This window comes from Shewanella sp. 38A_GOM-205m, assembly GCF_000518445.1.
In the GTDB taxonomy this organism is placed as follows: Bacteria; Pseudomonadota; Gammaproteobacteria; order Enterobacterales; family Shewanellaceae; genus Shewanella; species Shewanella algae.
On the sequence record NZ_JADP01000021.1, the window covers coordinates 1 to 92185 of the forward strand.

The window sequence follows — 92185 nt, forward strand, 5'->3', positions numbered from 1 at the left end:
CTGGACATTTAGCTCTACTATCCGACACTTCTTCATGCCGCTATAGATATAAATACTGCGACAAACCTCCTGCCCAACTCGGCCCTTCAAGATCCTGTGTCTATACTTTGGTGTCCATACAATGTGATACTGACAGCGATAGAAGACGTGCGATGCACTTTCATATCGGCTCATACTGCTTACTCCTTGATTTGCTGGTAACAAACCGAGTCAGTATGCAGTATGGGCACTCTTCGGGCTGAGCCCCGACTTGACGATCACCACCTCCATAGGAGGTGGTTTTGGGGTGACAATAAAAAAGGTGGAGCAAGCTCCACCTTTATGATTTAGTGTTCCCGGGTCTTGGCAAACTCAATGTCCGGATAGCGCTCCATGGACAAATTGAGGTTAACCATGGTCGGGGCAATATAAGTCAGGTTGTCGCCACCATCCAGCGCCAGGTTGGTGGAGCACTTGCGTCTGAACTCCTCCAACTTGCGGGCATCGTCACAGTAGACCCAACGCGCGGTTGCCACGTTGATGGCCTCATAGATGGCTTCCACGTTATATTCCGACTTGAGTCTGGCTACTACCACCTCAAACTGCAGCACCCCAACAGCGCCAACGATAAGGTCATTGGTGTCCAGAGGGCGGAAAACCTGCACGGCCCCCTCTTCCGAGAGCTGCACCAGGCCTTTAAGCAACTGTTTCTGCTTCAATGGATCTTTAAGGCGAATACGGCGGAACATCTCCGGCGCAAAGTTGGGGATCCCGGAGAACTTCAACTCTTCACCTTGGGTAAAGGTATCACCTATCTGAATGGTGCCATGGTTGTGCAGGCCTATGATATCACCGGCATAGGCTTCGGCGGCGCGCTCACGGTCACCGGCCATAAAGGTTACCGCATCGGAAATACTGACGGTTTTCCCTATACGGACATGCTTCATCTTCATGCCTTGGGTGTATTTGCCGGAAACGATACGCATAAAGGCGATACGGTCTCTGTGCTTGGGATCCATGTTCGCCTGGATCTTGAAAACGAAACCGGAAAACTTGTCTTCACCGGCTTCGACCAAACGCTCAGTGGTCTGTCTTGGCATTGGCTTGGGGGCCCAGGCGGTCAGGCCATCCAGCATATGGTCAACCCCGAAGTTACCCAGGGCGGTGCCGAAGAACACAGGTGTCAGCTCACCACTTAAGAACAGCTCGAGAGCAAATTCATTGGAGGCGCCGGTTACCAACTCCATCTCTTCACGCAGCTGCGCTGCCAGATCGCTGCCAACAGCTTGGTCCAACTCAGGGTTATCCAATCCTTTGAGTATCTTCACTTCCTGAATGGTGTGACCGTGACCGGTTTGATACAGGATGGTTTCATCGCGGTGGATATGGTAAACGCCTTTGAAAGACTTACCACAGCCTATAGGCCAGCTGACCGGAGCACAGAGAATATCGAGCTCGTTTTCCACTTCATCGAGCAATTCCATCGGATCGCGGATATCCCGGTCGAGCTTGTTCATGAAGGTGACGATAGGGGTATCACGCAGCCGCGTCACTTCCATCAGCTTACGGGTTCTATCCTCAACCCCTTTGGCAGCATCAATAACCATAAGGCAGGAGTCCACCGCTGTCAGGGTACGGTAGGTATCCTCAGAGAAGTCTTCGTGGCCTGGGGTATCCAGCAGGTTAACCAGGCAGTCGTTGTAGGGGAACTGCATCACAGAAGTCGTGACCGAGATCCCCCGCTCCTTTTCCATCTCCATCCAGTCAGATTTTGCATGCTGAGACGAGCCACGACCTTTCACTGTACCGGCAGATTGAATGGCGCGGCCATGGAGCAAGACTTTCTCTGTAATGGTGGTTTTACCCGCATCCGGGTGAGAAATGATGGCGAAGGTGCGGCGCTTGTCCACTTCGACTTTAATACCTGACATGTTCTTCCGTACACTTATGACGCTTGAAAAAGGCGCAAATTATAGCGCCTCACTCAGGCCTTGGCTAGGCAAGGCCTTTGATTGTCAGATAAAGGCAGATCAGTTAGCTGTCTGTTGTACAGGTTGCGGCGTTTGCTCCAGCAATGCCAGTTCCATTCTGGCATATCTGTGCTCGACAAAATCATAGATATTGGTAGCCAGCGCCAGGCGCAGATAATCGGCGGCCTTATCCTTATGGCCTTGCTCGGTCGCCACCTTGGCCAAATAGAAATAGGCTTCACACAAGCGCTCGGCATATTCTTTGGGGTGAGTCAGGCCACTCTTGGCCATGGCAAACACTTGGGACTCGTCAACCGCGCCCAGATAATAGTCGACCAGCACAGTCGCCCAGGCATTGTCATCCAGACGGGTGCGGTTGAACTGCAGCCTTGCCAGTGCTTCCTGGGGAGAGAGCTCATATTCGGTCAGATATAGCCACAGCGCCCGGTAACCATCGCTTTCATCCTTGAGGTAAAAGCTTTCCATGTCTTTGGCCGCAAGCTCTTTGCGATCGCCATAGTAAAGGGCAATTCCGCGATTGAGAAAGGCATAATCATATTCAGGCGATAATTCAAGAACCGCATCAAACGCCTCGTAGGCACTTTCAAACTCACCTTCCTGGGTGTAATAGATACCGAGGAAGTTATAGGCATCGGCCAAATCCGGTTGCAATTTCAGCGCCTGATGGAAATCGATACGTCCGAGGATCCTCAAGCCCACGCTGTCGTATATAACGCCGCGATCATAATGAAAACGGGCGCGTTGCTCTGTGGTCAGCTCTGCTCTGGCCAGGATTTCGTTGAGTTTTGCCAGAGTAACTTCCAACTTATAGTCCGGCAAGACAGGGGCGACCAACAATTCACTGTTGGCTTCAGACGCCGGCAGGGAAGCGCATCCCGAAGTCAACAAACTGGCTCCGGCCAGTACAGAAAACACAGCGGCGCGCAGATTAAAACTCATCCAATCCTTCCTTTGTCATATCCCAATGCAGGCTCAATCATAGCAATACAGCAGTGCCTACGCTATCAAGCCGCAGTGGCAAATCCAAGATAATTTAAGTGGTGGCAATAAAAAAGGAGACCCCAAGGTCTCCTTTTCTCATGCTATGAAAGCTTACTCGGCTGCTTCTGGAGCGGCTTGTTGTGCTTCCTTGATAGACAGACGCACACGGCCCTGACGATCCACTTCCATTACCTTAACGGTAACTTCCTGGTTCAGTTGCAGGTAGTCGGATACGTTGGCCACACGCTCTTCAGCGATTTGAGAGATGTGTACCAGGCCATCTTTACCAGGCAATATGTTAACGAAGGCACCGAAGTCAACGATGCGGATAACTTTACCCTTGTAGATGCGACCCACTTCCACTTCAGAGGTGATCTCTTCGATACGGCGGATAGCTTCCTTGGTGGCATCGGCATTGTTTGAAGCAATCTTCACAGTGCCGTCGTCTTCCAACTCGATAGTGGTACCTGTCTCTTCGGTCAGTGCACGGATAGTTGCACCGCCCTTACCTATCACTTCACGGATCTTCTCAGGGTTGATCTTGATGGTAGTGATACGTGGAGCATGGTCAGAGATATCGTCACGGGCAGAGCCAATGGCCTGATCCATTACATTGAGGATATGCACACGGGCACCATAGGCTTGCTGCAGCGCAATTTCCATGATCTCCTTAGTGATACCTTCAATCTTGATATCCATCTGCAGTGCAGTTACACCATCACGGGTACCGGCCACTTTAAAGTCCATATCACCCAGGTGATCTTCATCGCCCAGAATGTCAGACAGTACGACGAAGTCATCACCTTCTTTCACCAGACCCATGGCGATACCGGCAACAGAAGTCTTGATAGGTACACCGGCATCCATCAGCGCCAGAGAAGTACCACATACAGACGCCATAGAGCTGGAGCCGTTGGATTCAGTGATTTCAGATACTACGCGCACGCTGTATGGGAATTCTTCGGCAGAAGGCATTACTGCGTTGATACCACGCCATGCCAGCTTACCGTGACCGATTTCACGACGCTTGGGTGAACCCACCATGCCGGTTTCACCGACAGAGTATGGAGGGAAGTTATAGTGCAGCATGAAGCGGTTGGTACGCTCGCCCATGATGGAGTCAATCTTCTGCGCATCACGCTCGGTACCCAGAGTACAAGTCACCAAAGCCTGAGTTTCACCACGGGTAAACAGGGCGCTACCGTGAGTACGTGGCAGCACGCCGGCCATCACAGACAGGGCACGCACCATATCAGGCTCACGACCGTCGATACGAGGCATACCTTTGATGATGCGGCTACGAACCACTTTCTTCTCCAGGCTACCCAGCAGGCCGTCCAGCTCACGCTGATCCAGCTCAGGGTTTTCCTCGAGCAGCTTTTCGATAGCGGCTTTCTTGACTTCAACTACCGCATCGCGACGCTCATGCTTGGCGATGATCTGGTAAGCGGCGGTAAGACCTTCTTCGGCCAGCGCCTTAACCTTGGCAACCAGCTCTTCGTTGGCAACAGGAGCTGTCCAGTCCCAAGCAGGCTTACCGGCTTCGACCTTGAGTTCATTGATGGCATTAACCACCACCTGCTGCTGTTCGTGACCGTATACCACGGCGCCCAGCATCACTTCTTCAGGCAGGGCCTTGGCTTCAGATTCCACCATGAGCACGGCGCTCTGAGTACCGGCAACAACCAGATCCAGCTGGCTGTTTTCACGCAATTCTGCACCAGGATTCAGCACGTACTCGCCATTGATGTAACCGACACGTGCCGCCCCCAGAGGACCATTGAATGGAATACCGGAAATAGCCAAAGCAGCAGAGGTACCTATCATGGCCACAATGTCTGGCTCGATCTGTGGATCAACAGAAACCACAGTGATGATCACTTGGACTTCGTTAGTGAAGCCGTCAGGGAACAGTGGACGGATAGGACGGTCAATCAGGCGGGCGATCAGTGTTTCATCTTCAGATGGTCGACCTTCACGCTTGAAGAAACCACCAGGGATCTTACCGGCTGCGTAAGTCTTTTCCTGATAGTTAACAGTCAGCGGGAAGAAGTCACGGCTTGGGTCTGCTTCTTTCTTGCCAACCACAGTCACCAGAACTGTAGTATCGCCCATGCTGGCCAGAACGGCTGCATCGGCTTGGCGTGCAATAACCCCTGTTTCCAGAGTGACTGTGTGTTGACCATACTCAAAACTTTTTACAATAGGATTCACTTGACCCATTCCTTAATTTAATAACCTTGAATTTCGCGCGTAAGTATACTGCAAACATCTTGAATAGATAAAGAGTGCCAGATGATGACAAAGGCGCTTCTTTTTTCTAAAGTGGACTATATCAACCACAAGTTGCTGCATTGCTACCAATTTGGACTAGCCTTGAATATAGAATTCGACTACAAAGCAGGAAGAGGCAGATGAATACTGCCAGGTTCAAATCACTCACCTGGAAGCAGACCAATCTGGTGGTTTTCACTGCGCTATTCTTTGCCGTTGCCATTTTTATCATCGAAATTTTGATAGTGGTGACTACAGAAAGGCAGTCCTTGATCAGCAGCCAGCAGGAGCTGCTCGATTCTGTGGAGCAGCCTGCCGCCAATGCTGTCTGGGCGCTGGATGATAATCTGGCCCGGCAAACCCTTGAAGGGGTGATGAAGGTAGACCATGTCGGTTCGGCCAAGATCACTCTGGACGACAACTCTCTATTCGTGAATCTCGGCAGCAGCCGCCCGGAGCCCTCAGATACTTTCGGGGATATCAGTCTCAAACTGTTTGGCGATCTCAAGCAGATATCAAGGCCACTGCAACGGCCCTTTTATTTTGAAGGTGCGCAAAAAGAGCAACTGATAGGCACGCTCACTATCAATTATGATACCCGAGAGCTGACCCAAAGCCTTATCAGCCAGTTGCAGTTCAGTTTTGCCGCCACCCTGGCCAGGGCATTGTTTCTGACTCTGGTGCTGTCCATAGTGTTTCACCGTTTTCTGACTCAGCCTATCGCCCGTATCAGCGAGGCGATAGACAAAATTGACCCGGAATCACCGGATGAAAACATGCTGCCGGTATCGGCCAACCACAAAGATGATGAGTTGGGGCTGGTTACCTCCAAGTTCAACCAGATCCTCAAACAGTTCAGCCAGACCCAAAGCAAGCTGCGTAAAATGGCGACCCGGGATCCACTCACCGGCCTGCCCAACCGTACCTTGCTACTTGAAACCATAGCCGTCACCATTCAACGCGCCAGGGTACACAGACGTAACTTCAGCCTACTGTTTATCGACCTCGATAGGTTCAAAAACGTCAACGATTCCCTGGGTCATGCGGTGGGTGATCAGTTTCTGGCAAGAATCGCCCGCATTTTGGAGCGGGTGGTCGGTGACAAGGGCACAGTGGCCCGTCTAGGCGGCGATGAGTTTGTGATCCTGGCCGATGAAATCCAATCACCGACCCAGGCCGCCGACTTTGTCGACAAGTTGCTGGTCCAGCTCAATACTCCGGTGCAGCTCAACGAACATGCCATTCACCCGGCCGCTTCCATAGGTATCTCCATCTACCCCGAAGATGGTCTGAGCGCCGAAGATCTTATTCGTCATGCCGATATCGCCATGTACAGTGCCAAGGCCGCCGGTTCCAACCAATGGGCTTTCTTCAAGCAACAGATGACAGAGCGAGCGGCGGTGAGACTGCGCACCGAAGCCTCCCTGCACGATGCCATCCGTAACAACGAATTCCTGTTGCACTTTCAGCCTAAGGTCAATATAGAGACCGGCGAGTTGATGGGATGTGAGGCGCTGATCCGCTGGCAAAAAGACGGCCGTCTGATAAGCCCCATGTCGTTTATTCCCGTGGCGGAAGAAACCGGGATCATCATCCCTATCGGCCGCTGGGTCATAGAGCAAAGCTGCCGGGTGCTGCGCCGCTGGCAAAAACGCTATAACTTCAGCACTCCTATCGCCGTCAATGTAGCCTCACAGCAGTTTGCTGACGCCAGCCTGGTACCGGATATCAAACAGATGGCGCTGCGCTATCAGATAAAGCCCGAATTGCTGGAAGTGGAGATCACCGAGACCTCGCTGATGAATGATATTGAGTTGGCAATCAGCAAGCTGGAGCAACTTAAATCCGCAGGGTTCGGTATTGCCGTCGATGACTTCGGTACAGGTTACTCATCCCTTTCCTATCTGAGACACTTGCCAATCACCACCATGAAGATTGACCGCTGTTTCGTGACCGACCTGCCCCAAGAGAGCGCAATAGCTTCCACTATTTTGATGTTGGGACGGCAACTGGATCTGAAAATTGTCGCCGAAGGCATAGAGAACGAGCAGCAACTTGAGTGGCTGAAGCAAAATCACTGCGCCATAGGTCAAGGCTTCTATTTCAGTCAGCCGCTGTCACTGGAAGAGTTTGAGGCCAAGTACATCATCCCGAATAACGCCAGGATCCTGGAGCTGGATGGCCAACTAAGCTGAGCTTGAGCCGATAAGCTTCGCTGCATTCACTCACTCTGAAAAGCCCGTGCTCAAAGAGAATGCCTGGGCAGAATTTTTAAAGACAGGTTAGGATGAAAGCGCACAGAAAAGGGCATGATTTCAATAAGCTTGCCCCAAATTGCAGATACAAAAAAGGAGGCCTGGGCCTCCTCTTCTTTTGGTACAGTTCGCGATTAGCGACGCAGACCCAGCTTCTGGATCAGAGCGGTATAACGAGCAACCTCGGTACGCTTCAGGTAAGCCAGCAGCTTACGACGAGAGCTAACCATACGCAGCAGACCACGACGTGAGTGGTGATCGTGAGTGTGCTCTTTGAAGTGGTCTTGCAGGTGGTTGATCTGAGCAGTCAACAGTGCAACCTGAACTTCAGTAGAACCAGTGTCGTTTTCGCCACGGCCGAATTCAGCCAGGATTTTCGCTTTCGCTTCAGTACTTAGTGACATGTGTCTCTCCAAAATAGTCTTGATAGTTTCCCCAGCCGATCACTAACTCAGCCAAGGGCGCGACATAATAACCTCAAGGGCCGTAGATCGCAAGTCAAGCTCAGCTTTTTGCCTCAGGCAACACCACCAAACGCTTGGGAGCCAACAAACCATCGTCATTCATCATACCAACACCGATAAAGCGCTTGCTGTCACCCAAGGTGATCCGCACCAGAGTATCGGCTTCCAACTTGGCGACCCGCACCGGGTTACCATTAAGCAAATATCCGGCCATGGCATCGGGAACATTGCACTCGGGAAGGTCGGCAACCGCAGTGTCCATGGGAAGCAGCAAAGGGTCCAACAGCTCGGAAGGCACCCGCTCTTCGGTCATGGCCTGTTCCAGCAAGGCTTCAAGCTGTGCCAGACTAACCATGCGCTCATAGGGATAACCCGCCACCTGAGTGCGGCGCAGCATGATCACATGTGCGCCGCAGCCAAGCATTTCGCCCAAGTCATCTACGATAGTGCGAATGTACGTGCCCTTGGAGCAGTGAATATCCAGCGTCAGCTCGTCATTCTCCAAAGAGATGAACTTGAGCTCGTAGACATGAATAGGCCTGGCTTCGCGGGGCACTTCTTTGCCTTCCCGGGCGTACTTGTACAAGGGTTGGCCCTGATACTTGAGCGCCGAGTACATGGAAGGCACCTGCATGCTATCGCCGCGAAAATGCTCCAGTGCCTCTTCCAGTTGAGTCATGGAAAACTCAACCGGCCGGGTTTGTACCACTTCACCGTCAGAATCGCTGGTATCAGTGCGCTCTCCAAGCTTGGCTGTCACCAGATAGCGTTTATCGGCATCCAACAGGTGCTGGGAAAACTTGGTGGCTTCGCCAAGACAGATGGGCAGCATACCTGTCGCCAGAGGATCCAACGCGCCGGTATGGCCGGCCTTGGCGGCGTTGTAGATCCGCTTTACCCTTTGCAGGGCAAAGTTGGAACTCATGCCAGTGTCTTTATCCAACAGGACGATACCATCGACCAAACGGCCTTTGGGACGACGCGCCATCAGTTGTTTTCCTCATCCTTGTCTTGAGACTCGGTGCCAAAGGTCTGCTGTTTGGCCTTGTCCTGATTGATGACCTCGGTCACCAGGTTGGACATTCTCATCCCCTCGACCAGAGACTTGTCATAGACAAATCTCAGCTCAGGCATCACCCTGAGTTTCATTCTGCCGGCAACCAAGGTGCGGGCATAAGGCGCTGCCTTGTTGAGTGCAGCCAGCTTTTCGTCGACCTTGACAGGGTCTTCTTCAAAGAAGGTGACAAACACCTTTGCATAACTCAGATCCCGTGAGACTTCCACGTCATTGACAGTGACCATGCCTACACGAGGATCTTTCATATCACGCTGCAGTACCTGCGCCAGCTCCTGTTGCAGTTGCTGTGCGATACGCCGGGTACGACTAAATTCTTTTGCCATAGTATTCTTCCCCAAAATCAACAAGGGCGGCCTCAGCCGCCCTTTTCGATGTTGTCGTTACAGGGTACGGGCAACCTCGACGGTTTCGAACACCTCAATCTGGTCGCCTACGCGAACATCATTGTAGTTCTTCACGCCGATACCACATTCCATGCCATTGCGAACTTCGCTAACGTCATCTTTAAAGCGACGCAGAGACTCAAGCTCACCTTCATAGATAACCACGTTCTCACGCAGAACCCGGATAGGTGCACTGCGCTTAACGATACCTTCGGTCACCATACAACCGGCGATTGCACCCAGTTTAGGCGACTTGAACACATCGCGCACTTCAGCCAGACCAATGATCTCCTGCTTGAATTCAGGAGAAAGCATACCGCTCATGGCCGACTTGACTTCGTCGATGAGGTCATAGATTACGCTGTAGTAGCGCAAATCCACACTCTCACTTTCGATGGTCTTACGGGCCTGAGCGTCAGCACGGACGTTGAAGCCCACCATGATGGCGTTGGACGCCGCTGCCAGAGTCGCATCTGTCTCGGTCAGTGCACCTACGCCACTGGCTATGATGTTCACTTTCACTTCTTCGGTAGACAGACGGGTCAGCGAGTCGACGATGGCTTCCAAAGAACCCTGTACGTCGGACTTGAGCACGATATTCAGCTCTTTCACTTCGCCTTCGGTCATGTTGGCAAACATGTTTTCCAGCTTGGACTTCTGCTGACGCGCCAGCTTGATGTCGCGGAACTTACCCTGACGATACAGGGCGACTTCACGGGCCTTACGCTCGTCACGAACAACAGTCGCTTCGTCACCGGCAGAAGGCACCCCGGACAGACCCAGGATCTCAACCGGAATCGACGGACCGGCTTCAGTGATGCTCTTACCGTTTTCATCCTTCATGGCACGGATCTTACCGTACTCCAGACCACACAGAACGATATCGCCCTGACGCAGAGTACCTTCCTGAACCAGGACGGTAGCAACAGGACCACGGCCCTTATCCAGCTGAGACTCAACAACCACACCGGCGGCCATGCCGTCACGTACGGCTTTGAGCTCGAGGATCTCGGCTTGCAGCAAGATACCTTCCAGCAGCTCGTCCACGCCCATACCTGTCTTGGCAGATACGAACACAAACATGTTGTCACCGCCCCACTCTTCCGACATCACGCCGTGCTGGGACAGTTCGCTCTTGACGCGGTCGATATCGGCTTCGGGCTTATCCATCTTGTTCACTGCCACGATCAGCGGTACACCACCGGCCTTGGCATGCTGGATAGCTTCAATGGTCTGAGGCATTACGCCGTCATCGGCAGCCACAACCAGAACCACGATATCAGTGGCCTTGGCACCACGGGCACGCATAGCGGTAAACGCGGCGTGGCCTGGAGTATCCAGGAAGGTGATCATGCCGTTGTCGGTTTCTACATGGTAGGCACCTATATGCTGGGTAATACCACCGGCCTCACCGGCCGCAACCTTGGTGCGACGGATATAGTCAAGCAGCGAGGTCTTACCGTGGTCAACGTGACCCATGATGGTCACAACCGGCGCACGTGGCTCCAGTTTAACATCTTCACCGTCACGGTCGGCCAGAACTTGATGCTCCAGCTCGTTTTCACGGATAAGCACAACCTTATGGCCCATCTCCTCGGCAACCAGTTGGGCAGTTTCCTGATCCAGTACCTGGTTGATGGTCACCATAGAGCCCATCTTCATCATGGTCTTGATGATTTCAGTGGCTTTGATGGCCATCTTCTGGGCCAGCTCGGCCACAGTAATGGTTTCACCTATGCGTACATCGCGGTTTACCGCGGCAACCGGCTTGTTGAAGCCATGGTTCATGGATTGAGGCGCACGGTTACGGATATTGCGCTCGCGACCGTCACGGGAGTCCTTGGTACGTTTCTTACCGGCACTCTTGTGACGTGAACGACGACCACGCTTCTCCTCATCCATATCGCTGGTATCTTCGGCGGCGCGGGCCACTTTAGAGGTAGTGATATGGTGATCACTGCGCTTCTCGGCTTCAAGACGCTGACGCTCTTCTTCGGCCCAGCGCTTTTCATTCTCTTCAGCCAGGCGACGGGCTTCGGCTGCCGCACGGGCGGCTTCTTCATCGGCCTTGCGCTTAACAGCTTCAGCCTGAGCCGCTTTCAAACGCTCAGCTTCAACACGGGCAGCTTCCTGCTCGGCGCTGGTCTTGGGATCGGCCTTAACCTCTTCCTTGGCTTTGCCGGCATCCTGAGCCGCTTTAGCCTTGGCTTTGGCTTCGGCTTCCGCCTTGGCTTTCGCTTCGGCTTCTACCTTGGCCTTGGCTTCAGCTTCGGCCTTGGCTTTCGCTTCGGCTTCTGCCTGAGCTTTGGCTTCGGCTTCTGCACGGGCCTGCTCTTCCGCCTGACGGGCCAATTCGGCCGGGTCACGCTTCACAAAGGTGCGCTTCTTGCGAACTTCGACTTTGACGTCTTTGGACTGGCCGCCGCTGCCGGCGACACTCAGAGTCGATACGGTTTTACGCTGTAATGTCATCTTGGTGGGCGCACTGTCCGCACCATGTTGCTTTTTCAGGTAGTCCAGCAGTTGCTGTTTCTCGGCCTCGGTGACGCTGTCATTCTTGCCTTTCTTGATACCGGCCTTGGAAAACTGCTCGATCAATCGCTCTACGCTTTTTCCCACTTCAGTGGACAGTTTCTCTACTGTTGTCTCTGCCATCAGTTAAATCCCCCTGTTGATCGACTATGCTTCTTCGCCAAACCAACAGATGTTGCGGGCTGCCATGATGAGCTCACCTGCTTTTTCTTCTGTCAATTCTTCAATTTCGATCAAATCGTCAATGCCTTGCTCGGCTAAATCTTCCAGAGTTATCACACCCATGCTTGCCAGAACGTAGGCCAGGTGGCGCTCCATTCCAGGCATGGACAACAACTCTTCACTCGGTTCGGCACCATCCAGTGCTTCTTCGGATGCCAGTGCACGGGTAGACAAGGCAGCCTTGGCGCGCTCACGCAATGCGGCAACTATGTCTTCATCAAATCCTTCGATGGCCAACAGCTCGGAAACAGGAACATAAGCCACCTCTTCCAGAGAGGTGAATCCTTCGTCGGCCAGCACCTGGGCGAAATCTTCGTCCACATCCAACGCACCCATGAACAGCTCCATCACTTTGGCGCTTTCAGCCTGATGTTTCTTGTTCATGTCTTCCACTGTCATCACGTTCAGTACCCAGCCGGTCAGCTGTGTAGCCAAACGAACGTTTTGACCATTGCGGCCGATAGCTTGTGCCAGACTATCGGCTTCGACGGCGATATCCATTGAGTGGTTATCTTCGTCAACAATAATTGAGGCCACATCGGCCGGTGCCATGGCGTTGATAACAAATTGTGCCGGGTTATCGTCCCAAAGCACTATGTCAACACGCTCACCACCGAGCTCATTGGATACGGCCTGTACCCGGGCTCCACGCATACCTACGCAGGCACCGATAGGGTCGATACGACGATCGTTTGATTTCACGGCGATCTTGGCCCGTGAACCTGGGTCACGGGCGGCGCCCATCACTTCGATCATCTCATCGGCAATTTCCGGTACTTCAACACGGAACAGTTCGATCAGCATCTCTGGCTTGGTGCGAGTCAGGAACAACTGAGCACCACGGGCCTCGGGACGCACTGCATACAACAGAGAACGTACACGGTCACCCGGACGGAAAGTCTCACGGGAGATCAGATCTTCTTTGAACAGCACGCCATCTGCGTTGTTGCCGAGATCAACCACTACGCTGTCGCGGTTGCTCTTTTTGACCACACCGGTAACCAAATCACCTTCTTTGTCGATAAACTGCTCGACGATTTGGGCACGCTCGGCTTCACGGACTTTCTGTACTATCACCTGCTTGGCGGTTTGAGTGGTGATACGGTCAAATTGTACCGAATCAATTTCATCCTCAATGAACTCACCAGGCTGGATCTCAGGGTTCTCATAACGAGCCGCTTCCAGAGTGATTTCACGGTAAGGGTTTTCCAACGCTTCACCGTTATCATCAACCACCAACCAGCGGCGAAAAGTCTCGTAGTCGCCGGTTTTGCGATCTATGGCAACACGAACATCGATATCGCCTTCATACTTTTTCTTGGTTGCGGTAGCCAGCGCAATTTCGAGCGCCTCGAAAATCTTTTCGCGCGGTACAGCCTTTTCGTTGGAAACCGCTTCAGCGACCAGCAAAATATCTTTATTCATCGTCTTGCCTCGTTCACCTTGAAACCATCAAAACTTAGCGATCAGGTTGCCTTTACGGATGTTATCCAAGGCAATAATCAAGTCTTTTCCATCCACTGTCAGGGTGAGCATCTGCCCGTCCACCTTAGTGATGGTACCTTTTAAGTTACGACTACCCGCTACCGGCATAGTCAGTTGAATCTTTGCTTCCTCTCCAAGGTACATACCATATTGCTCAGAGGTGAACAGCGGCCTGTCGAGACCGGGAGAGGAGACTTCCAGAGTGTATTCGGAAGTGATAGGGTCCTCGACATCCAGAATGGCGCTCGCCTGACGACTGGCATTGGCACAGTCTTCAATATTAATGCCGTTCTCACTGTCAATAAATAGCCGCAAGGTTGAATGCTTGCCGGCCTTAACAAATTCAATACCCCAGAGCTGGTAGCCTAAGCCTTCCACTGCTGGAGTAAGCATTTCTGTGAGTCTGGATTCTAATGTTGCCAAGGTAACCCCCGAAAAACAAAAAAGGGCTATTAATAGCCCCAGTATTGAGCTGCCGTAAAAGGCAGCAAATTTAAAAGTCCCAGATAACAAAAAACCCCGTAATCACGAGGTCATTATGTTCAAGAACCTGTAAACAGGATGAATTGTAGAGTAGCGCAATTCATCACTGGGAGCTGGTTGCGGGGGCCGGATTTGAACCGACGACCTTCGGGTTATGAGCCCGACGAGCTACCAAGCTGCTCCACCCCGCGTCAACTGCTGCAAGTTTACTGATTTCAGCTTTTACTTGCAATAACTGAGGAAAATTTCACATCCATTTCTCAGTTAAAGATTGGTGCCGAGAGCGGGACTTGAACCCGCACGACCGTTAGGTCACAGCCACCTCAAGGCTGCGCGTCTACCAATTTCACCACCTCGGCATATTCGGTATTAGTCTGGAATTTTGGTCTCAGACTGTTGGGTCTGTTCTACGTCAGGCCCCATAATGTTGGTTTCCTGCTTCACGTGATGTGCACTCATATTGCCGATAACCAGGCTGAGAGTGAAAAACGCGATAGCGAGAATCGCCGTTGTACGGGTCAGAAAGTTACCTGAACCTGCTGAACCGAACAGGGTTCCTGAAGCACCGGCACCAAAAGATGCGCCCATGTCAGCCCCTTTGCCTTGCTGGATAAGGATGAGTCCAACCAGACCCAAAGCTACCAACAAGTAAATAACCATCAGTACTTCTTTCATATTAAGCGCTCATTGCTATCGTACATAAACTCAAGAATTCGGTAGAGTTTAAGCTAGCACCGCCTATCAGTCCACCATCCACATCAGGTTGGGCGAATAAATCTGCAGCATTACTCGGTGTGACACTGCCGCCGTACAAGATCCTGATATTTTCCCCGATATAAGGGGACACTTCAGAGAGGCGATTGCGTATAAACGCGTGAACTTCTTGTGCCTGCTCCGGTGTTGCGCTCTTTCCTGTCCCTACAGCCCAAAGGGGTTCATAGGCGATGATCGCATTATCAAAAGCCATGGTACCGTTCTTTTCGATTACCACATCCAACTCCTCGGCAAGCACCTCGAAGGTACGTCTTGCTTCACGAGCCGGGCCCGATTCACCGACACAAAGTATCGGGGTCAAACCGTGCTTTTGAGCTGCGGCAAATTTCTCTGCCACTATATTACTCGTCTCACCGTACATACGGCGGCGTTCCGAGTGACCGATTATCACATAACGACAGCCGGCATCTTTCAGCATCCGCCCTGAGGTTTCACCTGTGTAGGCACCAAAATCGTGCTGACTCAGGTTTTGAGCCCCCATTCTAACCAGAGAACCGTTCAGGGTTTCTCTGTTAGTTTCGAGCAGTTGCCTTACGCTTTCCAGGTAAATTGCTGGTGGGCATAAAACCACTTCAACAGAATCATTATGTAGCTTGGTGGCAAACTTCTTGAACAACTCTTGCGCCAACTGCGCGCTGCCATTCATTTTCCAGTTGCCTGCTACCATTGGACGTCTGAGTGCCATCACCATCTCCTCTGAAAGCGGCGTGAATAATAGCGAACCACTTATTAACTTACAATACCTGATTACGGAATTTTTGCGATTTACTGTGTGTTCGGCTACTTTTTGCGCTCGCACTCAGTAAATCGCTCACAATTCCAGCTTAAGTCATTAATTTTACTTTGATTAAGCTAAAAAAGGCCAGTTTAAACCGCTTGTTTGACTGCGGTGGCAATGGTTTCGGCATGGGCGCGCACCTGGGCTTCATCGTCCCCTTCCACCATCACCCGGATCAAAGGCTCAGTACCGGATTTACGCAGCAGGACCCGGCCGCGCTCACCAAGTTGCGACTCAACCTGAGCCTGGGCGTCTTTCACCAGTTGTGATGCCAGCGGATCTGAGTTGCCTTCAAAGCGAACATTAATAAGGACCTGAGGCAACATCTTCATAGATTCAGTCAACTCGTCCAGCGAGGCGTTGTGACGACGCATGGCCGCCAGCACCAGAATACCTGCCACTATGCCATCACCCGTAGTACCATGATCCAGATTGAGGATATGGCCTGAGTTCTCCCCCCCTATACGCCAATCTTTCTCTTTCAGCAGTTCCATTACATAGCGGTCGCCGACTTTGGAACGGGCAAAGGGGATATTGAGCTGTTTGAGTGCCAATTCGAGTCCAAGATTGGACATCAGGGTACCGACAACCCCGCCTTTAAGAATGCCGCGCTTTTGGGCGTCGCAGGCAAGAATATAGAGGATCTGATCGCCGTCTATCACTTCACCCTGTCGATTGACCATCATGATACGGTCACCGTCGCCATCGAGCGCGATACCCAGATCGGCGCCTTCGCTGACCACGGTCTCACAAATCTTGGCCATGGAGGTCGCGCCAACCTGATCATTGATGTTGATGCCATTGGGCTTATCCCCTATGGTCACTACCTCGGCGCCCAGTTCGCGGAACACATTGGGAGCAATGTGATAGGTAGCGCCGTGAGCACAATCCACCACTATCTTGAGCCCGGCGAGGGTTTGATCCGCCGGGAAGTTACCTTTGCAATATTCGATATAACGACCGGCGGCATCATCGATACGGGAGACTTTCCCCAGCAGGTGCGACTCAACACAAACCAGAGGTTTTTCCAGCTCGGCTTCAATCTCCAGTTCCAGTTCGTCATCCAGCTTGCTGCCATCTGTGGAGAAAAACTTGATGCCGTTGTCATAGTAGGGATTGTGAGATGCACTGATAACGACCCCCGCCTCGGCGCGGAATGTTCGGGTCAGGTAGGCGACTGCCGGCGTCGGCATGGGCCCCATTAACATCACATTGAGTCCGGCGGCAGACAGGCCGGCTTCCAACGCCGACTCGAACAGATAACCTGAGATCCGGGTATCCTTGCCTATAATCACTTTACGGGTACCACTGCGGGACAAGACCCTACCGGCAGCCCAGCCAAGCTTAAGTGCCAGCTCCGGAGTCATCTTGCCCGCTCCAACCTTGCCGCGGATCCCGTCCGTACCAAAAAACTTTCTCACGCTCACTCCTACTGAGAACCATCTCTGAATGGTTATTCTATATACTGTAAACCTAATGCCGGCTGACCCGCCGGCCTGAAACCTATGAAGTCACGGCGCAGTCTTTATCCAAACTGCTTGGTTGCTGCCATGACCTTGAGTACATCGCTGGTCTCTGCAACATCATGTACCCGAATAATATGTGCGCCCCGCTGAGCAGCCAACATGGCGCCCGCCAGGCTACCTGCCAATCTGTTGTCGACACTGCGCTCAAGCAGATTTCCTATCATACTCTTTCGCGATAGTCCGATAAGTAAAGGCAGATCAAATTTTGCCAGCTCTTGCAAATGAGCCAGCAGATGATAATTGTGTTCCAGCGTCTTGCCAAATCCAAAACCCGGATCCAGCAATATTGCCTCTCTGGCGATCCCCGCATCAATACAGGCCTCAATGCGCTTGGCAAAGAAGTCATTCACCTCGGCAAGCAGATCCTCATAGTGGGGCGCATTCTGCATGGTTCTGGGTTGTCCTTGCATATGCATCAGGCACACAGGTACCTGCAGCTCAGCAGCTGCTTGTAGAGCGCCGGGCTCCTGCAAGGCCCGCACATCATTGATAAGGTGAGCGCCGGCATTGATACCGGCGCGCATCACTTCGGCTTTACTGGTATCCAAAGAGATCCAGATGTGGGGATACTTGGCGACAATATACTCCACCAAGGGAACAACCCGGGAAAGCTCCTCATCGACGCTGACATCGGCAGCTCCGGGCCGGGTGGACTCGCCGCCGATATCGATAAACACGGCGCCATCGGCCACCATTTGGTCGGCGTGGCGGCAGGCCAGTTCAAAGGAAGAAAAGCGGCCGCCATCGGAAAACGAATCCGGGGTTACATTGAGGATCCCCATTACCTTGGGCTCATCGAGTAGTAGTTGGTGAGCACCGGACTTCAATTCAAACACTCTTTACTCCCTTACGCGTCAAGCGCGAGAACATCTTTATTGGATTTATTATTGTGCCTTCCGGCAGAAACAAGAAAACCCCTTGCGGGGTTTTCTTTTACCTCAGAGTAGGCTTATTTCAGCGGGCTCTCGCCGGGTTTGCCCAAATCTGCAGCAGTATCACTCGGCTCATGCTCTTCAACTTCAGTCTCTTCAGGCTTGGCACCTTTACTGCCATTATTGCCGTTGGAAGAGCCATTGTCGTCCAGCTGCCAATCGACCGGAGGACGCACTTCGCGGCGCTCCATCAGGTCCTCTATCTGGCGCGAGTCTATGGTCTCATACTTCATCAACGCATCTTTCATCGCGTGCAGTACGTCCATATTCTCATCCAGCAGTTGCTTGGCACGCTGGTAGTTGCGGTCAATGATGGCCTTGATTTCAGAGTCTATGATGGCCGCAGTCTCATCAGACATATGCTTGGACTTGGCCATGGAGCGGCCCAGGAATACTTCACCCTCTTCCTCTGCGTACAGCAGCGGACCGAGTTTCTCGGAGAAGCCCCACTGGGTCACCATGTTACGGGCAATGGCCGTAGCATATTTAATGTCCTGAGATGCACCGGTAGAGACTTTTTCAGTGCCAAAGATAATCTCTTCGGCCAGTCGACCACCGTAGGCCACAGAGATCTTACTCTCCAGCTTCTGGCGGCTCTCACTGATGGCATCGGCTTCCGGCAGGAAGAAGGTCACACCCAAGGCCCGGCCTCGAGGGATAATGGTTACCTTATGCACAGGGTCGTGCTCAGGCACCAGATAGCCCACAATCGCGTGACCGGCTTCGTGGTAAGCTGTCATCTCTTTCTCGGACTCAGACATCACCATAGAGCGGCGTTCGGCGCCCATCATGATCTTGTCTTTGGCACTCTCAAACTCTTCCATGGTCACCACACGGCGATTACCGCGGGCGGCAAACAGTGCAGCCTCGTTAACCAGGTTGGCAAGATCCGCACCTGAGAACCCAGGCGTACCACGGGCAATCACACTGGCTTTAACATCATCACCCAAAGGCACTTTACGCATGTGCACTTTAAGAATTTGCTCACGGCCACGAACATCCGGCAACCCTACAACAACCTGGCGGTCGAAACGGCCTGGACGCAGCAGCGCGGCATCCAACACGTCTGGACGGTTGGTTGCGGCGATAACGATAATACCTTCATTACCTTCAAAGCCATCCATTTCCACCAGCATCTGGTTCAATGTTTGCTCACGCTCGTCGTGACCACCACCGAGCCCGGCACCACGCTGACGGCCCACGGCATCGATTTCATCGATAAAGATGATGCATGGCGCCGACTTTTTGGCCTGCTCGAACATGTCACGTACCCGGGAGGCACCGACACCGACAAACATTTCCACAAAGTCAGAACCTGAGATGGTAAAGAAAGGCACCTTGGCTTCACCGGCAATCGCCTTGGCAAGCAAGGTTTTACCTGTACCTGGAGGACCAACCATCAAGACACCGGTAGGAATACGGCCACCGAGTTTCTGGAATTTGGTGGGATCACGCAGATAATCCACCATCTCCTTCACCTCTTCCTTGGCCTCGTCACAACCGGCCACATCGGCAAAGGTGGTCTTAATCTGATCTTCGCTCATCAGCTTGGCTTTACTCTTGCCAAAGGACATGGCGCCTTTACCGCCACCGCCCTGCATCTGTCGCATAAAGAAGATCCACACCCCGATAAGCAGCAACATGGGGAACCAGGAGATAAAGATCTGTGTCAGGAAACCTGACTCTTCGGCTTCCTGCCCTTTCATGCGGATGCCTTTACGGTCCAGGTCATTGATCAGATCCTGGTCATACAAGGGCATAATGGTGGTGAACTTTTCACCGGACTTTTTGACGCCTTCAATCGTACGTTGGTCGCTTTTCACTTCAACGTTGCTGACTTGGCCGCTACGAACATCGTCCAGGAAAGTCGAATAATCCATCTTCTGCGCTGACGAAGAAGAGGGGGAGTAACCCTGGAACACGGACATCAGCACCACGGCGATGACCACCCAGAGAATCAAATTTTTTGCCATGTCACTCAATTACTGAACCTCACAAAGTCTTGAGATTTACTTCAATCAGGGTACTACAACTTGTACCCTGTCGCTACCAGATAGACCTCGCGAGAACGTGGCCTGGAGGAATCCGGCTTACGGGTTTTTACAGTCTTGAACGCTTGTCTGACTGCTTTCATATACTCGTCAAAGCCCTCCCCCTGAAAGACTTTAACAGCAAAACTACCATTGGCTGCCAACACCTGATGACACATATCCAGCGCCAACTCCACTAAATACATGGCTCTGGGCTGATCCACACCATCTGAACCACTCATATTGGGCGCCATATCCGAGAGCACCAAGTCAACCTTATCTTCCCCTACCCGGGTCAGCAAGGCCTCAAGGACTTTTTCCTCACGGAAGTCTCCTTGAAGGAAATCGACGCCAACGATTGGGTCCATCGGTAAAATATCACAGGCAACCACTTTACCTTTTTCACCGACCAGCTTGGCCGCCACCTGAGACCAACCTCCGGGAGCCGCCCCCAGGTCGACCACTGTCATCCCGGGTTTAATCAGCTGATCTTTTTGTTGCAGCTCCTCTAACTTGAACGCGGCCCGCGAACGCAGCCCCCGTTTTTGTGCCAATTTGACATAGTGATCATCAAAGTGTTCCTGCATCCAACGGGTGGAACTGGCCGTACGTTTCTTACCTGACATTCAAAATCCGCAACAAATGAGAGTTACACAAGGGCTATATGAGGGTAGAATAGCGGCTTTTCAACAGTAACTCAGCAAAAGTTGGTAGAAATGAACTTAACAACCAAACAGAAACAGCATCTCAAGGGCCTGGCACATAGCCTCAAGCCGGTAGTGCTGCTTGGTGCCAATGGCCTGACTGAAGGGGTACTGGCTGAAATTGATAATGCGCTCTCTCACCATGAGCTGATTAAAGTTAAAGTCGCCTCTGAAGACAGAGAACTGAAAGCCGCTATCGTTGATGCCATTGTCCGTGAAACCCAGGCAACCAAGGTGCAGCTGATCGGCCATGTTTTGGTGCTCTTCCGTCAATCCGAAGAGATGAAAATCGCTCTGCCCAAGGCCAGATAAGCCCTTTCCCCACAAAAAAGCCACCTTAACCGGTGGCTTTTTTGTTGCCATAATCCCATCGGCGCACACATTGTGGCGCCGGCGGATTAAATCAGTATTAATTGATAGGTTTCAATCAGGGTGTCTGGGTCACAGGCGTCACCCGATAATGCTCACTGGACAGCCCCAGCCATTCCGGCAATGAAGTACCAACCGATATCGAGGAGAAAGTACCGGTCAACACCCCGATAAACATGGCGATGGAAAATCCTTCCAAGGGGCCTCCGCCCATGATCCACAGTGCTGAAATAGTCATCAGGGTAGTACCGGATGTCACCATGGTTCGGGCAAAAGTGGCCGCAATCGCCTGGTTATTGATGTCTTTTACCGCCAGCTTGGGTTTGGCAGCCAGCAATTCGCGGATCCTGTCGGCGATAATGATGGAATCGTTGAGCGAATATCCCAAAATGGCCAACACAGCCGCCAGCACAGTCAGGTTGAACTCCATCTGAGTGGCGGCAAAAAAAGCCAGCACAAAGATAACATCATGCACCAGAGCAAATACCGCACCGGACGCCAGACGCCACTCAAAGCGGTAAGAGAGATACCCCAGAATACACAGCATTGCCACCAGCAAAGCCAAGCCGCCCTGCTCGGCCAACTCCTGGCCGACCTGAGGCCCGACTATGCTGGTATTGAGCACTTCAACATGAGTGTTCATACCCGCCAGTACCTCCGGCAGTTCGGGCATTCTCTGCCCGGCACTTGGCGCTGCATAACGCAGCACCCAGCGTCCCGGCTCACCGGCAGCAATCAGGCTGACTTCCTGGCCATAGGCCTGCTGCAACACAGGTTGCAGCGATTTGGCGCTGATTGAGCTGTCGATACGGATTTCACTGACCACGCCGCCGGTAAAATCCAGCCCCCAGTTGAGCCCCTTGACGGCAATCACACTGATGGACACTATCATCAAAATCACGGAAACCGCGCTGCTGAAATAACGCCACTTGGTTGCATTTTTCATATTAATCATAATATTAAACCCTCACTTCGCGGCTGAAGTTCTTGCCATAGACCAGATTGATAATCGCCCTTGAGGCAAAAATCCCGGTGAACATACTGGTCAACAACCCCAGCCCCAGCGTCAGCGCAAACCCCTGAATAGGACCATTACCTATGGCGTAGAGCACTACAGCAGTGATCATAGTGGTGAAGTTGGCATCGAAAATGGTGGAGAAGGCGCTGTCAAAGCCCTTGTCAATGGCGTGCGCCAATGCCCGCCCTTCACGAAGCTTGTCGCGGATCCGCTCGAAAATCAGCACATTGGTATCCACCGCCATCCCCACTGTCAGCACCAAACCGGCAATCCCGGGGAGAGTCAGTACCGCGCCGGGGATCAAGGCCAGCAAGCCAAACAGCAACACCATGTTAGCCAGCAATGCCAGGTTGGCGACCCAGCCCAGCCTGCGATACCAGAGCGCCATAAACACCAGGGTGATCCCCATGCCGAGCGCCAGGGCGGCAAAGCCGTTGTGAATATTCTCTGCCCCCAGCGTCGGGCCTATGGTGCGCTCTTCAACTATGGTGACAGGCGCAGTCATAGAACCGGCCCGCAGCAAAAGAGCCAGTTGCTGCGCATCCTGATAACTACCGGCGCCGGTTATCCGAAAACGCTCCGGCAGCACAGACTGAATGGTGGCGACACTGATAATTTCATTGCTTTGTACTGCCTTGCCGTTGGCATCGCGGCTGTACTCACTGTATGCCGTGGCCATAGGTTTGCCGATATGGCCTCGGGAGAAGTCGGTCATACGGCGGCCGCCTTCACTGTCCAGGGTAATATTGACCTCGGCAGTACCCATTTCACCTATGCCGGCACGGGCATCGACAATATGCTCGCCGGTCAGCACAGGTTTGCGCGCCACGGGCACAGAATTGCCGGACTTGTCCTTAATCAACATGGCGCCGGTGGCACTGTCCTTGACTTCATAGAAGGCCAGAGTCGCGGTCGCCCCTATCACACTCTTGGCGGCAGCCGGGTCTTGAACACCGGGCAGCTCGATACGGATGCGGCTCTCGCCCTGACGCTGCACCAGCGCTTCGGTGATCCCCAACTCTTCGATACGGGTACGCATGATCTGTAGGTTTTGCTGCACTGTCAGGTTACGCAAATTGATTTTCTCAGCCTCAGTCAGCGCCAACTTGAGTTGACTGTTATTGCTGCTCACCTGCCAGAGTGGGTATTGCCTGGCCATAAACTGCCGCACCTCGGCGCGAGCCGCCTCGGGCATAACCACTGTCAGTTGCTCTTCAGCGCCCTGACGCACACTCAAGCCTCGGATCCCTTGCTCTCTGGCAAAGGCACGCAGGGCGTCGGCCAGTGAACTTCCCTGGGTTTGATACACAGGGGTGAGATCCACATCCAACAAGAATTGCACCCCGCCACGAAGATCCAGCCCCAACTTAATGGGTTCAAACCCCATGCCGAGCAACCACTCGGGCGCCGCCGGGCTCAAAGCCAGAGTGAGTTCAGCGGGATCTTTGGCACGACCGGCCAGTAAGGATTTGGCCAAAGTCTGTTGGCCTTCATCATTGAGAATAATCAGGGTTTGCTGATCTTTGCTGTCCAGGCGCTTGACTTGAATATCGGCCTTGGCCAGTTCAGAAACTATCTGGGTCGGAGATAAGTCCAGTCCGGCCTTGGGGGATATTTGCACCGCGGCATCTTCACCATACCAAGTCGGCAAGGCGCTCAGCGCCATCACCACCAGGGTGACTACCAGTGCCAGATATTTCCAGGCGCTGTAGTGATTAAGCAGTTTTTTAGGCTGGCGCCCGCGGCCATTACTCTTTAATAATGAGTCAGTTATCATATTTATGCTCTCTTTTCGACTCGTGGCTTAAGCCACATATCACAGTCGCAGCCATCCAATGAGGGAGTGACTGACAACAGATGAAGTGAAACCCGGACAGAAAAGCCCGGTAGAGAGCGTCAGGCGGCTTGCTGACCGAAGCGATAGCGGAGGTTGGCGTCTTTCCAGCCTCCAAGGCGCAAACCGGCTCCTGGGTGCTTTAAGGTCCAATACTGCTCAATAGGCAATTGCTCGGCAAAACCTATGCTGAGCACAGGCGCCGGTGGCATAGCGATTTCAAACGCCAATTCATAGGGTGGCTCGGCCACATCATGCGGAGCGGCCGTGCTGAGGCAGCGCTGGCTGGCTCCGGGCGCCGAATAGAGTTGGTCGCCCTGCTCGGAGCGCAGCAACTTGGATAAGTGAGACAGGGAAACCTTGCCATCCACCTTTTCTCTGTCGGCAGCATCATGCTTGCCAAGCTTATGATGCAGGGACTCCTGGGATTGGGGCTCTTGACCAAGAGACGCTGACAACACTGCAGAAGACGGCTCTTTGTCAGCATCTTGTTGCTGACTGAGCTCGGGTAAGGCTTGCTCAAACGCCTTCCAGGTTGCATCAGAGGCAATCCCGGAATACACATTGCCCAGCAGACCTATGGCGATCAGCAGGGTAAAGAGGCGCATGATTCTCAGCAAGGTGTTATCCATAAACAGGGTTATTTGGGCGGATGCTAGTCTTTCAAGCCCTGACGGGCAAATTAAACTTTGTCCATCTTGCACAAAAAAGCCGCCCGGAGGCGGCTTGATAACGCAATCAGATATATTCGACGGCGACCACTTCATATTCTGCCAGGCCACCGGGCGTTTGGATGTTGACTTCATCCCCCAGATTTTTGCCGATAAGGCCACGGGCAATGGGTGAGTTCACCGAGATCAGGTTCTCTTTGATATTGGCCTCATCGTCACCGACAATGCGGTAAGTCACTTCGGCATCTGTGTCCAGATTCAGTATGGTCACAGTGGCGCCAAAGATGATCCGGCCATTGTTGGGCATCTTGGTCACATCAATGATCTGGGCATTGGACAGTTTGCCTTCGATATCGCGGATACGGGCTTCGCAAATGCCCTGCTCTTCACGGGCTGCATGGTATTCCGCGTTTTCTTTCAAATCCCCCAGTTCACGCGCCGCGGCAATTGCCTCGGTGATCTTGGGACGGCGATCAAACTTGAGTATATCCAGTTCTTTGCGCAACTGTTCTGCCCCAACCAGGGTCATGGGAACCTTGTTCATAATCTCTTTCGTCTCCTGTCAAACAAAAGCAGCCTCCGTCGGCCTAAGGCCAACAGAGACTCATTTTCCGGGTGAATGGGCGCCATTTTGTCAGCGGCGCCAGGGATGCATAGCGGAATACCGGGGATACACCGGCTAAAACTCAATTCATCTTGGCTACAAGCTTACCTAAGCCATGGCTGGCTTGCCAGCCATGGCGACAAAAATCTCTGTTTCTGTGGCACCGACGATGAGAAATTCATCTCAGTTAAGACTCGAAAGCACAGAGGGATAGCCCCAACCATTGTCTCCTGCCTCGACCTGCTCACCTGTAAGGTACTGATACAAGGTCGGTGCCAGTGAGCCGTTATCCAGCGGCCCCAATCTCTGGCCGGGTTTGACCGTCTCGCCCCAGAAACCTATGAAGGCATCTTTTTCCAGATAATGCTCGCCCGCATGACGCCCCGGTACCAGGGTGTTGTAGCCAAACCCCTCTTTGGGGAAGAGGTTGATGGTGCCGGCCCTGTCTTCATCATAGAGATGTGCCAGTTGCACCACGGCATCGGGTCTGGGACTCATGGTCGCCAGGTTGCGCCACTGCTCGGCGCTGCAGCCCTTGGCACTCCCCAGGCATAGTTCGAGCAGTTGTTGCTTGGCAGACAGCTGAACATCAGACAACGGCACCAGATAAGGGTTGCTCTGAGCCAGTGCCAGCAGCTCTGGCGCGCCCTTACCATCCAGCGCCTGATAACGGATAACGCCCGACTCGCGACTGATCATTTCATCGCGGCGTTGCCCGTTTCTGTATCCCACCAAGCGCACAGAGCAGCTATCAAGCGTACAATCGCTTTGGCGCACTACCAGATAATCCAGCGATTCCTGCAACTCATCGGCAAGCAGGCTGACCATATCCAGCGCCTTGCCTTCTTTAACCTTAAAACGGGTCAACTCTTGATACAGGGGTTGCACCTGCCAACCTCGGTCCGAGTTAAAGAAGTCCAGCATATAGTTGCCACCGGCAGTGGAGGCTATCACCAAATCTACCCCATGCAGTGAAGGCGGATTGAGGTTGTTGGTTATCTTGGGGCCTTCCCCTTCATCAGAGGAGATTTTGCTTATCTTGAGCTCGACCCCGCGTTGCTTGAGCGCATCTTGCAGCACCAGTTCGGGGTTAAGGGTGTGATACACAGGCGCCAAACCATGATCGCCGGCCATGCCCCACAGCGTCTGCGGATAGATACCCGCGTCCCGATACACCTTGTCCAGACGGCTGAGCCAGTAATCGAGCCGGTTAAGCTCACCGGTCGGCGCTATGATTTCGTCGCTGAACGGCCCCTTGAAATGGGCGAAGTGATCCGGCCAGGGGTTATAAATAAGCAGATAGTCCGGCATTGCCTGCTCACTCAGCAAGGCCAGCTCATTGAGCTGTTCATTGAGCTTGGCCCGCAAGCTCATGCGGGAAAACAGCCGCCAGGCGCCCATCTTGTCGTAGGCCTCGAGTTGCTCTCGAACCGCCGTTACTCTATGTTGCAAGCCCTTCTCGGCTTCGGCACGCAGCGACAACTCATTGAGACAGCGCTGCTCGCCAAAATCACGGATCGCTTCCCCCAGCCCCAGATTGACCAGGGCATCGAAACTGGTCTGGGCGTTCCAGTCATATTGGGCGTTGCAGTTTAAGGTCTTGAGATAGTTCAGTCGGTCGAACATGGTGCGCATGCCGCGGCTCTCCGCCAGATTTTCGAGCTGCAGAGCATCATTGCCGAAGAAGTAATAGGCCCGATCACGGGTGCGATCGACAAAGTGAAAATTGGGGATCCCTGTGCCACCCTGGCCGGACACTGCGGCGCCTGTCTTGATAATCGGCAGATTGCGCACACTGATGGTAGGCGTGGAAGAGATACCTCCTGTGGCTATGCCATTTTCACTCCGGCGATAGAGTGACTTAAAAAACGGCAGATAGTACTGATCGGTGACGCCATTTTTCACCAGCTGACGCAAAAAGTCCTGCTTGGGAGTGTGCTGCGGCCGCCCCTTGGCTGACGCGGGCGTGAGTTGCGACAAAGCCGCATCCCTGGCTAGTACTTCTTTGAGATAAGGGCCGGAATTGGGTGCAACCAACGCCTGCATCAGTCCCTGGCTCAAGCCATCTACTGTTATCTGCACCGCTCTTGGACGTCGACTCCAACTTGCCAGAAAGTCACTCAGCCCCTTGGGATCTTCCTTGAGACTGGCCTGCATCCAGGCAGAAAAGGCCTTGGCCCGCTGCGCCGGTAATGCATATTGGCGATAGGCCTTGAGCACATTGAGACGGACAAAGTCGATAAGGGTAACAGTTATCGCCTGCGCCTTGTTGTTTACCTTGGCGGCATTTTCCGCCTTGCCATCTTCAATAATCAGCTTGAGGGCGCTGCGCATATCCCCCTCTGGCAGACTGCCGACATACTTGCCAATCTCATTGATGATCAGCGGCTGAATGTCGGCAATCAGCGCCAGATCTTCAGGGCTATCGCCAAGATAGCGGTAATGCTCCGGCAGTTTCTTGCCAAGGGCCCAGTTATCATTGTTGAACAGGCGATCATAGACAGTCACCAACATGGCAACCAATTGGCGATTGAGCGTCATGCCCTCGCGTCTGTCATTGGCTTCGGCGGTCGGTTCGGTATTGTCTTTGACCTGCTCTTCCAGGCTGAACAGCGAATGCTGCCAGGGTGCGATTTGCTCCTTGCTGTATTGGCTCAGCAGATAATCCCGGAACTGATCCCGGTTCTCGGCGCGGCTGTATCTGTCGTAAAAAAGGTAGAGAAAATGCCCAAGGGGGATGCTGTAGAAAGGATCCGACAGCCGGGCTATGACCCTGGCCTTGGTCGGCGCATCGAGCGGCAGCGTTAAAATGTAGGCATCCAGGCTCATACCGGCAACGGAAAATATCGCCAGATCGCGCCCTGTGGTGACACTGAGCTCCAACCCTTTAAACAGCTGCTTTTGCAGCAGATCGCCGCCGTGATACAAGGGCGCCACCAAAGGCACAGTGTTGATATCAGCCCGCACGCCGTTGCTGCCGAGGCTCAAAGCCAAGCCAAAACTCAAGGCAAGAGCCTGTGCTTTGCTCCGCCGGTTGAACAGCCCTTTGACGCGCCCCGCAACGTTTTCCCGGCCCTTGGGCTCCTTTGAGACAGACTCGAGTATCATCACTTCCTTTCCCTGAAACATCTTGATTGCAGCATCTTAAATGAAACGCCTTGATAGTGGGCGAGTTTAGCAAGAGCTGCCAAGATCCCAAAGCCAAGGGAAGGTGCGAATAAGTCCTCGCGGCACTCTGGCTTACACAGCAATTGGCGTTCAAGGCATCTGACTGAAGGCATGCCGGGGCCTGTCAAAGTCGGATAACGCAGAGAGCCGGTTGCTGTGCAAGCCCCGAAGGGCGTGGCTTACAGGCCTGCCTGCTGTGTTGTGCTTCTTACAAAGGACTAGGGAACCACGCCTTGCATCCAGGCCTGTAAGCCGACGCAGAGCACGCATGGGACCTGTTCGCACCTTCCCAATGACCCAAATCATCCTGCCTACAAAAAAACAGGCCACCCTAATGGGTGGCCTGGTCACTTTCAGTTACTGACTGACAGCGTTTACTTGTTGACTCTGGCGTGCAGTTCCTGCACCGAGGCAACATTGCTTCTGTCGTCGGCATCATGGGCCATACAGGTTGCAAAAGCCGCATTCATGGTGGTGGTGTAGTTCACTTTGTGCTGCAGCGCGCCGCGGCGCAGCTGTCTGGAATCCTCGATGGCCTGACGACCCTCCGTGGTATTCACTATGTAGGTGTATTCACCGTTCTTGATCCGGTCAAGAATGTGTGGACGACCTTCATGCACCTTGTTCACCAGGCGGGGATTGATACCCGCTTCACCCAGCACCACAGCCGTACCGTGGGTGGCATCCAGCTCATAGCCGAGCTCAATCAGCTTGGCCGCCAGATCCGAAACCCGCTTCTTGTCGCTGTGACGAACAGACAACAGGGCGCGACCTGACTTGGGCACATCTTTCACTGAGCCCAGTTGCGCCTTGGCGTAGGCTTCGGCGAAGGTATCACCCACACCCATCACCTCACCGGTAGAGCGCATTTCAGGGCCGAGCAGAGGGTCAACACCCGGGAACTTGTTGAACGGCAGAACCACTTCTTTCACTGAGTAGTAAGGCGGGATCACTTCCTGAGTATGTTGCTGTTCGGCCAGTGAAGTGCCGGCCATTACCCGGGCGGCAATCTTGGCCAGAGGCACACCTGTGGCCTTGGAAACGAAAGGCACTGTGCGGGCGGCGCGCGGATTTACCTCAATCAGGTAAATCACGTCGCTCTTGACCGCAAACTGCACATTCATCAGACCGACAACGCCCAGCTCCAGCGCCAGCTTGCGTACCTGCTCGCGCATCTCGTCCTGAATCGCCTTGGAGAGAGTGTAAGGAGGCAGTGAACAACCTGAGTCACCTGAGTGAACACCGGCCTGCTCGATATGCTCCATGATGCCGCCGATAACCACGTCCTTGCCATCGCAAACGGCATCCACGTCTACTTCGGTGGCGTCATCCAGGAAGCGATCCAGCAGTACCGGCGACTCGTTGGATACACTGACGGCTTCGTTGAAGTAACGGCGCAGATCCTGCTCGTCGTAGACGATTTCCATCGCCCGGCCACCCAGAACATAGGAGGGACGAACCACCAGGGGGTAGCCTATACGCTCGGCATCCAGTACCGCCTGCTCCAGGTTGGTCACTGTGCTGTTTTCAGGCTGTTTCAGCCCCAAACGCTCAACCGCCTGCTGGAAGCGCTCACGGTCTTCGGCGCGGTCGATGGCATCCGGGCTGGTCCCTATGATGGGCACACCTGCGGCTTCCAGGGCGCGGGCCAGTTTCAGTGGCGTTTGGCCACCATACTGCACGATAACCCCTTTGGGCTGCTCAACCCGCACGATTTCCAGTACGTCTTCCAGGGTAACAGGTTCAAAGTAGAGTCTGTCAGAGGTGTCATAGTCGGTGGAAACGGTTTCAGGGTTACAGTTAACCATGATGGTTTCATAGCCGTCTTCACGCATCGCCAGCGCTGCGTGCACACAGCAGTAGTCGAACTCGATACCCTGACCGATACGGTTGGGGCCGCCACCTATCACCATGATCTTGTCTTTATCGGACGGATTGGCCTCACACTCTTCCTCGTAGGTGGAGTACATGTAGGCGGTATCCGTGGCGAACTCGGCGGCGCAGGTATCTACCCGCTTGTAGACAGGGAAGAGCTCATACTTGTGACGCAGTTTGCGCACTTCACTTTCAGAAACCCCCAGCAGTGACGCCAGGCGTGCATCGGAGAAACCTTTACGCTTCAGTTTGCGCAGGAACTCTTTGGAAAGACCGCTCCAGCCACCTTCCTTGACCTTCTCTTCCTGTAGTACCAGATCTTCAATCTGCACCAGGAACCAAGGGTCTATGTTGGTGATGCGGCGAATACCTTCCATGGACATACCGGCGCGGAAAGCATCGGCGATATACCAAGGACGCTCAGGGCCCACATCCTGCAATTCGTAACGTATCTTGGCCAGGGCTTCCGGCTCGTTGATATCCACTATAGGGTCAAAACCTGTCATCCCGGTTTCCAGGCCGCGCAGAGCTTTTTGCATCGACTCCTGGAAGGTACGGCCGATGGCCATTACTTCACCGACAGACTTCATCTGAGTGGTCAGGCGGTCGTTGGAACCGGCAAACTTCTCGAAGTTGAAGCGAGGAATTTTGGTAACCACATAGTCGATAGAGGGCTCGAACGAAGCCGGGGTCAGACCGCCGGTAATGTCGTTCATCAGCTCATCCAGGGTAAAGCCCACCGCCAGCTTGGCCGCAACCTTGGCAATCGGGAAACCGGTCGCCTTGGAGGCCAGCGCAGATGAGCGCGATACCCTTGGGTTCATCTCGATGATCACCATGCGACCATCTTTGGGGTTAATACCAAACTGCACGTTGGAGCCACCGGTTTCAACGCCGATTTCCCGAAGCACCGCCATGGAGGCGTTACGCATCAGTTGATATTCTTTGTCAGTCAGGGTCTGGGCCGGTGCCACTGTAATGGAGTCACCTGTGTGTACGCCCATGGGGTCAAAGTTTTCGATGGCGCAGACTATGATGCAGTTGTCGTTGCGATCGCGCACCACTTCCATCTCATACTCTTTCCAGCCAATCAGCGACTCGTCAATCAGCAGCTCATTGGTCGGCGACAAATCCAGACCCCGGGTACAGATCTCTTCAAACTCTTCGACGTTGTAAGCGATACCGCCGCCACTGCCGCCCATGGTGAAAGAGGGGCGAATGATGCAGGGGAAGCCCACTTGATCCAGCACCTTGTGTGCATCTTCCATGCTGTGGGCAATACCGGCACGGGGACACTCGAGGCCGATACTCTTCATCGCCTTGTCAAAACGGGCACGGTCTTCGGCCTTGTCGATGGCATCGGCAGTGGCGCCGATCATCTCGACATCAAACTCTTTCAATACGCCTTTGGCTTCCAGTTCCAGGGCACAGTTCAGCGCCGTCTGGCCGCCCATGGTTGGCAGAATCGCATCGGGGCGTTCTTTGGCGATAATGTTGCGCACCACTTCCCAGTGGATAGGCTCGATGTATGTGGCATCGGCCATTTCCGGGTCTGTCATAATGGTTGCAGGGTTGGAGTTCACCAGAATGACCCGGTAACCCTCTTCTCTCAGCGCCTTACAGGCCTGGGCTCCCGAATAGTCAAACTCACAGGCCTGACCGATAACGATTGGGCCGGCACCCAGGATAAGAATACTTTGGATATCAGTACGTTTTGGCATTTTCTTCTATCTTCTCCCGGCGATTACAGCTTGACTTGGTGACGGTATTGCTCAATCAGTTCGATAAAGTGATCGAACAGTGGCGCACAATCGTGCGGCCCTGGACTCGCTTCAGGGTGCCCCTGGAAGCTGAAGGCCGGCTTGTCTGTCAGGTGGATCCCCTGCAGTGAGCCATCAAACAGAGACTTGTGAGTCACCCTGATGTTGGCAGGCAGTGTGGCTTCATCGGCAGCAAAACCATGGTTCTGACTGGTAATCATCACAGTGCCTTTGTCAATATCGCTCACAGGGTGGTTGGCACCGTGGTGGCCAAACTTCATCTTCAGCGTCTTGGCACCATTGGCCAGCGCCAGCAGTTGGTGGCCAAGGCAGATGCCGAATACCGGGATATCGGTTTCGAGAATTTGCTGAATCGCCTTGATGGCGTAGTCACATGGTTCCGGGTCACCGGGGCCGTTGGAAAGGAAGACCCCATCGGGTGCCATCGCCAGCACTTCACTGGCAGGCGTTTGTGCGGGAACAACAGTCACATCACAGCCTCTGTCTACCAGCATTCGCAGTATGTTCTGCTTCACGCCGTAGTCATAAGCCACTACCTTGTACTTGAGTTCTGACTCGGGAGTATCGACCGGCAGGCCGCTCTCCAAACGCCAGGTTCCCTTGCGCCAGGTGTAAGACTTGTCGGTCGTCACTTCCTTGGCCAAGTCCATGCCTTTCAGCCCAGGGAAGGCCTTGGCGGCGGCCAGCGCCTTGTCTACGTCCTGCTCACCCACCAGAATGCAACCGGCCTGAGCGCCCTTTTCCCGCAGAATACGGGTCAGCTTACGGGTGTCGATATCGGCGATACCGACTACCTTGTTGGCTTTGAGGTAATCACTGAGGGATTGTTGGTTACGGAAGTTACTGGCGAGGAGGGGAAGATCACGAATAATAAGACCACAGGCATGAACTGCATCGGATTCTGTGTCTTCATCGTTGGTACCGGTATTACCGATATGTGGGTAGGTTAGAGTTACTATCTGGCGAGAATAAGATGGATCGGTGAGGATTTCTTGATATCCGGTCATCGAAGTGTTAAAAACAACTTCTCCAACTGCAATACCATCGGCACCTATTGCTGTGCCGGAAAATACGCTTCCATCTTCGAGTACGAGTAAGGCAGACTTTGTCAACGCGACCTCCGAGAAAAGAGCCAAGCCACTGAAATATAATATTTTTATCTTTGTTTAAAGTACCAATTTCCGCTAAAATACGAAATTTTGACAAATTCCGAGCATCCTACACGAGAAATGGTAATTCGTCTATAGCTTGGCGGACGAATTCGAAAAAAAACCGCCGATTGGCGGTTTTTTAAATAATGTCACAGGGGTTTCAACCCCAATACCTGTTGCATGTCGTAGAGCCCGGCATCCTGTTCCTGTAGCCAAAGTGCCGCACGCATGGCACCGTTGGCAAAGGTCATTCGGCTGGAAGCCTTGTGGGTGATCTCTAAACGCTCGCCCATATCGGCAAACATGGCAGTATGCTCACCCACCAAGTCGCCCGCCCTGATAGTGGCAAAACCTATGGTGTCGCGCTCACGCTCGCCGGTGATCCCTTCGCGGCCATAAACGGCCACTTTTTCCAGATCCCGCCCCAGCGTGTTGGCAATCACTTCCCCCATCTTCAAGGCGGTACCTGAAGGAGCATCCTTCTTGTGTCTGTGATGACCTTCGATGATCTCTATGTCGGTATAATCACCCATGACTTCCGCCGCCAGTTCCAGCAGCTTCCACATTAGGTTAACCCCAACCGACATATTGGGTGCCAAGACCACAGGCATCTGCTCGGCAAAGGCCTCAATCTGCGCCTTTTGCGCCGAGTTGAAACCTGTAGTGCCTATCACTATCGCCTTATGATGGCGGGCACACCAATCCAGATTGCTGAGGGTGCCTTCCGGGCTGGTGAAATCCACCAACACATCGAAGTCATCGGCAACCTGATCCAGGCTATCGCTGACCCGGACATGGAGACAACCGACTCCGGCCAACTCTCCGGCATCGACTCCCACCAGAGTCGAGCCTGCGCGCTCGATGGCCGCGCCCAGAATGATCCGGCTGGAATGCGCGGCCGCTTCTATCAGGGTACGCCCCATACGGCCACTGCTTCCGGCAACCGCAACTCTGACATGTCCACTCATAACTTTCTCCACATACAGGCTAAAAAAATCGCCTGAGTCAGACTCAAGCGATTTTGGTATTACAGAATGTCCAGCAATTCCACTTCAAAGACCAGAGTGGAATAAGGCGGGATAGCCGCCCCGGCACCGCGCTCGCCGTAGGCCAAGTGATGCGGTACATACAGCTTGTACTTGGCGCCAACCGGCATCAATTGCAGCGCTTCGGTCCAACCGGCAATCACGCCGGAAACCGGAAATTCGGCAGGCTGACCACGGGTCACTGAACTGTCGAATACTTTACCGTCGATAAAGGTACCGTGATAGTGAGTACGAACATTGGAATCATAGCTTGGCTTCTCGCCTGAGCCTTCGTTGATGATTTCGTACTGCAGACCTGATTCGGTAGTCACCACACCTTCACGCTTGGCGTTTTCAGCCAGGAAAGCATTGCCTTCGGCAGAAGCGGCTTCGGCAGCCTCTTCCTGAGCCTTTTGCAGACGCTGGCTGATTTCAGAGAAAGCAACCTGCAGATCTTCCAGGGAAACAACACTCTCTTTGCCTTCAAATGCATCGGCCAGACCGGCTTGAACGGCTGGAATATCCAGACCTTCAAAAGAGTTGGCGGCCAGTTGCTCACCCAACTGGCGACCTACGCCGTAGCTAGCTTGTTGTTCAACACTGGTGAACTTATCAGACATAATCAGTTTACTCTCAGTTTATCTGTGAATTTTTCGCGGCACAGTGTAACACTTATCCGGGTCCAAGTGTTGCGCTTATTCGTATCCTTGGGGTTTGTTCATTCGCCAAGCCTCAGCCGAAATAAACTGAGGGCCAAACAAGCCGACTTTCATACACCTCATCTTTGGCAAGAGCGAAACTTGCCCTTGCTCGCCTGATAGAGTGGCATCATCTGCGCTTGTAAATCACGCAACTGGGCAATGCGGTTCTCATTGGATGGATGAGTCGATAACAGCTCCGGCCCCTGACCGCCCCCCGCCTTGGCCATGTTTTGCCACAATGTCACCCCGGCTCTGGGATCGAAGCCGGCCCTGGCCATCAGCTCCAGCCCCATCACATCGGCCTCGGATTCCTGCGCCCGGCCATAGGGTAAGATATAACCCACCTGCACCCCGAGCCCCAGGGCCGCCATGTAGAGATCGGCGTTGGCTATCTGCCCCATCCCCAATGCTGCTCCGGCCAACTGCATACCGGTATTGCTGAGTTGGGCCCGCGAGGCCTGCTCATTGCCGTGCTGCGCCAGCACATGGGCTATCTCATGACCAATAACAGTCGCCAGTTGATCTTCATTGTTGGCCACCTTGAGAAGCCCGGTATAGACACCTATATGGCCACCGGGCAGGGCAAAGGCGTTGACCTGATCCGAGTCAAACAGCACCCATTGCCAATGTTGCTGCGGCAACAAAGAGGTAATACGCTGCGCCACGCAGGCAACATAGGCACTGGCCGCTTTGTCCTGGCTCTGCTTCTCCTTTGCTTTTATCTGCTCGAAAGAGGCGGTGCCCATCTGGTTTATCTGCTCGGGCGAAAACAGTAGCATCTGCGAGCGCCCGGTGGGCGACTGGGTAGTGGAGCAGCCCGAGAACAAACCCACAAAGAGTATGGCCAGCAGGCCGAGAATTCGGTTATTCATCTTTTATCTTCCGGTGATAAAGTTTCCCGGGATTTTACCTCAGTGTCACAAGCAAGCACAGCTTGCCGTATCGCCAAAGGATTGGCCGACTCAAAAGTCATTTCCGCTCACAGCCAAGGCGTGAAAAAGTTGACCTTAAGCCTGTCTGGCACGAAACTGGTTAGCAGACAGGGATACGGAAAAACGCCGTTATCCGCTTATAAGTCACTCATTATCATTGGCCTTTTTATAGGATCCAACTCATACAATGCTTGAAGAATTAGCCTTGGGAGGATTGCTGTTCAGTCCTTTGGTTCTCTTCGCACCTCTTGCGCTCGTACTCTGGTTTCTGACCAGACTGGTCCTTCACTGGACCGGGCTGTATGCAAAAATCTGGCGAGTGGCCTGGTTCGAAGTCGCCCTGTTCGTGTGCTATCTGGCACTGATTATCTACCTGTTTGAGAATTGACACTTACCATGGCAAAAGTACTGCGCATCTCCATTACCCTGCTTCTCGTGCTGGCCGCCATAGTGGCCGGATACTGGATTTGGAATCACTACCTCTATTCACCCTGGACCCGTGACGGTCGGGTGCGGGCCGAAGTGATTACGCTCTCGGCCGATGTCTCCGGCTGGGTAACCCAACTGAATGTTAGGGATAACCAGCAAGTCAAAGCCGGCGATCTGCTGTTTCAGGTAGATGATACCCGTTATCAGGCCACCAGTACCGAATTGGCCGCCGAGCTGGAAAACAAACTCTATGCCTGGGAACTGGCCAAACACAAATATGAGCGGCGCAAGAATCTCACCGGCCGCGAGGTGATCAGCGAAGAAGATTTGGAAACGGCACGGATCAACACTGAGTTGGCCAAAGCCAGCTACAACTTGGCAAAGGCCAGACTCGACAGCAGCAAAATAGATCTGCAGCGCACCCAGGTCCACTCCCCCGCCGATGGCACCATAATCAACCTCAGCCTGCGTCAGGGCAACTATGTCAACCAGGGCAAGGCGGTATTGTCTCTGGTTAAACAAGGCTCTTTCTATGTCACAGGTTACTTTGAAGAAACCAAGCTGCCGCTGATAAAGATAGGCCAAAAGGCCAAAATCAGCCTGATGAGTGGTGGCGAGCCGCTCAGGGGCGAAGTAGTTAGCATAGGCAAGGCGATTGCCGACACCAATACCAATGCCAATGGCCAACTGCTGCCGCAAATTCAACAGAGCTTCAACTGGGTCAGGCTGGCACAGAGGATCCCTGTAGATATCAAGCTGGACCCGGCTTCAGAAGAACGTGAACTCAGCGCCGGAATGACGGTTTCCATCCAACTGCAAGCCGAAGAATAACATGGCCCTGTCTCCCACGCTGGCAGTATTCCTGACCCCGGACAAGCGCACGCTGATCTTCGCCACCAAAGGGGTAATTGCCATGGCGCTGGCGCTGACGGCGGCGCTCTACCTGGACTTGGAGCGCCCCTACTGGGCGCTGGTGTCGGCGGTATTCCTGCAGATGCGCCCCGAAAGTGGCCTGGTGCTTGAAAAAGGCCTTTGTCAGATAATAGGCACATTGGTAGGCGGGGTTGTCGGCATAGCAATTCTCAGCGGCTTTTACAACGCTCCCGAACTGGCCATCCTCACCCTGACGCTGTGGCTGGGTCTGAACTCGGCGCTGTCGGCCATGGTGCGCCATATCAACTTTGTCTACGCCTTCGCTATGGCGGGGATCACCCCCTGTCTTATTGTGCTCTTGGTAATGGTTAGCCCTGCCACCGCCAACAGTGAAACCATCTTTGCCGTCGCCCATTCCAGGGTCAGTGAAATCATAGTCGGCGCCATCTGTGCCACTCTGGTGAGCCAGTTGCTGTGGCCAGTCAGAGTCACCGAAGGGCTGCAGAAACAAACCCGTAAAATAGTCAACCAGACGTTGGAATACCTCACGCTGGAGCTGGATCTCAACGGCTCCCATGAAAACCGCCATCAACAGATAGATGCAATTCTCGAATCACTGGCAGAAGCCAGTGACGATGCCAACGCCCTCAGCTACGAGGGGCCGGAAGGCCCTGGACGCAGTCGCGCGGCCAATTTGTTATTCAACAAGGTGTTGTCATTGCTGGCCGTGATCCAGATATTCGGCCGTTTGCAGCGTAACCATGAAGAGTTGATGACAGGCACCCTCTCAGGGCTAATCCGTACCCTGAAAAGCAACTTCAAGGCGATGTCCGAATCGGACGATTTCCATTTCTGTTATGAACTGGCACACAGGCAGAGGCGCGAAATCATTCACTATCGCAACACTCATGCCTGTATCAGCCCACTGGAGTCGCGGCTGCTGAAAACCGCCTCAGAGCTGGCCAGCGATTTGGTACTGGTGCTGCGGGCCTTCAAGGCGTTGGAGTCACCGGACAAAACGCTGCTCAATGCTCCCGCGATGCAGACCCACAGAGATCCCCTGCTCGGGCTGATCACGGGTGTCAGAACCATGCTGATTTTCCTGATTGGCGCCGGTATCTGGATTGGCACCGCCTCCAGCGCAGCACTGATGATAATGACCATGCCGGTGATCTTCTCCATCATGATGGCCAGGCTACCCTTACCCCTTTTGAGTATGATCCTGCGGCGGCTGCTGATAGGGGTGATGATTGCCATTCCGGTCGCGATATTTTACGCCCTCGAACTACTGGCCCAGAGCAGCGGCGATATTGAGATCATGTTGTTGGTATTGGCCGGTCCCTTCTTTATTGGCCTGATGGCGCTGGCCAATCGTGCCACCCTGCCCTACGGCCTGGGATTTTGCATCCCATTCGCCATTTTGGTCAGCCCCAGCAAAGACATGACCCAGGCCTTTGCCATAGACAGCACCCTGAGCAAGGCGATGGCCATCTTTGTCGGCGTCAGCATCCTCTATTGGCTGTTTAAGCTGGTGACAGAGCCAGGAGTCAAAATGATGCAGCAACGCCTGCTCAACGCCACTCGCAAAGATCTGATTGATATGGTCAAACAGGACAAGCCTGAGGACTGGTTCAATGCCCGCATGGCAGATCGCCTGCTGCGCTTGGCCAATTATGAACGTAGCAGCCAGAGCAGCAACAGAACCCTGACCGACTTAGGCCTTACCGGCCTAAACCTGGGCCATGTTTCGGTGCGCCTGCGCCGCCTGCTGGCAAGCATCAGCGACAGCCAACTCGACGAACTGCTGCAAGACTGGCAGTTGGCACTCGCCAACGCCTTTATCCTCTGTTCTCGCGGCGAAAACCCACCCGAGTTCCGTGCCAGCTGCGAACGCCTCTTGACCCGGCTGCAAACCGATGGTTTGGCACAGGAGCAATTGGAGATGGTTCAGGGGATGTTTGAGCGCCTGATAATGACCTTTGAACGCAGTGCCGCCATGATAAGCAATGCCAATGCACCCGCTACCCAAGCTGAGTCTGCGCCACAGCAAGAGCAAGAGTCTACCTCCGAACAAAAGCCTTAGGTAAAGACCAGAAGCTCAGCGCCAGGAGTCATCAAACCAAGTAAAAAAAAACTTGCAAACTACTTGACCGCTCAAGCAAACAAACCAATACTTGCGTAATCAAGTATCAATAAAGCATTGGTCAAGTTAGTTTCATTCTAAAGAGGTTTCAGATGACACAACCCATTACGGCAAGTATTGCGCTTGCCATAACCGAGATACACAGCCAACTGCAACGCAGTCTGGCAGGCAGGTTGTCGCTGCACGGCATCAGCTTCAGCGAGTTTTTGGTACTGAGGCAATTGGCAAAGGCCGAGGGCAATAAGCTCAGAAGGATTGACCTGGCCCAGGGCGCGGGACTCAGCGCTTCGGGGATCACCCGCCTGCTTAACCCAATGGAAAAAATTGGTCTGGTAGAAAAGGAAGCCGCCAGCCGGGATGCCAGAGTCAGCCTGGTGGCCCTGACACCGGCGGGTACTAAGATTTTTGCAGAGGCCGAGGTATCGTTTCAGCAAGTCGCCGATGAGTTTATGTCACGCTTGAGTGAGCAAGAGCAACAACTGTGGCTAAGCCTACTCCATAAGCTGGGTGCCTGAATACCAGGGCTCTGATTACAGGACAGGAGCCCCGAGCACTGCAATTCTAAAAGTGCAAAATAAGCCGCCGGAAAGCCCAAACAGAAGAAACTGAAGAAGCCGCATAAGTATCGAACCTACCGTTAACGCTTCTCCGGGAATAGCCTAAAAAAAACCGATGCCTTGAGCATCGGTTTTTTGTTTCGGCCGAGAGCAAGTTAGCTATTCAGATCCTGAAAGAACTTTTTCACCCCGTCGAAGAAACCTTCGGCCTTGGGGCTATGCTTCTTGGATTCGCCGGTGACTGAGGCTTCGAATTCCCGCAGCAACTCTTTCTGGCGCTCGGACAGATTCACCGGCGTTTCCATCACCACTTTGCAAAGCAGATCGCCAACCGCGTGACTGCGTACCGACTTAACCCCTTTGCCGCGCATGCGGAACATACGTCCGGTCTGGGTTTCCGCCGGGATCTTCAGGCTTACCTTGCCATCCAGTGTCGGTACTTCCACTTCACCGCCGAGGGCGGCCTTGGCAAAGGAGATGGGCACTTCGCAATAGAGGTTATTGCCGTCACGGACAAATATCGGATGCTCACGCACTGTGACCTGAACATAAAGATCACCCGCCGGAGCGCCAAATTCACCGGCTTCACCTTCACCGGCCAGACGGATACGGTCACCGGTATCGACACCGGCCGGAATTTTCACCGACAGTGTCTTGCTCTTCTCTATGCGGCCATCGCCATGACACTTGCTGCAAGGCTCTTTGATGATCTTGCCGCGGCCATGACAGGTAGGACAAGGCTGCTGCACGGCGAAAAAGCCCTGACGCATCTGTACCTGACCGGCACCATGACAGGTACCACAAGTCGTAGCCGAGGTACCCTTCTTGGCCCCTGAGCCATCACACACATCACAGCTTGCCAGGGTTGGGATACGCAGCTCTTTGGTCAAGCCACGAACCGCTTCTTCCAGCGACAGTTCCAGGTTGTAACGCAGATCTGAACCACGGGCAGCTTGACGATGCCCGCCACGACGACCACCACCGAAGATATCCCCGAACACATCGCCAAAGATATCACCGAAATCGGCGCCGCCGCCAAAGCCACCGCCGCCACGGTTGGGGTCAACCCCGGCATGACCAAATTGGTCATAGGCAGCTTTTTTGTCTTCGTCGGTCAGGATCTCGTAGGCTTCTTTGACTTCTTTAAAGCTGGCCTCGGCCGCCTTATCGCCCGGGTTGCGGTCAGGGTGATACTTCATCGCCAGGCGCTTATAGGCCTTCTTGATCTCCCGCTCGCTGGCGTCGCGACCGACGCCCAATACTTCGTAATAATCTCGCTTTGACATAATCTCACGCTTTCCAAGCTGGATTCACACAAGCGGGCGTTAGGGTTGCCCCGTAACGCCCGCCGGAATTAATCGAGTGCTACCACCCAATTACTTCTTGTCGTCTTTAACCTCTTCGAACTCGGCATCGACAACGTCATCGGCCTGGGCATTGCTGCTCTGGGCTTCGCCTTGACCTTGGGCTTGTTGTGCCTTGGCCTGAGCGATTTCCATCAGCTTGGCAGAAGCTTCGATCAGCTCTTGAGTCGCCTTGTCGATGGCTTCTTTGTCGTTACCCTTGGCGGCAGTTTCTACAGCGGCCATAGCGGTTTCGATCTTGGCCTTGTCGTCTGCTGCCAGAGCGTCACCGGCTTCTTCCACCTGTTTCTTGGTGGCGTGTACCAGACCGTCAGCCTGGTTGCGGGCACTGACCAGCTCTTCAAACTTCTTGTCTTCCTCGGCATGAGCCTCGGCGTCGCGAACCATTTTCTCGACTTCATCATCAGACAGACCGGAAGAGGCCTTGATGGTGATGTTCTGCTCTTTGCCTGTCTTCTTGTCTTTGGCAGACACGTGCAGAATACCGTCGGCGTCGATGTCGAAAGTCACTTCAATCTGTGGCATGCCGCGTGGAGCAGGCTCAATACCTTCCAGGTTGAACTGACCCAGTGACTTGTTGGCGCTGGCTTGCTTACGCTCACCCTGCAGCACGTGAATGGTCACTGCGCTTTGGTTGTCGTCTGCTGTAGAGAAGGTCTGCTGTGCCTTGGTAGGAATAGTGGTGTTCTTCTCAATCAGCTTGGTCATTACGCTGCCCATGGTTTCAATACCCAGAGACAGAGGTGTTACGTCCAGCAGCAGTACGTCTTTCACGTCACCGGCCAGTACACCACCTTGAATCGCAGCACCTACGGCTACCGCTTCATCAGGGTTCACGTCTTTACGTGGTTCCTTGCCGAAGAAGTTGGTTACCGCTTCCTGAACCTTAGGCATACGGGTTTGACCGCCCACCAGGATCACTTCATTGATGTCAGACACTGACAGGTCAGCATCGGCCAGAGCTACTTTCAGAGGCTCCAGTGAGCGCTGGATCAGGTCTTCAACCAGAGATTCCAGTTTGGCACGGGTGATCTTAACCACCAAGTGCTTGGGACCTGTCGCATCGGCAGTGATGTAAGGCAGGTTCACCTCGGTCTGAGTGGTGCTGGACAGCTCAATCTTGGCCTTCTCGGCAGCTTCTTTCAGACGCTGCATAGCCAGAGGGTCGTTACGCAGATCCAGACCTTGCTCTTTCTTGAATTCGTCAGCCAGGTAGTTGATCAGACGGTTGTCGAAGTCTTCACCACCCAGGTGAGTATCACCGTTGGTTGCCAGCACTTCGAAAGTCTGGTCGCCGTCGTTGCTGTCGATTTCGATGATGGAGATATCGAAAGTACCACCACCCAGGTCATATACAGCAACAATGTTGTCGCCCTGCTTCTTGTCGATACCATAGGCCAGTGCCGCAGCAGTTGGCTCGTTGATGATACGTTTTACTTCCAGACCCGCGATACGGCCGGCATCTTTGGTGGCCTGACGCTGAGAGTCGTTGAAGTAAGCAGGTACTGTGATTACCGCTTCAGTCACTGGCTCACCCAGGAAGTCTTCAGCAGTTTTCTTCATCTTTTTCAATACTTCGGCAGACACCTGAGGTGGTGCCATCTTCTTGCCATGGCTTTCAACCCAAGCGTCGCCGTTGTCGGCCTTGATGATCTTGAAAGGCATGATGCTGACGTCGCGCTGAACTTCATCGTCAGTGAAGCGACGGCCAATCAAACGCTTGATGGCAAAGAAAGTGTTGGCTGGGTTGGTCACGGCCTGACGTTTTGCAGGTGAACCAACCAGTGTCTCGTCTTCAGTGAAGGCGATGATAGAAGGTGTAGTACGATCGCCTTCGGCATTCTCCAATACGCGAGCCTTGTCACCATCGAGGACAGCTACACAAGAGTTTGTTGTGCCTAAGTCGATACCAATAATTTTACCCATGAGGTCCTCCGAAAAATCTTTTCTTTCGAACTGAATATGTTTATCTGATTTCAGATATGGGGGTAAACTCGCTGTTTTCAAGCCCGTTGTAGATGGCCCCCAATCTTGCCTTACCCCCTATATAGGGGCGTAAAATTGCTTTACAAGGGCCAGGAAGAAAAAAATGGATCTTTTGCTTAATCTTTTTACACATCGCCGCGCCGGGATCTTTTTTTATTCACCGACGCTGAATAAAATGATGTCAATTCCGGAGGTGGCCAGCCTGGCCGCCAAATAGCTGTACTGGCAGAGAAGTCTAGAGTGAAAAAATCCCAGCTGGCCCTGATCTACGGGATGGCCGCCGTATTCCTATGGTCCACAGTGGCGACCGCCTTTAAAATCGCCCTTGGCTTCTTCTCGCCGTTGCAACTGGTGTTTGTTGCCGTCATCACTTCATCCGTCTGTCTGGGGCTTATTCTTGCCTGGCAGGGAAAACTCAAATTATTAAAGCAACAGTTTTGCGCCCGCCCCTGGTTTTACCTGCAAACAGGGTTGCTGAACCCCTTTCTTTATTATCTGGTGCTGTTCAAGGCCTATGATCTGCTGCCGGCGCAGCAGGCGCTGTCGCTGAACTACACCTGGGCGGTACTGCTGCCGCTGTTGGCAGCACCCATGTTGCAGCAAAAACTACAGGGCAGTGACATGCTGGCGGCCGTCACAGGTTACTGTGGAGTATTGGTGATAGCCACCGGCGGTAATCTGTTATCGATGGACTTTGCAAACCCCTTTGGCATACTGCTGGCACTCTCCAGCACCCTGCTATGGTGCCTATATTGGATCATTAATACCAAAGACAAGGGCGATGCCATTGTCAGCCTGATGCTGAGTTTTTTGGTGAGCCTGCCGCTGATAACCATCACCTTGCTGGCAACCGAAAGCCTGCCCTCTTTGCATTGGCAAGCCCTCGGTGCCGGTGTCTATGTCGGCCTGTTTGAAATGGGAGTCACCTTTGTGCTCTGGCTGATGGCACTGAGAACCACAGAGCGAGCCGCCAGCATCACCAATCTGGTGTTTCTGACGCCACTCTTGTCCATGGTGTTTATTGCGCTGATATTGAAAGAAACCATCACACTGGCGACTCTGGTAGGCATGGGACTTATCCTGTCAGCCCTCTTGATACAAAAAGTACTGAAACCCAAGGCGCCGAAAGTGAACATTGTTTGATGGGGAACCGACTCTGAGAACAAACCGCATTTGATTGAAACTGTTGTTGAAGCAGCGTTTAATAAAAAGGCCAAGGTATCAAAACCTTGGCCTTTTTGCTGGCAGGCGATGCGGGAAATTGTGTCGCTTGAATCTATCTCCAGCTCATCCTTATCTAGCTAAGCCCTACAAAAAGCCACGGGCAAAAGAGGAAAAGATAGTTCAGTCATCAGGGCTATCTGCCTGAAACTATTTCTATGCTGCCCTAAGCTATGTCTATCACTGCGCGACAAAGATCAATTTACTGGTATCAAAACCGCGTTCGGCCGACATCTGAATAAATTTGTCCATTACCTCAGGTTCAACAACCGCCGTTCGCGACAGCAACCACAGGTAATCGGTATCTGGCCCGGAAACGAAGGCATAACTGTAGTTTTCTCTATCCAATTCAAAGACCACATAAGAGCCGTAAAAGGGACCGAAAAATGAAACTTTCAGATAAGCGTCGGTATCACTGTTAACAAAGTACGCCTTGCCTTCAGCCTCTTTCCACTCGCCGTCAGCCTCTGAGTAGCCCCGGTTGAGCACAGAAACGCCACCATCACTTCTCATCTTGTACTCGGCCGTAACCTGCGTGAGGCCTCGCTCAAATGAATGGTCGAGGCGAGCCACCTCATACCACTTGCCCAAATAGTTGTTCAGTTCAAACCCTGATACAGGTTTGACCGAATCTGGCATACCCAAGCAACCACTGAGCAAAGCCGCAAACACAACCAATAAAACTCTTCTCATGATGCCTCCCATTTACTCATAGTTCTGTCAGCTTTAATCATTCAACTCCTGCGTACTCAGAAAGAAATCAACTTCACAGGGTGCCATAGAATGATCATAGTAAGGTTGAATGATGACCCCATCCGCGGTGAGTCGCCATTTCACCATCGCCCAGTTGTCCCAGGATTCGAAGTACTCACATTCAGCTTGTAGCTCATTGTTATTCGCATATTTCTCTTTCAACAAGGAGTAATAGTCCAACTTGGGGAAGCGTTCCGTTAGGTCATGCAACTGCGCCAGTTTGCTGAGATCAAAATTCAACATCTGCTCACCATACTCAGGATGCGGCCCACCACAAGAAATCTGGTACTGAATAACGACACTAAAATACTCATCAGAGACCAGGCTTATTTGAGGTTCGTATGATGCCTCTTCACATTGCAGAAAATTCGAGACGTAATCCCGGTGCAATTTTGCCAGCAGCGGATTTAAAAATGCTTGCTGGGCTTGAGTAAACCCTTTGCCGAGCCGGTAAAAAGCAAAGTTGCTGTGATCTTCTTTGATTAGCTCAATGGTTTGCTTAGCAAACTGTTTTTCCCCGACCAGGGTAAACTTCATATGCTCAGCCCGATAATCGGCAAGGCTTTGCTCAATCGGCGTCAGATGCACAGGCAAAACCCTTTGCTTATTCTGCCAGGTACCTTGCAGGTTTCCCCCTACCAAGCGAAGCTCGAACAGTTCCAGCTTCTGCTCTTTCGAACTGTAACGCTGATAAAAGGTATACCCCTCCCGCTCCAGAGGGATCTCCTTCAAGTAACGGGTATACATATAAGTGCTCACGGCATCATCCTGGATGCTAAACATAATGGGATACTTGCCTAAGGTGCCTTTGTAGGTTTGCGCCTGTATCGGCATGACCAAGCCAAAGCAAACGACAATCCCGATGATGACTCTTTTAAGCATTAATAATTTACCTAATTCAAAGCTGTAAAATTAAATTCAGTAGAGCCGTTTCCCTCAGTAGTGCAAACGAGGAAACCGGTTGCAAGCCAATAGTAAGCACACACTAACAGGCACCAAGAACCAATAGGCATCCATGCCGCAGCTTATTAGGCTGTTTGAATATCGATCAAGTTGGAGTGTCCACATCATCCCAATCACTATTCTCAAAGCCGATTAGCCAATTAAGGGCATAATGGCGCTCAAGCACAACTCCTCGGTCGATATCTGGGGAAATATCTACCCCGTCAATGCCGGCCTGACGGCATAACCAATGAAGCCGATAATGCAGGTCCAAACAGTCCAGCACTTCATCGACCGCACGTAACTCAACCCTGTCTTCCCAGGAGCTGGAATCGAGCATCAGCCTGGCAATTTCAGGCACGTCACAAATGGAATCTGGAAATGGCAGTTCAGGCAAAATACCCAATACCCATAGCAATAGCGCCGCAGCCTCATATCGCCAAACAAACTGCACTACCAGGCTTTCATCAGGATTATCATCAAGGTGTTCAGCCTTTAAAAACGCCGCTTCTGCGGGACTTAGATTAACAAAGCCACTTGGAATACGTTCCTTCAGCGTCTCTATATCGAGCGGGTCTCCCGTTGCGATAGACTCAGCTCGGACGGCGACAACAAATAGTGACATTGCACGAAGAACAATCTCGCTAGCAGGCCTAAGGCTTATTTCATGCTCACAAGGTATAGGAGGAGTTGGAGGAACATTTAAATGCCTTGCTTTAAGCAGAGTTTCTGTTTGATGCTTGCGGCTATAGCTTGCGTCCAGGAATGGAATGAATGCCGCCTCATCGGCCTGACGTCCATCAGGGTAAAGTAGGACATGGCCATTTGGATCTCGGACAGTTCCATCAGGGAGGAATAAGATCGAATTGGACTCCAATGCCCACGTAGACAAATCGTCCAAATGAGCCTCTTCCAGATCGAAGCTAAACTGATGATTTACCCTCTGTATATGACGCAGAAGATGATATTTTATTTTAGTCATCTCACTACCTCCTCTTTCGAGGATATAGCTGTGAAACCCGTTCAGGTGGTTTGTCAATTCTGGGTCACTTAAACCACGCCTGTTATTCAATACATGTGGAAAAGAGATATCTATAGGATTAAGGTGCGTGGAATACGCGTTTACTAAAATACTCATTTAAACTCCATTTCAATCAAAGGCTTTGCCGGGTGCAACCAGTCACCATATAAAAATATCGCCTAAAGTTTCGGGGAGATTATCACTCCCGACTTGTTTAATATAAATCTATAAATTTAAAATAATTGTTCAAGTGACAATTATGCCTAAGTCAATCTTGTCTCTTGATTAGCGCAGTCAAATGCGTGACTAAAAAACCACCGGCCACATTTTATAAAGCTAAAACAATCTCAGCCTTGATTTAACTCTGATGTCATTCGAACCTTATTGGGTTTCCAAGCATCAAATCCACCTATTACAATCCACTCTACCTCCATGCAGAAGTTGAAATCCAGAGGAAGTTAAACCCAAATGACGCTGCCGACCTTAATAGAAAAGTTATTCGCCAGCAGCATAAGCTGCATTTCCACATAATCGAAAGGGCTGATACCTTCACCATGAGCGCAAGGCTGTTTTGTCGACATGTCGTTTTTTAGAAACTAATCCATCTTATTTAATTCATAACTCTTACTAAAAACTAACACCAGAAAAGCCAAAACACTCACCCAAAATTCAATAAACCCACAAATTTCATTACTGTTAACCAGTGGATGCCAGCTTGCTCGTTTCTAAGGTTGCCCTACGTTAGACAGGAAAAACCAGAGTTGAACGCCTCACTACTTGGGCACTTTCTAATATTGATGCTTTTCGAACTAATCCATATAAGAAGCTACCGCAACCGCTCCAAAATAAAGCTCCAACATAAATTATAAAAGCATCAATTTTGAACGCCCTTTCTTTAATAGCATTATGAGCATCAGCAAGGTGACTATGATGTATGCAACGGCAACTAACATTCTATCCCTGTATGTCTGTAAAAATTGATAACAAACTATCTTAACGTCTACTCTCTTTTCCCAATAAACAATTTCAATTCCCTTAAGTTCATAACCTTGTCAATAGTAGCTGCCTAAGTTGTTAATACACATAATATCAGAGCTTACTGTATGGCTTGGTTAAACTCGGTTACTACCCCGAGCAGGAATATGCTAACTTCTAATTAATAATCAAGAATCAGACCACTAAAGCATGCCACCACATCTACATAATAAATATAATCAACATGTTGCGAGATTAACCGCAAACTTTGAATTGCCAAAAAATGAACATCAGCGTGCCTTTAGTAGTAATTTCTGAGTCTCCAGTTATTTGGCAAAGAAGAGCTCCATCTTGATCGATTTCTATATGTTTTTTGCCTCGATAGTCAGACTTAGCAAGTTACCACCTTTGGCTTCAACATAACCACCATCCAGGTAGTAGCAGAACAATTCTGATTCGCGCATTAGATCAATAAAAACTGGATTACCATTATCAGTTCCGATAGTAATGCAAGAGCTGCACTGCTCAATGGTTAAAGGAGAGCTGCCGGAAACTTCCAATTGAGTTTTGATGAAAGCATAAAGCTGGTTAAAGGTGTTGACAGTGTTTTTATCTATCGTGACTTCATCAGCAAGCTCACTCTCCGGGAACAAATAGAATTCACTCCCTCTGTAATAGACCACTTCAGCTGTATCAATACTACTGAGCCATTCCGTATAATAACTTGGCAATATCACAAGCACTCCCTATAAAAATAACAGTTACACAATTCTAGCAAACGGTTGTACCGAACAAATACCTTAAAGCAATTAGCGCACAGGGGTATTAGGCAAAGTTAAAACAGTGTTTTTTAAAAAAGAATACCACAGTCACTTTTCATGTATTTAACCTGCTTTCTGGCGAAACTTGATCATTTATCAATTCAACAAGAGACTTGGCAACAAATTTGGCCTCATCCCAACCTAAGTCGCCACAATTAGCGATGTAATAGCCAGCAATTCTTTCCTGTTCAATTTTTGCCACGCAAATATTACCATTCCCATCCATGCAAACAGGTATTGATTTAGGCATATACTTCTTTAACTCGTATATATCCTCACCTAGTATTTCTATGATTGAGAAAAATTGCAGCTCTTTAAAACCAAAAAAGATGTCCGCCCCATTACTTTTCTGCCACCAATCATAAAATTCACTTGGTAAGCTAACACCAAAAGCCTCTTCAAGCTCTCTAATCGATTCTCTACTTACTCCAGGTGGTTTGTTTACGTATTCCATACCTTCCTCTATGCATAATACCGACAACAGCCAATCGTAACGAGCTTCAGCCCAGAATGGGCAATAATAATTAGCCTATTATTTTTTACATATTTCATCAATTTCTTCCAGAACCAAGCCTAGGGAAGAGTTTTGTTCATTTTGTTTGAGTTTTCCTGCCAATTCTTTCTGAAGCTTTAGCAGCTCATCTTTTTTACAACGCAAATGCCAGACATCAGCCTTTAATGGTGCCACCATTATTTTTGACTCTAGCAAGTTTGAAAGCTTAAAATTCCGGAGCAGAATCAGCGCGTCTATTTTTGAAATACTGAAATCTACTATTTGGCCTCTTTAACAATTTTTAGCCATTGTTCAAAGTTGTCTGCTGGCCAACTATTTCCAAGTAATGTGCTCTATTGTAAAAAAATAACTTAATCTTCTTTCTGTCTGCATCCAAGCACAGCTAGATGGTTTGAGCTCTCTGAAGTCGGAATATGGTGTTCAACTATTGGTTAGATGTCCATTTTTTCCTTTGAGTTCGGCGAGGGCATGTTAACATTGAGAAGAAGTTGGACACTTTATTAAACGCCGTAGTCACGCTCTACCTTCGATAGACGAGTTTTGAATGATGAATACCACTTCTCATAACCCAACCTTTGGGCTACTTGATGCTCAGCATTTGCCTTCCACTGCTTGATAGACTCAAGATCAGACCAATATGAAACGGTAATTCCAACGTCTTCTCGTGCTGACTCTACGCCCAAAAAACCAGGCTGCTTTGAAGCTAGATCAGCCATTAGAGCTGCCATTTGGCCATAACCGTTATCTCCGTCGGTACGGTGAGACGTGAAAATAACTGCGTAGTGAGGCGGCTTCGGTGTTTTGGCTATGAGGGGCATATATACTCCTGTGTACATTAACGCCGCCGTAAGCAACGAACAACTTGTTGCACGATGTTTAATGGCATTGTTAGCTCCAATCTTCCCAACGCTTGCCTTCCGCATGCCAAGGTAAAGCGGGCTGGCTTCTGATTTTTTTGCTTCTACCATTTTGAATATGATGTGTCTCTATAGTGTCAAAGATTCGCTTTCCTTTACGGTTGAATCTCACCAAAAAAAGTACAATAGGTTCGGCGGAATCACCCCATTGGCTTTTAACGGCATTTAAATTATCATCATAAAAATTGTTATCAGAATAAGTTACAAAAACTGAAAATTGACAGTTTTCTTTTTCTTCATATAACTGCCTAACCTCATTCACTTTTTCAACTTTTCTAGGCTCACACCACTCCCATTCTAAATTTGCAATTACATTTTCATCGTTATCTTTAATAACAGCATCGGTTCTATTGCCATGCTCAAAATACATGAAGTAGCCAAGTAGATCTGACGCAGATCTAGCGCAGAACCCTATATGTGTTGTCCATTCAGCTCTTGAGGCAATTTCTTTATGCTCTTTAGTCAGGGGGAAGTCCCGATACCATAGAACATTGAACAATGTGATGAAGTCTTTGGTTATACGTTTCAATTTTTTAATCCAAAAGAGCTAACGCACCGCACAGGGCTGGTAAATAAGCGCAACGCTTTAACTGTCCCAGCGGGAGCGATTGCTGCGGCTTGTTACGTGTTTTTACGGACAGCTGTTTGATTGACAATTCTCCAGTTTATTTTTTGCTTCCACGCAAGCTGCTTATCAGAGAGTTTACGCTTGCGGCGAGTTTGCATTAAGAACAGATACTCATTTTCATAGATGTAGCCAAGTTGATAGGCATGAAGGATTAAATCCTCATTTGCGTTGGCGGAGTTGTCTTTGGCAATTCGTTTTAGTCCATCGAAGAGATTGCCTGTTGAGATACCAATGAACTGGTTGACACAGACATTACCAACATAAGTCTTGTTACCATTGAACTGATTTTGGATATAGCACAGCTCTTTGATTGCTTGACCGCAAGGGCAATGACCCCAATCTTCCTGTATTTCAATACCAACCAGCTTCCACTCACTCTTGGCTGCGAAGAAACTTTGAGAATTAGAGAGCGGTAATATATGTTCTTTTAGTCTCTCAAAATTATGCTCCAAAGCTTCTCCTTAGCACTAGTGCGCGTAACAGCTGTATAGTACGCATGCGCGTTGTTTTAGTCCTAGGATGAGTGTGAACACACATAGCTATCTATTTGTATTAACAGGTTAAATGGAGTTTAGCTTTGATATCCCTTGCTGCTAAACGCACAAACCATCTAAAACAGGCCGCTTTTGCGGAACATTTTGCTGCAGGCATAGCTACCGCACGGACACGAAACAGACTTCGTCCCTGAAGATCCCCCAAAACCGCCGAGAGCGACCCGGGAACTATGTCAGGCCAATATTCCCTATCATGGCCTACTACACTGAGTGTCATATCCGCTACAGTTAAGAAAAGTCTAACATAAGCAGTTGAATTGTATCTACAATAACCAGGTTAGATAAGTGAAACAATCGCCAATAGGGAGAGATTAGGTAAAAGCGATAAAATACTGTTTTAACTGCCGGAGCCGAAATGATTGGCTATTTGGGAAGATAGTTGCTCTCTTTGCGATTCAGCTCATGCTTGTTGAGCTTTAGCAATCAGGAATGTGAGGCGGATTACAGCAGTTTGCAGCAAAACACTCTAGGGTAAGCTAACCCTAATACCGAGAGGCAAGCTCTCGACTTTAAACAGGAATCTCAGATGTCTGATACAGATAAGGCGTTTTTTCAGCGTGCCAGTGAGCTCATCGAGTTGGCCAACAAACAGAACCAGAATACTGAAGTCCAAACCGGTGAAGTCAGTGCCTCCTTCATGTATGCCCTGGCTCGCTACAATGCCTGGTTCGGCTCTACCGGTTTTGCCACCAAGGAGCAGATGCAGTCGAAGAAGCAAGAGATGATGGATTACTATATGGAGCGCTACAAGGAGATGCTTGAAGGCTCTATGGACGACTATATCGAGAATTTCGACCACTACCGCGCAACGCAGAAGTAAGGCCGCCATAGTATTTCAAAATGCCCAGCCTGATGCCGGGCGTTTTATTTTGACTTGACTCATGTTTAAAGCCCTTCCCTGGCCTATCGATTTTGCCAGCCTAAATTAGCCCCGAATTCAGATTGAATCGCCACCGATATCTAGGCTATTGTCTGAGCTATTTTTCTTGGCTATTTTCTAAGCTATTTTCTGAGTTAATACTTAAGCTTTTGTGCCGCTTTGTGGTCTTGCTCTTAAACTGAGTCTTAAAAGAGTGACCCGCTGTCTCGACCCAGAAAGGCTTGAGGCTTATGCTATGACACCTGTTTTGATAGTTAGACAGGTTTTGGCGCAACAGATATCCGGATTAAAACGCGATACTAAACGCTACTCACGCCATCACCTAAGGAGACACTTGTGACACCCGCAATCGATCTCGCCACCAAGGCGGGAATCTCTTTTACCGTTCACGAATATCACCATGACAAGAATGCCCCTTCCTACGGAGAAGAGGCCGCCAGTGCACTTGGACTGGATCCCAACCGGGTATTCAAGACTCTGCTAGTCAGCAGCGATGAAAAGTCACCGCCACTGGCGGTGGCCCTGGTGCCTGTAAATCATCAACTCAGCTTGAAATGCGTTGCCAAGGCGATTAAGGCCAAGAAGTTGGTGATGGCCAATCCGCAGTTGGCACAGCGTTCATCCGGCTATCTGGTGGGCGGCATCAGCCCTCTGGGGCAGAAAAAGCAGTTACCTACAGTGATAGACGCCAGCGCCCAGGAGTTTGACAGCATCTATGTCAGCGCCGGTCGCCGCGGACTGGAGATCTGTCTTGCCGCAGAAGACTTGGCCAAGCTCTGCCGCGGCAGTTTTGCGGCTATCAAGAGCTGAATCGTAAGCGGCCAAAGCAAAAGCCCCGCAACTGCGGGGCTTGGGTTATACTATGCTCTGAATACCTTTTACAAGAAGTAAACACTAACTTCTGGTGGTGTAATCACCGACACCCAACCACTTGTAGGTGGTCAGTGCTTCCAGCCCCATGGGGCCTCTGGCATGCAGTTTCTGAGTACTGACAGCCACCTCGGCGCCCAGGCCGAACTGGCCGCCATCGGTGAAACGGGTGCTGGCATTGAGGTAAACCGCCGCCGAATTCACCTGGTTCATAAACTCGGTAGCGGCGTTGATATCATCCGTGAGGATAGCCTCGGAGTGACCGCTGGAATAGCGACGAATATGACCTATGGCCTGCTGGATATCATCGACTACCCGGATCCCCAGATTGAGGGATAACCACTCGGTAGCAAAGCTATCCTCGCTGGCGGCGGCCACTTGCTCAGCCCCAAGAATCGCCACAGTCTCGGGGCAACCTACCAGCTTAACTCCGGCATCGACTAAGGCCTTGGCCACCTTGGGCAATGCCTCCTTGGCTATCTGCTTATGCACCAACAGGGTATCCAGGGCGTTACATACGGTTGGGCGCTGCACCTTGGCGTTGAGAATGACAGGAATGGCCTTCTCCAGATCGGCCGCCTTATCCAGATAGAGATGGCAGATACCGATACCGCCGAGAATAACCGGGATAGTCGCCTGTTCGGCGCAGAGCCGCTGCAGCTTGTCGCCGCCGCGGGGCACTATCATGTCCACATATTGATCCAGTTTCAGCAGCCCGGTAACCAGGGTGCGATCCGGGTTGTCGATAAGCTGCACCGCATCTTCCGGCAAGCCACTGGCTTTAACGCCCTGGCGAATGGCCTTGGCCAGCGCTTGGTTGGATTTCAGGGTTTCCTTGCCGCCACGGAGGATCACCGCGTTGCCGGTTTTAAGGGCCAGCACGGCAATATCCACAGTCACATTGGGCCTGGCCTCATAGATAACGCCTATCACCCCCAGTGGCACGGCGCGCCGACACAGGCGCAAGCCGTTATCCAGCATCCGGCTGTCATACTCGCGGCCAATGGGATCGGCAAGGGCAATCACATTGTCGATATCGGCTATGACTCCAGCCAGGCGCGGCTTATCCAGCAGCAACCTGTCTATCATTGCCTCGTTGAGACCGGCCTCTTTGGCCGCAACCACATCCTTCTCATTGGCCGCAAGGATTGCCGCTTCATCGGCCTTGAGAGCGGCAACGATATTATGCAGCAGTTGCTGCTTGGCGGTGCCGGAAAGATTGGCCAGGGCAAAACTGGCTTCCTTGGCCCTTTGCCCCAGTTGTTGCAGATATTCAGCTGTCATAAAACCACCATGTCGTTGCGGTGCACTATTGCATCACCATAGTCATAGCCCAGCAAGGATTCAATGTTATCTGAATGCTGGCCCGCGATACGTTTGAGGGCCACGGCGCTGTAGCGGCAGATCCCCCGCGCCAGTTTACGGCCATTGGGATCCAAGAGTTGCACTGTGGCGCCCCGTTCAAACTCGCCCTCGACGGCGATAATCCCCTTGGACAGCAGACTGCGGCCCTTTTCGGTTACCGCTCGCACCGCACCTTCATCCAAGGTCAGTTTCCCCTTGGCCTTGGGCCCGGCAAGGATCCACTGCTTACGGCTCTCCAGCGGGGTCTCGATGGCGCAGAAGTGAGTACCCACTGACTCACCGGCAGCGATTTTTTCGATGGCGTCCGGATGATGGCCCGAGGCGATAACCACTTCGATACCGGCGCGGCGAGCTATGTCGGCCGCCTCCAGCTTGGTTGCCATGCCGCCGGTACCCAAACCGGAAACTGAGCCGCCGGCCAGTTGCCGCAGGCTGTCGTCGATATTGGCCACTTCGCTGATAAGATGAGCATTGGGATTGTGGCGCGGATCGGCATCGAACAAGCCTTTTTGGTCTGTCAGCAGGATCAGCAAGTCGGCATCACACAAAAGCGCTGCCCGGGCGGACAGGTTGTCGTTGTCCCCTACTTTTATCTCATTGGTGGCAACGGCATCGTTTTCATTGATGATGGGGATAATATTCTGTTTCAGCAGCGCATTCAGGGTATCTCTGGCGTTGAGATAGCGCTCGCGATCGTGCAGATCCGCCCGGGTCAGCAGCAACTGCCCCACGTGCAGACCATAAATACTGAACAACTGAGCCCAGGCCAGGATCAACTGGCTCTGGCCCACGGCCGCCAGCAACTGTTTGTTGGCCATGGTATCCGGCAACTCCGGATACATCAGATGCTCGCGCCCGGCTGCAATGGCGCCGGAGGTACACAAAACCACTTCGATACCGGCGCGCATCAGGGTCGCCATCTGCCTGGCCAGCTCAACCATATGGGCCTTGTCCAGGCGCTTGCTGCCGGAGGTAAGTACACTGGTACCCAGTTTTACCACTACCCGGCGGTAGCGTGTGTCACTCAAGTTCATCACTTGTATTTGCTTAAAAAAGTCGGGGATAAATCTTATACCCAATCCGTCGCCGGATTCCTAGCGGCGTCGGGCTTTCAAGTGGATAAAATCGTTATTTATTGCGATATCTCATACAAAAAGGGCCATACAAAGTATGACCCTCAATAAATACGGTTTATAAAGCACTTGCTCGCGTTTGACCTTTAACCACCGTAGGCAAACTTGAGAATAAACAGCAGCGCCAGTGCCACAACCCCGGCATTGAGATCGCGAAAACGGCCGCAGAGAAGTTTAATCGCCGCATAGGCGATAAAGCCAAAGGCAATACCCGTGGCAATTGAGAAGGTTAATGGCATCAGCAGGCAGACCACTACCACAGGGGCGGCTTCGGTCAAATCCTCCCACTCTACATGCACCAAACCAGACATCATCAGAATCGCCACATAGAAGAGGGTGCCCGCAGTAGCATAGGCCGGCACCATACCAGCCAGCGGCGAGATAAAGAGCGAGGCCAAAAACAGCAGCCCGACCACGACGGCGGTCAAGCCGGTACGGCCACCGGCACTAACGCCTGAGGTGCTCTCGACATAACTTGTGGTGGTCGAGGTACCCAGCATGGCCCCGGCAATAGTGGCAGCGCTGTCGGCGGTCAGGGCGCGGTTGAGTCTTGGCAGGCGGCCCTTATCATCGAGGAAACCACCACGATGGGCCACGGCTACCAAGGTGCCCGAGGTATCGAACAAGTCCACAAACAAAAAGGCAAATACCACGGAAATCATGCTGATCTCCAGCATGCCGGAGAGATCCATCTTCATAAAGGTGGGCGCTATGGAAGGCGGCATGGATACCAGGCCACTATATTGCACATCACCAAAGGCCAGCCCCAACACTGTGATGGCCAGAATGCTGAGGATCACCGCCGCCTTATATCCACGCTGAACAAAAGCGATGATCAGGAAGAACCCCAGTACCGACATCAGTGCCGGAAATGCAGTGATATCGCCCATACCTACGAGTGTTGCCGGGTTGGCAACCACTATGCCGGCACTCTTGAGGCCGATGAGCGCCAAAAACAGGCCGATACCTGCGGCTATGCCAAGGCGCAGCGACATAGGAATGGAGTTGACCACCCATTCCCGAATTCGCACCAGGGAGAGGATCATAAAGCAGATCCCGGAGAGGAATACTGCGCCGAGCGCGGTTTCCCAGCTATAACCCATTTCCCCCACAACTGTGTAGGTAAAAAAGGCGTTGAGGCCCATTCCCGGCGCCAGGGCGATGGGATAATTGGCCAGCAGCCCCATGACCAGACAGCCTATCGCCGCCGCGACACAGGTCGCCACAAAGACAGCGCCCTGATCCATACCGGCATCGGCCAGCATAGAGGGGTTAACGAAGATGATGTAAGCCATGGTCAGAAAGGTGGTCAGACCCGCGACCGCTTCCTGCTTCAGAGAGGTTTTGTTTTGCTTTAACTTGAACAGTTTTTCCAACATGGAACCAGGTTCCTTGAGTTTGAGTGTAGGGAGGTTTGTGACACTTCTTTAACGAGGTCATCGGCGGCAGATTATAGGGAGTTTGACCTGATCAGACCAGCACCGGAGCATGGAGGCTACCTGTGGTATCCATTAAATGCCCACCAGCTCACAATTTATTCACATTTTGCTGCGAACAAAAAAAAAAGCCTGCTCAAAGAGCAGGCCAAGACATGTATCAAGCACCCAAAAGGGAAAGAGTCTACCGCGCTAGCGGGTAACACCTGGCAACAGAAGCAAAACTTCTATTGCGACTTGAGTCTAAATACACCACAAAGTGGTGAACAAAGGTTGATGGATGATGGAACTACTTAAAGGGGTAGTCAGCCCTTGAAACTCATGGCGAACATGCCGCCGCGCAAAACCTGACAATCAAACCAGGTGTTGCTCCAATAAACTACGTTGTTTTTGCCTGTGTAAGACATAGCCGATACTCCTAACAAAGTTGTGAAATAAATACTCTAGTGAAGCTTGGCTCGGTTCCCTGGAACTAGAGGTTCTCATATCCGTGGAGACAACTTGTCACTCATTTCCCTGGAGATAGTTATCCATCCTGGATTGACTAGAGGTGGAAGGCGCTTGCCTAACCAACGAGAGCTATTATAGCCATCTGTAATTTTATTACAAGTATTGAGGCAAAAAATTTAAAATACACCTAAAACTGTAAGGTAATTACATAAAAGTTACACAGGATTTACCCACCTCACCTAATGATACATCTCGAAACATAGCAAGAGAGTGCTCATTACTATTTGATTTTAAATAAGTAAATCAAAAGCCAATCAGGCCAACCTCATTCCAATTAAGTAAAATCTAACACTGTAATTGGCTGTCAGTTACAGCCAAAATGTTAGTCTCCCGGCGGGGGTAAAAGCGTGATCTCAAAGAGGTAAGACCAGTTAAGGTGAATTGGATCACCCCATCCAAGGGCTGGGTAAAAATCCGTCTGAAAGTTTTCTGTTGTTTTCAGATACCGTGCCAGATAACAACCTAAAGCAGGGGCGAGATCCAATCACTTGCAGTGGATAGCTTGGGTGAGATGACGTCCAGCAAATGTCGGGGCTATGGAATACCAACATAGCGGTCGCCAAGTGAAGAAAAGCAAACTGACAGGGTGCAGGGATAACCCGGCCGACAGCGTCGGCCGGGAGGCGTTGAGGGCTTACTCAGTTATATAGGCAAACAACCCAAGCAGCGGCGCCGCCGTAGGTTTGCCATAGAGGGGATCGCCTTCTGTGGCACTGCCGGCGATATCCAGATGACTATAGGCCATGGGCTGAGCGTCTTTTACCCCGTGTTGTGCCAATCCGGAAGCCTTTAGCAAGAAGGCCGCCGGATACTGGTGTCCTCTGGCGGTAACCGATGAGGGCGCATTATTGGAAGAAAGTAGCTCAGAGGCACCGGAAACATCACGCACCTTGGCAAAATCTTCCTTACGCAAACGAGACAGCTCCAGCCCTTCACCGTAACGCTCGGCGCTGGCTTGCAACCGCTTGGGTAATGCCTGTTGCTCGGCTACGGCGTTGGCCACTACCGCACTGTAAGATCCATAGGCTCGCACCACATGGCCGGTCAGGGTTGCCACAGAGAATAGCTCGGGCGCCGCACTGCCCTGCGCCTTTAAACGCAGATGGGACAGCAAGTCGGCCAGCACTAAACGTCCTTCGGCATCGGTATTGCCAATCCTGACCCTGACACCCGAATGGGCTGTGATGATTTCGTCCGTGACAAAGGCTTCGCTGCCTATACTGTTGCGTACCAGCCCCAATTCGGCCACCACACGAATGCCTTTGGGCTTGAGTAATGACAAGGTCTTCATCAAACCGGCCACGGCAGCCGCGCCGCCCTTGTCGCGGCTCATACCGGCCATGGCACCGCCCACTTTCAGATCGGCGCCGCCTGTGTCATACACCACGCCCTTACCGGCAAAGAAATAGTTATGCTGGATTTCACCTTCGCCGCGGTACTCCAATTTAACGACTCTGGGCTGATGTCTGGCCACGGCAAAAGAGGCCCGCGCCACAGCGCTCAGCAAGGGATAGTCCCGCTCGAGAATGTCTCTGTCTTCCACGACCTGCAGCGACAGCCCTGAATCTTTGAAGGCGTTGAGGCAATAGTCGGCAAAGGCAGGGGCGCCCATGCGCTCGGGCTCGGTGCCGCAAAGATCTCTGGCAAGGGTGCGGCCGGCTTCAATGGCATTGAGCATGCCGGCATCGGCGCCGTTCATTACCCCTATGGCTTCTATGCTGTCAAGGGCGGCGCCCGCCTCACGGGCTTCCAATGGCTGCCATAGCTCCTGCGCCGTTGCCAGCGCCGCAACCATATCTGCCTTGGCGTATTCATCACCTAAGGATGCAGGCTTATCGACCCACAATAGCGGCCTTTTGGCTCCGGCGTCACGGGCGATGGCGATACCGGCCCGGGCAGCATTGGCGAAGGCACGCACATCGTCATAATCGCCAAGCGGCGCGACCGGGGCGATAATCAAGCGGCCACCGGCAAGCCCGGGCGCAAACAACAGCGTCGGGCTCTTGCCCACCCGTTTGTCAACTTGAGCCCCGTGGGAGGCCAGCATAGCCACCTCTTCGATTGGACACGCCGTCACATCGGCGCTGACCACCAGCAATGCATCCCAGTCTGCCTCACTGAAAATTGCATCCTGGTCAGTAACATCAATAAATTCAACCATGACCCATCCTAATTATTTTTTATTGGCGCCCAGCATTATTCCCTTTCCGGCGCAGGATTACCAATATCTGGCTGGCAAGTTTCGCTGCCACAAATAAACAATTGTCCCAACTGGGTTCTGCGCCCTTACGTCGCTCTGTGGTAGACTGATGACAACTCGCGCTTGGCCCGGTCCAAGCCCGCCAACCAGACGAAAAGATCAGGAGTTTGCTGTGTCCAGTCTCAGCCAATTGCAACCTCAGCCTCTATGGCAGTGGTTTGAACAAATCTGTGCCATTCCTCACCCATCCAAGCATGAAGCCGCGCTCAGTCAGTATATTCAGAACTGGGCCAAAGACCGTCAGCTTGAGGTTATCGAAGATAAAGTCGGTAACCTGATTATTCGCAAAGATGCCACTCCCGGGATGGAAAACCGCAAACCCGTGGTGATCCAGGCCCATATCGATATGGTGCCGCAGAAAAATGCCGATAAAGAGCATGACTTCGTCAAAGATCCGATCCAGCCCTGGATTGACGGCGACTGGGTCAAGGCTCAGGGCACGACTCTGGGTGCCGATAACGGCATAGGCATGGCATCGGCGCTGGCAATTCTCGGCAGTGACGATATTCCCCACGGGCCACTGGAAGTGCTGCTGACCATAGATGAAGAAGCGGGTATGACAGGAGCCTTTGGCCTGGAAGCCGGTATGCTTCGCGGTGAAATCCTGATCAACACAGATTCCGAGCAGGAAGGCGAGATCTACATGGGCTGCGCCGGTGGCGTGGATGCCGAGATCACCCTGCCCATGGTCTGGGAAGCCACAGGCGATGGTTTCCAGGCATTCAACCTGACGCTCTCCGGGCTCAAGGGTGGCCACTCAGGGGTGAACATTCACCTGGGACGCGGTAATGCCAACAAGCTGCTGGCCCGTTTTCTGTTTGAACACAGCGAAAGCCTGCAGCTGGAACTGGCCGAATTCAACGGCGGCTCGCTGCGTAACGCCATTCCCCGTGAAGCCAGTGCCACTATTCTGGTGCCGGCCGAACAAGCCACAGCTTTGAGCGAAGCCGCCGCGGCTTTCCAGGCACTGCTTAGAGAAGAGCTGGCGGTTGCCGATCCGGCCGCTTGCCTGACACTCACCGAAGTGCCGCTGCCTGCCAAGGTGATGAGCGAGCAGAGTCAGAACGCCCTTATCGATCTGCTGCATGCCTGCCCCAATGGTGTCATGCGGATGAGTGACGAGATTGAAGGCGTGACAGAGACCTCACTCAACCTCGGGGTGATCAATACCAGCGAGCAGGATGTCAAACTCCTGTGCCTGATCCGCTCCTTGATTGACTCTGGCCGCAGCCAGATTGAAGGCATGCTGATCGCCCTGACCAACCTGGCCGGTGCCGAAATCGATCTCTCCGGCGCCTACCCAGGCTGGAAGCCAGACAGCCAGTCTCCTGTGATGGCGATTGTGCGCGACACCTATCAGGACATCTACCATAAAGAGCCGGTGATCATGGTGATCCATGCCGGTTTGGAATGTGGCCTGTTCAAGGAGCCCTATCCGGCCATGGATATGGTGTCTATCGGCCCCACCATACGTTTCCCTCACAGCCCGGATGAAATGGTGAATATCACCACAGTGGGCCAATATTGGCAGCTGCTGTTGGCTGTACTGGAGCGTATTCCAGAAAAGGCCTGATACCTTAATAAAGGTACTTAAGCCTTGAGTAAATAACGCCAAACGACTTGGCGCGGCAAGGCGGCAAAGGCTGCAAGAGTGGCTCCCCATCAGCATGGGCAAACTATGTGATTGGGGTGAGCGAAGATTGCCAACACAGCCGCCACTTCAAGTTAGCAAGAGTAAAAAAGCCGCCCCTGGAGCACTCCGGGGCGGCTTTTTGATGCGTAGTGCCTAGCGTTTAGGCTATTCCTCCAGCAAACTACGCAGCATCCAGGCAGTCTTTTCGTGGACTTCCAGCCTTCGGGTCAGCAGATCGGCGCTTGGCTGGTCATTGGCCTTGTCGATAACGGGGAACAGGGCTCTGGCGGTGCGGGCCGTGGCCTCCTGGGCTTCGACCAGGTGCAATATCATCTCATTGGCAGAGGGCACACCTTCCACTTCCTTGATGGATGCCAGGCGCACAAACTCCTTATAAGTCCCCGGCGCCGGATACCCCAGGGCGCGGATCCGCTCGGCGATTTCATCCAGCGCATTCCACTGCTCTGTGTATTGCTCCATAAACATCAGATGCAGGCTGTTGAACTGCGGCCCTTTGACGTTCCAATGGAAATTATGGGTCATCAGATACAGGGTATAACTGTCGGCCAGCAGCGCAGAAAGCCCCGCGACAATTTTTTTACGATCCGCATCAGAGATACCTATATCTATGGTGGGTGCCTTGACTTTCTTGGTTGCCATATACACTCCTTTTGCTTGTTGGCGATAGCCGCGCTCAATGGCGACTAAAGATAAAATAGCCATAACAGAGTGGGATCTTATGCCCGGGCAAACTGTGATAAATATCACAACTTACTAAACTGTAGCGGCCCAAAGCCCAAACGAGTTCTCTTTATCAAGCAGGAAAACAGCTTTTTAACCGATTGATTTTCATAATCAAACATACATGCCACCTGCGATAACCCCTTATAACCGATTTGCCAGTTCCCAATAGAAGCCAGACAAGGCAATCCGGGAATCTCTTTGCCGGCCAGAGCTTATATTTAGAGAAACTCGCGATCACTTTTCCGCAGCTTGACATCTTATGTTCATTAAAAGCTGATAGCCTGCCGGCGAGTCTTATTTCTTGAGCGCCTCTGCACAGGAGTAACTTTGGCTTCATCCACGCCTTTTACTCTGCCACGCTTATGCTACCTTTCACTGAAGCTATAATAAGTTAAAGCTGCAGCCCTGCATCCGGAATGACAACTGCGAAATGGATTCTCGCCTCAGAATACGAGCCGACAGCAAGCTGCCGACTAAACCTAACAAGTGGGGATCTGTTTTATGTTTTTTAATAAATCGTCCAAACAAGCGCTGGCACAATGTCAATTGCAGCTGTCCAAGCAACTGGCAACAGTGCAAGCCATAGAGCAGTCGCTTGCCTGTGTGGTATTCACGCCCGACGGCACAGTGATAGAAGCCAATCGCCTGTTTGCCGAGTTGTTTGGCCTGGAGCATGAGAAGCTCAAAGGCATGCCACACAAAACCTTGTGTCAGGCCGATTATGCCGCCTCAACCCAATACCGCAGTTTTTGGGAACAGCTCAGGCAAGGAAAAGCCGCTGCCGGGGTGTTTGAACGTCGCCACGCAGATGGCAGCAGCATTTATTTGCAGGCCACCTATTTCCCCGTGTTTGAGCAGGGTAAAGTCACCCGCGTCATGAAGATTGCCGCCGATGTCACCAACAGCCAAATGGAAACCGACACTCAAAAAGCCGTGGCCAACGCCCTGGATAACTCCCAGGCGATTATCGAGTTTGATCCCAAAGGTAATATCATTGAAGCCAACGCCAATTTTCTCGACGTCATGGGCTATACCCGGGCCGAACTGAAGGGGCAACACCACAAGCTGTTTTGTGACGAGGCCTTCTACCGGGAACACCCCCATTTTTGGGAAGAGCTCAACAAGGGCCAGTTCAAGTCAGGGCTGTTTAAACGCTTCAATAAGCTGGGGCAAACCGTCTGGCTTGAGGCCAGCTATAACCCCATACGCAATCCCGCCGGTAAGGTGATCAAGGTGATTAAGTTTGCCAGTGATATCACCGCCAGGATAGAAAAGTCCCAGGCGATTAAGGAAGCGGCCGAAATAGCCCACAGCACGGCGCTGAATACCGGTGCCACAGTTGAGCAGGCGATAGACAGGCTGGACAGGGTAACCGCCACCTCCAACAGCATAGCGTCTCAGGTGCAGCAGGCCTCAGAGGCGATAGCTCAGCTCAATGAACAGTCACGCAATATCCAGGCGATAGTCTCGACCATCAGCGCCATTGCAGAGCAGACCAACCTGTTGGCGCTCAATGCGGCGATTGAAGCGGCCCGCGCCGGTGAGCAAGGACGGGGGTTTGCCGTCGTCGCTGATGAAGTCAGACAACTGGCGGCCCGCACCAGTGAGTCCACCAAGGAGATAGGCTCTGTCGTCAGTCAAAATGGTCAGCTCACAGACAAGGCCACCCGGGAAATGGCGGCGGTGGCCGAGGCGGCCAACCAGGGTAAGACCCAGCTGCAGGAAGTCGCAGACGTAATGGGCGCGATTCTCGATGGTGCCCGCAATGTGGTCGATACTGTCGCGTCTCTGTCCGATGAACATCACGGGCATTGATCCGAAGGCGTCTCTCGCTCCTCTAAAAAAGAACCCAGCCGAGGCTGGGTTCTTTTTGTTTGCTTGGGGAAGGTGCGAACAAGTCCCATGTGTGCCATGCGTCGGCTTACATGCCTGGATGCAAGGCGTGATTCGCAACAAATGGCCCAAGTCCTTTGCAAGAAGCACAATGCAGTAGACGGGTATGTAAGCCTCGAGGACTTATTAGCATCTTCCTTAGGTCTTGAGTCTATCCAATTGATCGTTTTGGCTGTCCACCAACTGTGCCAGCGTCTGACTGCTCTGCTCAGCCTCACCGGCCAGACGCGCCAGTTCGGCCGCCGAGTCTGAGATGCCGGTGATATTCTTGTTCACCTCTTCGGTGACAGCGCTTTGCTCCTCGGCCGCCGTGGCAATATGGGTGATCTGCGCCGAGATTTGATCCAGCTGGCTGACCATAAGATTCAGAGCACTGAGTGCCTGCTCTGTTTGCGACACGGCGTTTTTGGCCTGCTCCACTCCGCGTTCAATAATATTGGAGGCGCTGCCCACTTCCTGCTGCAGTGACTCGATTAGACGACCAATATCCAGAGTCGAGCTCTGGGTCTTGGAAGCCAGCGCCCTCACTTCATCCGCTACCACGGCGAAACCTCGGCCCTGATCGCCGGCGCGGGCCGCTTCAATCGCCGCATTGAGCGCCAACAGATTGGTCTGTTCGGCGATGGCGCTGATCACTTCCAGAATGCTGCTGATGTTATTGCTGCTCTCCGCCACCTTGGCGACGGCGGCCTTGGCCTGCATCGACTCACTGGACATGGTATTGACGTAATCCATCGCCTTGTTGAGGCTGGTTTCACTGTCGCGGACATTGACCGCCATGGACTCGGTTTCGGATGCCGTCTGCTCAGAGGCCTTGGCCACTTCATGGGCCGTGGCGCTCATTTGGTTGACCGCGGCCACCACGCTCTCTATCTCACTGTATTGGCGATTGACACTGTCCAGTGTCTGGCGGGCAATCTCTGCCGTGGTTTGGCCCTCATCACGGGAGCGTCCGGCAAGCATTTTCAGCTCACGGATAAGCTCCCTGAGTTTGAGAATAAAGGCGTTTACCCCGGCGCCGAGGGCGATAAGCTCGGCGTGGGAAGTCACCTGAATACTTTGGGTCAGGTCGCCTTCGGCACTGGCCAGATTCTCAACCCGGGATTGAATGCTCTTGAGCGGTGCCAATATGCTGCGGATCACCAAAGCTATGGCCAGTACCGCCAGCACTGATACCAAGACGCCAACCCCGAGCAGCAAGCTGCCCAGTTCGGTGGCCATCACTGTCATCTCTTCACTGAGCTTGGCCACGGGCGCGAAGGCGTCCACCTTGGGCACTTCAATCAACAGCGACCAGCGACTACCGGAAAGAGGAATGTCGATGCGGTGTGCAACCACTATGTCATTGTCCGTCAACATAAAGCCCTCGCCGCCGGCCAGGGCCACCATTTTGGCGGCCAGCTCAGGGGCGACAGACTCGGCCAGTGGCCGCGCCTTCTTGCTGTAATGACTGGCAGCCACCACCAGCCCCTTGCTGCTGAGCAGAGTAACCTTGGCCTTGCCCTGATAGAGCGACTGCGACAGCTGATCGATCAGTTTCTGAAATACCGGCAGGTTGACATCCACCCCGACAATACCGGCAAACTTGCCATCGCGCAGCGCCGGCACAGTCAAGGAGGTCATCAACTCATTGTTGCCCGGAGCTATCTCATACAGGTACGGCTCCATCAGGCAAGGCTTGAGGGTATCTTTACCGCACAGATACCACTCGGCCTCGCGAATGCCAAACTCGTTGAGCGTGGCGACATACTTCTCCTCGGCATCGTCCACCTGGTGTTGCTCAATACTGCCGTCGTTGTTGCGGGTAAAGTAGATCTCCAACGACCCGGCGCCAGGCACACTGTGTTTGCTCGCTTGCTGTTGATACTGCCAATCCTGGCCGTCGTATCCATCGGGCTCAAACTGGGCATAGATGGAGGAAACCTGGCTGTTCTTTCTGAGCACCGCCTCGACGGTTGTCTGCACTTCTTCCCGGGTCATGGGATCCCGCTCAGAGGTCAGCTCCAGAATCCCCGCCAGTGACCAGGGAATGCGGTAGGCCTCATCAATAAAACCGGCGACTTTCTCACCGTATTGGGCGGCACTGGCCTCGAGCTTATCGCGGATCTCCAGCTCCAGCGTCTGCTGCACCTCTGCCGACAGACGTTGGTTTTGATCCGACAGAGACCACCAGAGACTGATGGAGAGAATGGCCACTGTTATGAGAAACAGCGCCGAAGTTATCCAGAGAAGTTTGGTTCCGATGGAGAGTTGCTTCATCCAAGGCTCCTGATAGCGGCGGGCGCAATGCGCTTGTAAATGAAAGGTTAACAGCTACAAAGATAGCACCATGGACTCTCCCTGTCTCAATCTACTAGCACTTATGGATTATTTTTACCAAGGAAAGTGCCAATAAGCCTTCGCGGCACTCTGGCTTGCACTGCCATTGGCGCTGCTGAGCTTGCCGATAAGTCATTTCGTCTTTTCCATTTGCGCGGCAACGGCCGATTAAAGGCAAGGGAACAACCCCACTGAGTTCGCTTGGTACTTGTTACCATTACTCTCTCCCAAAAGAAGTCTGGAAAGTGTCAACTGTATTCCGGATGGGTCACAGACATAAAAAAGGGAAGCGCTGGGCTTCCCTATCATCCTTCTGGCTCAACTACGCAGTTGCCGGAAACACTCGGCAATAATCTCCAGCCCCTGCTGCAGATCCCTGTCACTGACGGTCAAAGGCACCAAGAGACGCAGCACATTGCCATAAGTGCCACAGGAAAGCAGGATAAGACCGCGCTCCCGCGCCAAGGTAAGGACTCGGGCGCAGTACTCGGGCTTGGGCACACCGTCTTCAACCAACTCCATGGCCACCATGGCGCCGAGGCCGCGAACATCGGCAATAAAGTCGTACTCCTGTTGCAGCTTGCCAAGCGCTTCTTTAATGACAGTACCCACCTGGTTGGCCCGCGCCAGCAGCTGTTCCTTCTCGAAGGTTTCTATCACCGCCAGGGCGGCAGCGCAGGCAAGCGGATTGCCGCCATAGGTGCCTCCCAAACCGCCGGGGCCTATGGCATCCATCATCTCGGCCCGGCCGGTAATGCCGGAGAGCGGGAAACCACCGGCAATGGACTTGGCAAAAGTCGTGATATCGGCGGCAACACCCATCTGTTCCATGGCAAAGAAGGTGCCGGTGCGGCCGGCGCCCGTCTGCACCTCATCGGCAATCAGCACTATCCCTTCCTTGTCACACAGCTTGCGCAGCCGCGCCATAAACTCGGGGGATGCGGCATAGAAGCCGCCCTCGCCCTGCACCGGCTCAAGAATAATGGCGGCAATATCCGCCGGCTCGGCATCATTCTTGAAAATCTGCTCGATGGACTTCATCGCATCGTCGTCACTCACCCCATGCAGCGCGCAGGGATATTGGGCACGAAACACGTTGGCCTGCATCAACCCCATGCCCTTACTGTAGGGCGCCACTTTGCCGGTGAGCGCCAGCGTTGCCATGGTGCGGCCATGATAGCCTGAGGTAAAGGCGATGACGCCGCTGCGTTTGGTGTAGGCCCTGGCGACCTTGAGGGCATTTTCCACCGCCTCCGAGCCACTGGTAAACAGCGCCGACTTCTTGGCGAAATCCCCGGGAACCAGGGCGTTGAGTTTTTCGCAGACGGCCACATAACTCTCATAGCCCAGCACCATAAAACAGGTATGGGAGAAGTCTTCCAACTGGCGGGCAACCGCCTGCTTGACTCTGGGATGCAGGTGCCCGGTATTGAGCACGGCTATGCCACCGGCAAAGTCCAGATATTCGCGGCCCTCGACGTCCCATACCCGGGCATTTTCCGCCCGTTCCACAAACACAGGGTGTATCTGTCCCACACCCGGTGCCACTGCGGCCTGGCGCCGCACCATCAGAGAGTCATTGCTTATCATCCTGCTATCCTCTGTTGTTGTCCCGGCACCGCCGGGACATGGGTTAATCAGACCGAGAGGCAGAGATACTTGATCTCCAGATATTCCTCTATGCCATATTTAGAGCCTTCCCGTCCCAGCCCCGAGGCCTTGATGCCGCCAAAAGGCGCTACTTCGTTGGAGATAAGCCCGGTATTGATCCCCACCATTCCGTATTCCAGCGCCTCGGCAACTTTCCAGACTCTGGAGATATCCCTGGCGTAGAAATAGGCCGCCAAGCCGAACTCGGTATCGTTGGCCATGGCGATCACTTCATCGACACTGTCGAAGCGGAACAGCGGCGCCAGCGGGCCAAAGGTTTCCTCTTTGGCGACCCGCATGCTGCCATTCACCTCGGTCAAAATAGTGGGCTCGAAGAAGTTACCGCCCAGCGCCCGGCCGCCTGTCTTGACCCTGGCGCCTTTGGAGACGGCATCCTCAAGATGAGCCTGCACCTTTTTCACCGCATTCTTGTCGATAAGCGGCCCTGTGGTAATGCCGGACTCTGTGCCGACACCTACCTTGAGCTCGGCCACTTTGGCGGCCAGCTTTTCGCTAAAGGCATCGTAAACGGACGACTGCACATAGATGCGGTTGGCGCAGACGCAGGTCTGGCCGGCATTGCGGTATTTGGAGATCATTGCCCCTTCCACCGCCGCGTCCAGATCGGCATCGTCAAACACGATAAAGGGCGCGTTGCCACCGAGCTCCAGTGACAGTTTCTTCAGGGTGGCGGCGCATTGCTGCATCAGATGGATGCCCACGCCGGTCGAGCCGGTGAAAGACAGCTTACGCACCACGGCGCTGTCGCAAAGGGTATTGCCTATCGCCTTGGCATCGCCGGTGATCACGCTGAAGACGCCGGGAGGAATGCCGGCTTCAATCGCCAGGTAGGCCAGCGCCAGAGCGGTAAAAGGGGTCTGCGGCGCCGGTTTGACTATCATGGTGCAACCGGCCGCCAGTGCAGGACCCGCCTTACGGGTGATCATCGCCGCCGGGAAGTTCCAGGGCGTAATGGCCGCAGTCACGCCCACGGGCTGCTTGATCACCAACAGGCGCTTGTCTTGTTGATGGCCGGGGATAGTATCGCCGTAAACCCGCTTGCCCTCTTCGGCAAACCACTCGATAAAGGAGGCGGCATAGGTGACCTCACCGCGGGCTTCTGCCAGAGGCTTACCCTGCTCTGTGGTCATCAGCAGCGCCAAGTCATCGGCGTGTTGATTGATAAGTTCGAACCAGCGTTTGAGAATGGTGCTGCGCTCTTTGGCGGTCAGCGCCCGCCAGGCCGGAAGAGCCCGCTCGGCGGCATCTATGGCTCTGTGGGTCTCAAACGCGCCCATCTCTGGCACACTGCCGATACGCTCGCCGGTGGCCGGATTGAAAATATTGACCTTCTTGCCTGAGTCTGCGTCCACCCACTGGCCATCGATATAGGCTTGTTCACGCAGCAGCGCACTCTGGTTAAGTTTCATTGCGACTCCTTTAAATGGGCGCCGGGCGCCCTTGTACGGATAGGCATCAAATACCCAGTTTGTCCCTCAGGCTGTAATACCAGGCGCCGAGCGCAGAAAAGGGGACTCGCAGGGCATGTCCGCCGGGAAATGGATAATGGGGCAGGCTGGCAAAGGCATCGAAACGCTCCGCCTGTCCGGTCAGCACCTCGGCAATCAACTTGCCCGCCAGGTGGGTATAAGTCACCCCATGACCACTGCAGCCCTGGGAGTAATAGATGTTGCTGCCAATCCTGCCGACCTGAGGCAAACGGGAGAGTGTCAGCAGAAAGTTGCCTGTCCAGGTATAGTCGATACGGACCCCTTTCAATTGGGGGAAGGTCTTGAGCAGCTTGGGCAGGATAATCGCTTTGATATTCTCCGGATCTTGGGCGCCGTACACTACACCGCCACCATAGATCAGGCGTTTGTCAGCCGACAGGCGGAAATAATCCAGCAGATAGTTACAGTCCTCGACGCAGTAGTCCTGCGGCAACAGACTGTGGGCCAACTCTTCACCCAAGGGTTCTGTCGTGATTACCTGGGTACCGCAAGGCATGGATTTGGCAGCAAGTTGGGGCAGCAGTTTGCCAAGATAGGCATTTCCTGCCACCACCACAAACCTGGCCTTAACCTGGCCATTGGCGGTATGTACTATAGGGTACTCCCCTTCGTCGATACGTACTACGGCCGAATCCTCAAAAATTTTTCCACCGAGAGATTCCACCGCCCTCGCCTCACCCAGCGCCAGGTTCAGCGGATGGATATGGCCACCACTCTTGTCCAGCAAGCCGCCGATATAACGGTCTGTATTGACCACCTGGCGAATGCCGGCATCATCCAACAACTGCAGCTGTTCTGTGTGGCCATATCGCTCCCAGAGGGCTTTTTGCTGCTGCAGATGCCCCATCTGTTTGCGGTTGATGGCAGCAAATACCCCGCCGTTTTTGAGGTCACAATCTATCTGGTATTTTTCGATGCGTTCGCGGATGATGCGGCCGCCCTCGAAGGCCATTTCGCCAAAGAGCTTGGCCTGCACCTTACCGACAGTGCTCTCTATCACATCGAGATCGCGGCTGTAGCTGTTGACTATCTGGCCACCGTTGCGGCCCGAGGCGCCCCAGCCCACTCTGGCCGCTTCCAATACCACCACCTTGAAACCGGCCTCCAGCAGGTGCAGCGCCGAGCTAAGCCCGGTATAACCGGCCCCAATCACACAGACATCGGTTTCCAGCACCTCGCTTAAGCTGTTGCGTTCACGGGTGTCATTGGCCGAATCGGCATAATAAGAGGAGGTGTGGGCAGTGGCAGTCATGGTTAATCCAGCCTTTTATGTTTGTTATTTTTAACACTTGCATCATCCTACACAGTTAAATCGACTAAAACCAGTAGGAAACGCATTATAAAACACACTTTGTTCAATATTTAAAACATGCGAGAAAAATAGCGGCAGTGGCTGTCACAGCCAACCGCCTAATTGTTATTCCTCTGTTTGTCTGCTGCGGCGTTCGGCGCGGCGCGCCAGATACCAAGACAGGAAAGCGATCAGGGATACCACCAGAATGATCAGTGTCGCCAGGGCGTTGATCTTGGGGGACACCCCGAGCCGCACCGAGGAGAACACCACCATAGGCAGTGTAGTGGCGCCAGGTCCCGAGGCGAAGCTGGCAATCACCAGATCGTCCAGCGACAGGCTGAACGACAACAGCCAACCCGCCATCAGCGCCGGGGCTATCATGGGCACAGTTATCAGGAAGAAGGTCTTCAGCGGTGTCGCCCCCAGATCCATCGCCGCCTCTTCAATAGAGAGATCCAACTCTCTGAGGCGCGATGACACCACCACGGCCACATAGGCGGCGCAGAAGGTGGAGTGAGCAATCCAGACTGTCATCCTGCCCCGCTCAGCCGGCCAGCCGAGCAGATCCGACATATGCACAAACAGCAACATCAGCGACAGACCCGTGATCACCTCGGGCATAACCAAGGGCGCCGTAATCATGTTCGACAGCGTCAGCTTGGCCCAGGAGCGACGAAAACGTGTCATTACAAAAGCCGCCATAGTGCCTATGATCACCGCCATGGTAGAGCTGTAAAAGGCGATTTGCAGACTGGTCCAGACCGCATCCAGTATCTGCTGATCGGCAAACAGCTCGGCGTACCACTTGGCGGAAAAGCCGCCCCAGACAGTTACCAGTTTGGAGGCGTTGAAAGAGTAGAAAATCAGAATAAACATGGGGGCATACAGAAACACCAGCCCAATCCATAACATCAGGGTCGAGAAACTCAGCTTCTTCATATCTCTTTCTCCAGACTGCGGCTCTGATAGCGATGGAACAGGGTGATGGGCACAATCAGCAGCACCAGCATCACTATCGCCAGCGATGAAGCCACCGGCCAGTCACGGTTGTTGAAGAACTCCTGCCACAGCACTTTACCTATCATCAGCGAGTCCGGCCCGCCAAGCAGCTCGGGGATCACAAACTCCCCCACGGCCGGAATAAACACCAGCATGGAACCGGCAATAACGCCGCTCTTGGACAGGGGCAGCGTCACCTTCCAGAAGGTATTGAGACTGCGGGAGCCGAGATCCGCCGCGGCTTCCAAGAGGCTGACATCCAGCTTCACCAAGGTGGCGTACAGCGGCAATATCATAAAGGGCAGATACGCATAGATGATGCCGATATACACCGCCAGATTGGTATTGAGCATCTGCAGCGGCTCATCGACAATCCCAAGCCCCAGCAGCAGGTTATTGATAAGCCCTGTATTACTCAAAATCCCCATCCAGGCGTAGACCCGAATAAGAAATGAGGTCCAGGACGGCAACATCACCAACAATAGCAGCACTGTCTGCAACCTGGCCGGCGCCCGAGCGATGGCATAGGCCATGGGATACCCCAGCAGCAGACAACCTAGGGTGGAAACCAGCGCCATCTTGAGCGAGTTGAGATAGGCCGAGTAGTACATGGAGTCGCTGAGCAGCAACAGATAGTTACTCAGGTTGATAAATACCTGCAGCACTTCGTCGGCATACTGAAAACTTGGCTCATAGGGCGGAATGGCAATCGCCGCGGTGGAAAAGCTTATCTTCAATACTATGGCGAACGGCAGCGCGAAAAACAGCAGCAACCACAGATAGGGAAAGCCTATGGTCAGGTGGCGGCCTTTGAATCCTAGCTTGAGCTTCTTCATGATCTTAACACCACACCACTGGTGTCCTCCCAGCTGATATAGACTTCATCATCCCAGGTGGGGTGATCGGCGCGGCGTTCACGGTTGGTCATGCTGCACTGGACTATCTGACCATTGCCAAGGCGAATGTAATACACGGAGAAACCACCAAGATAGGCGATATCGTGAACTATGCCCTTGGCCCAGTTGTATTGCTCTTCGGGCTGCTCGCGGCTTATCAGAGTTTTTTCCGGCCTGACCGCCAACCAGACATGCTTGTCCTCGACGCTGGTAGACACACCATAACCCACGTAAAACGCCTGGTTCAGGCTCTCTGACTGAATGATCACATGGTCCACCTCATCGGCGGTGATCTCACCCTCAAACAGATTCACTGTGCCGATAAACTCGGCAATCATCCGGCTGTTGGGGCTTTCATAGATATCCATAGGCGAACCGGTCTGGGCTATCCAGCCATCGCTCATGATGGCAATCCGCTCGGCCATGGTCATGGCTTCTTCCTGATCATGGGTAACCATGACGCAGGTCACCCCTACCCGCTCGAGAATTTCCACCACCTCCAGCTGCATCTGGGTCCGCAGTTTTTTATCCAGCGCTCCCATGGGCTCGTCCAGCAACAGGAGTTTCGGCCGCTTGGCCAAAGAACGGGCCAACGCCACCCGCTGGCGCTGACCGCCGGAAAGTTGATGCGGCTTGCGGCGGGCATATTTTTCCATATGCACCAGCTTGAGCATCTCCTGCACCCGCTGCTCGATTTCAGCCTTGGGTAACTTGTCCTGCTTGAGGCCGAAAGCGATATTCTGTGCCACCGTCATATGGGGAAACAAGGCGTAGGATTGGAACATCATATTGATGGGGCGTTCATAGGGCGGCAGGTGGGTAATGTCCTGACCATCGAGAAAAATGCGTCCTTCGGTAGGCTTTTCAAAACCGGCCAACATTCTCAAAAGAGTCGACTTGCCTGAGCCTGAGCCGCCGAGCAAGGCAAAGATCTCGCCCTTGTTGATGGTCAGCGACACATCATCCACGGCGCGAACATCGTCAAAGAGCTTGCTGACCCGCTCGATTTTGAGCAGCACTTCATCCTGGGTTTTATTATTGGGTTTGACAGGAATGCCCGAGGTGATTGCCATAATACTTCTCCGCAAAATACCAAATGGGCGGCTCAGCGGCCGCCGCTGGTGGAACGAGTAAAGTTTGCCTGTACTACGCAATCAGACAATGAAGGGACACCTGGCCCCTGAGTTATTGTTATTGGCCGGATTTAACCTTGGTCCAAACCCGGGTCAGGGCCCGCTGGGCCTTGAGTGGACGAATTTCCCCCACATACAGGTTGTCCAGAGTTGCCTGTGGTGGATAAATGCCGGGATCGTTGCGAATAGACTCATCCACCAGTTTCTGCGCCGGTACATTGGGGTTGGCGTAGGAAACATAGTTGGAGATGGGGGCTATCACTTCCGGCCTGAGCAGGTAGTTGATAAAGGTCAGCGCATTATCGACATTGCCGGCGTCGGCAGGGATGGCCAACATATCGAACCAGAGGTTGGCGCCTTCCTTGGGAATGGCATAGGCAATCTTGTTGCCGTTACCTGCCTCATCGGCGCGAGTAGCCGCCTGGAGGATATCGCCGGAGAAACCGAAGGCGACACAGATATCACCATTGGCCAGATCCGAGATATAGCGCGATGAGTGGAAATAGGTGATATAAGGCCGTATCTTGGCCAGCACTTCACCGGCCTTGTCAAAGTCGGACGCCTTGGTACTGTTGGGATCCAATCCCAGATAGATCAGCGCCTGTGGCACCATATCATCGGCCGAGTCCAGCATGGACATCCCGCAGGATGACAGCTTCTCGGCATACTTGGGGTTGAACATCAGTTCGAGCGAATCTGTGGGCGCATCCTCTCCCAGCAGCTCTTTTACCTTGGCGACGTTATAGCCTATACCGTTGGTGCCCCAGAGGTAAGGCACGGCATACTGGTTGCCCGGATCGGCCTTCTCCAGCTGTTTCATCAACTGGGGATCCAGATTCTGATAGTTGCTCAGCTTGCTTTTATCCAGAGGCTTAAAGGCCCCGGCCTTGATCTGCTTGGCAAGAAAGTTGTTCGAAGGCACGACAATGTCATAACCGGAGCGGCCGGAAAGCAGTTTGGCTTCAACCACTTCGTTGCTGTCAAACACGTCATAGATCACCCGGATCCCGGTTTCCTTCTGGAAGTTGGCCAGGGTATCTTCGGCGATATAGTCACTCCAGTTATACACCCGGACGACTTCTTCGGCCTGGGCCGTGGCAGCGGCCGCAAGGCCTCCCAACAGTGCCACAGACGTTACTTTGGTCAATAGCTTCATGCTCTCTCCTTTTACGGGTAGCAGCGGTTGTAACCCGCCTTCAATTGTTAACTTATTGTCATTGTTATTAGTGTCACCAATGCTACTCCCTAAAACCCGCATCGGCGCCTTGGCAGCAAGGTATATCATGCCCTTACCGTCAATGGCAGGCAATCTTAGTCGTTCGTTTTTTGTACATCTGCGTAGGTCATATCGAGTGCTTGTTTCGCCTTTGTTACCAATTCATCGATTTGAGCCTGGGTTATCACCAGGGGTGGCGCGATGATCATAGTGTCTCCCACCGCCCGCATCACCAAGCCACTGGCGATGGAATGCTCCCGGCACTGAGTACCTACCCCAAGCTCGGCAGCAAAGCGCTTATGACTTGCCTTATCGGCGACCAGTTCCAGCGCGGCCACCATGCCAACGCCGCGCACCTCGCCCACCAGCGGATGCTGGGCCAAGACTTGCCGCAGCCGCTGCTGCAGATAAGGCGCGGTTTCCTCGGCCACTTTGGCGACTATGTTTTGCTGCTTCATCAGGCGTAAGTTTTCCAGTGCCACCGCGGCACTGAGTGGATGGCCCGAATAAGTGTAGCCGTGAGCAAATTCACCGCCCTTATCCAGTGCATCGGCGACTTTATCCGACACTATCACTCCGCCCATGGGGGCATAGCCCGAAGTCATCCCCTTAGCTATGGTGATAAGATCCGGCTCGAGATCGTAATACTCGGCGGCAAAGTAACAGCCGGTGCGGCCAAAGCCGGTTATCACTTCATCGAGGATGAACAATATGTCGTACTTGGCGAGGATCTTTTTGATCTCCGGCCAATAGCTGTCCGGCGGGACTATCACGCCGCCGGCGCCCTGAATAGGCTCGGCAATAAAGGCCGCTACCTTGTCTTCACCCAGCTCGAGAATTTTGCTTTCAAGCTCGCGGGCACAGCGAATACCAAACTCTTCGGCAGACAGTCCCTTACCTTCGCCATACCAGTAAGGTTGGGCGATGTGGACTATGCCGGGAATGGGCAGGTCGCCCTGGGCATGCATACCACTCATGCCACCAAGACTGGCACCGGCAACTGTGGAACCGTGATAGGCATTGTGGCGCGAGATAATGGTTTTCTTCTCCGGCTTGCCCTGGATGTCCCAGTAATGACGCACCAGGCGCAAGTTGGTGTCATTGGCCTCTGAGCCAGAGCCGGTGAAGAACACCTTGTTCATATGAGCTGGTGCCAGCGCGGCTATCTCTGCGGCCAGTTCAATCGCCGGCGGGTGGCTGCACTGAAAGAAACTGTTGTAGTAAGGCAGTTCCAGCAACTGATGTGCCGCCACATCGGCGATGGAGCGCAGGCCATAGCCCATGTTGACGCACCAGAGTCCGGCCATGCCATCGAGAATTTGATTGCCCTGTGAATCCCAGATATAGACGCCATCGGCGCGGGTGATCACCCGCCCACCTGCCTGTTTCAACGCCTTGGGATCGGTAAAGGGATGCAAGTGGTGGGCATGGTCCTTGGCCTGCCAGCCTTGAGTCTGTTGTGATTTCATCTCTCCCTCCTTAGACAGTCAGCAGCAGGAATTCCCGCTCCCAGGAACTCACCACCCGGCGAAAATTCTCAAGCTCGGCGCGCTTGACCGCAACAAAACCTGTGGTGAAGTCTTCCCCCAGATATTTACGGCAATATTGGCTCTCTTCCATCATGGCCATCGCCTCTTCCAGCGTCTGCGGCAAAGAGATCCCCGAGCGGTCTTCGTTGGCCCGGCCCTGCACCGGCGTCGAAGGTTTCACATCTTCAACGATTCCCAAATAGCCGCACAACAAGCTGGCGGCAATGGCCAGATAGGCGTTGGCATCTGCCCCCGGGATGCGGTTTTCAATGCGGCGATTTTGCGGTGAAGACTCGGGGATCCTCAGGCCACAGGTGCGATTCTCCTCGCCCCACTCCAGATTGACCGGCGCCGAGGTGCCAGGCAGGAAGCGGCGGAATGAATTGACGTTGGGCGCCATCAACGGCAGAAATTCCGGCATAAAGCGCTGCAGCCCGCCGATATAACTGAGAAAGTTCTGGCTCATGGTGCCATCTTCGCGGGTGAAGATATTCTTGCCGGTTTCCTTGTCGATAACGCTCTGATGCAGGTGCATGGCGCTGCCTGGCTCATTGGTCACAGGCTTGGCCATAAAGGTGGCGCAGACGCCGTGCTTGAGGGCGGCCTCTCTCAGGGTGCGTTTGAACACAAACACCTGATCCGCCAGCGCCAGTGGATTACCGTGGCTGAAGTTGATCTCCATCTGCGCCGTGCCTTCCTCGTGGATCAGGGTGTCGATATCCAGCTCCTGCGCCTCACACCAGTCGTACATATCCTCAAACAGGGGGTCATACTCATTGGCGGCATCGATGGAGAAGGACTGACGTCCGGATTCGGCGCGGCCGGAACGACCAACCGGGGGCTTGAGTGGCAGATCGGGATCGTCACTGCGACTGGTGAGATAAAACTCCATCTCGGGGGCAATCACAGGCTCCCAGCCCTTGTCTTCATAGAGCTTGAGCACTTTTTTCAATACGTTGCGCGGCGACAGCTCCAGCGGATTGCCCATCTTGTCATAAGTATCGTGGATCACCTGAGCCGTGGCCTCCAGGGTCCAGGGCAACATAAAGACCGCGTTTTCATCTGGCACGCAGACAAAGTCGATATCGGCGCTGTTGAGTAGGCCATAGTAGGCCTCATCATCGACATAATCGCCGGTCACGGTTTGCAGCAACACACTCTCGGGCAGCCGCATGCCCTTTTCATCGATAAACTTGTCTACCGGGGCAATTTTGCCGCGGGCGATACCTGTCATATCGCAGATAACACATTCAACTTCGGTTATTTTTTGTTCTTTTAAGAAGGCTTCAAGCTTATTCATATTATTTATTCCGCTGTTGCGCCCTAAGACTGCAAGCCTCCCCAAAGGCCTTAAAAATTGCGCTGTAGAAGGGGTTATTTCTGACCTGCCATTCCGGATGCCACTGCACTCCCAAGGCGAATGCCTTGGCATCGGTTACAGAGAAGGCTTCAATCAGACCATCTGGAGCATGCGCTTCAGGCCGCAACCCCTGACCCAGGCGCTCCACGCCCTGAGTATGGACGGAATTAACCATCGCATGGCTACGGCCCCAGGCGTCGAAAAGCATCCCTCCAGGTTCTATGCTGACCTCGTGGGACAAGCCATACTGCACTTCCAGTGGAGCGCTCTTGTCTTCTCTGTGTTCAATAAAACCACCCACTTCATAGAGCTTCTGGTGCAAACTGCCGCCGTAAGCCACATTCATTTCCTGAAAGCCGCGGCAGATACCGAGTACCGGCACTCCGGCCTCTATGGCAGCGCGAATTAAAGGCAAGGTAGTGTCATCCCGCTTGGGATCATGGTGGGTGCCCGGTTCGCTGGCCGGGCCTTGGTAATGATGAGGTTCAACATTGGAGGGGGAGCCGGTAAACAATATGCCGTCCAGGCGTTCGAGCAGTTGTGCTATCGGGGTATCGGCCCCCAATGCCGGGATCACCAGGGGCCAGGCTCCGGCACCTTCGACCACGCCCAAGAGGTATTTCTCGCCAACAATATTGAAAGGATGCAGCCCCAACTGCTCATTGCATGCGGTTACACCCACCAACGCCATTGCTGCCTGTGCCATATCTCACCCCAAAACACTCAAATCCAGGTCTCAGTTTTGAACATTCACTAAAGCAAATGTTCATTTTTTCACACACTACACGGATTTTTTCGCACAGGCAAGAGGTTAATATCCTGTTAAACGCAGCCTCAAGCTAAAATTATTTAAGCTTTTATTTTTAAATGAATATTTAAAAATACCTTGTGTTTGAGATAGGTGTAAACAAGCTTGAACAAGGCAAAAAATTGGCTTTGCATCACACTGGTTCAGCGGGCACCAATTCGGTGCACACGGGGTTATACGGTCGATATTATTTACACTTACAGGCAAATATGCTGCCCGAAGTGAATTTACGGGCAGCAAATCGCAATCAGCAAAGGAAATGGAAGATCAAAAGTTGGCAGGAGTGGTGGCACTGACCAGATGACAGGGTTCATCGAAAGGATTGCGGAACCTGTGTGGTTGTTCGCTATTGAAATAGTAGCTGTCACCGGCCTCCAGAATAAACACCTCTTCACCGACCGTCAGTTCAAAGCGACCGGTAATCACCAGCGCTGCTTCTTCCCCTTCGTGGCGCAGCATCTCTTCACCCGTATCGGCTCCCGGGGGGTAAGTCTCCGACATCACAGACATGGCACGGTTGGGGTAATCCCGACCAATAAGCTTGAACTCCAGTGGCCCAGTGCCTATGTCCAAAAGCTCATTGGAGCGATACACCACTTTTTGCTCGGTAGTGCCGTTTTCACCTATGGAGAAAAACTCCACCAGCGACATGGGGATCCCCGAAAGCACTTTCTTGAGAGAACTGACTGAAGGGCTGACACTGTTTTTCTCTATCATAGAGATGGTGCTGTTGGTCACCCCGGCGCGTTTAGCCAGCTCACGCTGGGACAGGCCTTTCATCTTTCTAACAGCCTTGAGGCTGGCACCTATATCCAAATCGCAAATCCCCCAAAAATCTCTTATCAGGCGGTTACAGGACACGGTCGGCAGCGGCTTCTGCACAAGGGCAACCAGGGTCCCGGTGAAATTGTTTTGTATTATATGACAAAAGCATGTTAAATAAAACGAACACTTTGAAGGCAAGAGTGCGACGACCGTCGGATGTAACCAGCCGAGTCCAAACTTATAACAAGAACGGAGCCATGATGCCAATCCAGTCCCCCATTCACAGTGACAACTATCCCGCCTCTTTTTACCATGCGACCGCCAAAGAATTGTTTCAGCATCCCAGGCTGGAAGAGTTCTTGGAGACAGATGTCTGCGTAATAGGCGCTGGCTTCAGCGGTCTCAACAGTGCCATCGAACTGGCTGAACGAGGCTTTGCGGTCACCATACTGGAAGCCAAAAAAGTGGGCTGGGGCGCCTCAGGGCGTAATGGCGGAGAGTTGATCCGCGGTATTGGCCATAATATTGAACAGTTTGAGCCCAGTATAGGTAAAGAAGGTGTACTGGCTATCAAGCAGATGGGTTTTGAAGCCGTCGACATCGTCCGGCAACGGATAGCGCAATACCAAATCGATTGCGATCTGCGCTGGGGCTACTGCGATCTGGCGCTGAAACCAAGACATATGCAGGAGCTTGAGCAGGAGCTTACCGAGCTTGAGCAACTTGGCTACCCACATAAGCTCAAGCTGTTGTCCAAGGAGCAGTTGCCCGAAGTCATAGGCTCTGAGCGTTATCTCGGCGCGCTCAGCGACATGGGCAGCGGCCATCTGCACCCTTTGAATCTGGCCCTCGGCGAGGCCCGTGCAGCCCGAAGCCTGGGGGTTAACATCTATGAAGACAGCGCCGCCACCGAAATCATCAAGGGCGAGCAGATACGGGTCAGGACTGAGAGAGGTGAAGTCCGTTGCCGCTATCTGATTTTGGCCGGCAATGCCTATATAGGTGCCAAACTCGAACCTCATATCGGCGGCAAGGTGCTACCGGCCGGCAGTTATTTGCTGGCGACTGAGCCCCTGTCGCAAGCGCTCTGCGCTGACATTATTCCGCAGAATATGGCCTTCGCCGATATGAGCATAGCACTGGACTATTTTCATCTGTCGGCCGACAACCGCCTGTTATTTGGCGGGCTGTGCAACTACTCGGGCAGAGATCCCAAGGACATTTGCGCCGCGCTCAGGCCCAATATGGAAAGAGTTTTCCCGGCGCTCAAGGGCGTAAAAATAGATTATCAGTGGGGTGGCATGATAGGGATAGGCGCCAACCGTATGCCGCAGATAGGCAGGTTGCCGGATAGCCCCAACATCTATTTCGCCCAGGCCTATGCCGGGCATGGCGTCAATGCCACCCATATGGCGGGTCGTCTGCTGGCAGAAGCTATCAGTCAGCAGGCTGAGCGCTTCGATATCTTTGCCTCAATAGAGCATATGACCTTCCCGGGTGGCCCGGCGCTGCGCTCGCCCATTCTGGCGGCAGGCATGCTGTACCATAGATTCAAGGATCTATTCTGAACAAGGCCTGTCTTGAAAAGACCTGTTTTGAAGACAAGTGTATTTTGAGTAGGGAGCCATTTTGAAAACAAGTACGGCAAAGGCGTTGTGGCAGTCGTGAATACTCCCTTCGATATCAGCCGCATTCATACGCCACAGGGGATTTTTCGCCTCAAAGGGGAACTGCAAGTCTCACCGCCGAAACTCGTGTGCAGGCAGCTTGAAATTCTCGGCAGTGACGGTTGGCTGGAGCTGCGAGTCGAAGATAACCGCACTCAAGTGCTACTCGATGCGCTGTTTGAACCAGTGCGTGAACACCTCAAGCCCTGTAGCCTTCTATAAAGACAATCCCCCCGCAAGGCAGGGGGATTGTCTATGACAGCAAACCGATTAAATGGCTATCCAGGTTGCCTTAATTTCTGTGTATTTATCAAAAGCATGCAGCGACTTATCGCGGCCGTTACCCGACTGCTTATAACCACCGAAAGGCGCCGTCATATCGCCGCCGTCATAATGATTGATCCACACCATGCCGCTTCTCAGCGCCTTGGCAGTTCTGTGGGCCTTGCTGAGATCCGCTGTCCACACACCGGCCGCCAGGCCATAGATGGTATCGTTGCCAATGGCTATCGCCTGCTCCATTCCCTCAAATTCAATCACACTCAGCACAGGGCCGAAGATCTCCTCGCGGGCGATACTCATCTGGTTATTCACTTCACGGAACAGGGTCGGCGCCACATAAACGCCACCGGTTTCAGCCATGAGTTGCTCGCCGCCACAGACCAGCACAGCACCTTGCTGCTTACCCGCCTCGATATAACCGAGAATAGTCTGCAGCTGCTGCTGATCCACCACGGCGCCACTGACGGTATCCGGATCCAGCGGATGCCCCGGCTGCCAGGATTTGAGCTCGTCGATAATGAGCGCTATCAGTTGCTCCTTGACTCCGGACTCCACCAGCAGGCGCGAACCTGCGGTGCAAACTTCGCCCTGGTTGAAGGCGATGGCCGAAGCTGCCGCCTGCGCCGCGGCCTTGAGATCCGGGCAATCGTTAAAGACTATGTGGGGGCTCTTGCCACCGGCCTCCAACCACACACGTTTCATATTGGACTGACCGGCGTAGACCATCAGTTGCTTGGCTATCTTAGTGGAGCCAGTAAACACCAGGGTATCGACATCCATATGCAGCGCCAGCGCCTTGCCAACTGTATGACCAAAACCGGGCAATACATTGAGCACTCCGGGCGGGATCCCGGCTTCCAAGGCAATGGCAGCCATACGAATCGCCGTCAAAGGGGATTTTTCCGAGGGTTTGAGGATAACAGAGTTACCGCTGGCCAGCGCCGGCCCCAGTTTCCAGCAGGCCATCAGCAGGGGGAAGTTCCACGGCACAATCGCGGCCACTACCCCGACAGGCTCACGGGTGATCATGCCGATTTCATTGTCAGCGGTGGGCGCTATTTCGTCGTAAATCTTGTCAACCGCTTCGCCGGACCAACGCAAGGCCCTGGCGGCATTGGTCACATCCACCGACTTGGAAAAACGGATTGGCTTGCCCATATCCAGGGTTTCCAGCAAGGCCAGTTCATCGCTATGCGCCTCCAGCAAATCGGCAAAGCGTATCATCACCTTTTTGCGCTCTACCGGCGCCATTCGCGACCAGACTCCGGATTCAAAACTGGCTCTGGCACTGGCCACCGCTGCCTCGGCATCGGCCAGATCGCAACTGGCTACGGCGGCGAGCTTGTTGCCATCCACAGGGCTGATGCAATCGAAGGTCTCGCCGGATACGGCTGCACAATACTCTCCATGAATAAAGGCCTGGCCACAGATCTGCAATTGCGCAGCCAACTGCTGCCATTGCTGACGGGTTTGCGGTGTACTCATAAATCCTCTCATCTGCTTGCAAGCGGGCATTCCACTACCTCAGTAGGCCTATCGCGGCCAACTCGTGCAGCCATCGCGAGTTATTCGGGTCGCTCCAGATTAGCCTCGAGCACGGCATAAATTCAATATATTTTACAAAAATAGATTTTTTGGCATAAATAATTGCACACAGGCCTTCCATGTTCATTATTTCTGACATAGCATAGCGAAATATCAATCACCATTAACAAGCCCGCAACACTAAGGTTAATGCTTATGGCAGAGCTAAAACAACAGGCGAAAACACAGGGCAATCTCGAGCATTACTGGATGCCTTTCAGTGCCAACCGTCAATTCAAGCAGACTCCCAGGCTACTGGCTTCGGCCGAAGGCATGTATTACCGGGATGTCGATGGCCGTCAGGTGCTGGACGGCACCGCAGGTCTTTGGTGCTGTAATGCCGGCCATGGCCGGGCGGAGATCAGTGAGTCGGTCAGCCGTCAGATCCGCGAAATGGACTATGCCCCCAGTTTTCAGATGGGTCATCCGTTGGCATTCGAGTTGGCCGAGCGCCTCAGTGAAATCGCCCCGCCCGGCATGAACCGTATCTTCTTTACCAACTCGGGCTCAGAGTCAGTCGACACCGCACTCAAGCTGGCGCTGTGTTACCACAGAGCCAATGGCGAGCCGAGCCGCAGCCGTTTTATCGGCCGTGAGCTGGGCTATCACGGTGTGGGGTTTGGCGGTATTTCGGTGGGCGGAATTGGTAATAACCGCAAAGGTTTCAGCCCGCAGCTCCTCGGCGGCGTCGATCATCTACCCCACACTCTGGATATGGAAGCCAACGCCTTCAGCCGCGGCTTGCCCGAGCATGGCGCCGACAAGGCCGAGGCGCTCGAGGGACTAATTGCCCTGCATGGCGCAGAGAATATCGCCGCCGTTATCGTCGAGCCCATGTCAGGCTCGGCCGGGGTAATATTGCCACCCAAGGGCTATCTCAAGCGCCTTCGGGAGATCACTCAAAAGTACGGCATCTTGCTGATATTCGATGAGGTGATTACAGGTTTTGGTCGGGTGGGCGGCGCTTTTGCCAGCAACCACTGGGATGTGACCCCGGACATAATGACCGCGGCCAAGGCGCTCAACAATGGCGCCATCCCCATGGGCGCGGTGTTTGTGCAGCAAGCGATTCACGATGCCTGTATGCAGGGCCCTGAGGCAATGATCGAGTTCTTTCACGGCTATACCTATTCGGGGCATCCGGTTGCGGCCGCGGCGGCACTGGCCACCCTGGATATCTACCGTGACGAAAAGCTGTTTGAGCGCACTACAACGCTGGCGCCCTATTTTGAGCAGGCGCTGCACAGTCTCAAGGGGCTGCCCAATATCATTGACATTCGCAATACCGGCCTGGTAGGTGGCATTCAGCTGGCCCCCAGCCCGCAAGGTGTTGGCAAACGCGGCTATCAGATTTTCGAGCGCTGTTTCTGGCAAGGTGCGCTGGTACGGGCCACCGCCGACATCATAGCCCTCTCACCACCACTGATAGTGGAAGAGTCCCAAATAGATCAACTGATTTCCACCCTGGCCGACGCCATCCAAACCGTCGACTGAAGCACACAGGATAGTTATGCGTATTTACAGCCACTATATAGATGGACATGAGACAGATGGCAGCCAGGCTCAGGCTTCACTGCCCATTTTTAACCCGGCCAACGGCGAAGAGCAAGCCAGAGTCGCCCTCGCCTCCCAGGCTGATACAGAACGGGCGATAGACTCGGCCAAGCAGGCTTTTGACGCTTGGTCAAAGGTATCGCCCCTTAACCGGGCGCGGGTGCTGTTTCGCTTCAAAGCTCTGGTAGAAGCCGAGATGGATGAGCTGGCCGAACTTATCTGCCTGCAACACGGCAAAGTGCTTGAGGATGCCAGGGGCGAGTTGGTTCGAGGACTGGAAGTGGTGGAGTTTGCCTGCGGCATTCCCCATCTTCTCAAGGGGGAACACACTGAGCAGGTTGGCACTGGCGTCGATGCCTGGAGCATCAATCAACCGCTCGGGGTGGTTGCCGGCATTTCGCCGTTCAATTTCCCTGTGATGGTTCCCATGTGGATGTTCCCGATTGCCATCGCCTGCGGCAATACCTTTGTGATGAAGCCATCGGAAAAGAATCCGGCGCCGGTACTCAGAATTGCCGAGCTGTTGACCCAGGCCGGGCTGCCGGATGGGGTTTTCAATGTTATCAACGGCGACAAGCTGGCGGTAGATACCCTGCTCTGCCATCAGGATGTTCAGGCCATCTCCTTTGTCGGTTCAACGCCTGTGGCCGAGTATATCTACAGTAAGGCATCGGCCCACGGCAAACGGGTACAGGCACTCGGCGGCGCCAAGAACCACATGCTGCTGATGCCGGATGCCGATCTGGAACTGGCCAGCAACGCCCTGATGGGCGCGGCCTATGGTTCTGCCGGCGAGCGCTGTATGGCTATTTCCGTGGTACTGGCGGTTGCTGATGTGGCCGATGCCCTGATAGAAAAACTGCAACCCAAAATAGCCGCGCTCAAGGTAGGTAACGGCCTGGTGCCGGGTATGGAAATGGGGCCGCTCATCTCCCGCGCGCATCTGGACAAGGTCTGCAGCTATATAGACAGCGGTATACAGCAGGGCGCAGTTTGCCTGGTCGATGGCCGCAATACCTTGGCAGACAGCGAAGGCTTCTTTCTCGGTGCGACCCTGTTCGATGGCGTCACCCCCGAGATGCAGATTTACCGGGAAGAAATCTTCGGCCCAGTGCTTTGCATAGTCAGGGTAGCCGACTATGACTCGGCGCTGGCTCTTATCAATCAACATGAGTTCGGCAACGGTACCGCCATCTTTACCCAGAGCGGCGAGCTGGCGCGCGACTTTTGCCACTCGGTGCAAGTCGGCATGGTGGGGGTCAATGTACCTATCCCTGTGCCCATGGCATTTCACAGTTTCGGCGGTTGGAAACGCTCGCTGTTTGGCCCACTGCATATGCACGGCCCAGATGGAGTTCGCTTCTACACCCGGCGCAAAGCCGTTACCGCCCGCTGGCCCAAACAGCTGAGTGCCGATTTCATCATGCCGACCATGAAATAGGGAGAGAGGGAGAGCCTGATGCACATCAACAATATCAGAGTACTGGCGCGTAATACTCCCGAGGTAAGTGAATACTCCATCGCCGAGGAAAAGCGTCTGCAGGGCGCGCCGCGCCAACGGCTGGAGAACCATTACTCCAGCCCCTGTGAGCAGTTTCATACCGGAATGACCAAAAGCAAAAAAGGCCCTGGGAAAATAGACAACACCAACAAAGACTACAACCAAAACCACGAAAGGAACAAACTCAGCAAAAAAAACCAGGAAAACCGTCCCGAAAAGCACCCGCGCGACAACCAGCTGACCCCCGCCGGGGACCGCAACAGCGGGCAACAAAAACTTCCCGACAGCAAAACCGATGGGGGGAATCAACACAACAGACAAAAACAAAACCCACATGACGTCCAACAACAGCAGCGGGGCCCAGGCAGAAACCAGGTAAAACCGGAAGAGTCCAGGACAGGACCCGCAAAACAAAGAAGCCAAAAACCATGGTGAACCAAGTCACAAAAACACACAACCCGCGGCAATGGGCACAACCGCCGGGCAAAGCCATAACCCCAACCTCACCCATGCCCGAAAGAAGCCACAAAACAAAAGTGACCAAGGACTACCGACTTAGGACACTATAACAAAACCCCGCCCATTGCCCCGCTCAGGGCAGCCAACAAGCCAATAAAAACTAAGGAAAAAACATCGGAACATAAGCCAGAAATAAAAAACTCGATAAAGACAATACACCCAAAGAGGATCACGCAGGTAACCATGAACAACTCAACGGCTACAAGAGACAAGCCGGACAAATAAAAGACAACCGGGCAGAGGACAGCACAAGACAGACCTAAAAGTAACCCGCCGAAAACGACTCCCAGGACAACAAAGAAAGCCAGTGCAAAAACGAGTGCAGTAACGCAAGGACACCCAAACGGAACACCAATGAATACGCCCCAGAAAAACGGGAAAATCAATAAGAAGAGCGAAAATATAAACACCAAATACCAAAAAACCGGAGCCGAAACCTGCACCTAGCAGAAAAAACCGCAGACAAGCCCCACGACCATACAGACAAAGAGCCAGACTACCAAACAAACGACAAAACTAAGAGACCAAGCTGGGAAAAGTCCGAGCCCTAGCACGACACAGAGACAGAGTCGGATGCAGAGAGCAACAAAAACACCCACCACAAGGACGGCACCAGGCTGGCAAAAGACACAGACAATTGCTAAGAAACAAAAAAAAGATCACCAACCAAGCCAGTGAACAAACCACCACAGACAAAACCCACCAACCACCCAAAAACAAAAAGTAAAAAAGAAGAAACCTGAGAGACACGACTCAAAAAAAAAATGCAGTACTCAAAGCAATGACCGCAAGCGAGGCGAAGCAACAACACCCAAAAAACGGCTGAAGGCCAGCAAGCTACAGCTCAACTGAGAAAACTGTACTCGCCGCACGGCAAACGACCCACCAAAACTGCACACCAGTTCCAAACGTGAACAACAGAAATGACCCAAGACCGCAAAATTACAAAAGTACACGAACCAAGACGCGACCGAAGACTGGGAGAAAACAGACAAACATGAACAAAGAATAACCAAGGATAACCAAAGACAAAGTCCTAACAGCCTTACCAAAAAAATCAACAAAAGAAGCAAGAACAAACACCACCGCTAGCAAAAAAAAATGACGAAAAAAAAAAACAACCGGAAAAAACAAAACAATCTGCCAGAAAAAACGAGGCGCACGAAAACCACTAGGAAAAAAATAGCCGCAATCACCCAGAAAACAACAAATAAAGAAAAACAGCAGTACAATAACAAAAAAGGACTGACAATAGCCAAAACACATGTCAAGGACAGACAAATAAACGACAACAAGAGCAAGAGCCCCGAGACGATTAAACACAAATGCCACGCCCTGGACAACAAAAAAAAACAAACAGCTACAGTAAAACACCAAACCACCCGGAAACGGCAGCCGCAAAGCACAGCCAATCACCCAAATAAAAATACTCAACGCCGCCGCAACCGATTGCCAACCCAAAAAGAAAACAACAACAACAGCGACAACAGCAAACAACAAGGCAAAAAACCCATCAAAGCGAAAAACGCAACACCCGATGCTAACGCCCAGGCGCACATCAAATAGAATCAACTACTTACCCGAAGACAAGAAAGCAGAGAAGAACAGATTGGGCAACACCCACCCCGACGCGGGCGATCGAAAACGGAAACAGATACCACAAGAGCAACCCCCAAGGAACAACAAGGCAAAAAAACCAATTGAAGACCATGCCAATACAGACAAAGATAGGGCCATCATTAATGAAACCTGTATACATACAAGGTTACCAACCAAACAAACAAAAGCCGAAAACAGCAAGACACACAAACAAACGCAACACGCAAAAGAAAACATCACTCTACCAAAGATCTTCCAACCAAAACATCACCAAAGTAAACTCCCCCACCCCCAAACCCCAAAGGCGAATCTCCCGAAGGGGGAAGAGAGAAGCCGACCCCATCAGAGAAATAAAGACGTCAAAAAGCACATAAGACCCCCAGCGACAAACCTTCAGAAACAGAGCGAAGCGCCAGCCCAGCGCAAAGAACCAAACGAGACCAACGGACACCCCCAGAACATCAACAACTATCCACGGGCACCCGCCAACGGCAAACACCGCAATCTACCAACTCAACCCAGCAAGAACCCCAACGTAATACTAAAACCACACCGCCAACACAAAATGAGCAACCAGCAAACGCCCAATCATCCGCAAACTCAAACGACGCACCACAGCCAAAATCCAACATGCAAACATACCAGAACCCCGCAGCTCCCCGGCAAAGAAGCCCCAAAGATCCAACCTAGGGCCAAGAACAAGAAAGCAATGAAGACCGACAAAGCAACAAACCAAAAGGACAAGCATCAGAAGGAACAACAAAACCTCAACAAAACCAACAAAAAGCAGAACAAACAGAGGAATCCAAGCCATAAAACCAAAGCAGCCCACAGCCACGACTGACGACTCCACTATAACAACCAAATCAACAAAAAACAGCCACCAAAACGCAGACACAAACGCGAAAAAATCTAAACAAAGAAAAGCGAGGCAAACGGAAGGTCGATGAACAAAAAACAGACCGCCTGCAGCCAGAATGCCACAAACAACAATCTGTCCCCCACACCCACATCCCGAAAGAGCACCTCAAGCAGCCAAAACCACCCGGATAGCCGACCAAACGCACAACCCAAACGCAACCACAAGAGCATAGAAACATACAGGAGTAGCAAGGAAAGAACAACACGCAAAGAAAAAAACTCCAGCGACAGCGAAAAGCTAGACGACACCGAAATACCAAACGGCCTCACCAACCTGGCCCAAGAAAGGCAAATAAAAAAACAGGCCAAATCACCAAAGCCCACTGAACAAAAGATCAAAAGAGAACACCTCGATGGAGAGAAACAGGCACACCGGAACACAAATGTAACCAAGAAGCAACGAACAAAGCTCTGCGCTAAAGACTGCAAAGAGGGAAACGAAAAAACAAATAACCATCCAAAAACGGCTAAAACAAGAAGCAACAACAGAAAACCCCCAAAACCTGGGCTAAGCAACAGACCGAAAGACGCAGAACCCGGACACAAAACAGTGATGAATCGCAGCAATCCCGCTCTCCAGCAGAAAAATCCTGCGCACGGCAGAAGTCAACAACAGTCAAACCTAAGAAAGAAACAACGAAACAGCAAAACCAGAACCGACAACAGCAATAGCAAAAAGCGAAACGAAGCCGAGCAACCCAGAGGCCAAGACAAGGCCCAAAACCGGAACACCCCCAAACAACACACCCAACCAACCAACAAACCAAAGAGCCCATGAAACCAGCTGAGCAAAAACCTAAACCAGAACAGACAAACCCCCAACGACAAGCAAAAATACCCACAAAAGCAACAAAGCAAAAAGAGTAAAAACCCCGAGGGAAAACCAAACCCAAATAACCCACAAAGGCAAAGAACGAACCCCAAGCCGATGAACATCAACGCCGCTAAAAGCAAGGCGTCGACGGCGATCAAGACGCAGCCGCCACACCTTACGCGAGACTACAACAAGGAAAAGAGCTCGACCCACAAGCCAGTCGCAGCCGCGGCAGACCCGGCCAAGAAACAGAAGCCACAGCACCGAGAGACAAGCAGCAAAAAAACAAAAAACAGAAAGACAACAAACACCAGCGCCAAATTGCCAAAAAGAAACAAAGACAACAACCACAACAACAAAATGACACAACTGAACAACAGAAAAAACCAGGAAGAACAGAGGCTAAACGAAAAACCTGCAAGTGACCTAGAACCAAGAGCAAAACACACCGAACTGAAAGCACTCACTTGAACAAAGACTACGGTGCCCGAAAGAAAACCACCAACGCAACAACCCAAGCAAAACTCCCACAAACGCAAAAAAACTCAAACATAACAGAGAACACCCACACCCGCAATGGCACCATCGAAAATGACAACCCAGAAAAGCACAAAGCGGGCAGAGTCAAGACCAATAACAGAAAAAAAAAAGAGAAAAAAAGAAGGTTGCCCCGGCAAAGAGCGAGCAAACTCAGCAACACAGACAAAACAACCAAAAGGAAAAACACAGAGCTGAAGAAAAACCACACCAGCGCAGTAACCGCCATAGCCAGGATCGAAAAAAGTAATGACCTGAAGCAACAACAAGACACGCGGATCAACCAGGGCACCAAGGCCAGCAAAAAAAAACGGAACAAAACCGAGACCCACTAACACAACCATAGAAAACGAAACCAAAAGGGCAAAATGGAAGCAAAGCAGACAACAAGACTGCAACAAAACGAAAATGCCAGAACTCAATACTGCGGCAAAAACCACAAAACTAAAAAAGTGGGAAGCAACAAAGAAAACAATAGCGGAGGTGACACCAACGCCAGAATGGACGCAGCCAAAAAGAACCAAGACGACCAAAACGGCACCTACCGACAGCACACCCATGCCGAACAGCACAAACAGAAGAACAAAAAACACTAAAAGCTGAGAATGATGCAACTCAGCAAACTGCCACACATCACCGAAAAAAACAACACTAGAAAAGAGAAGCGCAGAATCGAGAAATCACTGAAAAAAAAGAATACCAAGACCATAAAAAACAAGAATAACACCATGGGAACCGGCCTGTGAGGTTCGGCGCAACAAACGTGTCACACGGACAACTGTGAGGGAAAACCAGAAGAACCCCGCCTCAACCAGAGCCAGCAGCGAAAGGTTACGCGCAAACAGGAACACCAAAAAAGTAACAGCCGGACAGCACCAATGACCCTGAAGAAAAACTGAACCGGCGCAAACAGAGCCGCACAAAATCACAGCACGAAAAAACCGGTCAACATGAAAACAAAGGATGCCGAAAACGGCTCCATCGAGCCGGCCGAAGGTCCACGCCGCGCCCACAAACGGCAGTGGAAGACAAACACAAACCAAGCCAGACAAGGCAGGGAAAAGAAAACTCGCCCAGAAACTCTCACCGAAAAAAGCCAACTGCAGCAAGGGGGAGGATACTGAAAGCTACATCCCACACGCCAAGGCCCGCGGGAACACGAGGGAAAAGGCCAAAACCGTTAAGGAAGGTGCAAATAAGTCCTCGTGGCACTCTGGCTTGCACAGCAATTGGCGTTCAAGGCATCTGACTGAAGGCATGCCGGGGCCTGTCGAAGTCGGATAACGCAGAGAGCCGGTTGCTGTG

General features: G+C 52.7%; 78 protein-coding genes and 2 tRNA genes. 20 read left to right on the plus strand and 60 right to left on the minus strand.

The features are described from left to right. The 4 genes from N512_RS23055 to pnp form a co-directional block, all read right to left on the minus strand. On the minus strand, window positions 1-174 hold a 174-nt coding region (locus tag N512_RS23055), incomplete at its 3' end, for a transposase (RefSeq protein WP_037475059.1). 152 nt (window positions 175-326) lie between these two features. After that, window positions 327-1910 carry a peptide chain release factor 3 gene (prfC, locus tag N512_RS0113345; RefSeq protein ID WP_028780653.1) on the minus strand — a complete coding sequence of 528 codons (1584 nt, stop codon included), beginning with the start codon at window positions 1908-1910 and terminating at the stop codon, window positions 327-329. 99 nt (window positions 1911-2009) lie between these two features. Beyond that, window positions 2010-2909, minus strand: a complete 900-nt coding sequence (nlpI, locus tag N512_RS0113350; RefSeq protein ID WP_028780654.1) for a lipoprotein NlpI — start codon at window positions 2907-2909, stop codon at window positions 2010-2012. 153 nt (window positions 2910-3062) lie between these two features. Continuing rightward, window positions 3063-5165, minus strand: a complete 2103-nt coding sequence (gene pnp, locus N512_RS0113355; RefSeq protein ID WP_028780655.1) for a polyribonucleotide nucleotidyltransferase — start codon at window positions 5163-5165, stop codon at window positions 3063-3065. A gap of 200 nt (window positions 5166-5365) precedes the next feature. On the opposite strand from pnp, the gene N512_RS0113365 reads away from it, so the two are divergent. Further along, on the plus strand, window positions 5366-7420 hold the full coding sequence (locus N512_RS0113365) for an EAL domain-containing protein (RefSeq protein WP_028780656.1): 2055 nt from the start codon (window positions 5366-5368) through the stop codon (window positions 7418-7420). A gap of 194 nt (window positions 7421-7614) precedes the next feature. Here N512_RS0113365 and rpsO read toward each other — a convergent pair whose 3' ends face one another. The 14 genes from rpsO to rlmE all read right to left on the minus strand — a co-directional run bounded on the left by rpsO (window position 7615) and on the right by rlmE (window position 20793). Further along, window positions 7615-7884 carry a 30S ribosomal protein S15 gene (gene rpsO / locus N512_RS0113370; protein ID WP_028780657.1) on the minus strand — a complete coding sequence of 90 codons (270 nt, stop codon included), beginning with the start codon at window positions 7882-7884 and terminating at the stop codon, window positions 7615-7617. Between the two features lie 100 nt (window positions 7885-7984). Then, a complete protein-coding gene (truB, locus tag N512_RS0113375; protein ID WP_028780658.1) occupies window positions 7985-8932 on the minus strand; it encodes a tRNA pseudouridine(55) synthase TruB in 948 nt (315 codons plus the stop codon). Then, window positions 8932-9345 carry a 30S ribosome-binding factor RbfA gene (gene rbfA / locus N512_RS0113380; RefSeq protein ID WP_025009934.1) on the minus strand — a complete coding sequence of 138 codons (414 nt, stop codon included), beginning with the start codon at window positions 9343-9345 and terminating at the stop codon, window positions 8932-8934. Before rbfA ends, truB begins: the two co-directional genes overlap by 1 nt. A gap of 57 nt (window positions 9346-9402) precedes the next feature. Then, complete coding sequence (gene infB, locus N512_RS0113385) at window positions 9403-12060, minus strand: translation initiation factor IF-2 (RefSeq protein WP_025887923.1); 2658 nt, start codon at window positions 12058-12060, stop codon at window positions 9403-9405. Window positions 12061-12084: 24 nt separating this feature from the next. Then, window positions 12085-13584: a transcription termination factor NusA gene (nusA, locus tag N512_RS0113390; RefSeq protein ID WP_028780659.1), complete on the minus strand. Its 1500-nt coding sequence runs from the start codon at window positions 13582-13584 to the stop codon at window positions 12085-12087. 27 nt (window positions 13585-13611) lie between these two features. After that, on the minus strand, window positions 13612-14067 hold the full coding sequence (gene rimP, locus N512_RS0113395; protein ID WP_025009933.1) for a ribosome maturation factor RimP: 456 nt from the start codon (window positions 14065-14067) through the stop codon (window positions 13612-13614). A gap of 174 nt (window positions 14068-14241) precedes the next feature. Then, a tRNA-Met gene (locus N512_RS0113400) sits at window positions 14242-14318 on the minus strand. An 81-nt stretch (window positions 14319-14399) separates the two neighbouring features. Further along, a tRNA-Leu gene (locus N512_RS0113405) sits at window positions 14400-14486 on the minus strand. A gap of 10 nt (window positions 14487-14496) precedes the next feature. Continuing rightward, on the minus strand, window positions 14497-14802 hold the full coding sequence (secG, locus tag N512_RS0113410) for a preprotein translocase subunit SecG (protein ID WP_025009932.1): 306 nt from the start codon (window positions 14800-14802) through the stop codon (window positions 14497-14499). Between the two features lies 1 nt (window position 14803). After that, window positions 14804-15586 (minus strand): triose-phosphate isomerase, encoded by a 783-nt coding sequence (gene tpiA, locus N512_RS0113415; protein ID WP_025009931.1) that lies wholly within the window; start codon window positions 15584-15586, stop codon window positions 14804-14806. Window positions 15587-15768: 182 nt separating this feature from the next. Beyond that, on the minus strand, window positions 15769-17106 hold the full coding sequence (glmM, locus tag N512_RS0113420) for a phosphoglucosamine mutase (protein WP_025009930.1): 1338 nt from the start codon (window positions 17104-17106) through the stop codon (window positions 15769-15771). A gap of 98 nt (window positions 17107-17204) precedes the next feature. After that, entirely contained in the window at window positions 17205-18041 is an 837-nt protein-coding gene (gene folP / locus N512_RS0113425) for a dihydropteroate synthase (protein WP_028780660.1), read from the minus strand. A gap of 113 nt (window positions 18042-18154) precedes the next feature. Beyond that, window positions 18155-20119: an ATP-dependent zinc metalloprotease FtsH gene (gene ftsH / locus N512_RS0113430; RefSeq protein ID WP_025009928.1), complete on the minus strand. Its 1965-nt coding sequence runs from the start codon at window positions 20117-20119 to the stop codon at window positions 18155-18157. A gap of 44 nt (window positions 20120-20163) precedes the next feature. Then, window positions 20164-20793, minus strand: a complete 630-nt coding sequence (gene rlmE, locus N512_RS0113435; protein WP_025009927.1) for a 23S rRNA (uridine(2552)-2'-O)-methyltransferase RlmE — start codon at window positions 20791-20793, stop codon at window positions 20164-20166. A gap of 90 nt (window positions 20794-20883) precedes the next feature. Between rlmE and yhbY the strand changes: the two genes are divergently transcribed. Next, window positions 20884-21183 carry a ribosome assembly RNA-binding protein YhbY gene (gene yhbY, locus N512_RS0113440; RefSeq protein ID WP_025009926.1) on the plus strand — a complete coding sequence of 100 codons (300 nt, stop codon included), beginning with the start codon at window positions 20884-20886 and terminating at the stop codon, window positions 21181-21183. Window positions 21184-21298: 115 nt separating this feature from the next. Here the strand turns inward: yhbY and secF are convergent, their stop codons facing one another. From secF to N512_RS0113490, 10 genes are all read right to left on the minus strand, one after another. Beyond that, window positions 21299-22195, minus strand: a complete 897-nt coding sequence (secF, locus tag N512_RS0113445; RefSeq protein WP_391570470.1) for a protein translocase subunit SecF — start codon at window positions 22193-22195, stop codon at window positions 21299-21301. Between the two features lie 4 nt (window positions 22196-22199). Further along, window positions 22200-24035: a protein translocase subunit SecD gene (secD, locus tag N512_RS0113450; protein ID WP_051472809.1), complete on the minus strand. Its 1836-nt coding sequence runs from the start codon at window positions 24033-24035 to the stop codon at window positions 22200-22202. 119 nt (window positions 24036-24154) lie between these two features. Beyond that, window positions 24155-24724 (minus strand): hypothetical protein, encoded by a 570-nt coding sequence (locus tag N512_RS23810; RefSeq protein ID WP_051472810.1) that lies wholly within the window; start codon window positions 24722-24724, stop codon window positions 24155-24157. 106 nt (window positions 24725-24830) lie between these two features. Beyond that, window positions 24831-25307: a transcription elongation factor GreA gene (greA, locus tag N512_RS0113460; RefSeq protein ID WP_025887902.1), complete on the minus strand. Its 477-nt coding sequence runs from the start codon at window positions 25305-25307 to the stop codon at window positions 24831-24833. 243 nt (window positions 25308-25550) lie between these two features. Continuing rightward, window positions 25551-28496, minus strand: a complete 2946-nt coding sequence (locus N512_RS0113465) for an alkaline phosphatase family protein (protein WP_231473588.1) — start codon at window positions 28494-28496, stop codon at window positions 25551-25553. A 413-nt stretch (window positions 28497-28909) separates the two neighbouring features. Beyond that, entirely contained in the window at window positions 28910-32131 is a 3222-nt protein-coding gene (gene carB / locus N512_RS0113470; protein ID WP_028780664.1) for a carbamoyl-phosphate synthase large subunit, read from the minus strand. Window positions 32132-32154: 23 nt separating this feature from the next. Continuing rightward, a complete protein-coding gene (gene carA, locus N512_RS0113475) occupies window positions 32155-33303 on the minus strand; it encodes a glutamine-hydrolyzing carbamoyl-phosphate synthase small subunit (protein ID WP_028780665.1) in 1149 nt (382 codons plus the stop codon). A gap of 188 nt (window positions 33304-33491) precedes the next feature. Further along, the gene (dapB, locus tag N512_RS0113480; RefSeq protein WP_025009921.1) at window positions 33492-34310 is read right to left on the minus strand and encodes a 4-hydroxy-tetrahydrodipicolinate reductase; all 819 of its coding nucleotides are present in this window, start codon (window positions 34308-34310) and stop codon (window positions 33492-33494) included. Window positions 34311-34369: 59 nt separating this feature from the next. Beyond that, the gene (locus tag N512_RS0113485; RefSeq protein WP_028780666.1) at window positions 34370-34987 is read right to left on the minus strand and encodes an FKBP-type peptidyl-prolyl cis-trans isomerase; all 618 of its coding nucleotides are present in this window, start codon (window positions 34985-34987) and stop codon (window positions 34370-34372) included. A 158-nt stretch (window positions 34988-35145) separates the two neighbouring features. Beyond that, window positions 35146-35940: a M48 family metallopeptidase gene (locus N512_RS0113490; protein ID WP_028780667.1), complete on the minus strand. Its 795-nt coding sequence runs from the start codon at window positions 35938-35940 to the stop codon at window positions 35146-35148. 247 nt (window positions 35941-36187) lie between these two features. Here N512_RS0113490 and N512_RS0113495 point away from each other — a divergent pair, with 247 nt between their 5' ends. From N512_RS0113495 to N512_RS0113510, 4 genes are all read left to right on the plus strand, one after another. After that, window positions 36188-36388 (plus strand): DUF1656 domain-containing protein, encoded by a 201-nt coding sequence (locus N512_RS0113495; protein WP_025009920.1) that lies wholly within the window; start codon window positions 36188-36190, stop codon window positions 36386-36388. Between the two features lie 8 nt (window positions 36389-36396). Then, a complete protein-coding gene (locus tag N512_RS0113500) occupies window positions 36397-37260 on the plus strand; it encodes an efflux RND transporter periplasmic adaptor subunit (RefSeq protein WP_025009919.1) in 864 nt (287 codons plus the stop codon). A gap of 7 nt (window positions 37261-37267) precedes the next feature. Beyond that, window positions 37268-39385 carry an FUSC family protein gene (locus N512_RS23065; RefSeq protein ID WP_443018272.1) on the plus strand — a complete coding sequence of 706 codons (2118 nt, stop codon included), beginning with the start codon at window positions 37268-37270 and terminating at the stop codon, window positions 39383-39385. A 152-nt stretch (window positions 39386-39537) separates the two neighbouring features. Continuing rightward, window positions 39538-39960, plus strand: coding sequence for a MarR family winged helix-turn-helix transcriptional regulator (locus N512_RS0113510; RefSeq protein ID WP_028780668.1), 423 nt, complete (start codon window positions 39538-39540; stop codon window positions 39958-39960). Between the two features lie 197 nt (window positions 39961-40157). Here N512_RS0113510 and dnaJ read toward each other — a convergent pair whose 3' ends face one another. Both dnaJ and dnaK read right to left on the minus strand, forming a co-directional pair. Then, a complete protein-coding gene (gene dnaJ, locus N512_RS0113515) occupies window positions 40158-41288 on the minus strand; it encodes a molecular chaperone DnaJ (RefSeq protein WP_025009916.1) in 1131 nt (376 codons plus the stop codon). A gap of 90 nt (window positions 41289-41378) precedes the next feature. Then, the gene (dnaK, locus tag N512_RS0113520; protein WP_025009915.1) at window positions 41379-43292 is read right to left on the minus strand and encodes a molecular chaperone DnaK; all 1914 of its coding nucleotides are present in this window, start codon (window positions 43290-43292) and stop codon (window positions 41379-41381) included. A gap of 300 nt (window positions 43293-43592) precedes the next feature. On the opposite strand from dnaK, the gene N512_RS0113530 reads away from it, so the two are divergent. Beyond that, the gene (locus N512_RS0113530) at window positions 43593-44495 is read left to right on the plus strand and encodes a DMT family transporter (RefSeq protein WP_028780669.1); all 903 of its coding nucleotides are present in this window, start codon (window positions 43593-43595) and stop codon (window positions 44493-44495) included. A gap of 258 nt (window positions 44496-44753) precedes the next feature. Here the strand turns inward: N512_RS0113530 and N512_RS0113535 are convergent, their stop codons facing one another. The 9 genes from N512_RS0113535 to N512_RS0113580 form a co-directional block, all read right to left on the minus strand. Further along, a complete protein-coding gene (locus tag N512_RS0113535; protein ID WP_028780670.1) occupies window positions 44754-45266 on the minus strand; it encodes a lipocalin family protein in 513 nt (170 codons plus the stop codon). A 33-nt stretch (window positions 45267-45299) separates the two neighbouring features. Continuing rightward, window positions 45300-46208, minus strand: coding sequence for a hypothetical protein (locus N512_RS0113540; protein ID WP_028780671.1), 909 nt, complete (start codon window positions 46206-46208; stop codon window positions 45300-45302). A gap of 166 nt (window positions 46209-46374) precedes the next feature. Next, window positions 46375-47406, minus strand: coding sequence for a DUF4272 domain-containing protein (locus N512_RS0113545; RefSeq protein WP_028780672.1), 1032 nt, complete (start codon window positions 47404-47406; stop codon window positions 46375-46377). 1220 nt (window positions 47407-48626) lie between these two features. After that, the gene (locus N512_RS0113555; RefSeq protein WP_028780673.1) at window positions 48627-49001 is read right to left on the minus strand and encodes a hypothetical protein; all 375 of its coding nucleotides are present in this window, start codon (window positions 48999-49001) and stop codon (window positions 48627-48629) included. A 139-nt stretch (window positions 49002-49140) separates the two neighbouring features. Then, window positions 49141-49539: an SMI1/KNR4 family protein gene (locus tag N512_RS0113560; protein ID WP_028780674.1), complete on the minus strand. Its 399-nt coding sequence runs from the start codon at window positions 49537-49539 to the stop codon at window positions 49141-49143. 78 nt (window positions 49540-49617) lie between these two features. Continuing rightward, window positions 49618-49776 (minus strand): hypothetical protein, encoded by a 159-nt coding sequence (locus N512_RS24400; RefSeq protein ID WP_156029213.1) that lies wholly within the window; start codon window positions 49774-49776, stop codon window positions 49618-49620. Window positions 49777-50099: 323 nt separating this feature from the next. Beyond that, a complete protein-coding gene (locus N512_RS0113570) occupies window positions 50100-50417 on the minus strand; it encodes an antibiotic biosynthesis monooxygenase family protein (protein WP_028780676.1) in 318 nt (105 codons plus the stop codon). A 70-nt stretch (window positions 50418-50487) separates the two neighbouring features. Further along, complete coding sequence (locus N512_RS0113575; RefSeq protein WP_028780677.1) at window positions 50488-51045, minus strand: hypothetical protein; 558 nt, start codon at window positions 51043-51045, stop codon at window positions 50488-50490. Window positions 51046-51137: 92 nt separating this feature from the next. Next, entirely contained in the window at window positions 51138-51596 is a 459-nt protein-coding gene (locus N512_RS0113580) for a hypothetical protein (protein WP_028780678.1), read from the minus strand. Between the two features lie 628 nt (window positions 51597-52224). On the opposite strand from N512_RS0113580, the gene N512_RS0113585 reads away from it, so the two are divergent. Then, the gene (locus N512_RS0113585; protein WP_025009906.1) at window positions 52225-52518 is read left to right on the plus strand and encodes a DUF3144 domain-containing protein; all 294 of its coding nucleotides are present in this window, start codon (window positions 52225-52227) and stop codon (window positions 52516-52518) included. Between the two features lie 396 nt (window positions 52519-52914). After that, the gene (gene ybaK / locus N512_RS0113590) at window positions 52915-53388 is read left to right on the plus strand and encodes a Cys-tRNA(Pro) deacylase (RefSeq protein WP_028780679.1); all 474 of its coding nucleotides are present in this window, start codon (window positions 52915-52917) and stop codon (window positions 53386-53388) included. Window positions 53389-53472: 84 nt separating this feature from the next. Here ybaK and N512_RS0113595 read toward each other — a convergent pair whose 3' ends face one another. From N512_RS0113595 to N512_RS0113615, 4 genes are all read right to left on the minus strand, one after another. Continuing rightward, complete coding sequence (locus N512_RS0113595) at window positions 53473-54732, minus strand: glutamate-5-semialdehyde dehydrogenase (protein WP_028780680.1); 1260 nt, start codon at window positions 54730-54732, stop codon at window positions 53473-53475. Then, window positions 54729-55847: a glutamate 5-kinase gene (gene proB / locus N512_RS0113600; RefSeq protein ID WP_025009905.1), complete on the minus strand. Its 1119-nt coding sequence runs from the start codon at window positions 55845-55847 to the stop codon at window positions 54729-54731. Before proB ends, N512_RS0113595 begins: the two co-directional genes overlap by 4 nt. A 185-nt stretch (window positions 55848-56032) precedes the next feature. Continuing rightward, on the minus strand, window positions 56033-57325 hold the full coding sequence (locus N512_RS0113605; RefSeq protein ID WP_028780681.1) for an NCS2 family permease: 1293 nt from the start codon (window positions 57323-57325) through the stop codon (window positions 56033-56035). A gap of 1201 nt (window positions 57326-58526) precedes the next feature. Further along, the gene (locus tag N512_RS0113615; protein WP_028780682.1) at window positions 58527-60053 is read right to left on the minus strand and encodes a peptidase M17; all 1527 of its coding nucleotides are present in this window, start codon (window positions 60051-60053) and stop codon (window positions 58527-58529) included. Between the two features lie 211 nt (window positions 60054-60264). Here N512_RS0113615 and N512_RS0113620 point away from each other — a divergent pair, with 211 nt between their 5' ends. Beyond that, the gene (locus tag N512_RS0113620; RefSeq protein ID WP_028780683.1) at window positions 60265-61725 is read left to right on the plus strand and encodes an aminoacyl-histidine dipeptidase; all 1461 of its coding nucleotides are present in this window, start codon (window positions 60265-60267) and stop codon (window positions 61723-61725) included. A 225-nt stretch (window positions 61726-61950) separates the two neighbouring features. Here N512_RS0113620 and N512_RS0113625 read toward each other — a convergent pair whose 3' ends face one another. Next, entirely contained in the window at window positions 61951-62445 is a 495-nt protein-coding gene (locus N512_RS0113625; protein WP_025009901.1) for a Dps family protein, read from the minus strand. A 585-nt stretch (window positions 62446-63030) separates the two neighbouring features. Between N512_RS0113625 and N512_RS24785 the strand changes: the two genes are divergently transcribed. Continuing rightward, a complete protein-coding gene (locus tag N512_RS24785; RefSeq protein WP_037467236.1) occupies window positions 63031-64344 on the plus strand; it encodes a methyl-accepting chemotaxis protein in 1314 nt (437 codons plus the stop codon). 216 nt (window positions 64345-64560) lie between these two features. On the opposite strand, the gene N512_RS0113635 is transcribed toward N512_RS24785, so the two are convergent. The 12 genes from N512_RS0113635 to N512_RS0113690 form a co-directional block, all read right to left on the minus strand. Next, window positions 64561-66681 (minus strand): methyl-accepting chemotaxis protein, encoded by a 2121-nt coding sequence (locus tag N512_RS0113635; protein WP_028780685.1) that lies wholly within the window; start codon window positions 66679-66681, stop codon window positions 64561-64563. A gap of 378 nt (window positions 66682-67059) precedes the next feature. Continuing rightward, window positions 67060-68331, minus strand: coding sequence for a 4-aminobutyrate--2-oxoglutarate transaminase (gene gabT / locus N512_RS0113640; protein ID WP_025887874.1), 1272 nt, complete (start codon window positions 68329-68331; stop codon window positions 67060-67062). 47 nt (window positions 68332-68378) lie between these two features. Then, complete coding sequence (gene gabD / locus N512_RS0113645) at window positions 68379-69821, minus strand: NADP-dependent succinate-semialdehyde dehydrogenase (RefSeq protein ID WP_028780686.1); 1443 nt, start codon at window positions 69819-69821, stop codon at window positions 68379-68381. Window positions 69822-69867: 46 nt separating this feature from the next. Then, window positions 69868-71154 carry an NAD(P)/FAD-dependent oxidoreductase gene (locus N512_RS0113650; RefSeq protein WP_028780687.1) on the minus strand — a complete coding sequence of 429 codons (1287 nt, stop codon included), beginning with the start codon at window positions 71152-71154 and terminating at the stop codon, window positions 69868-69870. A gap of 165 nt (window positions 71155-71319) precedes the next feature. Then, window positions 71320-72135 carry an ABC transporter permease subunit gene (locus N512_RS0113655; RefSeq protein WP_025009896.1) on the minus strand — a complete coding sequence of 272 codons (816 nt, stop codon included), beginning with the start codon at window positions 72133-72135 and terminating at the stop codon, window positions 71320-71322. Beyond that, window positions 72132-73031 (minus strand): ABC transporter permease subunit, encoded by a 900-nt coding sequence (locus tag N512_RS0113660; RefSeq protein WP_037436682.1) that lies wholly within the window; start codon window positions 73029-73031, stop codon window positions 72132-72134. Before N512_RS0113660 ends, N512_RS0113655 begins: the two co-directional genes overlap by 4 nt. Then, window positions 73028-74164, minus strand: coding sequence for a polyamine ABC transporter ATP-binding protein (gene potA, locus N512_RS0113665; RefSeq protein ID WP_025009894.1), 1137 nt, complete (start codon window positions 74162-74164; stop codon window positions 73028-73030). Before potA ends, N512_RS0113660 begins: the two co-directional genes overlap by 4 nt. A 118-nt stretch (window positions 74165-74282) precedes the next feature. Continuing rightward, window positions 74283-75380, minus strand: coding sequence for a polyamine ABC transporter substrate-binding protein (locus N512_RS0113670; protein WP_025009893.1), 1098 nt, complete (start codon window positions 75378-75380; stop codon window positions 74283-74285). 155 nt (window positions 75381-75535) lie between these two features. Next, on the minus strand, window positions 75536-76909 hold the full coding sequence (locus tag N512_RS0113675; RefSeq protein WP_028780688.1) for an aspartate aminotransferase family protein: 1374 nt from the start codon (window positions 76907-76909) through the stop codon (window positions 75536-75538). Between the two features lie 10 nt (window positions 76910-76919). Then, window positions 76920-78269, minus strand: coding sequence for a glutamine synthetase family protein (locus N512_RS0113680; protein WP_028780689.1), 1350 nt, complete (start codon window positions 78267-78269; stop codon window positions 76920-76922). A gap of 1 nt (window position 78270) precedes the next feature. Continuing rightward, window positions 78271-79035, minus strand: coding sequence for a gamma-glutamyl-gamma-aminobutyrate hydrolase family protein (locus tag N512_RS0113685; RefSeq protein ID WP_028780690.1), 765 nt, complete (start codon window positions 79033-79035; stop codon window positions 78271-78273). 369 nt (window positions 79036-79404) lie between these two features. Then, window positions 79405-79953, minus strand: a complete 549-nt coding sequence (locus N512_RS0113690; RefSeq protein ID WP_028780691.1) for a cupin domain-containing protein — start codon at window positions 79951-79953, stop codon at window positions 79405-79407. 209 nt (window positions 79954-80162) lie between these two features. On the opposite strand from N512_RS0113690, the gene N512_RS0113695 reads away from it, so the two are divergent. Beyond that, window positions 80163-81470: an NAD(P)/FAD-dependent oxidoreductase gene (locus N512_RS0113695; RefSeq protein WP_028780692.1), complete on the plus strand. Its 1308-nt coding sequence runs from the start codon at window positions 80163-80165 to the stop codon at window positions 81468-81470. Between the two features lie 96 nt (window positions 81471-81566). Continuing rightward, window positions 81567-81791, plus strand: coding sequence for a hypothetical protein (locus tag N512_RS23070; RefSeq protein WP_037475073.1), 225 nt, complete (start codon window positions 81567-81569; stop codon window positions 81789-81791). A gap of 48 nt (window positions 81792-81839) precedes the next feature. Here the strand turns inward: N512_RS23070 and N512_RS0113705 are convergent, their stop codons facing one another. Then, a complete protein-coding gene (locus N512_RS0113705; protein ID WP_028780693.1) occupies window positions 81840-83336 on the minus strand; it encodes an aldehyde dehydrogenase in 1497 nt (498 codons plus the stop codon). Between the two features lie 255 nt (window positions 83337-83591). On the opposite strand from N512_RS0113705, the gene N512_RS0113710 reads away from it, so the two are divergent. Genes N512_RS0113710 through N512_RS23815 form a run of 3 tightly spaced genes read left to right on the plus strand, consistent with a single transcriptional unit; the run spans window position 83592 to window position 86925 of the window. Continuing rightward, the gene (locus N512_RS0113710; protein ID WP_028780694.1) at window positions 83592-84929 is read left to right on the plus strand and encodes an aspartate aminotransferase family protein; all 1338 of its coding nucleotides are present in this window, start codon (window positions 83592-83594) and stop codon (window positions 84927-84929) included. A gap of 16 nt (window positions 84930-84945) precedes the next feature. Then, the gene (locus N512_RS0113715; protein ID WP_028780695.1) at window positions 84946-86430 is read left to right on the plus strand and encodes a CoA-acylating methylmalonate-semialdehyde dehydrogenase; all 1485 of its coding nucleotides are present in this window, start codon (window positions 84946-84948) and stop codon (window positions 86428-86430) included. Between the two features lie 18 nt (window positions 86431-86448). Next, on the plus strand, window positions 86449-86925 hold the full coding sequence (locus N512_RS23815) for a hypothetical protein (RefSeq protein WP_051472812.1): 477 nt from the start codon (window positions 86449-86451) through the stop codon (window positions 86923-86925). 128 nt (window positions 86926-87053) lie between these two features. Here N512_RS23815 and N512_RS0113725 read toward each other — a convergent pair whose 3' ends face one another. Beyond that, the gene (locus N512_RS0113725; protein ID WP_156029216.1) at window positions 87054-87452 is read right to left on the minus strand and encodes a hypothetical protein; all 399 of its coding nucleotides are present in this window, start codon (window positions 87450-87452) and stop codon (window positions 87054-87056) included. 658 nt (window positions 87453-88110) lie between these two features. Here N512_RS0113725 and N512_RS0113730 point away from each other — a divergent pair. The 4 genes from N512_RS0113730 to N512_RS0113745 all read left to right on the plus strand — a co-directional run bounded on the left by N512_RS0113730 (window position 88111) and on the right by N512_RS0113745 (window position 90814). Further along, window positions 88111-88575, plus strand: coding sequence for a DUF3634 family protein (locus tag N512_RS0113730; protein ID WP_028780697.1), 465 nt, complete (start codon window positions 88111-88113; stop codon window positions 88573-88575). Window positions 88576-88618: 43 nt separating this feature from the next. Further along, window positions 88619-89452, plus strand: a complete 834-nt coding sequence (locus N512_RS0113735; RefSeq protein WP_156029219.1) for a hypothetical protein — start codon at window positions 88619-88621, stop codon at window positions 89450-89452. A 102-nt stretch (window positions 89453-89554) separates the two neighbouring features. After that, on the plus strand, window positions 89555-90307 hold the full coding sequence (locus tag N512_RS0113740; protein ID WP_028780699.1) for a hypothetical protein: 753 nt from the start codon (window positions 89555-89557) through the stop codon (window positions 90305-90307). A 150-nt stretch (window positions 90308-90457) separates the two neighbouring features. Next, complete coding sequence (locus N512_RS0113745; protein WP_028780700.1) at window positions 90458-90814, plus strand: hypothetical protein; 357 nt, start codon at window positions 90458-90460, stop codon at window positions 90812-90814. 74 nt (window positions 90815-90888) lie between these two features. On the opposite strand, the gene N512_RS24405 is transcribed toward N512_RS0113745, so the two are convergent. Together N512_RS24405 and N512_RS24410 are read right to left on the minus strand one after the other, a co-directional pair. Further along, window positions 90889-91512: a hypothetical protein gene (locus tag N512_RS24405; protein ID WP_156029222.1), complete on the minus strand. Its 624-nt coding sequence runs from the start codon at window positions 91510-91512 to the stop codon at window positions 90889-90891. 48 nt (window positions 91513-91560) lie between these two features. Continuing rightward, window positions 91561-91989: a hypothetical protein gene (locus tag N512_RS24410; protein WP_156029225.1), complete on the minus strand. Its 429-nt coding sequence runs from the start codon at window positions 91987-91989 to the stop codon at window positions 91561-91563. Window positions 91990-92185: the final 196 nt, after the last annotated feature.

What these genes read in the sequence shown, in the direction of transcription:
- nlpI (WP_028780654.1), bottom strand. Translation starts at nt 2,909, where the DNA reads ATGAGTTTTAATCTGCGCGCCGCTGTGTTTTCTGTACTGGCCGGAGCC.
- rpsO (WP_028780657.1), bottom strand. Translation starts at nt 7,884, where the DNA reads ATGTCACTAAGTACTGAAGCGAAAGCGAAAATCCTGGCTGAATTCGGC.
- N512_RS0113680 (WP_028780689.1), bottom strand. Translation starts at nt 78,269, where the DNA reads ATGAATAAGCTTGAAGCCTTCTTAAAAGAACAAAAAATAACCGAAGTT.
- greA (WP_025887902.1), bottom strand. Translation starts at nt 25,307, where the DNA reads ATGAACAAGGTTCCCATGACCCTGGTTGGGGCAGAACAGTTGCGCAAA.
- N512_RS0113605 (WP_028780681.1), bottom strand. Translation starts at nt 57,325, where the DNA reads ATGTTGGAAAAACTGTTCAAGTTAAAGCAAAACAAAACCTCTCTGAAG.
- carB (WP_028780664.1), bottom strand. Translation starts at nt 32,131, where the DNA reads ATGCCAAAACGTACTGATATCCAAAGTATTCTTATCCTGGGTGCCGGC.
- potA (WP_025009894.1), bottom strand. Translation starts at nt 74,164, where the DNA reads ATGGCAATCACCTCGGGCATTCCTGTCAAACCCAATAATAAAACCCAG.
- secD (WP_051472809.1), bottom strand. Translation starts at nt 24,035, where the DNA reads ATGATAACTGACTCATTATTAAAGAGTAATGGCCGCGGGCGCCAGCCT.
- N512_RS0113710 (WP_028780694.1), top strand. Translation starts at nt 83,592, where the DNA reads ATGGCAGAGCTAAAACAACAGGCGAAAACACAGGGCAATCTCGAGCAT.
- N512_RS0113560 (WP_028780674.1), bottom strand. Translation starts at nt 49,539, where the DNA reads ATGGAATACGTAAACAAACCACCTGGAGTAAGTAGAGAATCGATTAGA.
- N512_RS24785 (WP_037467236.1), top strand. Translation starts at nt 63,031, where the DNA reads ATGTTTTTTAATAAATCGTCCAAACAAGCGCTGGCACAATGTCAATTG.
- N512_RS0113655 (WP_025009896.1), bottom strand. Translation starts at nt 72,135, where the DNA reads ATGAAGAAGCTGAGTTTCTCGACCCTGATGTTATGGATTGGGCTGGTG.
- rbfA (WP_025009934.1), bottom strand. Translation starts at nt 9,345, where the DNA reads ATGGCAAAAGAATTTAGTCGTACCCGGCGTATCGCACAGCAACTGCAA.
- N512_RS0113540 (WP_028780671.1), bottom strand. Translation starts at nt 46,208, where the DNA reads ATGCTTAAAAGAGTCATCATCGGGATTGTCGTTTGCTTTGGCTTGGTC.
- N512_RS0113705 (WP_028780693.1), bottom strand. Translation starts at nt 83,336, where the DNA reads ATGAGTACACCGCAAACCCGTCAGCAATGGCAGCAGTTGGCTGCGCAA.
- N512_RS0113570 (WP_028780676.1), bottom strand. Translation starts at nt 50,417, where the DNA reads ATGCCCCTCATAGCCAAAACACCGAAGCCGCCTCACTACGCAGTTATT.
- N512_RS0113535 (WP_028780670.1), bottom strand. Translation starts at nt 45,266, where the DNA reads ATGAGAAGAGTTTTATTGGTTGTGTTTGCGGCTTTGCTCAGTGGTTGC.
- secG (WP_025009932.1), bottom strand. Translation starts at nt 14,802, where the DNA reads ATGAAAGAAGTACTGATGGTTATTTACTTGTTGGTAGCTTTGGGTCTG.
- nusA (WP_028780659.1), bottom strand. Translation starts at nt 13,584, where the DNA reads ATGAATAAAGATATTTTGCTGGTCGCTGAAGCGGTTTCCAACGAAAAG.
- N512_RS0113495 (WP_025009920.1), top strand. Translation starts at nt 36,188, where the DNA reads ATGCTTGAAGAATTAGCCTTGGGAGGATTGCTGTTCAGTCCTTTGGTT.
- gabT (WP_025887874.1), bottom strand. Translation starts at nt 68,331, where the DNA reads ATGATAAGCAATGACTCTCTGATGGTGCGGCGCCAGGCCGCAGTGGCA.
- yhbY (WP_025009926.1), top strand. Translation starts at nt 20,884, where the DNA reads ATGAACTTAACAACCAAACAGAAACAGCATCTCAAGGGCCTGGCACAT.
- prfC (WP_028780653.1), bottom strand. Translation starts at nt 1,910, where the DNA reads ATGTCAGGTATTAAAGTCGAAGTGGACAAGCGCCGCACCTTCGCCATC.
- tpiA (WP_025009931.1), bottom strand. Translation starts at nt 15,586, where the DNA reads ATGGCACTCAGACGTCCAATGGTAGCAGGCAACTGGAAAATGAATGGC.
- dnaK (WP_025009915.1), bottom strand. Translation starts at nt 43,292, where the DNA reads ATGGGTAAAATTATTGGTATCGACTTAGGCACAACAAACTCTTGTGTA.
- N512_RS0113545 (WP_028780672.1), bottom strand. Translation starts at nt 47,406, where the DNA reads ATGAGTATTTTAGTAAACGCGTATTCCACGCACCTTAATCCTATAGAT.
- N512_RS0113660 (WP_037436682.1), bottom strand. Translation starts at nt 73,031, where the DNA reads ATGAAGAAGCTCAAGCTAGGATTCAAAGGCCGCCACCTGACCATAGGC.
- N512_RS0113585 (WP_025009906.1), top strand. Translation starts at nt 52,225, where the DNA reads ATGTCTGATACAGATAAGGCGTTTTTTCAGCGTGCCAGTGAGCTCATC.
- rlmE (WP_025009927.1), bottom strand. Translation starts at nt 20,793, where the DNA reads ATGTCAGGTAAGAAACGTACGGCCAGTTCCACCCGTTGGATGCAGGAA.
- dapB (WP_025009921.1), bottom strand. Translation starts at nt 34,310, where the DNA reads ATGAGTGGACATGTCAGAGTTGCGGTTGCCGGAAGCAGTGGCCGTATG.
- N512_RS0113465 (WP_231473588.1), bottom strand. Translation starts at nt 28,496, where the DNA reads ATGTTTCAGGGAAAGGAAGTGATGATACTCGAGTCTGTCTCAAAGGAG.
- N512_RS23815 (WP_051472812.1), top strand. Translation starts at nt 86,449, where the DNA reads ATGCACATCAACAATATCAGAGTACTGGCGCGTAATACTCCCGAGGTA.
- N512_RS23810 (WP_051472810.1), bottom strand. Translation starts at nt 24,724, where the DNA reads ATGGATAACACCTTGCTGAGAATCATGCGCCTCTTTACCCTGCTGATC.
- truB (WP_028780658.1), bottom strand. Translation starts at nt 8,932, where the DNA reads ATGGCGCGTCGTCCCAAAGGCCGTTTGGTCGATGGTATCGTCCTGTTG.
- gabD (WP_028780686.1), bottom strand. Translation starts at nt 69,821, where the DNA reads ATGAAACTTAACCAGAGTGCGCTGCTGCGTGAACAAGCCTATATCGAT.
- N512_RS0113695 (WP_028780692.1), top strand. Translation starts at nt 80,163, where the DNA reads ATGCCAATCCAGTCCCCCATTCACAGTGACAACTATCCCGCCTCTTTT.
- N512_RS0113670 (WP_025009893.1), bottom strand. Translation starts at nt 75,380, where the DNA reads ATGAAGCTATTGACCAAAGTAACGTCTGTGGCACTGTTGGGAGGCCTT.
- N512_RS0113635 (WP_028780685.1), bottom strand. Translation starts at nt 66,681, where the DNA reads ATGAAGCAACTCTCCATCGGAACCAAACTTCTCTGGATAACTTCGGCG.
- infB (WP_025887923.1), bottom strand. Translation starts at nt 12,060, where the DNA reads ATGGCAGAGACAACAGTAGAGAAACTGTCCACTGAAGTGGGAAAAAGC.
- N512_RS0113510 (WP_028780668.1), top strand. Translation starts at nt 39,538, where the DNA reads ATGACACAACCCATTACGGCAAGTATTGCGCTTGCCATAACCGAGATA.
- N512_RS0113745 (WP_028780700.1), top strand. Translation starts at nt 90,458, where the DNA reads ATGAACATCAACGCCGCTAAAAGCAAGGCGTCGACGGCGATCAAGACG.
- N512_RS0113595 (WP_028780680.1), bottom strand. Translation starts at nt 54,732, where the DNA reads ATGACAGCTGAATATCTGCAACAACTGGGGCAAAGGGCCAAGGAAGCC.
- proB (WP_025009905.1), bottom strand. Translation starts at nt 55,847, where the DNA reads ATGAACTTGAGTGACACACGCTACCGCCGGGTAGTGGTAAAACTGGGT.
- N512_RS0113685 (WP_028780690.1), bottom strand. Translation starts at nt 79,035, where the DNA reads ATGGCACAGGCAGCAATGGCGTTGGTGGGTGTAACCGCATGCAATGAG.
- N512_RS0113365 (WP_028780656.1), top strand. Translation starts at nt 5,366, where the DNA reads ATGAATACTGCCAGGTTCAAATCACTCACCTGGAAGCAGACCAATCTG.
- N512_RS0113490 (WP_028780667.1), bottom strand. Translation starts at nt 35,940, where the DNA reads ATGAATAACCGAATTCTCGGCCTGCTGGCCATACTCTTTGTGGGTTTG.
- N512_RS0113500 (WP_025009919.1), top strand. Translation starts at nt 36,397, where the DNA reads ATGGCAAAAGTACTGCGCATCTCCATTACCCTGCTTCTCGTGCTGGCC.
- N512_RS0113485 (WP_028780666.1), bottom strand. Translation starts at nt 34,987, where the DNA reads ATGTCTGATAAGTTCACCAGTGTTGAACAACAAGCTAGCTACGGCGTA.
- secF (WP_391570470.1), bottom strand. Translation starts at nt 22,195, where the DNA reads ATGATTAATATGAAAAATGCAACCAAGTGGCGTTATTTCAGCAGCGCG.
- N512_RS0113740 (WP_028780699.1), top strand. Translation starts at nt 89,555, where the DNA reads ATGAACAAAAAACAGACCGCCTGCAGCCAGAATGCCACAAACAACAAT.
- N512_RS0113730 (WP_028780697.1), top strand. Translation starts at nt 88,111, where the DNA reads ATGACGAAAAAAAAAAACAACCGGAAAAAACAAAACAATCTGCCAGAA.
- N512_RS0113625 (WP_025009901.1), bottom strand. Translation starts at nt 62,445, where the DNA reads ATGGCAACCAAGAAAGTCAAGGCACCCACCATAGATATAGGTATCTCT.
- N512_RS24400 (WP_156029213.1), bottom strand. Translation starts at nt 49,776, where the DNA reads ATGGTGGCACCATTAAAGGCTGATGTCTGGCATTTGCGTTGTAAAAAA.
- dnaJ (WP_025009916.1), bottom strand. Translation starts at nt 41,288, where the DNA reads ATGTCAAAGCGAGATTATTACGAAGTATTGGGCGTCGGTCGCGACGCC.
- N512_RS0113615 (WP_028780682.1), bottom strand. Translation starts at nt 60,053, where the DNA reads ATGGTTGAATTTATTGATGTTACTGACCAGGATGCAATTTTCAGTGAG.
- N512_RS0113715 (WP_028780695.1), top strand. Translation starts at nt 84,946, where the DNA reads ATGCGTATTTACAGCCACTATATAGATGGACATGAGACAGATGGCAGC.
- N512_RS0113650 (WP_028780687.1), bottom strand. Translation starts at nt 71,154, where the DNA reads ATGACTGCCACTGCCCACACCTCCTCTTATTATGCCGATTCGGCCAAT.
- N512_RS0113675 (WP_028780688.1), bottom strand. Translation starts at nt 76,909, where the DNA reads ATGAAATCACAACAGACTCAAGGCTGGCAGGCCAAGGACCATGCCCAC.